The organism is Campylobacter hyointestinalis subsp. lawsonii (genome assembly GCF_013372165.1).
GTDB lineage: Bacteria > Campylobacterota > Campylobacteria > Campylobacterales > Campylobacteraceae > Campylobacter > Campylobacter lawsonii.
On the sequence record NZ_CP053828.1, the window covers coordinates 1,209,156 to 1,324,498 of the forward strand.

A 115,343-nucleotide genomic window follows, 5' to 3' on the forward strand; every position below is an offset into this window, starting at 1 on the left:
TGATATAACTAAGGATGTTTTATATGGTATAAATGATGTTATATCAAATTTTTCCCCAGATATTGTACTAGTTCATGGCGATACCACTACCGCAGCAGCTGCTAGTCTAGCATCATTTTATAACAAAGTAAAAATAGGACACATAGAAGCAGGACTTAGAACAAACAATATCTATTCTCCGTATCCAGAAGAAGCGAATAGACAGATAATAGGCGTTTTAGCTAATTACCATTTTGCGCCAACAAAGATAGCTTATGATAATTTAATTAAAGAAAATAAATCTAGTGAAAATATCATAGTTACCGGAAATACAGTAATAGACGCTCTATTATTGATATTAAATAAAATTTTACACGATGAAAAAATCAAAAATTCAATTTTAGAATCACTTAAAAGTGAGGGCTTTACTTATGATAAAAATAGAAAGCTAATACTTGTAACTGGTCATAGGAGAGAAAATTTTGGCGATGGATTTATCAATATTTGTAATAGCTTAAAACAAATTGCCCTAAATAATCCTAATGTGGATATATTATATCCAGTTCATTTGAATCCAAATGTTCAAACACCTGTAAATAACATATTAAGTGGAATTCAAAATATTCATTTAGTAAGTCCATTAAAATATGAAAGCTTTGTATATATGATGCATTTATCGCACTTCATTATTACAGATAGCGGTGGCGTCCAAGAAGAAGCCCCTAGTCTAGGAAAACCTGTATTAGTAATGAGAGATACCACAGAAAGGCCTAGCGCTTTAATGGCGGGCACCATAAGGCTAGTTGGCACAGACATTATTAAAATCACCCAACAATCTCAAATCCTATTAAACGATGAAAACGAGTATAAAAAAATGTCAAATGCCATAAATCCTTACGGAGATGGGAAAGCATCTAAAAAAATAATCGCTTTTTTACAACAAAATTTATAAAACAGATTAGATAAAAATAAGGAGATAAATATGAATAAGCCACAATCTATTTGCGTAATAGGTCTTGGTTATATAGGATTACCTACTGCTGCTTTACTAGCTAATAATGGTTATGTAGTTCATGGTGTTGATATTAATCAAAACGCAGTTAATACTATAAATGAAGGTAAAATACATATAGTAGAGCCAGAGTTAGATAAATTTGTATATGACGCTGTAAAATCTGGCAAATTAAAAGCTGATACCAAGCCTTGTGAGGCAGATGTATTTATAATAGCAGTTCCAACTCCATTTCATCACAATAATGATGATATCAAGACTCCAAATTTAGACTATGTAACAGCCGCCACACAATCCATACTTCCTTATATAAAAGATGGAAACATAATAATATTAGAATCAACATCACCTGTTGGGACAACAGATATGATAGCTAATATATTAAAAGATAATAAAATCAATATAGATAAAGTATTTATAGCTCATTGTCCAGAGAGAGTTTTGCCAGGACATATAATGAAAGAGCTAGTTTATAACGATAGAATAGTAGGTGGTATAACCAAAGAAGCTACAGAAAAAACAGCTCTATTTTATAAGAGCTTTGTCAAGGGTGAAGTATTACAAACAGATGCTAAAACAGCAGAGATGAGTAAGCTAGTTGAAAACAGTTTTAGAGATGTAAATATAGCTTTTGCTAATGAGTTATCACTAATTTGCGATAAGCTTAATATTGATGTATGGGAGCTTATAAAACTTGCTAATAAACACCCTAGGGTAAATATTTTGACACCTGGATGTGGAGTAGGAGGCCATTGTATAGCAGTAGATCCTTGGTTTATATGTAGTAATGTGCCTGAATACTCTAAACTTATAAAGACAGCTAGATTGGTAAATGATTCTAAACCTAAGTATGTAATATCTAAAATAAAAGAAAAAATAAAAGATATAAAAAATCCAAAAATAGCTTGCCTTGGTCTTGCATTTAAACCAAATATTGATGATTTAAGAGAGAGCCCAGCTGTTTTGATAACAGAGGAGTTATCACAAATTCCAAATTCTCAAATTTACGCAGTTGAGCCAAATATAAAATCTCTACCAAAACAATTAAACAAAGATAACATTCATCTAACTTCATTAGATATAGCATTAAAAGATTGTGGTGTTATAGTAGCCCTTGTAAAACATAATGAATTTATAGGACTTAAATCAAATAAAATTGTAGATTTTGTGAATTTGTAAGGAAATAGTATGAATATAGATAATAGAGATGTTGTGAATATTGATGATGCGACTAAGATTGACCAGTTACAAAGAGAAATTTTAAGACTAGAAAAAGAGTTAGAGGATTATAAAGGTGCTAGATTAAAATACAAAAGATTGGCTAATAATTGGGAGTATAAATACAATAAATTAAATAATAGCATTCCAATCAAAATTTCTAGATTATTTAAATCGCCATTTAATAATAATCTATTTAAATCAATATTAAAAAATATTAAAAAACGCAAAAACAATGAGCCTGATGTAAAATTGGATTATGATAATGTCGCTTTTGAAAAATTACAAAATTTTGGTAGAAAAGATAAGCCAGTAATACTTATTTATGGCAACATTAGCTTAAATATAGTTGATGGCTCATCTATTTGGCTTAGTAATATATATAATTTGGCAATTAGTGCTTGTGATGTGATATTGCTATCAAAGCAAAATATACAAAGTAATCTGATTACTTCAAATTTTATAAAAAATGATAATCAAAGTATCATATTAGAGCCAAAAGATTTTTGCGAAAAAGAATTTAGCATAGAAACTGCTATAAAGGCTCTAGTGGCAATTGATTCATTTGTGCCTAATATTCAATTATTAGTTACTAGAGGCTTAGAGCTTAATGTGGCAATATGCTCAAATAATGTTTTTAAATATAGGTTGGTGCCTTATTTAACAGATTTTTATACCATCACAAACAAAGGTCTAGAATATAAAGATGATATTGAAAATAAACTTGATTTAATAGCTAAACAAGCTAAGATTTGGCTATTTCAAACACCTAATATCCAGAATGAAATTGAAAAAATCTTAGGCTATAAATTAGAATCTATAAATTTTGCCCCTGTGATTCCTAAAATAAAAAATTATAAAATTGTAAAAAACGATGTTATTACTATAGCCTATGGAGGTAAAATTCAACCAGATTGGGGAATACAAGAATTAATCAAAGAGTGTAAAGATCTGATAACCATTGGTTATAAGTTAAAACTTATTATAGTATCTAGCAAGATTTCTGCTCAAAGCGATATTGTTAATGATAAAAATTTTATTCAAAACATAAAAGAACTTTTATCCGAGCCTTTTGTTGAGTATATCGATAAAGCCAACCAAGAAAAAACACTAGAAATACTTAGCAAGGCTGATATTCTATATGGTTTTAGACCTAAGTATTTTGAAGAGCATACACTTGAGCTATCTACAAAAATTTTAGAAGCAGTAGCTCTATATAAACCTATAATATGCTATCCAAATGATATAAATATAGAGTTATTTGGCAAGGATTATAAATATTTTATACATGATATTTGTGAGTTGGTTAAAATATTACAAATGGATAATTTTGATATAGATAAAAATATATATGATTCTATTATTAAAAAATACTCTTTTGACTATAGAAAAGACTTTTTTAAGCAATTTTTAATAGATAATAAAGATACAAGATTGTTATGTATGGCTGGGCATGATTTTAAATTTATTGATCATTTTTATTCCTATATGAAGGCAAGTGGATATAGAATAAATAAAGATGTATGGGAATGGGGTGAGTGTAAAAACGAGATGAGAAGTAAATATCATTTACAAGTTAGTGACACTATATTTTGTGAATGGGGATTAGCAAATGCTGTATGGTATTCACACCATAGTAGTAATAAAAAAATTTATGTAAGAGTGCATTTACAAGAAATTAGAGAAAAAGCTAGAAAATTCGGATTTAGAATAAATAGTAGCAATATTACAAATTTTATTTTTGTAAGTGCTAGAGTAAGAGATGAATATATAAAAATGTTCAACTTAGAAAAATCAAAAACTAGTGTTATACCAAATTATGAGCTAAACGATGATTTTGTTATAAATAACAATAAAAAACTTGGTATAAATTTGGGTATGGTTGGCATTACCCCACAAAGAAAAAGATTAGATAGGGCAGTTGATTTAATTCAAAATTTATTAACCATATATCCTGATGTAAAATTATATATAAAAGGACATAGGCCAGAGCAGTATGAGTGGATGCATGCACCAGGACGCATAAAAGAGCTTGAATACTACAATCAACAATACCAAAGAATCAATGATAATGAAGCTCTGAAAAATGCTGTTATCTTTGATGGATTTGGCAATGATATGAGTAGATGGTATCAAAAGATAGATTTTATACTCTCTCCTAGTGATTTTGAAAGTTTTCATTATGCCTTGGCTGATGGTGTTGCTTCTGGATGTTTGCCTGTGGTATGGAACTGGGATGAGGCTAGTGTATTATATGATAGCTCTTGGATTGTGAATGATGATACTGAAGCGGTCGAAAAGATAAAATCATATTTAAATGCTGATAATATAGATGAGATAAGAAATAATAATAGAAAATTGATAATACAAAGATATGGATATCAAAAAGTATTTAATCAAATAAAAAAGGCTATATATGAATCATGATATATTAAGAATTTTTTATCCAGAAATATTTAGCAATTTGAAAAAAAGTAGCCTTAAAGATAATTTAGATAGATTAAAAAATAATATCCTAAAAGGCGATAAAAGGCGAAATCTAGATGATCTAAAAATAATAAATGAGAGCGATTGGGAGCAAACAAATACATTACCAGACTCAGCTGCTTGGCATTTTCATACATTAGGCAGGCCTTTATCATCAAATTTATATGAAAAGATTAGAAGCGATGAGAGTATAGATTTGGTTGTTAAGCATGTGAAAATGTGGATAAATTGGGATAAAAATAGCAAAATAAAACACGAACAAGTATATAGTGGCCATACTGTAGCATTAAGATTAGAGTTTTTATTGCTAGTATATATATTTAGACAAGATAGCCTAATACTAAAAACAATACAAGAGCATATTGATTTTTTAAAACAAAATTATGATGGTGATTGGAATCATGGATTAGATCAAAGTATAGCGCTTTTAAAAGCGGCATATTTTTTTAATTTATCCACTATAAAAGAGCTCGCTATACAAAGAATATATTCAAATTTTAATCAAACATTTGATGAAGAAGGGGTCTGCCAAGAACAGGCTATATCGTATCATCATTATAACATATATCGATTTTGGCATGTAATGAAAATATTCAAATTTATAAATGAAAATTATAAAATATTTGAGAATAAATTAAATTTAGCCAATAATTTTTTGTTATGGGCGATACTTCCAAATGGGTATTATTGTAATTTAGGTGATACGATATATGAAAAACCTAGTTTTGATATTTTTACAAAAGAACAAAAAGCTTTAATTGAGCAAAATAGTAGTTTAATAAATGAGCTTTTTTATCCATCTGTTAATGGTGGGGCTGTTTTTAAAGCTGGTTATATATTTATGAGATCTAATTGGGGGGGGGTAATGAATAATTCTTCTCCTAGGCATTTATCAACTAGATTTGGTCCAGCTAGAATTATACATGGCCATAATGATCACATGAGTATAACATATTTTGATGGCAAACCTTTGATTGTGGATGGCGGTTTTAGCGGATATTCAGATGATGCTTTTAGAAATTTTGTTAGATCTCCATTATCTCATAATGTAGTGTTTATAGAGAATCACTCAAAATTTAAATGGAATAGTGAAACATTTTTAAAAGAGTATAAAACTTACCAAAATAACGCATATTTTACATTGGAGGATGCCCCCTATGATGGAGTAATAAGAAAAAGATCTGTGTTTAGTAATATAGATAATGCTACGCTCATAATACAAGATACAATTATTTCAGATAGAGAATTTACTTATACTCAGAATTTTAACATATATGATGATATTTTGCTAAATAATAATGGAGATATTACACTAAATTGCGGATATATATTAAAAAATATAATTAATAAAAATGATAAATTAGAAATATCTAAAGTCAGAATGCAATATAATGGTGATAAAGTAAATATATTAGGCGGATACGCTTGTAATGTTCCAAATAATAAAGAAATTTATAATGTTCGCACTTATAAAACTGGCAAAAAAGTTGATTTTTTATCTATTTTTTCTAAAAATAAGATAGATTTAATAGATAATAATTTAATTATATGTGATAATACTTTATTTGATATTGCTAATAAAGCACAATATAAAATTAACTCTTTAAATACAACTTCACAAACAATAACTAACAATAAAAATAAAAAATCTTTTATAGAAATTGACTTGCCTTTATGGCAGTATATATTACTATATATAGAGTGTCAAAGCGATGGATATTTCTATATAAAACCAAGCGATAAGATAAAATATAGGTTTAATAAATACTATTTTTTCAAGGATAAAAAACAATTAGAATTTGTATTATTAGAAAATCAATCAATCGATATAAAAATAAATATTAGTTATTTAGAATATTTGGAATATAAGGAAAAATAAAATATGATAAAACCAGCAGTAGAGCCAAAAGTTGTATTTCATGAGAGCGATTTAATCGATATAGCAAGCAATGGAATATGTACTCAAAGTAGTATAAGTATATATAGTCGTCAAAATGATGCAAGAAGACCTATTTTACAAAATAATACGGATTTTAGGGACTTTTCTATACATACAGCCGCTGGGCCAAATCAATGGTGGATGATAGATTTACAAAAACCACAGAGTATAGAATATATACGAATAACTAATAGGGATAAATATAAAGAGCGTCAAAAAACATTAAAATTTGAGTTCTCCATAGAAAAAGATAATGAATTTATAGAATTTGACAAAACTCTTATTGATTGGAGTGATGACTTACAATATATATATATATATTGGCTGTAAAATGAATATTAGATATATTCGCATTACGCAAACTGCCCAGTGGCCACTTTATTTTAAATATATAAATATTTATCAAAGAAAATTTCCATATCTTATAGTGGCTACTAGAATAGATGGTTTTGGCTCTCGCATTTTTGCCCTATTAAATGCGATGTATTTAGCTTTTAAATTAAAATCAAAATATGGATTTACTTGGAATTCTTTTTCTAACTCACCAAAAACTATTGGCGAGCTAGATGAAAAGTATATATTTACACAGGATTATCTTAAAAAATATAGCTATACAGACTCAGTGATCCATAGATCTATTCCAAGATTTAGTTTTTATGGAAGTTTTCAAGAGCTTGAATATTATCCAACTGAAAGATATGGATTTTATATGCCAAATAATCAGCCATTAAATAAGCATTTCATAGATTTTGATGATAATGAATATAGAGCTTGTCTAAATAAATCATTTTATGATATAGGTTTTAACGATAGTATAAAAAATGCTATTGATATAGCTAAAAAAATATCCGATGAATTTGGAGAATTTGAATGTATTCATATCCGCAATGGAGACTGTATAGATGAGCTTATAAATTCTATTTTAAGAAGCGATATAAATGGCAGAATTTTCCCGTTGGAATTGGCAAATATCTTGTTAAATAAACTCAGCAACAATAAGACAATAGTTTTATTTAGTGCTGATAACTCTGCTGATCTTATATGTGATATTATAAAAAATAAAAATATTATAAACTCGGCAAATTTATTTACTACTAAAACTACATATAAGCTAAATAGTATAGAGCATACTGCGTTTGATTTGGTTTTGATGAGTAAATCAAGCGTAATATATAGCAGAAAAGCAACTACTTATTCATTGTTAGCTTCATATATCGGTAATACCAAATTAGAGTATATAGATAATTTATTTGATAAAAATGAGATAATTTCTTTAATAAAAACATCAAATATAGATTACAATGATAATAAATTTAAAATTGCCAAATTTGCGTATTTAATATATATAATGATGCAAAATAATCATCCAGATTTGGAAATTACAGTACTTGATGGGTATAAGCAGACTGGTTTTGGTATATTTTTAGCCGAATATTTAAATTATTTATTAAAAAATAGTAATACCGATAAAGCAAACTTTTTTATTAAAAATTTAAATAGTCTAGACATTGACAATATGCTTAATTATCTTAACCCGCAAAATCAAAATCAAGCATTTATAAATTTTGGTGGTTTAGAGTATATATCTGATATTGCAAAAAATTTAAATAGTTTATTTTAGTGCAAAAATATAAATTTAATTTTTTTATAAGGAGCGAAAATGATTTGGAGAGAGAATGAACTTATTGAAGTTGGGCATGATAAACTAGCAACTCAAAGTTCTATATCATCATTATCTAGAGATAATGATCCTTTTAGATGTTTAGATGATTTCACGGTGCGACAAAATTTGCCTTATAGCACTCATACGGCCAATGAAGATAATCCTTGGTGGTGTGTGGATCTTGAAAATATTTACAAATTAGAACTGATATCTATCTCAACTACTATGAATATCAAAGAAATCTTGCCTGATTTATCTTTTTGGGTTTCTGCTGATGGGGGGGGGGAATGGACTAAATTAGACAATGATTTAGTTAGGCTTAATGGCGATAGAATAGATATATATGTATCGCAAAGAATTTGCGTTAGATATTTTAAAATTTCTTATAATAAATTTGGTGCACTTCATTTTAAATCGATAAAATTATTTATTGCAAAACACAAAGGAATGATTATACAAACTAGAATGGATGGCTTTGGCGCTAGGCTATTTGCCATGCTAAATGCTATGTATTTAGCCAATATTTCGGGTTATAAATTAGGATTATATTGGCATAAAATAGATAACGGCGATGATGGTGTTTTGGTGGAGTCTGAAAATGATATGTTTGATGAAGTATTTGTAAAAGAGTGTTCTGTTACAAATGCCGATAGGGATTATATTTATGGACTTGGAGCAGACATAAACTTAAAAGATTTTATAGAGGGCAAATATGGCAGATTAGTTGGCTGGTTTTTACCAAAACGATTAGATACTATATGTAAAGATATCAATGCCAAAGATTATTATGAATATGTTAAATACGCTTGGGATAATATGCCATTTAATATAAAATATAAAGAAATAATTAATAAAATAAAATATTTAGATATATTTAATGGAGAGAATTTTAAGGCAATTCACATCAGAAATGGCGACAATATTTTAAGTTTGCCGCATAGAAAAGTTATCTTTAATAGCATCTGTCAATCTAGAATATTGCCTATAGAAATAGTTATAAACTATATCAACAATAATTTTGATAAAAACGAAAATATTGTTTTATTTGGTCCAGATTTTAACTCTTTAAACGCTATAAAAGAGTATTTGATAAATTTAGGATACATTAATGTGCATATTTCAAATGATATTCTTAAAGACGCTTTTGGATATTTGGATAAAATGTCAATGACTATTGCTGATTTTGCTCTATTGTTGAAATCTTCAAATATTTATTGTGGAGACAGCTCTTTATTTATACATCTAGCTACTTTGATTAATAACAATTGTAAAGTAGTTAATATATTAAAATATTTTAATATGCATGAAATTTATGAGTACATAACCACTAGTCAATTGATACCAAATATAAATCCTTTACAAAAAGCTGGTTCTTTATCATATATTTTTGCTAAGTCAAAAGAGCTAAATTTGGATATGAATGATCAAATAGATATATTAACTAAAGCTTCATTTCATGATTCTGAAAACTTCGCATATCCGATTATGATAGTTATAGTTTTGTTAAGATTTAATTGTTTTAAAGAGGCAAATGATCTTTTAAAGAGATACATCGATGACTCATATGAGCAAATTATAAATATTGCCTTTGTTAAATATCCAGCAGAAACAAGAGTTAGCTTAGCAAGAACACCATTAGAATACATTGAACTATTTAATATATTAAGTACCTCTGATATAAAATCATATGAATATTTATCCTTTTTATATGCCCATTTTTTAAGATATCAAAAAGATTATGAAGATGCTAAGAATATTTGTAAAACTCTTGAAGGACAAAAAAATATCAATAAAACTATTTTTAACAATTTTTGCTCCAGTCTGTGATTATATAATAAAATATGATTATATTAGCATTATTTCGCTAATATAGCAAACAAAGCAAATAAAACCCCATAATACGCTTTAGATAAGTTAAAAATAATATAAAGAAAGTAAGCACAAAAGCTTACTTTTCAAATCTCAAAATATCAAATTTTAGCTTTTTGTTCTCTTCTAGCAAAAGCTTATCTGGATTTACCAAAACTCCGATTTTTACAGCTTTTAAAAGCGGAAGATCATTTATACTATCGCTATAAAAAGTCGCATTTTTAAACTCATCTTTAGAGACATAAGATTTAATCTTTTTTACTTTTCCATCTCTAAACGCTGCAATACCATCGATATTTCCAGTATAAACGCCACCTTGCATCTGAGTATTTGTCGCTAAAAACTCATCTATATGAAGAAACTCACACACGGCTTGTACTATAAAATCGTTTGTAGCCAAGATAACTGCCGCCATTTAAATTTACTAGCTTTATAGCATCATCATAGACTATACCCTTGATCTTTTTATCCACAAACTCACTCAAAAGCGGTTCTATATCCTGCTTTGTTTTACCTTTTATCGGGGCTAAAAAGTGCTTTTGATACTCATCCATATCAAGCACACCATTAGCATAGTCATTCTCATAAGCCTCTTCTACAAACTCAACCCCAACAAGCCCTTTTTCATAGATAAAATCCGCCCAAAGCTTGGCACTATCTTCTTTGATAAGCGTTTTATCAAGATCATATAGATAAATCATCTAACTCCTTTATCATTTCTAAATGAATTTCTAAAAATACACTATCGCCCACTTCATACAAAGAGTTTAAAGAGTGATTTAAAGTATCTACTTTTAAGCTTATACCTTTAGCGTCTATTGAATATCTTATGATATTTCCTAAAAATATCTTCTCTTTTACCACCGCTTGTATAGATCCGTTTTTTGTTATTTCTATAGTTTCTGGTCTGATCGCAAGATCTCTTTTAAAGTCGTGTTTTACTAAATTTAAAAGTGCCTCAGAGCTTAGTATATTATAACTTCCTATAAAACTAGCTACAAATTTATTTTTTGGTTTGTGATACAGCTCTAAAGCGTCGCTATTTTGAGCTATTTTACCATCTTGCATAAGAATTATTCTATCGCTCATGGCAAGAGCTTCTTCTTGATCGTGAGTTACGAAAATCGTAGTTAAACTCATCTTTTTAGTTATCAGTTTTATATGTTCTCTTAGATGTTTTCTTATCTTTGCATCAAGAGCCGAAAGAGGTTCATCTAGTAGCAACATACTTGGTTTAGTAACAAGAGATCTAGCAAGAGCCACTCTTTGAGCCTGACCGCCAGAGAGTTGATGCGGATATGACTTTATCTCTTTTTCAAGTCCAACCGTCTCAAGCATCTTTTTAACTCTTTTTTCTATATCTTTTTTATCTATTTTTTTTATTTTTAATCCATAAGCGATATTTTCATAAACATTTAAATTTGGAAAAAGAGCGTAGTTTTGAAATACCATACCGATATTTCGCTTTTTAATGCTAATTTTTGTTATATCTTTATCATCTAAAATTATCTTTCCGCTTTGCGGGGTACTAAGTCCGCAAATGCATCTAAGAAGAGTGGATTTACCGCACCCTGATGGACCTAAGAGAGTTATTAGCTCACCTTTTTTTGCACTAAAAGTAATATTATCAAAAACGAGCTTCTCTTTATATGATTTTTTTAAATTTTTAACTTGCAAGTATGACATTTTAAACCTTTTTTCTGTGACTTATATATGAACTTATAAAATTTGCTATAAATATCAAAAACAGATAACTAACAATAGCTGCACTTGAAACGTGACCGCTTCTGTTTTTTATATTGTAAAGATATACTTGAAGAGTTTCAAACTGCGTACCAGCAAGTATATTTGCATATAAAAACTCACCTATCAAAAATGAAAACGATAAAAATACTGCTATAAATATCGAATCTTTTAAATTTGGAATTATTACTCTAAAAATAGCTCTAAATATACCGTTTCCAAGAATATAATTTGAGTAAATTATCTCTTTTAAATTTAAAGCTGAGATATTATTATCAATAGTTCTATATACAAAAGGTACTGCGATACAAAAATAACAGCCTATAAGTATATATGGAGTTCCACTTATAGTATCGCTATATAAATTTAAAAGTCCGGTGCTAAGCACAATAGGAGCAATGGCAAATGGCAAAACAGATATAAAACTCATTATGTTTTTTAAATTTAAAAAGTAAAAGTTTGCACAAAATACAACCGGAAACAAAAATAAAATAGCTAAAAATATCGCCGCAAAACATACTAAAAGAGAGTTTAAAAGTGCTTTTAAAAATCTAGGATCGCTTAAAAGCACTTTATAGTGAGAAATACTAAATCCGTCCGGTAAAATATTTGATGACCAGCTTGAGGATATCGAGTATATAAAAGTAGCCACCATGGGCAAAACTATGATAAGAAATAACACTAAAACAACGCTATAATGATAAATTTTAGATAATCTACTCATATTTGTCTCTTGTAATTAAATAAATTTGAAATATAAAATAGTATTAATGCCATGATAAACATCAAACAAAACAGCATAACGCTAAGCGCACTAGCTAAATACGGATTTAAGTCGATGTCTCCGGCTATCAAAGACGCTATTCGCACCGGAACTACATTGAAATTTCCGCTACTAAGGGCGTAAATAGTAGCGTAAGCTCCAACCGCATTTGCAAACAATACTATAAAAACTCCGATTATAGATGGCATCATAATAGGTATGGCAACCTTTAGCCAATAAATAGCTCTGCTAGCTCCTAGTATATCGCTAGATTCGCTACTTTGTTTATCTAAAACATTAAACGCAGGATACAATAGCAAGATAGCAAGTGGAATTTGAAAATAAATATATACTAAGTTTATCCCTACGCTTCCGTATATATCGATAACAAAATCAATTCCCAAATCCTTAAAAAGCAGATTTATAGCGCCATTTGCACCCATTAAAATGATAAATGCAAAGGCTAAAGGCACCCCTGAAAAATTGCTAGTCATCGTATTTAAAGATAAAAATAAATTTCCAAAATGCGAGGTTTGAATTTTATAAAGAGAATATGAACCAAAAAGAGAAATTATAAGCGCTACAAAACTTGAAATCAAACTTATATAAAATGAATTTAAAAAACTCTGCATAATAAATCTACTATCAAATATCTCTTTATAATTATCAAACCCCCACTCGCCGCTTTGATCTATAAAACTATTTATCAAAATCCATAAAAACGGAGCTAAGATAAACATAAAAAATACCACAAAAAACGGAATTAAAAATAGAGTAGCTATAAACTTTTCTCTATTCATTTTAATAACTCTTTAGTAAAGCTTTTATCGTGATCTATGCCTAAAATTTCACAAATCAAACCGCAAATTCCGCTCTGTTCTACCTCAACTCTAGCAAAACTAAACTTATCGCCAAAAACAAAAAACGCCACGTCTCTTTCTATATCTAAATTCCCGCCATGAGTGCCATCTTTATTCATACCATGATCGCTTGTGATTATCACATTTACGCCCTCTTCTAGCTATTTTAATACTAAAGAAGACAATATAGTATCTACTTTTCTAGTAGCATTTCTATACTCTTTGCTATCGTGAGAAAATTTATGACCTATATCATCTATATTCATAGAATGAAAAAGAGTAAAATCAAGATCAAATTTAACCCTCAAACACTCTGCATCACTAAATAAATGGCTATCATTATAGTCGTCTTCATAATAAAAAATGCCATAAGGTATGTTTAAACTCTGCTCATTTATTATAATTCTATCCCTAACCCTGTCAAACAAAGTTTTATTATACAGTTCGCTTATCCAGTAATACGCTGCCGCGCCGGCTTTTAAATTAGCTAGTTTTGCATACTCAAATATACTTTTATTGCTACTAAAAGGTTTGCAATAATTATTTAGTATGCCACTTAAAGCCGGTTTAACTCCTGTTAATATACACTCATAAAGCGGTCTTGAGATAGATGGAAGCTCACTTTTCATCTTATAAATTTTACCCATATTTGCATTACAAAGTGCGAGCAAACCGCCCATACATTGCTGTGCCGTACTATACTCAAGACCATCTATAATTACCAAAACCACCTTAGACATCTTTTATTTCCTTAAATAATCATAATTTATTTTAAATTTACAAAAATCTCTTTCACATTGCATCTCTTTTATACCCTACAAAATTTACCTTATAAGTCGCAAATAAATAATTATAGATCAATAAGAACCAAATACGATTTTTCATATTTTATTCATTATTTGATATTTATAATAACATTTTCTTGCCAAAGCCTTGGAAGCTTTTTTGCAGTCTTTTCCCAAATTTCTGGATTTTTTATAGGTTTAGCATTTTTATACTCATTTTCTGGTATAAGTCTGTCTTTTATATCTGGTGGAAGCTCTATATAAGCATTTCTAATCGGTCTTGCATAACCTTTTGCTAAATTTATTTGACCTTGATCAGATAAGATATACTCTCTAGCAAGTTTTGCTGCGTTTATATTTTTGGCATATTTGTTGATAATAGTCGTATAACCGCTCACTATAGATCCGTCTTGCGGGATAGTTACTAAATATCTGTCTTTACCTACTTTGTCTCTGTAATTAAGAGCATTAAAATCCCAAATTATAGCTACGTCTATCTCGCCTTTTTCTAAATTTGCAATACTAGGATCTACCATTGATAAACGACCTTGTTTTGCTAATTCGGCAAAAAAGTTTAAAGCCGGACTTAAGTCTCTCTCATCACCTCCTAAAGCATAATTTGCAGCCAAAACTCCGCTAACTGCTTGAGCCGCTACGCTTACATCGCCTACTGTAATCTTATATGTTGCGTTTTTAAGATCTTTCCAAGTTTTAGGAGGATTTTTTAATGTTTGATTGTTTATTATAAAAGCTATAGTGCCAGTATAAGCTAACATCCAGTGACCGTCTTTGTCTTTTGCCCAATCAGGTATTTGATCCCAGTAACTAGTTTTAAAAGGCTCACTAACGCCCTCCAAAATAGCTATGCGACCAAAACTTTGACCAACATCACCGATATCTGCAGTAGCATTTTTTTTCTCGGCTTTAAATTTAGCTATTTCTTGAGCAGAACTCATATCAGTATCGCTATGCTTAAGCGAATAAAGCCTAGCTAAATCATCCCAAGTATCTTTCCAGTTTGCCCACGTATCAGGCATACCAACGCTATTTATAACGCCCTCTTTTTTGGCTGCTTCTATCAAATTTGCGTCGATATTAGCTGCATTTAATGCTCCAAAAACAATGGTCGCGCTAAAAAAAGTTTTAAGTATTTTCATTTTATCTCCTTAAGAAATTAACAAATTATAATTTCCTTTTGAAACAAAATGGATACAAAAATTTACTTAAAAGCTATAAATGTAGCGAAATTTGCCCATTTAAAAAGCGTTTCAACTCTTTTAAAACCTGCGTTTAAACAGAGCTCTTCATTTTCTTTTTGAGTATAAGGTATGAGTATATTTTCTAAGGCTTGACGCTTTTGAGCAATCTCAAATTTAGAATATCCTTGCTTTGCCTTATATTCTTCGTAAATTTCTATCATATCTAAGGTAAATTTTTTATCTTCAAAGACCAGCTTTTCACTAAATACAAAAAGCCCGTTTTGGTTTAAATTTGAGTAGATTTTTTTGACAAATTCATCTCTTTTTATAGGACGAATGAACTGCAAAGTATAGTTAAGTATCACAGCATCTGCCCCGCTAAAGTCATACTCTAAGATATCTTTAGCAAACAAATTTAAATTAGCCCCATAAGCAAGAGCTTTGTTTTTTGCCGTTTTTATCATAGCAAAGCTACTATCTACGCCATTTAAAACAAGGTCATTTCTAAGCTTAAAAAGTCTTAGAAGAGTAGTAGCAGTCGAACATCCTAGATCAAAAACATTAGCATTTGTCGGTAAATTTTTTACTAAAATTTCAGTTATTAAAGATTGTACCGTGTCATAAAAAGGCACTGAGCGACTTACCATATCATCAAAAACGCTTACCACGCTCTCATCAAACTCAAATTGCTTTTTTATAGGCTCTTTAAAAACCTCATCTCTCACACTAAATCCCTTGAATGTATAAAGTTATCTTGCAGACTAAGGTCGCAAGCTTTTGCTACGTTTCTTGCTATAAGTATATCTTTTGAGATCTGCTCTTTTAGCTCTAAGAGTGAAGAAAATTTGATATTATCGCGTATTCTTTCTATAAAGCAAACTTTGACTTCGGTAACTTTTTCGTGTAAATTTAGATCCAAAAGATGATTTTCTATACTAAAAGCACCATCAGTACTAAGGCGATTTCCTATAAAGGTTATAGAACTATATGTTGCATTATCTATCTTTGTTCTAGTTGCATAAACTCCGTCTTTTGGTAAAAGATACGGTTCTACTTTTAAATTTAAAGTCGGATATACACTCTTTTTTCCTATACCTTGTCCGCTTACAACCCTGCCTTTTATGCTATACTCTCTACCTAAAAGGCGATTTGCTCTATATATATCTCCATCACGTAAAAAACGTCTGATAGCTGAGCTATGCACACCAAGACCATCAAAACAAAATTCTTTTACCACAATGACTTCGCCGTGAAATAAATTTTTAAGATCGTGTTTGTCCCAAGCTCTATCTTTTCCAAATTTAAAGTCATATCCTACAATTATACGTTTTAAATTTGGAAAATCAGCCTCTAAAAGCTTTAAAAACTCATCTCCTCTTAGATCCTCGATATCTTTTAAATAATAATAAAAACAAGGGACGCCTGAGTACTCTTCTCTTCTATCGCCTGGGGTGATACAGGCTTTATTGCTCTCTATAACAACTAACGCCCCGCCCTTTCCAAGCTCTTTTATGAGCTCTTTATGTCCTTTATGAATGCCATCAAAATGTCCTATAGCAATAGAATCTATATCATTTTTTTCTATAGTGGTAGAATGATTCAAGATTTCCCTCCTTACCTGTTATTACGCACTCTTTTTTAGCAAGGCATTCCCAGCCAAGCTCACTGCAAGCGCTCTGAAAATATTTTTGTGAAAGTAAAATTTGCTTTTTATCTTTTACTACGCCTTTTGAGTTTCTTTTTACATCTTTTCCTACTTCAAATTGTGGTTTATGAAGCAAGATTATATCTCTTTTAGCCAAACGATCGATATCTTTTAAAATAAGCAAAACAGATATAAAACTAACATCTATAGTTACTAGATCAAATTTACCTTCTTTAAAATCCCTTATATCGGTATTTTCTCTTAATATGACTCTAGCATCACTCCTAAGAGTGCTATCAAGCTGATTGCTTCCTACATCTAAAGCCGTTACGCTTTTTACTCCATTTTCAAGTAAAACTTGCACAAATCCACCTGTGCTACTTCCTATATCAAGAGCGTTTAAACCAAATGGATTAAATTTGATCTTTTCTAAAAAGCCTTTTAGTTTCAAAGCCGCCCTACTAACATAAATAGTATCTAAAGCCTTTATATCAGCACTCTCATCTACTTCTAAGCTTGGCTTGTCTAAAATCCTATCATTTATATAAATTTTTCCTAGCTTTATCAGCTCACTGGCTTTATTTCTGCTAATGCCAAGCACAAACGCCACTGCAAGATCTGCTCTCATTTAAGGCTCTCATACTCGTTTTCATTTATCAAATTTATGCCTAAACTCATAGCTTTTTCTAGTTTGCTTCCTGCCTCGTCTCCATACAAAACAAAGTCTGTTTTAGCAGAAACTGAGTTTGTTACCTTTGCCCCAAAACTCTCAAGTTCAGCTTTGAACTCATCTCTAGGGCGAGATAAAGATCCGGTTATGACAACTATCTTGCCACTAAAAGCATTTTGTTTTAGCTCTATTTGGGCTATTTTAGGCGTTATAAAGCTAAGAAGTTCTTTGATCTTGTCTAAATTTACCCTTATAAACTCAAGATAGCTTAACGCCATAGCTTCGCCAAAACCATCTAAACTAAGAAGTTCTTCAAGGCTTAAGCTGATCCACTTTTGAGCGTAAGTTATGGCTATTTTTTTTGCAGCAACCTCCCCGATATGTTCTATACCTAAAGACGTGATGAAACGTTCTAAATTTGGGGTTTTAGAATCATCAATAGCCTTTAATAAATTTGATATTTTTTTTGTTTTAAAACCCTCTAATCCCATAAAGCTAAGCTCATCAAGCCTATAAATATCTGCTATATCTTTGATAATTCCTTTTTTAAAAAGTAGCTCCACTACCTTTTCTCCAAGCCCATCTATATTCATACATTTTTTTGAAGCAAAATATATGATAGAGCTTACGACTCTTGCTTTACAGCTCAAATTTTGACATTTTATAAGAACATCTTCATCTAAAAGCTCCGTGCCACATTCTGGGCAGAATTTAGGACGTGCTATCTCCTTTTCTTCACCATTTCTACGCTCTTTAAACACGCTAGTGATCTTTGGTATCACATCTCCACTTCTTATGACTGCAACAAGGTCATTTTTCATAAGCCCAAGGCGATTTATCTCATCAAAATTATGCAACGTAACATTTCGCACAAAAGCGCCCTCTATCCATACTCCATCTAAAATACCAACCGGAGTTACAACACCTGTTCGCCCTACTTGCAATGCTACATCTATCAAGCGAGCCGTTTTTTCTATAGCTGGGAATTTATACGCAACCATAAATTTTGGAAATTTGACTGTATATCCAAGGCTTTTTGCTTTGCTTAGGTCATTTACCCTTATAACCATTCCGTCCATTAAGATAGGCTTATCGTCTCTTTTTTTTGTAAGTTCTTTGTAGGCATTTTTTAGCTCGTCGCTTGTTTTGCAGATCAGACAAAACCCATCTTGCAAAAACCCAAGACTTCGCACAAATTCCATAATCTGCGAATGTTTTTCATATTCCAAAGAGTTGCGCCCTACTCCCCAAGGATAAAATTTGAGTTTTCTTTGTTTTACTACACCATTATCTAGCTGTCTAAGGCTACCAGCAGCCGCATTTCTAGGGTTTGCTAAAGGCGGCTCGCCATTTTTTTCACGTTTTAAGTTTATAAGCTCAAAATCTTCTTTTGAGATCACGACTTCGCCTCTAATCTCTATGAGTTCTTTATAAGAGATTTGAAGTGGGATAGATGAGATAACTCTAGCGTTATTAGTCACGTCTTCGCCTATGCTTCCATCGCCTCTAGTGGTAGCTTTTACAAGTTTTCCATTTTCATAGAGCAGATTTAAACTAGCGCCGTCAAATTTAGGCTCTACAAAAAATTCAAGCCCCGTTTTATCACCCCTAAGTATCCAAGCATCAAGTTCTTCATCACTAAAAATATCTTCCATAGACCACATTCGCTCTAAATGCGATGATTTTTGAAATTCACTTAGAATTTCGCCGCCGACTCTACAAGTAGGAGAGTATGAAACTTTTAACTCTGGATTTTCATCTTCAAACTTAAGCGTTTTAGCATAAAGTTCGTCGTATTCAGCATCACTAGCTATAGGGGCGTCATTTGTATAGTAGGCTTTTGCCCATAAATTTAGTGTATCGACTGCTTTTAGGTAATCATTTTTATCCATAGTTTTTCTCTAAATTTCTAAATTTTTATAAATTTGATTTATCTTAAACATTTGAATATGCTCTAAAACATCATGTACTCTTATGATTTTAGCACCATTTTCAAAAGCTTTTAAATGTAAAAATAGCGTTCCAGGAAGTCGCTCACTCACGCTTGCTTTGCAGTAATGATCTATCACGCTTTTTCTACTTGCTCCTACAAAAAGCGGGTATCCAAAGTGTAAGAAATGCTCTAAATTTTTGATGAGTATCATATTGTCTCTTGGAGTTTTGCCAAAGCCTATTCCTACATCTAAAAATATCTTTTTCACGCCCAAACTTTTGCAAATTTCAAGCTTTTTAGCGAAAAACTCATCAACTTCACTTAAAATATCGCAGTCTTTTACGTCTTTTTGCATAGTCTTAGGATCGCCTATTTTTTGCATCAAGCAATACTCTGCGTCATACTTAGTAGCTAGAGTAGCTAAGCTCAGATCTGCAGTTATGTCATTGACCATACTAAAGCCTCTCTCAAGTGCGTAAGTAAGGCATTTTTCATCAAAACTATCTAGACTTAGCTTAACTTTTTCATAAATCTTACTTGCATAAATTTCATCAATGACTGGCTTAACTCTACTAAACTCCTCACCATGCCCAGGATAAACACTTCCAGGACGTGAGCTAATCATACCTATATCTATGTACTCAGCGCCATCTTCTATCATCTTTTGTATTTTTAAGATGCACTCGTTTTTAGTGGTTCTGCTACTAGGGTTAAAACTATCGTCATTGAAATTTAAAACCCCCATTATGCTTGGCATATCTGGCTTTTTAAACTCTATTTTTATAAATTTAGCTAGATCTTTTAGCCCAAAATCCTGCTTTGCCTCTTTTTTGCTTAAAATAGAAAGCTGTCTATCATTTGCTATAAGTAGAGCATTTACTAGCCCATCTCCACCAAAAACACTATCTTTTGAAGTCACAAGCTCGGCTCCTATGCTTAAAGCGTCTTGTTTTAAGATATTTACGGCTACTTTTTTAATATCTTTTATATAAAAAAAGTGAAGAGCTGACTTCTGTTTCATTATGTTTAGTCCAGCGATATGCGGTTTTATATCCTTGCATAAAACTTCAAAATCATTATCTTTACTGACCTTAAAAACTCTCATCTTGTCCTTTGCATCAAAAGAAGTAAAAGTGGCGTTAAAACGCTAGCTGATTTCGCGTTTAGATCTATCAATCTATAAATTTTATAAAAGTATTCGTAATCTTCGCTTTCAAATTTGATCCCAGCAGTAATCGCATCTAAGATTATCTGTTTTACTACTGCTAAAAGCTCTTTTTTACCGAATTTATCGCTCTTTTCAAGCGCTACTTTCTCTTCTATAAAAAGATAAATTTCCTTAAGCTCTAACCTTTTTAAATTTAAACCGATATCGATCTTTATACTTTTTTTGACTCTGATATCCATAACGAGCCTAGATCTGACGGTTGGTAAAAGGAGATTTTTACTCTTTGCGACGATTACAAAAACTATATTTCTTGGCGGTTCTTCTAATATCTTAAGCAGTGCATTTTGTGGATCTATACCAAATTTATGAGCTATTATGACTATGATTTTTTCTCTGATCTCTGCGATATAAGCTTCGTTTATTATCTCTTTAGCATTTTCCATTAAAAGAGTATCGTATTCAAATATTTTTACAAAATTTGGATCATTCTCAGCTAAAATTTCGCTTTTTATAGATTCGAAATCTTCATCTATTATGATTTTGCTCTGCAAGTTTTTACCTAAAGAGTTATTTTGCCAAAAAGCACGTCATCTATACTTTTATCAAACAGCCTAAACATAGAAAGTAGCTTAAAATCAAGCATATCATCGCTTGAGCTTAGATAAAAGCTATTTTGCGCTTGCTCATCAAAAAGCCACATATAGCTATCATCTTTGCCTTTTGCAAGACTAGCAAATTTAGAATTTGATTTTCCTATGTAAAAATATATATATCCATTTGGAAAGGCGATGCTTAGCATATCTTCTAAAAGACTTATCTCTTCTTTTGAGTTGATCTCGCCAAGAGATGGATATAGCGATCTTAAAGATACAAAAGGAAGTATAGGTCTAGAGCTATTTTTTCTATTTATTTTTCTTAGAAAATATTTTTCAAACCAGTCTCTATCTTCATCGCATATCACGATAAAAGTAAAGCCGTCTAAAAGGTACTTTATCCTAGAAGCTAGCAGTGGTGCCCACTCCACACGCCTTTCTTCCATCCAGCTCATAAGAGGACCATCATCTCTGATAGCCTCTAAGCTCCATTTCATAAAATCGCTCATTAAGCGTCCAGTTTGTATGCTTTGTGTAAAGCTCTTACGGCTAATTCACCATATTTTGACGCGACTATCATAGATATCTTTATCTCGCTAGTAGATATCATTTGTATATTTATATTCTCATCTGCTAAAGTAGTAAATGCAAGACTAGCTATACCACTATGACTTTTCATACCGACGCCAACAACACTTACTTTTACCACGTCGCTATCTATCTCTACGCTTCTTGCTGTTCCTTCTACTACTTCTCTAGCTGCTTCCATTTCATTTTGAGGGACGGTAAATCCAAGACTTGTAGTGCCATCTTCGTGGCTTGTGTTTTGGATTATCATATCTACGTTTATATTTTTTGCGGCAAGTTTAGTAAAAATCGCAGCTGCAACGCCAGGTTTATCAACGACTCCTCGCAAAGTAACCCTAGCTTGATTTTTATCTAGTGCAATGCCGCTGATGAGCACTTGCTCCATACTGCTATTTTCCATATTTGCTTCTCCTGTTATTAATGTTCCTTCATTATTATTAAAACTACTTCTTGTTACTAAATTTACATTTAATTTTTTAGCTAGTTCAACGCTTCTATTTTGCAATACTTTTGCGCCCATACTTGCAAGCTCAAGCATCTCATCATAGCTTATCTTGTCAAGTTTTTTGGCTTTTGGCTCTATCCTAGGATCTGTGGTATAAACCCCATCTACATCAGTGTAGATCTCACATAAATCAGCATTCAAAGCTCCAGCTAACGCAACAGCACTTAGATCACTTCCGCCACGACCTAAAGTAGTCACATCGCCATCTACACTAACTCCTTGAAATCCAGCAACAACGACTATCTTGCCCTTACTAAGAGCTTTTTTCAAATTTGTGCAGTCTATCTCTAAGATCCTAGCTTTAGTATGAACATTATCTGTTATGATCCCAGCTGCTCTACCGCTCATAGCAACAGCTTCATAACCTTTTTCATTTAATGCTATAGATAAAAGCGAACTAGTTACTCTCTCTCCAGCACTTAAAAGCATATCCATATCTTTACTAGCAGGGGCTATTTTAGTAAAATACTCGGCATATTCTATAAGTTTATTTGTAACTCCACTCATAGCAGAAACTACGACTACTACATCATTTCCGGCTTTTTTTGTATCTATTACTCTTTTTGATACTTCTTCTATTCGCTCAAGCGTTCCGACACTTGTACCACCGTATTTTTGAACTATAAGCATTAAATATATCCCTCTTCTTTAAAATATTTCAAAACTTTATGATAAACACTTTTTTTAAAGTGATTAACATTTTCTAAAACCATATTTTCTTTGATAAACTTATAGTCATCAAATTCAGGGTGCTTTGTTTTTAAGTTTATCTTCGCTTTAGGCTTTAATCTGACCAAAAAATACTTTTGAATTTGTCCGTCGTATGGCGACATTTTTTGTGCTATATTTTCAGGAAAATCATAGCTAAGCCACTCAGGATGTTCGCAAAGTATCTCAATGTCGTTTGTGCCTATCTCTTCGTTAAGCTCTCTTAAAAGTGCATCTTTAGGTTTTTCTCCTTTATCGATTCCGCCTTGAGGAAATTGCCAAGCACCTTTGATATCATATCTTTGTGCAATGAAAATATTGCATTCAAGAGGATATAAAGGAGAGAGTATAACAGCAGCCACATTTGGTCTGTATTTTTTTTCTTTCTCCATTTTTTGTTCCTAAATTTTTAGGAAAAATGCTACCCTAAAAGGCTTTAAAGTTTAATTAACTTATAATACAAAACAAATTTTATGCCTGTTTAATTAAGCTTATAAACGCGTAAATTTTTATCAAAATAGACGGAATTTAGGAGAGAACTTGCAGATATATATCCACATACCATTTTGTGAGTCAAAATGCCCTTACTGCGCTTTTGGCTCACACAGCGATAAATTTAGTCAAGTCAAAAAATATTTTTTAGCTCTAAACCATGAAATACAAAATACAATTTTGGATCTTAACGAAAAAATAACTACGATATTTATAGGTGGCGGTACGCCAAGTAGCGTAAATGCTGAGTTTTACGCTCAAATTTTTGAAGCTTTAAGACCAAAATTAGCAAAAAACGCAGAGATCACTAGTGAAGCAAATCCAAATTCGGCAAATTTAAAATGGCTAGAAGATATGAAGAGACTTGGCGTTAATCGCATAAGTTTTGGAGCTCAAAGTTTTGATGAAAAAAAGCTAGGATTATTAGGTAGAATTCATAGCAAAAACGCGATATTTAAAGCCGTGCAAAATGCAAAGATCGCTAAATTTAAAAATATAAACGTAGATCTGATGTATGGTACTAAACTAGATACCAAAAAACTTCTTAAGCGTGAGCTTGAAAACATAGCAAATTTAGGCATTTCTCACATTTCTGCGTATTCACTTAGCTTAGAAGAAAAGACGCCTTTTTGGGACAAACTAAATTTAAAAAAAGATAGTTTAAGTTTAGCAAGATATCTTATAAACGGACTTGAAGATATAGGTTTTAAACAATATGAAATATCAAATTTTGGTAAAATTTGCACTCATAATCTAGGCTATTGGAAGCAAAAAGATTATTTAGGTTTTGGAGCTTACGCAGTTGGGACTATTGCAGATAAAAGGTTTTATTCGCCAAGTGATTTAGATGAGTATATAGCAAATCCACTGCAAAAAAAGGTAGAAATTTTAAGCAAAAAAGATATCTTAGAAGAGCATATTTTTTTAGGGCTTAGAAGCTGTGTCGGGATAAAACTATCAAATTTAGATAAGAAAAAGATCGAAAAAGTAGAGCTTTTAGAAAAAGAAAATAAAATTTATATAAAAAACGGACGAGCATTTAATGCAAATTTTCTCATAGCAGATGAAATTTCTCTGTTTTTAACCTAGCAATTAGTAAAAAAACGCTAAAATGCAAGACTAACTTTTTAATGGGAAATAGTAATGTTTGGAATGAGCTTATCAGAGATAATAATAATAGCCGTTGTTGCTGTGATTTTTTTAGGTCCAGATAAACTACCAGATGCAATGGTAAAGATCGCAAAATTCTTTAAGATGTTTAAACAGACAATAAATTCAGCAAAAAGTACATTTGAACAAGAAGTCAAGATAGCAGAGCTCAAAGAAGACGCTAAAAAGTATAAAGAAAGCGTACAAAATGCGACTAATGCAGTAAGAAAAAAGCTTACGTTTGAAGAACTTGACGAGCTAAAAAGCAGCATAAGCGAAACAAAAAATAGCGTAAATGAAAGCCTAGAAAATATCAAAAACGATATAAAAAACCCATTAAATTCTCTAAATAGTGGCGATATCTTAAAAGATGAAATAGAGCAAAAACCAGCCCAAACTACATTAAATTTAGAAAATAAAAAAGAGGCATAATGTTTGAAGATTTAAGACCGCATTTGATTGAACTCAGAAAAAGACTATTGATAAGCGTTTTTGCTTTAATAGTGTGTTTTATAATATGTTTTAACTTTTGGAATCCAATCCTAGCTTATATGAGCGCCCCTTTAAAAGCAGTTCTTCCAACAGGAAGTAACATAATCTTTACTCAAGTCGCAGAGCCATTTTTTACTGCGATGAAAGTAGCATTTTTCGCTGGATTACTCCTATCTTTGCCTATTATTTTTTGGCAATTTTGGCTATTTGTAGCACCAGGTCTTTATGAAAATGAGAAAAAATACGTCATACCATTCGTATTTAGCGCAACTCTTATGTTTTTAGTAGGAGCTGCATTTTGTTATTATTTCGTAGTTCCAGTCGGTTTTCATTTTTTGATAAATTTTGGAGGAGAGCTATTTCAAGCATTGCCTAGTATAGGCGATTACGTTGGATTTTTTACCAAGCTAGTTGTAGCTTTTGGGATAAGTTTTGAGCTTCCAGTCGTTACATTTTTCTTAGCAAAACTAGGAATAATTGATGATAAAACGCTAAAAGGATTTTTTAGATACGCCATAGTTGCTATATTTATATTTGCCGCTATAATGACGCCCCCTGATATCTTAAGTCAGTTTTTACTTGCCGTACCGCTCATAGGACTTTACGCGCTGTCGATTTTGATAGCAAAAATGGTAAATCCAGCGCCAAAAGATGACGAAGAGGACTTAAAAGAAGATGAGCAAGATGAATAATCAAATATTTGCTCTTAGTAGTTATGATTATAAGCTTCCAAGTGATCTTATAGCTACATCGCCAACTATCCCTAAAGAAGATGGAAAACTACTAGTTTATGATAGAAACAAAGATCAAATTTTCCACTATAAATTTGGAGATTTAGCTAAAATACTACCGCCTTGTAATATTATCTTTAATGATACTAAAGTCATAAAAGCGCGAATTTATGGAACAAAGCAAAGCGGCGGAAAGATAGAACTTTTACTAAATTCACCGCTAAATGATAATAAATTTAGTTGCTATATAAAAGGAAAAACTAGCGTTCATACTATTTTAAATTTTGATCTTAATTTAAAAGCAGAAGTTTTAGAGCTAGGCGATGATGCTAGTAGAGTCGTGCGTTTCACAAAAGATGGCAAAGTCATAGCAATAAACGAACTTTATGAGATCTTAGCAAGTATCGGGCATGTACCGCTTCCCCCATACATAAAAAGAGAAGATAGCAAAGATGATGAAAAATGGTATCAAAGCATATTTGCTAAAAATCCAGGAGCCGTAGCAGCGCCTACTGCGAGCTTACATTTTAGCCATGAAATGCTAACAAATTTAAAAAAAAATCACGAGATCAGCTATATCACACTACACGTTGGAGCAGGAACTTTTAAAGGCGTTGAGAGCGATGATATAAGAGATCATAAAATGCATAGCGAATTTTATGATATACCAAAAAATACTGAGAGCATTATAAACTCAAATGCCAAAATTCTAGGCGTAGGGACAACTGTTACAAGGTGCATTGAGTACTACGCTAGAACAAAACAAGTAAATGGCTTTTGTGATCTATTTTTACATCCGCAAAACAGACCCCAAAGACAGGATTATTTGTTTACAAATTTTCACCTGCCAAAATCAACTCTTATAATGCTAGTTGCGAGCTTTATAGGGCTTGAAAAAACAATGGAAATTTATAAAATAGCCATAGAAAATAGATATAAATTCTACTCTTATGGTGACTCTATGCTGATAATTTAGGAGAAAAATATGAGATTTGCAGCGGTTTTTGTGACAAGTTTTGCATTTGCTAATGAGTTATATATAGACAAACATTTAAAACTAGTACTAAACGAACAGACTAATTTATCTTTAGAAGGTATGCTAGTAGTGCTATTATCTCTTATGGTAGCTATTTTATTTATGTTCTTTATTTTTATAAAAATTCAAAAAAGAAGACAAAAAAAGTTATTTGCAACTAAACATAGTCGAACGATAAAACAACCATTTTATATGACAAAGATCGATATATCTCCTATCGTCCATAAGCCTCATGACGGAGATATTGTACAAGAATTATCATTTTATTTTCAAATGCTTCATAAGATAAATGCAACAAATAACAATACGGTATTGTTTGATTATGATATAAGATATTTTAGAAACTACATGGCAGATTATCATACGATATTATATATGATACACGGGATTGTCGAGTTTCTTACAAATTCTACTAAAAACTCTACTATAGCTATCGTTTTTAAGCAAATCGAAGAGATAGAAGGAGAGATCAAATTTAGTGTCTCTATAAAATTGCACGGCGATTTTACCGGACATGGCGATATGATAAGAATGTCAATAGCAAGAAAGAATAAAAATATATACTATAAAAAGCTATCTTTAGCTTGCTACAGAGCAAAGATACTAGGTACAAATATAAAATATACAAGCAACAAAAGCGAGTCTGAGTTTGTTTTTGAGCTAAATCTAACACCTACTAAAGAGATGCCAAGATATCATTTCCAAAACACAGATAAACAGATAACTGCTATAATAGCAGAAGACGATAAAAACTCTTACAACATTCTACGTTCTCAGCTTGAGTATTACGGCATACAAATAGAGCCAAACAGTAGTTGGAGCATCATCAAAAGACATATAACAGATACTATTTTTAGACCAAATATAGTCTTTATCCAAGCAAAAATTATAAAAAAATTACCGATTCAAGAATTCAATATGCTTAAAGAATATAAAGAAAGAAAAAATATAAGCGTAGTCATCATCAGCAATAATGAGAATTTCGATAAAATTCAAGAAGATATAAAATTCGACACATATATATTAAAGCAACCTTATACCTCAGATACGCTACTTGCTATATTAAACAAAACAGTAGAAGAGACTTTATGGCGTGGAAATGGCGGAATTTAACCTAGCTTTTTTATCTTAGAGATAAAAAATGCATTCATAAGATCATCAGGCAATATCCTAACTCCAAATTCATTTTTTACGCATGATTTTAGATCAAAGTCTATGGCTTCTAGTTTTATATCAAATTTAGAAGCCAAAGCGTTTTTGATGACATCTTCGTTCTCTTCTTCATAAAAAGTACAAGTACTATAAACTATCTCTCCACCTACTTTTAAAGCACTAAGGGCCGCATTTAAAAGCTGTTTTTGAAGTCTAGCTATGGATTTTATCTCTTTAAATGATTTTTCTTTAAAGTTTTCATTGTATAAAGAATACGACGAACAAGGTGCGTCTAGTAAGATTTTATCAAATTTATTTATGCAAGTATGAGCCACGCTTCTAGCGTCTTTGTTGTATGTTTTTACCCATTGGCAGCCGTAATTTTTTAAATTTGCCTTTAGCTTAAAAAATCTCTCTTTATTTGCCTCCATCGCAGCCAAATTTCCACTTCCGCTCATCAAATTTGCTAAAACTATACTCTTTCCACCAGGACTTGAGCACATATCAAGGACAAAATCCCCCGCTTTTGGATTTAGCGCTAATGGCGATAGATAGCTACTTAAATTTTGCAAATAAATTCTGCCTTCATTAAAAACGGCTGATGTTGTGATGAGCTCTTTAAATTTAAAATCACAAATGTAAAAATCACCAAAACCGCTATATCTAAAATCAACCCCCAAATTTAAAAGCTCATTTAAAGCATCTTGTTTTGTAGCTTTTAGTAAATTTATAAAAAATCCAACTTGTTTTGGCTGAAAAAAACTATCCCAAACCTTGTCAAAGATATCAGTTGCAACCAAATTTCTTAAATCATCTTTAAAACTCATTTTATAAAATTCCTAAATATCTTTTTAGTATTATCATCGCAGCTATACTATCAAATTTACCATCTCTTTTATCTTTTACCAAAGCACTTGCTTCAAAACTCGAATACGCTTCATCTTGATATATTATCTCCCCATCAAATCCAACAAGCGATATAAAATGCTTTATTCTTCTTTGCATTTCATCTTCGCTATATCCGCCTTTTGGAAGACCAACTACAAGCGTTTTGGCGTTTTTTTCTTTTAGTATTTTTAGAGTGTCATTTGCTGCTTGAACTCGGTTTTTACGAAGCACTGGCTCACTTGGTAAAACTAAATTTTTATTTATAGCAAAAGCAACACCTATCCTTTTTAAGCCAACATCTATTGCTACTATCATTGCAAAACCCTTACATAAATGCCATCTATTGCGATTTTGCCATCAAGCTCGTATTCATATAAAATATCGCCAAATTTAGCATAGCATTCATCGAAATTTGAGTTAGTTTTTATAAATTTTAGCACCTCATCACCGCTTTGTATAGATGTTTTTTCACTCTTAAACAAAAGCGCAAATTCATCAAAATCAGTGATTAGCTCAGCTTTTTTATTTTTTAAAAGCTCATTTGTCCCATTGCTTTCGCCTAGGCGTTGAGGTAGCACAAACAGAGGTATATTCATATCTAAAGCGAGTCTAGCACTACTCATAGAACCGCTTTTAAAATCAGCTTCGCCCACGACAACCGCGTCACTTAAAGCTACTACGATGCGATTTCGCTCTAAAAAGCTCCAAGGTGTAGCCTTAAAATTTGGCTCATACTCACTTAAGGCAAGTGAGTTTTTATAAATTTGCTCTATTATTTTTTTATTTTGAGCAGGATAGATATTTTCAAGCCCGTTGCCAAAAACTGCTATGGTATTAGGATAGGCACCTTCATGAGCAACGCAGTCAGTACCGATCGCCGCTCCACTAACAACACAAATACCATGATTTTTAAGACTAAGAGCTAGGCTATAAACTAAATTTTTAGTATATTGCGAACATTTTCTTGAACCAACTATAGCAATTTTTGGAAAGTCTAAAAGCCCAAGATCACCTTTATAGTAAAGTTTATCTACTGGTTTTTTTAGCAATTTTAAGCTAGTTGGAATTTCAGTTATAAAGTCCATATATCTCTTTTAGATAAACTACATCTACATCTTTTAAAATAGTTTGTTTAGCTATCTTTAAAGCTTTAAATGTCAAGTCGTGCGGATGTCCTATAGCTATGGCATACCCTCTTTTTTTTGCTTGTTTTATAGCCAAGCTAAGCTGTTTTAGTATCTTTGAAACGTCTTGATCATTATCTAAAAACACGTCTCTTTTTACATATTTTAGCCCAAGCTCCTTACTTACATAGCCTGCTTTAGACGCATTTGAAGTAAGACTATCTACAAATAATATACCCATTTTATCAAGTGAGCTTAAAAGTATCTGCATAGACTTATAGTTGCTAGTAAATTTACTACCGGTGTGATTGTTGATATACTTGACGTTGCCAAATTGATTTTTTATAGTAGATATCCTATCTTCTATCTTACTTTTTGAGTCGCCTACTTTTAATGTATTTGGCTCGGCTTTACTAAAAAACATAGCCTCAAGAGGAAGATGTATCATATAAAACTCAAAATCTTTAGAGATAGCGACTGTGTTTGGATGGGCTTTAGTAGGAGGAAATATAGAAGGCGTGATTTTTAAGCCTAAAGATTTTATTTTATCTGCTTGAGCTCTGTATGCTACATCATCTATGATGATCGCTAGTTTGGCTCTCGTATTTGCTTGATGCTTTTCTTTATTATGTAAAACTTCTGGCGTTTTTGTCTCTTTTTGACTAAGATTTTCATCTTTTTTTAAATTTATATTCGCATCTTTTTGAGTATCGCTGATGTTTGCGTCTTGTTTTAAATTTATACCTGTCTCTTTTTGGCTAACATTTTCATCTTTTTTTAAATTTATAAATGTATTGTTTGTGCTTATATTTTGCTCTGATTTATGAGTTTTACTAAGATTTAAATCGCTAAGAACATGAGCTGTGCTGATATCTTTTGAGCTATTTTTAGATATGTTTTTTTTCTGAGTATCAAGGTACTCTTCTATCTTGGAAATCGTCTTTTGATCATCTTTAACGACATTTTTATTTGAGTTCGTAACTAGATATAAAACAGCAAAAATGATAGATATACAGATAAATATACCGATATAAACTTTAAAAGCCCCCTTTTTAAATTTAGGGAGCTTTTTTCTTTTTTTTGACTTTGCCAATTAGTTTTTGTCTTTATTTACAAGTTTGCCTTTGTTTATCCAAGGCATCATAGCACGAAGTTTTTCGCCAGTTTTATTAAGTAGGCTCGCATCGCTGATCTTTCTTTCGGCGTTCATTTTTGTATAACCCGCTTTTCTTTCTAAGATAAAGTTTTTAGCAAAAGTTCCATTTTGGATCTCTTTTAAGATCTCTTTCATAGCAGCTTTACTGCTTTCATTTACAACTCTTACTCCACTTACGTAATCGCCGTATTCAGCAGTATTTGATATAGAATATCTCATATCGCTCATTCCACCTTGATAGATTAGATCAACGATAAGCTTCATCTCGTGTAAGCATTCAAAATACGCCATCTCAGGCTCATATCCAGCTTCAGTTAATGTCTCAAATCCAGCATTTATAAGAGCACAAAGCCCACCGCAAAGTACAGCTTGCTCACCAAATAAATCTGTTTCTGTTTCATCTTTAAACGTAGTTTCTATGATACCTGTTCTTCCGCCACCTATCGCACTTGCATAGCTCAAAGCTAGATCTTTTGCCTTGCCTGTTGCGTCTTGAGATACAGCGATAAGATCAGGAATTCCGCCGCCATTTATAAATTCATTTCTTACAGTATGACCAGGAGCCTTTGGAGCTATCATAATGCAGTCGATACCTTTTGGAGGGACTATTTGACCATAATGAACGTTAAAACCATGTCCAAAAGCTATAGCGTTTCCTTCGCTTAAATTCGGTTCTATCTCGGCTTTAAAAATATCTGCTTGAAGCTCATCTGGAGTTAGTATCATTATAAGATCTGCGTATTTTGTAGCATCACTTACGCTCATTACTTTAAATCCCTTAGCTTCTGCTTTTGCCCAGCTTTTGCCTTTTGGATTTAAACCCACTACAACCTCAACGCCACTATCTCTTAAGTTTTCAGCGTGAGCGTGACCTTGAGAACCAAAACCTATCATAGCAACTTTTTTGGACTTTATTAAACTTAGATCACAATCCTTGTCATAATAAACTGTTATAGCCATAACTTTATCCTTTGTTAAAATTTATTTTAAAATTATACTATCACTGAAATTTAAAATCACTGAAATTTAAAATATTATCTAAATTTAAGATAGATAAAAAGCACATTATAGTAGAATTACTTAAAAATTTTATCAATAAAGTTGAAAAGATGAATCAAGCAATATACAAAAGCATAAAAACTTTGCCTCCATTTGATGGAACAGTCGCTAAGATACAACAAATTTGTTGTGATGAAGATAGCAATATCAAAGATCTAATAGAAGTGATTAAAACAGATCCTATGCTAACTGCAAATATTTTACGCTCAGCAAATAGTCCGCTTTATGGATTTAGCAGAGAAATAACAGATATCAACCGCGCAGTTATGTTGTTTGGCTTAGCCACCATAAGAGGCTTTGCGCTCTGCGGAGCTATCAAAAAAACTTTTTCTATAGATTTAAGTCCGTATAAAATTTCAAGTGAAGCATTTTTAAATATGGCAACCGCTCAAAATGCACTTATTTTTAACTGGTACGGAAGCGTAAATAGAGAGCTTTTAAAAGTACTATCTCCTGCTAGCTTTATGATGGAAGTCGGTAAAATCATAGTGGCAAAAGAATTAATAGAGCATGAAAAAGACGCATCTTTTAAAGATGCACTAAAAAATATAAGTAGCCCAAATGATCTTTCAGAATTAGAAATAAAAATGGTTGGTATATCAAATGAAGAGGTCGCTGCTAAGATTTTTGAGCAATGGAACCTAGAAACAGAACTTGTTGAGGCTATATTGTATTCAAGCAATCCAGATGACGCTCCTGAATCTATAAAAGAGTGCGCTATCGCTCTAAAAATAGTCAAAAGTGCTATCAATGTATTTGGACAACTTACAGATGAAAATTTAGAAAGTACGCTTACTCTACTTGATACTTATGGCTTTGAACAAGCTAAATTTATAGATGCGGTTAAAAAAGTCAAAGGGTGAAAGAATTCCTAAAAGCTCTTCAAAATGGAGTAGATGATAAATTTATAAAAGCCGAATTTAAAGAGATTCTTCGCGTATTAGAACAACTAAAAGCCGTCAAAAAATATAAAAATAGATATTATATGAATGACGGTTATGTATGTGGAAAACTAGACATAAGTAGCAACGCTACTGGTTTTTTATACTCTTATGATAGGCGTTTTAAACAAGATCTTATCATAGAAAATAGACATTTAAACGGCGCTCATTTTGGCGATATAGTTCTAGCTAAGCTTACAAATTCAAAAAAATCAAGACTTCATGCCACTGTTATAGCAGTTTTGGTAATGGCAAATGAAACAAGCGTAGTTTATACCAAAAAATTTGGTGGGGCTATAATGGGAGTAAATGTCAAAACAGGACTTAGTATAGCCCTAAAAGCTAGCCAAAAATCGCTAAAAGAACTACCTCTAGGAACCGTTTTAAAAATAAATAATTTAAACAATGATATCACAGAAGTCCTAGGTGTCCTAAGTGATCCAAATGTCGATGAAAAGATATCTCTTGGCATATTCAATAAAAAAGATACTTTTAGCAAAACTAGCCAAAATGAGGCTTTGAGCTATGGAGATAATGTAGATAAAAGTATGTATCCAAATAGAGTAGATCTAACTGAGCTTGCTTTTTGCACGATAGATCCAGTAGATGCAAAAGATTTTGATGATGCTATTTATTTTGATAAAAAAAATAGAACCATATATGTAGCTATCGCCGATGTAAGCGAGTATGTAGCGCCATACTCAGCGATCGACAAAGAGGCTAAATTTAGAGGATTTTCCATATATTTTCCACATATCGCCATTCCGATGCTACCAAGAAATCTTAGCGAAAATATATGCTCTTTGAAACAGGACTGCGATAGGCTCGCATTTGTTTTTAAAATAACACTAGATGAAAACTTAGAATCTAGCAAAGAAGAGCTTTTTGAAGCAGTTATTCACTCTAAAAAGCGATTTAGTTATGATGAAGTTGATGAGATATTAGCATTAAAAGCAAAAACAATAGATAGCATTCAAAGCTGGATACTTGATCTTTTTGAGCTTACAAAAAAACTAAAAGAGAATAGGCTTAAAAACGGATTTGATTTTAGAAGCAAAGAACTTAGGATGAAGCTAAAAGACGGATTAGTCACGCAAACCTCTTATGAAAAAGAGACTGAGTCTCACGCTCTCATAGAAGACTGTATGCTTTTAGCAAACAAAGCCGCGGCAAAACGCATCAAAAAAGGAATATTTAGAAACCACGCTCAAGCTGATCTAAAAAAGATAAATACTCTTCTTGATGATCTAGCGCTTTTAGGCATAGACGTTCCTTATCAAAGTGATACCGTAAAACTCATCGCTCAAATTCAAACAAAAGCAGACGAGCTAGGCATCAGAGAAGATGTAGATAAGCTAATCATAAAAGCTCAAAAAAGAGCTGAATACGCAAGTGAGCCAAAAGGACACTTCGGGCTTGGATTTGAGCTTTACTCGCATTTCACAAGCCCTATTAGAAGATACTCTGATTTACTCTTGCATAGACTTTTAAAAGCAAATTTAAAAAACGATATAAAGCTTTTTAATTATCTTCTTTTAGATATAGAAGGTACTTGCGCAACATTAAATGAGCTTGAACGTGAAGCAGATAAAGTGGCATGGGACTTTATGGATAGAAAATTTGCTCGCTGGGCGGCTTTAAATTTAAATAAAAAATTCCGCTGCATTATAAGCGAAGTAGGAAATGAAAGCATAGCAAAACTAGATGATGAATTAAAAGGTGCTAAAATATTCATAGAAGGCTTTGCGTGTGAGCTCTTAACGCCTGTTTTAGTAGAGATAAAAGAAGTCGATATCGCCTCTGCAAAGATCATCGCAAAAGTGGTAGAAAAATTAAATGTATAAAAAAGAGTTACAAAACCTATTAAACTCGCCGAAATTTCCAAACTATTTTTTGCTTTTTGGAAGCGAAGCTTATCAAGTTGAGCTTTTTACTAAAGAGATTCTTGATAAATTTGATGATGAAAATAGACTAGATATTTATTTTGACGAGTATGATTTTAACGTTGCAAGATCGCATATATCAGAAACTTCGCTATTTTGTAATTCAAACGTGCTACATATAAAAGCAGACAAAAATATCCCCACAAAAGAGTTAAAAACTCTCATAGAAATATGCAAAAAAAACGAAAATAGCGTATTCATCTATGAATTTTATGAAAATGAAGATAAAATTTCATTTGAGGCGCAAAAAGCATTTGGTGTAAATTTTGCAAGATTTTTTGTGCCAAGCACTCCAAACGAAGCGATAAATTTACTATCATATCACGCGCAAAAACTAGGCATAAATGCTACAAATGCAGCTCTTTATCAAATTTATACATTGCAAAATGAAAGCCTATATCTAGCAAGTAGCGAACTAAATAAGCTAGAAAGTTTGTCAAAAAATGTTGATGAAAATATAGTAAATCAACTAGTCTTTAGCCTAAATGGAGTAAATTTCGAAACATTTTTTGATAAAATCATATCATTGCAAAACATAAAAGATGATTTTATAAATTACATTAGCGACCCAAACTTAAATGAAATAGCATTTATAAACTCACTATATTCATCATTTTTTAGACTTTTTAAAATTCAAACATATGTCAAAATTTATGGCGAATTTGACCTTAAAAAAGCTATCGGATATCTCCCGCCTTTAAACGTTGCAAATCAGCTAAAAAGACAAGCTTTAGGTATAAATACAGAACTTTATATGCAAATTTTCCAGTTTTTAAATTTAACCGAGTATGATTTGAAAACGAAAAAAGATATAGAAAAAGAGAGTTTTTTGCTATCTTCTATACTATCCATACAAAATCTAATAGCAAAAAACAGAAAATCTTAAGTGAGATTATGATAAAATGCAAGTCGCTTTTATTTCAAAGCAAATCCTTGCTCTTAATCAAGAGCTAAATACCCATAAGGAGAAATAATGAAACATTACGAGCTTTTGTTCATCTTAAAGCCAACACTAACAGAAGATGAAGCTAAAGTTAAAGTTGACTTCATAAAAGAAGTTATTACAAAAAACGGCGGCGAAATCGCCAGCGTAGTAGAGATGGGAACTCGCAAACTTGCTTACAAAATAGACAAGTATGAAAGAGGAACTTATGTAGTTATATACTTCACAGCTCCAACATCGCTTATAGCCGAACTAGTCAGAAATGTAAGAATTACTGAAGAAGTTATAAGATTTTTAACTGTAAAATATGAAAACAAAAGAGAGATTGCTGCTTGGGAAAAACTAAGCAAAGGTCAAAAATTAGTAAGTGCTAAAAAAGAGATAAGATCTACAGAAAAGCCAAGTGATTTAGAAGAATAAAAAGGATAGCTTATGTTTAATAAAGTCGTTTTAGTCGGAAACCTAACAAGAGATATAGAACTTAGATATGCTCAAAGTGGCTCAGCCATAGGAAGTACAGGCATCGCAGTTACTAGAAAATTTAGTGGTGCAAACGGCGAAAAAAGAGAGGAAACGTGCTTTATTGACATTACTTTTTTTGGAAGACAAGCTGAAATCGCAAACCAATACCTAAATAAAGGCAGCAAAATCCTTATAGAAGGTAGGTTAAAACTTGATCAATGGCAAGATCAGCAAGGCAATCCTCGCTCAAAGCATAGTATAATCGTAGAAAATATGGAAATGCTTGGGGGAAATCAAGGTGGATTTAAAGATCCTCAAACAAATAATACTCAAAACAATAGCTATCAAGAAATGCAAAATAGCTACCAACAAAACTCGAATGCTAGAAGCAGACAAAACTTTGACTACAGTAACACTACCAAAGCTCCTATGCAACCAAAAAAAGAGCAAAATAGCGAGTATTACGAGGAAAAGATCCCAGTCATCAATGTAGATGATGACAAATATGATAATGATGAAACTATTCCATTTTAAAGGATAAATAATGGCAGAAAAAAGAAAATATAGCAAAAAATATTGCAAATACACTGAAGCTAAAGTTGAGTTTATAGATTACAAAGATACAGGGCTTTTAAAATACTGTTTGTCTGAAAGATTTAAAATTATGCCTAGACGTCTTACAGGCACAAGTAAAAAATACCAAGAGATGGTTGAAAAAGCTATAAAAAGAGCTAGGCACGTTGCGCTTATACCTTACATAGTTGATCGTGATAGTGTTGTAACAAATCCTTTCGAAGGTCTATAATACCAAATTCGGTCGAAAACTCCGACCGAATTTATAACTTTCATCAAATTTAATAAATCAAAAATTCCTTATTAAATTTATTAAAATAAATTTAGCTCATTAATCAGAGCCAAATTTATTTAAACCAGCTTTTTATCTTATCAAAAATACTATTTTCACTAGTAGTTCCACTCGTGACGCCGAAACTTTTTTGTAATTTTTCCAAAAGCTCTTTTTGCTCATCAGTAAGCTTTTTAGGTGTATCTATTGCTATTTGGACTATAAGACGACCATTTCTTTTCGTATGTGCATTTTTTACGCCTTCATTCTCAAAAATAAATTGCTGTTTGTCTTTTGCTCCAACTGGAAGTTTAAGATCCGCATCACCTCTTAAAGTAGGGATTTTTATTGTTTCACCTAGCATTGCTTGAGTAAAAAATACTGGTATTTCTATATAAACGTCATCGCCGTTTCTTACAAAATGATCATCATCTTTTACATTGACCCTAACATAAAGATCGCCAGTGCCATTTAGTCCTTTGTTTCCTTTTCCAGATACTCTTATACGATTCCCAGTATCTACGCCCTCTGGTATGCTTATTTTTATGCTATTTTCTTCTTGCTTAAATCCATTGCCACCACAATCTTTGCATTTTTCTTTTATAGCTTCACCGCTACCATTACAATACGGACAAGTTTGAACAAAACTCATAAAACCTTGTCTATGACTGATCTTTCCACGTCCTGCACAGTGAGAACAAGTTGCTTTCTTGCCGTCTTTTGATCCTGTTGCGTTGCAAGTTTGGCAAGGCGTTTTAAAACTATATTTTATCTCTTTTTCGCATCCAAAAACAGCTTCGTTAAACTCAAGATTTACGATAGTTTCGATATCTAAGTTGTATTTATCTGAGCTTCTTCTATCTCTACTACTAAAGCCACCGCCAAAAAATGAGCTAAAAATATCGCCCAAATCAAAATCGCTGTCAAATCCGCTAAATCCATTTGAATTTAATCCGTCTTTTCCGTATTTATCGTAAATATCTCGTTTTTCGCTATTGCTTAGAACTTCATAAGCTTCGTTTATGAGTTTAAACTTCTCTTCAGCTTCTTTGTCGCCTTGATTTCTATCTGGATGATATTTTAGAGCTAGTTTTCTATAAGCTTTTTTTATAACTTCAGCATCTGCGTCACGTGAAATCTCTAAAATTTCGTAGTAATCAAACTCCAAATCATTTCCTTTTATCTAAATTTAAATCGCATATTCTATCAAAAAAATACTTATATAATGCTAACCGTTAGATTTAAACTTAATAATGCCTATCTTATGATTTATAAAAAATAAAATTATTGCTCAAATTTATTTAAAGTTAATAATTTAATTAAAAGATGTTACCATTTTTTGATATAATATTTACTAAAAATATTAGGAGCACAAAATGATAAACGTGTTGATGATAGAAGATGATCCGGAATTTGCTCAAATTTTATCTGAATATCTTTTAAAATTTAATATCAAAGTTACAAATTATGAAGATCCGTATTTAGGAATAAGCGCTGGTATAAAAAACTATGATCTGCTTATCTTAGATCTTACCTTGCCTGGAATGGATGGTCTAGAAGTATGCAAAGAGATCAGAGAAAAATACGATATTCCTATCATTATCAGTTCAGCTAGAAGCGACGTAAATGATAGAGTAGTAGGTCTGCAAATAGGGGCTGATGATTATCTACCAAAACCTTATGATCCAAAAGAGATGCATGCTAGAATCATAAGTTTGATCAGAAGATATAAAAAAACAAATGAAATTCAAGAAGTAGCTACTGATAGTGCATTTAAAGTCGATGAAAAAAGACACGAGATTTCATACAACAACGAAGTTTTAACGCTCACTCCAGCAGAATACGAAATACTAGAATATCTCATAAAACAACATAGTTTTTCTGTATCTAGAGAACAACTAGTATATCACTGCAAGAGCCTAAAAGACAAAGACTCAAAAAGCCTAGATGTCATAATAGGACGTCTAAGAACAAAGATAGGCGATAGTTCAAAATCGCCAAAACATATATTTTCAGTTCGTGGAATCGGCTATAAATTAGTAGGATGAGATACTCTTTAAGTACAAAAATAACCGTTATTTTTGCTATTGGTTTTAGTGTTATATGTATTTTGTTTTCAATGTTTGCAAAACTTCAACATGAAAGTATGCTTGATAAAGTAAAGGAAAATCAGTATAACGCTATAAACTGGTTACTTGCACTTTATAAAAAGTCAAATATGCCAGAAGACTGGGAGAAGTATTTTAAAAACTTCAATCTCTCATACGTTACTGATTTAAATTTAAAAAAAGATATTTTAGAAAAAGGCGATCTAATAGAAAGAGCCGACACACCACTTGGCAGAGTAGAAACGATATTTTACGATAATGATCTGTTTTTAAAGATCAGAAATCAAAGTGTGACAATAATACTGCAAAATACCCTAAAAAGTGGAAACGACTCACTTATTATAGGATTTTTACTTACTATTGCACTTTTTATCTCTTTATATATATCGATATTTAGAAGTCTTATTCCATTAAAACAACTCAGAAAAGATATCAGAAAATTTGCAGCTGGAAATATGGATAGTATATGCTGTAAAAATATAGTCAAAGGCGATGATGAAGTAGCGGAAGTCGCGTATGAGTTTAACAATGCAGCTTGCAAAATAAAAGAGCTTATTATGTCTAGACAGCTCTTTTTAAGAACCATTATGCATGAGCTAAAAACTCCTATCGGAAAAGGTATGATAGTAAGTGAGATGTGTGAAGATGAAACACAAAAAAATAGACTTATAGCTATATTTGAAAGACTAAATATACTAATAAATGAATTTGCTAAGATCGAACAACTACTTAGCAAAAGCTGCTCTTTACAATACGAAAAATATCACTTTAGCCTAATCTTAGATCAAACAAAAGATATACTTTTATTAGATAATTTTGATAAATATGTAACACTTACACTTAAATCTGATCCGGTTTTGAGGGTTGATTTTCAGCTATTTTCACTTGCCATAAAAAACCTTATAGATAACGCACTGAAATATTCGGACGATAAACATGCATTTATAATATGCGATGATGATGAAATTCAGATAAAAAACAAGGGTCCAAAACTAGAGAAATCTATAGAGTATTATAAACAAGCATTTATAAGAGACACTAGCTCAAAGAATTCTGGAATGGGGCTTGGACTATATATCATAGAACATATTTGCGATATGCATAAATTTAACTTAGAATACAAATATGAGGACGGATATCATATATTTTGTATTAAATTTAAAAAGATAGAAGATGCCAAAACTAAAGCTTGAAAAATTTGACGCCTTAGTGGCGTGTTTTGAAAAAATACCAGGAGTTGGTAAAAAATCAGCTTTAAAATACGCATACAGCGTATCGCTTGAGGACTCGTTTTTAGGGCTAAATTTAGCCCATACTATAGAAGATTCCGTGCGTTTTTTAAGACATTGTGCAGTATGTGGCGGAATAAGCGAAAATGAAATTTGCAATATCTGTAGCAGTGAAGATAGACAAAAAGAAGTCATTTGCATAGTAGAAACTCCAAAAGATATACTTACTATAGAGCAATCAGACTCGTTTGATGGAGTGTATTTTGTATTTGATGATGTAGATAAAATAGACTCTCTTAAAAAAATGATAACAAAAAATAGCGCAACTGAGATCATCTTTGCATTTACACCTAGTATAAATAGCGATGGAATAATGCTATATATAGAAGACAAACTAAAAGATTTTAGCTTAAACTTTACAAAAATAGCTCAAGGAATTCCAACTGGCGTAAGTCTAGAAAACGTAGATATGCTCTCTTTGACAAAAGCCATAAAAGATAGAAGAACTATCTGAGTAAAAAAGCTTCACTCATATATTTTTTTATAGTTTTAGGATCAAATTTATTTTCGTAGAATAGATTAAAAGCAAGCACTGCTTGATATAAAAGCATATCCTTTCCGTCTTTGCATATCAGCCCTTTTTTGGTTGCTAAATTTAAAAAAGGCGTATTTTTATTATAAATAACATCAAATGCAAATTTAGAATTATCAAAAATTTGGCTTAGCATTTTCTCATCTATCCCAAAATCATTATTTAATAATCCAGCCGGTGTTGTATTTACTACAAGATCATAAGCTTTTAAACGATAATTTTCTTTTGTGTAAAAATTATACTCTTTAAACATTAAAGACTTATCGCTTCTATTTAATATATCAATATCTATACCACTTTTTTTCATAGCATAACTAATGGCTTTTGATGTTCCTCCAGCACCTATAACAAGAGCTGACTTGATAGCTTTAAATTCGCTTATGGCCATCATAAACCCAGGAGCATCTGTATTAAAACCGTAAATCTTACTATTTCCTTTAACCAGCGTATTTACCGAGCCAACACTATTTGCAAAATCATCTACTTCATCGCAAAGACGAAAAGCAGTTTCTTTATGTGGTATTGTTATATTTGCTCCGCTGAGTTTAAATTTATTAAAAACTTCTACTAATTTTAAGCCATCTTTTAAATGAATTCTTCCATAAAATCCATTAAGACCCAAACCTTGCAAAGCAAGGTTATGAAGTCTTGGAGAAATGGAATGGTTTATAGGATCACCAAATACTGCAAAATATCTCAATTTACTTAACTCTGTATATAAATGCGTTATTTGAAATATTTTGTTTGATCTTATCCATATTTGATGAAATATCATTATCGTTAAAAGGACCTATCAAAACTTTTATTGTATTTTTGCCATTTACAGTCGTTTCATAGATGTGATAATTTAGCCCATTACTTTCAATCTTTTTTATAAGAGGATTATTCGGACTAAATTTAGAGATAGAAGCGACTTGAATGTATTTACCTACTGGAACAGATTTGCTAACGTTTTTTTTCTCTTTAGAGACATTTTTAGTAGTTACTTGTTTTGGTGTAGCTTTCTTAGTCTCTGTTTTTTTGGCTTGTTCTGCTTTAGGCTTTAAAACAACATCTGTTTTTGGCGTCTCTTTTACTTGCGGTTCTGGAAGTTTTGTTTCTATCGGAGCTGTTTCATTGTTATTTCCAAGCTGATTATTTTTATAATCATTTACTATAGACTCAAAATTCTCTTTAGAAATATCAGAAGATATAGGAACTTGCTCAAATATCTCATTATTAGTTGTAGTTTGTGGCTCAACTTTTAGCTGCGGTTCAGAAGGCAATACTAGATCATTTGCAACCTCGCTCGTGTTGTTTGAAGATCCATTTAGTAGCTTCATTATTATAAGTATAACTACAAATAAGATAACTAAAGTAGCTATACCTATAAGTATCTTTCTTATTTTTCCAGATTTATCATCATCGTTTTTGTCTAGCAAGATGTCTTGCAGACCATTGTTTTCTTCCATCTTATCTCCTTTACATATGTTTAGACCAACTAGCCCCACGCTCTTTTTGATATAGCTCATAAGGCAACGCTAATATATTAAACTCCATAGGCACATCAAAAGTAGGAAACATTCTCCACTCTTTAGGAAGTTTTTGTGATAGCATTATAGATAGCTTATTTGCCAACTGACAACCTTCATTTAAAGTAGTATGCCCCTTATGCACATAAAGATGCAAATGCCCAGGAGTTTTACTCTGATAGGCGGTAAAATTTATAAAGCCCTCTTCTCTAAGTAATAGCTGCGCTTTATGCCAAAATCTTTCAGGGGTTCTGCCATTATAATCAAAAACTATATTTTCGACTTTATTGTCTTTACTGATCAAAGAATGGGCGGCTATGATTTTACCATCTTCATGATCTTTTTGCACACTATAACTAAGAGGTTCATTTATCCTTTCAAATTTATCAAAAAAATAACGACCCTTGTATTCTATCTTTTGTAAAATTGTATCACGTTTTATAAAATAATGATCTGTTATCATTTTAATTAGAGTAAGATCTATACTTTGCATTAAAACATCGCCTTATTATAAATAATAAATTGATGAGCTAAATCTTTTAGTTCGGCTTTTATTTTTTCTTGTTTTGAAGTGTTATTTATATCATCTAAAACATCAGCTATACGATTTGCGATAAGCTCAAACTCGCTCTCTTTCATACCTCTTGCAGTAAGTGCTGGACTACCTACTCTTATACCGCTTGTTATAAATGGGCTTCTAGTCTCTCCTGGAACTGTGTTTTTATTTACTGTTATTCCAGCATTACCAAGAGCGATATCGGCGTCTTTTCCACTAAATTCTTTATTTAAAAAGCTTACTAAAACAAGGTGATTGTCTGTTCCGCCACTTACTAGATCATATCCTCTTTTTATAAGTATTTCGCCTAGTTTTTTAGCGTTGGCTTTTACTTGCTTAGCATAAACTTTCCATTCATCGCTTAAGTTGTGTTTAAAACCTACTGCTTTACCAGCGATTACATGCATAAGTGGTCCGCCTTGAATTCCTGGAAATATAGAACTATTTATTTTTTTAGCAAATTCTTCATCATTTGTCATAATGATACCGCCTCTTGGGCCTCTTAGAGTTTTATGTGTTGTAGAGCTTACTACATGGCAGTGTGGAAATGGATGAGCGTGCTCGCCGGCTACTACAAGACCTGCTATATGGGCAACATCAGCAAAAAGATATGCTCCCACGCTATCGGCAATCTCACGGAATTTCTTAAAATCAATCTCTCTTGGATACGCACTAGCACCACAAACTATCATTTTTGGTTTTACGATATTTGCTATCTCTTCTACTTTATCGTAGTTTATACGTCCATCAAGCTCCACACCATAAAAAAAACTCTCATAATTTTTGCCTGAGCTTGAAACTTTTGCTCCATGAGTTAGGTGTCCGCCATGACTTAGATCCATACCTAAGATTTTATCGCCCGGTTTTAAAAATGCCCCATAAACACCTTGGTTTGCTTGACTGCCACTATTTGGTTGAACATTTGCAAACTCACAACCAAATAGTTTTTTGCATCTATCTATGGCAATTTGTTCTATCTCATCTACAAACTCGCAACCGCCATAATATCTTTTACCAGGGTAGCCCTCAGCATATTTATTTGTAAGTATTGAGCCCATAACTTCCATAACTTCTGGATATGTGAAGTTTTCACTAGCTATCATCTCAAGATGGTCGCATTGTCTAGTAAGCTCTTTATTTACTAAAGAGTAAATATCTTTGTCAAAAGTTTCTAAATTCATATTATTCTCCTTGATTTTCTGTTTTTAATGGTTTCATAGCCGGAAAAAGTATAACATCTCTAATTGATTTTTTATTTAATAAAAGCATAACTAGTCTATCTACCCCAAGTCCCCAACCTACAGTCGGAGGCATAGCATATCCAAGTGCTTGACAATAGTCTTCATCCATCTCGTGAGCTTCGTCATCGCCTGCATTTTTTGCTTCGATCTGTGCTTTAAATCTTCCATATTGATCTATCGGATCATTTAGCTCATTAAACGCATTTGCAAGCTCACGTCCAGCAATAAACAGCTCAAATCTCTCAGCCACACTACTATCTTTATCGCTTCTTCTTGAAAGCGGACTTATAGAGATAGGAAAATCCACTATAAAAGTTGGATTTATCAGCTTGTCTTCTACATAGTTATCAAACAACTCAGCTTGTAAATGTCCAAGATCTAGCTTGTCGTTTGCTTCAAATTTATCTTCTCTTAGTTTGGCTAGAATTTTTTCTTTATTTGTTACGATATCTCTGCTTACACCGCCTATTTCTACTATAGCATCTATATAATTTACTCTAGCAAACGGCTTAGAAAAATCTATCATCTTACCATCAAATTCTATTATTTTAGGTAAATTTAGTTTATCTAATAAAGTAGCAAAAAGCTCTTCTGTTAGATCCATAACTTCAAAATAATTATGCCACGCCCAGTAAAACTCAATGCTTGTAAATTCCGGATTATGAGTAAGATCCATACCTTCGTTTCTAAAGCAACGATTCATCTCAAACACCGCTTCCATACCGCCTACAACAAGCCTTTTTAGATAAAGCTCTGGTGCGATCTTAAGATATCTATCAACATCAAGAGCATTATGATGAGTGATAAATGGCTTAGCATTTGCGCCACCTGCAATTGGATGCATCATAGGTGTTTCGACCTCTAAAAATCCTCTATCTTCAAAAAATCTTCTTATGGTGCTAATGATGAGCGAACGCTTACAAAAGTCGCTTCTAACGTCTTTATTCATTATCATATCAAGATATCTTTGGCGATATCTCATCTCGATATCAGTAAGTCCATGAAATTTCTCTGGAAGTGGGCTAATGGCTTTACTGGCTAATACTATCTTACTAGCGTGGATACTAAACTCTCCTGTTTTTGTCACAAAAGCATAACCTGTGACTAAAACGATGTCTCCGACTTCAAGATTTTTTTTAAATTTAGTATAATCTTCTTCGCCGATACTTCCTAAAGAGTAATAAATTTGAATATTATCATCTTCATCTTCCATATTTGCAAATGTTGATTTTCCGGCTACTCTTTTGAGTTTCAAACGTCCTGAAATAGTTACTTCTTCATCTGCTTTTTTTTCTTCCATATCCAAATCTTTTATGTATGCAAATTTATTTTTAAACTCGCAGATACTCATATCTTTTTTCAAAAAATGCGGATATGGATTGATGCCTTGTTTTCTTAATTCATCAGCCTTAGCTAACCTTGTTACTTCTAATTCATTCTCAAAAATCACTTAATATACCTTTATTTCCTTTTTTGTTTTTCTATCTTCACAAGCCGAACAGACGCCATAAAGCTGCATCATATGTCCAGTAAGTCTAAAACCATTTTCTTTTGCTATTATCATCTGTCTTTTTTCTATAGTAGGGTCTTCAAATTCTATTATACGACCGCAACTCCTACATATCATATGGTCATGATGAGGCTTTGTGGCTAGTTCGAATTTTTTACCTTGAGCCCCAAAACTTATAGAAGTCACCATTCCTGATTCTTCTAATAAATTTAGTGTTCTATATACAGTGGCTATTCCTAAATTTAACTCCGGATGCTCATCTTTAATATATAAATAAAGCTGCTCAGGCGTAAAATGATCGCTGTTATTATATAAAGTTTTTAGTAAAACTTCTCTTTGTTTAGTGTATTTTAGAGCATTGTCTCTTAGGACTTTCTTGAAACGCTCTAAAAGAGTATCATATTCTATATTTTCTACGCCGATCACTATTTCTCCTTTATGTTATTGTCGGTATCAGATATGTTATTGTCAGTACCGGTCATATCTAATATCTCTTGTTTGGTTTGATTTATATCAACATTCATTATAAATCTACCGCTAGATAAAAGTATCGGATAAACTTTACTTCCATCAAAATACGGCTCTATTTTTTGGCTAAGAATATTTATATTTGAAATAATCGCCACAAATATAGCAAATACCAAAAATATTTTTGCACTACCTACAAAAAATCCAAGTATCCTATCTAAAAATCCCAAACCGCTAAACGTAAGCATTTTTGAGACTAAATTTCCAGCTATCAAGCATACCACCCAAAAGATAATAAGCGTTGCTAAAAAGCCAAAAAAGAAAGAAGAAGATTCATTTAATTTATAAATATGATCACTGATCAAACCGCCTACTAAAGTAGCATTTCTGCTTGCTACTAAAACGCCGCCTATAAGACCTATAAGCCCAAAAATTTCTTTGACAAAACCGTTTATCAACCCTTTTATGCCAAGGATCACAACTAAAGCTATGACGATGATGTCAAACCAAGTCACTAAATTCATCATTATAAATGCCCTATCTTTCCTATTAATTCTTGTTTATTTGTCGAGTATCTAAGGGCATTATCTTTTGTTATAAGCCCTGATTTAAATGCTCTTTCCATATCTTGAGTTTGCGTTTGCATACCGGTATTTTGCTGATTTAACTGCAACTGAGAATAAATTTGATGTATTTTATTCTCTCTTATTAAATTTGATATAGCAGGATTGTTGATAAGTATCTCATGTATGGCTATCCTACCACCGCTAGTTAATGGAACTAGTGCTTGAGATATGACAGCATGCAAAGATATACTAAGCATATTTCTTATCTGAGATTGCTCACTCTCATCAAAACTATCTACTATTCTATTTATAGTCTGTATGGCTGAGTTTGTATGCAAAGTGCCAAATACCAAATGCCCTGTTTCTGCTGCAGATATGGCTATAGATATAGCTTCTATATCACGCAGATCGCCTACTAATATAATATCTGGATCTTCCCTAAGAGCATACTTTAAGGCACTAGCAAATGTCTTTGTATCGGTTCCTATATTTCTATGAGAAAAGAGAGATTTTTTATTTTTATGAACAAATTCTATAGGATCTTCTATAGTAATGATATGCTTTCTCTCAGTTAAGTTTATCTCATTTAACATAGCTGCTAAAGTAGTTGATTTGCCACTACCAGTAGGTCCTGTGACCAAAACAAGCCCTTTTTCTCGTTTTACTATATCCTTAAATATCTCAGGAGCTTTTAGATCATCTAAACTTGGGATTTCTAAAGGAATCATACGAAAAGCCGCAGCCAAACTACCATTCATAGTATAATAGCAATTTCCCCTAAAACGACCTATGCCTGGCAACTCTATAGAAAAGTCTAATTCTTTATTTTCTTCTAGTTTGCTTTTTTGTGAGTCCGTAAGCACCGTATAACATAAATTTTCTACTTCATCTCCATCTAAAATTCCGCACTGCAAAGGTCTCAAAACTCCACTTATACGGATCTGAGGTTCGCTTCTAGCGACTAGATGTAAATCACTACCTTTGTTATAAGCCAAGGTTTTTAGAAGCTTTTCTATATTTATACTCATTTAATTACTCTATGATTTTTGGAACTTCAAAATATCTATCTTCTTTTTTTGGAGCAAATTTAAGTATAGTATCAATAACGTCCGATTCATTTGGGATATCTTCCCTAAAAGGAGTTCCACCGCTAATAGTGCTTATCGTAGCTTCTATATTGTCCAAATTTAACTCATTTAGCACTTCGACAAAATCCACGATTTTTCCTAATTGTTCTTTAAATTCATTGCGATTTTGCTCAGGTATCGTAAAAGCACTCAGCTTTTCAAGCTTTTCAAGCATTTTATCATCAATTTGCATAATCTCTCCAGCTAACGTTTTTAGACAATTATAACACATTTTATCTTGAATTTGTTGTGGAATCACAAATAAATTATCAAAATTATCCATATTTTGAAAAATACAAATTCAAATTAATACCAGACTATAAAATTACAAAATTTATAAAGGATTATACAAGATAAAATATGATAGAATTGCCAAAATTTATATTTTAAGGAAACGATTTTGCCTATAAAAGATGATATCGGCTACATTAAGAATGAACTAAGCTCAGAGGAACATTTTTTAGAAAACGCTATAAGAAGTGAGAGATTTTTAAGGAAAAACAAAAAAATCATTCTAGTTATCGTGGCGATTTTGGTTATTTTATCGGTCGGTTATACTATAAATAGCTATGTAAAAGAGTCAAATTTAAGCAGTGCAAATGAAGCTTATAATAAACTTTTAATATCACCAAATGACCTTACTGCTATGAATACTTTAAAAAATAAAGCACCATCTTTATTTGCGCTTTACGCGATAAAAAACGCAACAGATACAAATAACACAAATCTTTTAGATGAGGCTTTAAGCTTAGATATAGATCCGCTTTTAAAAAATATCATAGAAAATAGTAAAAATCAGAGCACCGATGGGGTTTTATCAAGTTATGACGCACTCTTAAAAGGTTTTGATCTGCTAAAACAAAATAAGATAAATCAAGCAAAAATAGAGTTTGCAAAAATCCCAAATAACTCTCCACTAACTCCTATATATAAAAATCTAGAACATTATCAAGGAAAATAGAACAATGAAAAAATTACTGATCTTTACGGCTTGTGCTTTGCTAATATTAACCGGTTGTACTACAAAAAGACAATATTTTGAGCCGACTGAAGTTTCAAAAGAGATGAGTTATACAGATAATCTTCCTTCTAGCATAAAATATACAACAAGAAATGGTGCTACGCTTGAAGATGGTGAAATAATCACAAAAAATGGTCTATCTAAAAATATAAAATTGGCTAAAAATGACAGCTTTATCGGCGAATTTGAAGGTAAATTTATCGTCTCAAATTTAGATGGAACACTTAAAGTCATAGATAATACTCAAACTATATATGAAAGAAAATTTAATAACGCAATCATTTCAGCGTCCATAGAAGGACAGATGCTTGCAGCACTTAGCTCAAATAACACTATATATCTTATAGATATAAACAGTGATAGTGTAAGCTTGCAATACACTATAGGCGACACATACGCCCAAGACTCTAGAGCGGCCGCGCCAGTATTTTTAAATTCTATCATCATATATCCTACATTAGATGGAAAAATAATGATAGTAGATAGAGCAAAAGGAGCGATAATAAGAGACGCCGTAGTAAGTAGCGAACCATTTTTTAACAATATCATCTTCTTAGACATTATACAAGATAAAATGTTTGCGGCAACTGCTACTAAGGTTATGATGATTAGCCCAAATAATACAAAATATTATGACGGACAGATAAAAGATGTTTTATTATATCAAAACAAAATATTTATTTTTCTAAAAGACGGTAATATCGAAGTTACCGACTTAGAACTAAATTCTTTAGCGAAAAAAGAGTTTAAATTTGCTATTTTTTCAAATATCATACCAAGTGGCGATAATTTATATATATTTGAGAAAACAGGCTACCTTATCAAAACAGATCTAGATCTAAAAAATAGCGAAGTTATAGAGCTAAACTCAGAAATAAAAGATAAGAGTTTTGCAGGAAAACGCGCATTTTATTATGATGATAAGATTTTAGAAATCAGATAATATGGATAATCAAATTTGCGAAATTTTTAATGCAAATAAAATCTTACTTAAAAATTTAAAGACTTTAAATTTTAGCGATTTTAGCAAAAGGCGTAGTTATCAGCTGTTTTTTGGCATAGATAAAAACAGCTTTTATACGCTTGTTTTTTTTAGAAATGCTAAAAGTAAGTTGCTAAAAAAAGAATTTGAAGAGATTTTTGATATCTGCAAACTTATAGAGACTAAATTTGATACAAATATAAAAAAGCATATTTTGTTTTATAACTCTCAAATTTGTTCTAAGATAATAACTCAAACAAAAGACTGGAAATTTTATGCTTTTATGTGATATAGGAAATACCACTGCCACCTTCTATAAAGATAGAAAAATATGGAATTTAGAGATAGATAAATTTAGGGTTTGGCAGCCTAATGAAAAAGTGTATTTTATAAACGTCAATGACAAAATCGCGGATAAATTAAACGATCATATGTTTATGGATATGAGCGAATTTATTAAATTTAATACGACTTACATAGGGCTTGGTATAGACCGAGCCGCTGCTTGTTATAGTATAAATACCGGTCTTGTAGTAGATGCTGGAAGTGCTATAACTATGGACGTGATGTCAAATGGCATACATATTGGAGGATTGATACTTCCTGGGATTTCAACTACGTTAAAAGCCTTAAAAACTATATCTGATAGACTTGATAAACCATTAAACTCAGCCATAGAACTAGACTGTTTGCCTCAAAAAACGACTGACGCTATAAGCTATGGAATTATAAAACCGATCATACTACTAATTGAAGAGCTTTCAAATGATAAACCTATATATTTTACAGGTGGAGATGGCGAGTTTTTATCGAGATTTTTTAAAAATGCCATATACGATAGAACTTTAGTCTTTCGCGGAATACAAAAAGCAATAGATGAAAATAAGGAGATTTTTTGCTTACAGTAGCTTTACCAAAAGGCAGGATTGCTGATGAAACTTTGGAGATCTTTAGCAAGATCTTTGATGATAAATTTGAATTTGAAGATAGAAAACTCACGATGAAAAAAGGAAATTTTGAGTTTTTAATGGTTAGAAATCAAGATATTCCAACTTACGTTACTAACGGTGCGGCAGATATCGGAGTGGTAGGACTTGACGTTTTAGAAGAGCATCAAGTAGATGTACTTCGTCTTTTAGATCTAAAACTAGGAGTTTGTAAGGTTTGCATAGGTATAAAAAATAACGATACGCTAGACTATAGCAAACCCGAGATAAAAATAGCAACAAAAATGCCAAATATCACTAGAAACTATTTTGCAAAAAAAGCAACTGGGGTGAAGATTATAAAACTATATGGTTCTATAGAATTGGCTCCTATAGTTGGGCTAAGTGATGCTATAGTCGATATCGTAGAGACTGGCACCACTATGAAACAAAATGGTCTAAAAGTCGCAGAAACCATAATGGATAGCTCAGCGCATCTCATATCAAACAAAAATAGTTTTATCGTAAAAAGAGAAGAGATATTCTCTTTGTATCATAAGATAAACGCAGTCATCAACTCAAAGATATCTCTTAAATCCTATGTCTAGTAGATTTTTATACAGATATCAGACTATGGATGCTATTAGTTTTTTAAGATAGTAGTCATAAATGCGATGAAAAATATCGGTATAAAAAACATTTAGTAAGCACTACTTATGATGTTGGCTGGAGCTCTTGTGTGTTTTTGCGTGCATATAATTTTTATATTACAAAAAAGGGAAATTATTGAGTTATTTTGCTATCACGGCTAGTTTGCTGTTTATATTTATAAATTTTTATTCTTACAGATCGCTAAGCAAAAATTATGTTCTCATGAAATTTAAAAAATCATTAGCCGTAATTTTTATTTTGCTGTTTATATTTGAGTTATTATTTTTCATAAGCCTAAAAAATGGCGAACTACACGGAGTAATATATAAAATATCTATATTTTCTATCGGTATCAGTTTTATGCTATTTTGCATACTTATTCTTTATGATGGACTGCTTTTTGGAACTACTAAATTTAGTAAAGGCAGAAGAAAGGCGTTGAAGTTTTTACTAGATATAACTGTGCTCATAGGATTTTTTTCATATCTATTTAAAGGTATTTATAACGCCAACTACAATACAGTGATTACATTTAGAAAAGTAACGCTTGAAAACTTAAAACAACCACTAAATATAGCGATCCTAAGCGATATACACATAGGAGAGTTTTTACGAAAAGATTTTTTACAAAGGCTTGTGGATCAAGTAAATAGTTTAAACGTAGATGCTGTATTTTTAGTGGGCGATATAGTCGATCTTAGTGCTGATAAACTTGGAGATTTTTTAGATCCACTAAATGATTTAAGATCTAAATTTGGTACGTTTTTAGTAGTAGGAAATCACGAGTATTATCACGGAATAGAAGAACTTTTGGTTAAATTTAAAAGCCTAAATTTAAAGGTTTTAGAAAATGAAAGCGTAAGTTTTGGTGGAATAAATTTAGCCGGAGTCTATGATATAGCCGGTTTAAAAATGAATACGCATAAACCGGATTTTTCTAAGGCATTAGAGAATTTAGACAGAGCATTACCAACTGTGCTGCTGACTCATCAACCAAAATCCTTATCGTATTTAAATGGCGAAGTGGATCTTGCAATATGTGGGCATACTCACGCAGGGCAGATCTTTCCATTTTCACTTCTTGTTTGGCTAGATCAAAAATACGTATATGGGCTATATAAACTCAGTAAAAAAATGCAACTTCTAGTAAGTAGCGGGGTTGGTTTCTGGGGACCTCCTATGAGAATACTAAGTAAAAGCGAAATAGTATATCTAAGCTTAAATAAGAAAGGCTAAAATATGGATTATAATAAATTTTCAAACTACTTTGGTCTCATAGCGCATCATAAATTTCCAAAACTAGTGCAAAATTTGATAAATAAATGGTATGTTAAAAAATTTAAAATAGATATGAGCGAATTTGACAGCGTGGATAAATTTGACAGCTTAAACGCCCTATTTACTAGAACATTAAAAAAACAAAGAGAGCTAGAAGATGGATTTATCTCTCCTAGTGATGGCGTTTGCTTAGAATGTAAAACCGGCAACTTAAATACCGCCTATAGTATAAAAAACTTCTCATACAAGATAGACGAACTTTTAGAACAAAGCTTTTGCAAAGAAGAGTTGCAAGGCGAATTTAATTATCTAAACATATATTTATCGCCTAAAGATTATCATCATTATCACGCACCACAAAACTTGCAAATATTAAATTTACTATATATTCCTGGTAAGCTTTTTAGCGTAGCTCCAAAATGGCTACAAAAAGTAGATAATCTTTACTCTAAAAATGAAAGAGTCGTGATAAAAGCTAAGCTTGATAATGGGAGTTTTATATGGATAGTTTTTGTAGGAGCTCTAAACGTCGGTAAAATGAAATTTGACTTTGAACCTCGTATCAATACAAATGCAAACGCTAAGAGTGCATTTTATACATACGATAATCTAAATTTAAAAAAGGGCGAACATATAGGAAATTTCGAACTTGGCTCAACCATAGTAATAATAAGCAAAAAAGGCGTGATCTCCTACGATATAAAAGCAGGAGATAAGCTAAAATTTGGATGCTCTATAGGCAAGATGACTTAAACAGCGGGATTTCCATGATACTCTATATCATCTACGCTTGATTCATCTATCTTTCTGAGTATATCGCCTATATTGTTATTGTTTGATTTTTCTATATCATCATCTAGGTTTTGATAACTATATATCATAGATACCGTGGCTATGCCAGGAAGTCTTTCTATGCTTTTATACGTTTTTATCTCATCATCAAAACTTTGCGATTCGATGAGAGCTACTATCTTATTTTCATTTTGTGCAACAACTTCGCAACCATCTATATCTGAGACTAGGTTCGCGATCTCGCTCATCAAATTTAAATCCGCAACATTTATCACAACGCTTGAAATATTCATCTTATACTCCAAAAATAGATTGTATTGTCGTAGCTAATACTTATCAATGTATCATTCCAAAACAGAAGATAACTTACTTGCTCTTTATCATAATCGATATGTTTAAGCAGCTCGGCGTTATTTGTACTAAATATATCTATGCCGTCCTCAGTATAATATGCTCCAAAATTCTCACTCAAACCGACTCTAAAAACGTGTTTATTGTTCGTTTTAAAGATATGTGGTTTTTCTCCATCAAAATAATAAGCTAAATTTTCAGCCGAACCAGCTAAAAATTTATCTCCCACAGCACCTACGCTATATAATATATCTTTTTGTATAGGTAGTTCTTTAACCACTTTTTTAGTTTTAACATCAAAATAATATACGACTCCACCCTCGCTAACAGCAACCAAATAAGAGCCTAGATAAACGCTTTCACTTATCCAAGAAGAATAGCTAAGTTTTGCTTCTAAAGTAAGCTTTTTAGAGTTTAAATCTAGATAATATACTTCGCTACTCAAGCTAACAAGCAAGATTAAATTTTCATTTAGAAAAAATATTCCTTTTATGCCCTCTTCTACATCAAATGAAGTGAGCTTTCCATCAAAAACGCCTACTTTTTTAAGTTTATTATCGGTTTCATATATAAAAGCGATTTTACCTTTAAAAACATCTATGCCACTGATTCTAGAACCGATATTTTTTTGTGTAGTTGTTGAAATTTTTGGTAGTTCTAGTATCTTTGTTAAGCTTTTATTTTTAAGGTCATAATTATATAATTCCCCGCTATCAAGTCCTATAAAAAGCGTGTTTTGATCTAGTTTTGCACCTACGACATTTGCATCTAAATCTAGCTTAGAATCTGCAAATAAAACTATAAAAAAACTAAATAAAACTACAAAAAATTTCATATCTATCCTTTCATTCTATACAAATAGCATTTTTAAAGCAAACAGAAACGCACTCTGCGCAATTCACACATTTTTCATTGATCATAGGACGAAAAACTCCAAGATAATCAATAGCTTTAAATTTACAAATATCAAAACAGTTATAACAAATAACATCATTCCACGCAAGACACGCATTGACGTTTATAGTAGTTTTTGCATCTATAATTGCTTGATTTAGTGGGCTTAAAACACCATTCGGACAAATCTTAGCACACTCTTCACAAAAGTCACAACCAGATTTTTTTGTGTCAAATTTAACAACTCCATCTTCTAATGAGAGCAGATCTCTATGACAAACTTGAGCACAAAGCCCACTACACTCTAAACAATCAAAAACGCCACCAAAATACGGCGGCGTTATTGTTTTAGGCTTTTGTTTGCCTAAAATCTTACCAAATACCATTCTTTTTGAAAGATCAGGCATTTGATTATATTCCTTGATTTAAGATATCAAGTAAATTTGAACTCTCATTGCTATCTTTATATCTAAAGTCAGCTTTAAAGTTATTTTGTTTAAGAGGCTTAACGTCTGCTTGAGGTACGTGACATTGAGTACAGTTAAATCTCTCATCGCTAACTTGTCCTTTTAGATCTTTTCCTGTTCTTAGATCTATAAGGTGACTTTTAGGAACAGGTATGGTTCCAGCATCTTTTGCCACTTCTGGAGTATGACAAGTAAGGCAGCTATTTAAATCCTTAGTTATAGGCACTAATCCATCTAGGCTATGCGGGATAAGAGGAGGTGCATTTTCAAAGCTTCTATCAAATCTTTTATTGACGCCAGGTGCATCACCAACCCATTTTATCTCAGGATTTGTAACATTAGTCTCATCGCTTAAATCAACTGTTCTAAGACCTATTTCAGTATCTGCAACAGGTTTTTTATTAGTTAAGCTACAAGCACTTATACATAATGCCGCAGCTAAACAAAGCATAATAGTTTTCATTTATTATCTCCAAATTTTAATATACTAAAGTTGATAGCATCGTCATTACAAGCTTCTATACATTTACCGCAGCTTATACATTCGCTATTAACAATACCATCTTTAATACCAACTAGATCCAAAACTCTCTCTTCAGGGCAAACCGCTTTACATCTATAGCATTTGCTACATTTATTTAAGTCGTATTTAACACGAATCAAACTAAATTTACTAACAATCGCATAAAACGCTCCAAGCGGACAAATATGAGAACAAATAAGTCTTTTACCTACAAAAGTCTCAATCATAACAATAACAACAGCTACGCTAATAGCACTATAGCTTAAGTAAAACAGATTTCTATTAAACGCATTTACAAAGCTTATACTCTCAAACGCAGCTATGCCAAAGACAAAACTAAATATAAGACTTAAAGCTAGTAAATAATATCTTAAGTTTTGACTTACATTTAGGATATTTTTACCTATTTTTAATTTTGTTCTTAAAAAAGCCCCAAAATCAGTAAGGATATTTACAGGGCAGACCCATCCACAAAATGCACGAGGAGCAATGAGCGCATAAAATACAAAAACGATCACAGCTCCAGTAATTGCTACTGAAGATACACTAAAACTAGCTAAAGCTATTTGCAATATAGCAAAAGGATCGCTTAAATTTATAGTATCAAACAGCAAAGAACTGCTTAAATTTCCTTGTAAAATCTTAATTCCAAAGACATTGCCGGCAATAAAAAGCAAGATAATGCTAAGTTGAACTAATCTTCTTAAAATAGTAAATTTCATAGTTCATCTCCATTTAGATATTTTAGACTTTTCTTGCTATCTAGCTTGATTTTAGTATCATTATCTTTGATCCTATTTTCATCACTTTGTTCCCAGCCTTTTACGTAGTTTTCGTTCATTTCGCCTTTTAGAATTTCTCTAGGGACAACTGTGATAGAAGCCTTCTTAGTTATACAAGACTGCTCACATTTACCACATCCAGTACATACATCAGTATCTACTATAGGAAGTAGCAGTGCGTGTTTGCCAGTTCTTTCATTGTGCTTATACTCAAGTTTAAGAGCTTTATCTATAAGCGGACAATTCCTATAGCAAGCATCGCATCTAAGGCCAAAATAAGCTATACAAGCTTTATCATCTACAACCGCCATACCCATTTTAGCTTTGTTGATATTTAAATTTCCATCATCATCTCTGACAGCACTGACATCTAAGGCTCCAGTTGGACATTTAACAGTACATGGGATATCAGTACACATATAACAAGGAATTTCACGAGGTTTGAAAAATGGAGTTCCAATTCCAATTCCGCCATCTTTAAACTGGGCTAATCTTAGCGTATCAAATGGACATGCCTCAACACAGAGTCCACAGCGAATGCAAAGAGCTAAAAAGTCATTTTCGTCTCTTGCTGCTGGCGGACGAAGTTTGAGTGTAGGCTCTGCGTTAGCGAATTCGCCATAAGCAAATCCGCCTGCTGCTAAAAGACCTACTAAGCTAAAACCTTGTTTTATTGCTTCTCTTCTTTGCATAATTAAGCCTTATAAACCTTAACTGCACATTTTTTGAAGTCTGTTTGCTTTGAAAGCGGATCAGTCGCATCTAAACAGACCTTATTTATAAATACATTCTCATCAAACCATGGAACATACACTAAGCCCTCAGCAGGTCTGTTTCTACCACGGAAATCTACCCTAGCTTTTACTTTACCACGACGACTCTCAACCCACACAACATCGTTTTGAGCTATGCCTAATTTATTTCCGTCTATTTCGTTCATAAAACAAAGCGCTTCAGGGACAGCACGGTAAAGCTCAGGAACACGCATAGTCATAGTACCACTATGCCAGTGTTCTAGAACACGACCTGTACATAGCCATAGAGGATATTCTTTACTTGGCATCTCTGGTGGATCCATGTAAGGACGGAAGAATATCTTAGCCCTACTCTTAAGCGCTTCTTTTTCTTTTGAAGTAGCTTTTGAGAGATCTCCTGTTAATAAAGCGCCATTTTTATTTCCATAGAATGAGAATTCTCCATTTGGATTATCTTTTTTAGCATATACGTCATATTTTGTATTGAATCTCCAAAGAGTCTCTTTACCATCAACTACTGGCCATCTAAGACCCCTAACTTTATGATAAGTATCAAAATCTGCTAGGTCATGTCCATGTCCTAGACCAAACTCACGGTATTCTTCCCATAAGTATTTTTGTATAAAGAAACCATATCCTTTAAATACTTTACCATCTGATCCTACGACATTTCTACTATCGCCAAATACTTCAGTATTGTCAAAACCGGCGATAATCTTATCATCGGCAGAGAATTTCTTAGCTTTTTTATTTGCAAATAAAACATCATAAAGAGTATCATCAGGCGAATAACCCATCGCAACTGCTTTATCTAAAACATTTGGTAAAGTAAGTTTGCCGTCTACTTTAACTTCACCCCAGAAATCTTTAAGTTTAAAACGTTTTGCAAATTCCATATATTGCCAAGTATCACTCATAGCCTCGCCTACTGGTAAAACTTGCTGTCTCCAGTGCTGAGTTCTTCTTTCAGCATTACCATAAGCTCCCCATTTTTCATATATCATAGCTGTTGGTAAGATAAGGTCAGCTACCTTAGCACTAATACCTGGGTATGGATCGCTCACTACTATGAAGTTATCCATCTCGCGAGCTGCTTTTATCCAGTGGTTTGCATTTGCAGAGTTTTGCCATGGGTTATTTACATGTACCCATATAAATTTGACTTTTCCATCTTCAAGGTCTCTCATTATCTTCATATATGGAGCACCCGGTTTTGGATTTATAGTTCCAGCTGGAATTTGCCAAATTTTTTCAGTGATTTCTCTATGTTTTGGATTTGCTACAACCATATCGGCAGGAAGTCTGTGAGAGAATGTTCCCACTTCTCTTGCTGTTCCACAAGCACTTGGCTGACCTGTTAGTGAAAATGCTCCACTACCTGGTTTTGCTTGTTTGCCTAGCAAGAAATGAACCATATAGCTTTGTTCATTTACCCATACGCCTCTTGTATGTTGGTTCATACCCATTGTCCAAAAACTCACTACCTTGCGATTTTTTTCTATATATAGATCAGCTAGTGCTTTTAGTTTTTTCTTAAATTCCTCTAAATCTTCGTTTGGATCGCCTTTTGCAAGTTTAGCTACAAAATCTAAAGTATAAGGAGCTAGAGCTTTTTTAAATTCTTCAAATTGTATTATCCAGTGTTTATCAGCAGTAGCGTTGTTTTTATTTTCTAAAGTGTCTCCAGCTTTCATTCCTAAATAAGCTAAAGTTACACCTTCATTTTGGCTTAAAACTTTTGATTTTTGTTTTGCAGCAGTGTCAAGCTCACTTGGAAGATATTTTGGATGGTTGATATTTTCACGCATACCATAGCCGATATCAACTGGCCCTGTTGTAAATACGCAGTTTGCTTTTACAAACTCTTCATTGATGGCCTCAGGATGATTATAAACGATCTCTCTTGCTATATAGTTCCATATGGCAAGGTCTGTGTGCGGTGTAAATATAATCTCAATATCGGCGATATTTGAAGTTCTTGTTGAGTAAGTAGATAAATTTACTACTTTTACGCGCTCTGGATCTTGAAGTTTTCTATCACTAACCCTAGACCAAAGGATAGGGTGCATTTCTGCCATATTTGCTCCCCAAGCTACTATGGTATCTGTAAGCTCTATATCATCATAGCAACCAGCAGGTTCATCTATACCAAATGTTTGCATAAAACCGACAACGGCACTAGCCATACAGTGGCGTGCATTTGGATCTATATTATGACTTCTAAAGCCACCCTTGATCAACTTAGATATGGCATAACCCTCAGGGATAGTATATTGACCACTACCAAATACGCCTATACCTGTAGGTCCAAGCTCTGCATAAGTTTTGCGGAATTGTTTTTCCATCTCATCAAACGCTCTTTGCCAACTAACTTCTTGAAATTTACCTTTTTTGTCAAATTCACCTTTAGCATTTACTCTTAATAGAGGTTTTGTTATACGATCTTCACCGTACATAATTTTTGCATTAAAGTAACCCTTTATGCAGTTAAGTCCTCTATTTACAGGAGCTAGTGGATCGCCCTTTACAGCAACAATTTTACCATTTTTTGTAGCAACCATGATACCGCAGCCTGTACCACAGAATCTACAAGCAGCCTTATCCCATCGCCAACCGTTTTCACCCTCAGCAGCACTTAGCGAACTAGGAGCAGCTATACCAGCAGCTGAACAAGCAGCAGCCGCGGCTGAACTTTTAATAAATTCTCGTCTATCCATATTCCTCACCTTTCTTGCATTACGTTGCAAAATGTAACATTTGAATTCTAACAAATTTTTATGATTTATTCTTGATAAATTAAAATTTGAACACTATATATAATAAACTAATTTAGATATTAACCTATACAATATAATCATAAAACAAGATATATTTTTATTATAGAAACAACTTAATATTCATATTCATACCAACACGATTAAAAATATTTATATTAACTATATATTTAGTTTTAGTAATAATTACTATCAAAATTTAATAGTAAAATTAAAAATTTATATAGATAATATACCAAACAAAATATATCATTTTTATACTATAAATTTATAAATTTAACTTTTAAAATAGTAATAATTTAAGGAATATCATATTTATCAGACTTGCGTGTATTAGCCAAATTTAGCCTATTTATATGATAAGCAAACTATATATACTATTTTAATAACAACATTCTATCAAAATTATTTGTAAATATCTAATACTATATTTTATATTCTATATTATTTAAATAAAAACCAAATAAAAACTCATATAAAATCTATAATGTTAAAGGTTATCTTACAATTCATATATTTTTTAAATTTATCTTGATATTGCACTAAAATAACCTTTGAAATTTTAAATAAAGCGTAAGACTCGTATATTTTGTTACTATTTGTAACAAATAATTAAAAAATAACATAATTATGGATAAAGAAGATATCTCCTTAAAATCACACATTAAATCTAAAATGCATCACATCGCCGTCATTTACGACGTAATCTTTGCCCTCTAGCCTCATTTTTCCAGCTTCTTTTGCTTTAGCTTCGCCTCCGTTTGCTACAAAATCTTCATAGCTTATCACTTCAGCTCTGATAAATCCACGCTCAAAATCATTATGTATAACACTTGCAGCCTTTGGCGCCTTCCAGCCTTTATGTATAGTCCAAGCACGAACTTCGACAACTCCAGCGGTAAAATAGCTGATTAAATTTAGTTTAGCAAAAGCTGTTTTAATGATACTCTCAAGCCCACTTTGCTTAGCTCCTAGACTCTCTAACATTTCAGCTGCTTCATTATCGTCTAATCCTACAAGTTCTTCTTCTATCTTTGCACAAAGTTTTATAACTTCGTGGTTTGAACGTGCTGCGTAGTCTCTTACTTGTTTTACATACTCATTATCTTCTGCAATAAAATCTTCGCTAACATTTGCTCCGTAAATTACTTCTTTAGCAGAAAGCAGTCTTAATTCTTTATTTAAATTTTGAAAGGCTTCACTATCAAACTCACCAAAGCTACTAGCGCTATTTCCGTCATTTAGGTGCTTTAAAAGCGAAGTAGCACACTCCAAACTCTCTTTTGCACCTTTTGTATTTGCTTTTACTTCTTTTGTGAGTTTATCTATCTTTTTACTAAGTTGTTCAATGTCTGCTAAGATAAGCTCCATCTCGATTATACCGATATCTCTGATCGGATCTACGCTATTTTCAACGTGAGTAATGTTTGAGTCATCAAAGCATCTTACTATATGCAAAATGACTTCTGTTTCTCTTATGTTTGAGAGAAATTTATTGCCAAGTCCTTCACCTTTACTAGCACCTTTTACAATTCCTGCGATATCTACAAATTCGATAGTTGAATGTTGAATTTTATTTGGATTTACTATTTTTGCAAGCTCATTCAAACGTGCATCAGGAACAGGAACTATAGCTTTATTTGGCTCGATAGTACAAAATGGATAGTTTGCGGCCTCTGCGTTACTAGCCTTTGTTAGAGCATTAAAAGTTGTTGATTTTCCAACGTTTGGAAGTCCTACTATGCCTACTGCCAAACCCATTATTTACTTTCCTTTTCATGATTTCTTGCAAGCTTAAGCAAGTAGTATAAACAAGACCTTACTCCAGCTCCAGAAGCTCCTGCGCCATTATATCCCCACGCTTTTGTTACGTAAGCAGGACCTGCGATATCAAGATGTAGCCATTTATCTTTAAAATCTTCTTTTATAAATTTATCTAAAAATAATCCAGCAGTGATAGCGCCGCCATAACGACTTGAAGAAGTGTTGCTGATATCAGCAATATCTGATTTTATAAGCTCTCTTAAATGATCATTAAATTCCAAAATAGTTAAATTCTCACCGCTTTTACCTGCGTAATTCTTAAATTCGCTTTGAAGCTCATAGTTGTTTCCCATAACCCCTGTCGTGTATTCGCCAAGACCTACTACACAAGCTCCTGTGAGAGTAGCCATATCTATAAGAAGATCAGGATCAAGCTCACTTTGTGCCCAGTCTAAGCAATCTGCCAAAACAAGCCTTCCTTCAGCGTCCGTGTTTCTTACTTCTACGCTTACTCCACTTCTAGTTATTAGAACATCATCAGGTTTGTAAGCATTACCGCCTATCATATTTTCAGCAGCACCCAAAACAGCGTGAATCTCAAACGGCAACTCTAAAACGCTAGCCGCTTTTATGATAGCCATAGCAGCAGCAGCTCCGCTCTTATCGCTTTTCATAGTGAGCATATAATCGCTTGGTTTTAAACTCAAACCACCGCTATCATAAGTAAGTCCCTTTCCTACAAATACAACTTTTTTTATGCTCTTTTTAGGAGTATATTTTAAATGTATAAGGCGAGGAGGATTGATACTAGCTCTATTTACAGCTAAAAAAGCGTTCATATTTTCGGATTTTAGATAGTTTTCATCGTGGATTTTACACTCGATATTTGCGTATTCTAAAGATAGCTTTTTAGCATCTTCGGCCATCTTATTAGGAGTGTAGATTTCTGGTATTTCATTGACTATATCTTTTGCAAAATTTGTAGCTTCGCATACGGCTTTTGCGTGGATTAAACCTAAATTTGCTTGTTCTAAAGGTACTATTTTATCGCCGTACTCTTCGTTGCAGATAAATATCTCTTTTAGTTTAGTCTCTTTTTTCTCACTCTTATACTTATCAAATTTATAGCTAACAAGCAAAAAGCCCTCAACAATCGCTGCAAAACTCATCTTAAAGCAACCGCCAACATAACTATGCATTTTTAAATTTAATATGTTTAACTCTTTTATAGCATTATATGCTTTTGCTACGCCTTGTCTTAAACTCTCTGGCTCAAGATTTTTTATACCTACATAAATTCGTCTTAAATTTGGTAAATTTAATACACTATCGCCTTTGAAATTGTATAATTCAAAACACTCTAAATCTTTTATAAATTTATGTTCTAAATTATTGCCAACTATAAATACAAGCTCATAATCAGCTTTTATATCGTCAAATGATTTTTCAATTATTCGAAATTTCATGATGTCTTTTTTTCCTCTCATTTAATATATGAATTTCTAATCTTTTAAAGCCATATAGCAAGCTTATCAAGAACAAAGCCACTATAGGCACAGCAAGGTACCAGTGTTTTTCAGCCCAGTGGATTGCATTCCAGATGGTTTGTCCAAAATACCAAGCAAGTATAATGGTGATCCCTGCCCATATCCATGCACTAATTAAATTTATAAATGCAAATTTCTTTGCGCTATATCTTGTTATGCCTATACTCATAGGTATGATCGTACGAAATCCATACATATAACGTTGTATAAAGATGATAGGCCAACCGTATTTTTTGAGCAACAGATGAGCAACTGCAAATTTCCGTCTTTGGGTGACGAGCTTTTTTTGTATATATTTTTTGTTATATCTACCTATATAAAAATAAATTTGATCTCCGACAAATCCGCCTATTCCAGCTACAAAAACTATCATAACTAAATTTACGTGACCTTCGTGAGCTAAGATACCAGCAAGTATAAGAGCGATCTCACCCTCAGCGATACACCAAAGAAAAATGACGACATATGACCACTCTTTGTAATCAAATATAATATTTTTTAACGTTTCTTCCATATCAAACCTCTAAGACACTATATATCGGATATCTAGTTTTTAAATTTTTACTTCCGCCAAGTTCTAAAAGATCTATCAAAAAACACGCCTCTACAAGATTAGCACCGACATTTGCTATAAGATCACAAGCCGCTATAGCAGTTCCGCCTGTAGCTATTAGATCATCTACTAACAAAACCCTAGGATTTTTTAGACCCCTAAATGCATCTACGTGCATCTCTATCTCATCTACTCCGTATTCTAAAGAGTATTTTTGAGATATTGTTATATATGGAAGTTTATGTGGTTTTCTAACAGGAACAAAAGGAAGATCAAGCTTAGATGCAAGTGCCGCCCCAAGTATAAATCCCCTACTTTCTATGCCTACTATAAAATCTAAATTTTTATCTTTATATCTATCTTCTAAGTGATCCATTAAAAATTTAAAAGCCTTTTTATCATTCAAAAGCGTAGTGATATCTTTAAATAAAATTCCCGGCTTTGGAAAATCTTTCACATCCCTTATTGTACTTAAAAGATAGTCTTTATCCGCAACTGATAGTTTTTTCATTATTATCCTTTTATAATAAAGCTTCTATCTTGCCTTCTAGTTCCTTGATTCTTTGACGAAGTTTGTCGTTTTCTATGCGGTATTGTGAGTTTCTAGTTCTTAGACTTGTCACGTCTGCTTTGATCTTGTTTAGCTCATCTGTTAAGATATCTATATTGCCAAGACTTCGCTGTAACTGCACTTGAAGCTTTCTGATAACGACTTCTGTATCATCGAGATTATTTTTCATAAAATCTCTCATAGAAAGCTCTTTTTTAAGAAGTGTTTTATAGTAAAAAACCATAACAGTAAGATACAAACAAAGACATATCAAAATAGTATAAAAAATCCAATCAGCTAACATAAACAAAATCCTAACTTATCCACCCTTTTTTGATGTCTGCCACCGGCAAACTCAGTGGAAAAAAACGTATTTATCATATCTTCGATAACAGTATTTCCAACAACTCTAGCGCCAAAACAAAGTACGTTTGCATCATTATGCTCACGTGAAAGTCTTGCAGTGCTTACGTCGTGACAAAGTGCGCATCTGATATTTTTATGACGATTTGCCGCCATAGACATACCAAGTCCTGTTCCGCAAACCAAGATACCAAAATCAGGCTCTTTAGTGTTTAAATTCTCAGCCATTATATTTGCAAAATCAGGATAATCAACGCTCATATCTTTTGAGTTTGTGCCTAGATCTACTACTTCAAAACCTAGTTTTTTTAGACACTCTTTGCTAAATTCCTTAGCTTTAAATCCTGCGTGATCACTTGCTATAAAAACTTTCCCTACTTCCATTATATCGTTCCAAATACTTAAATTTGTGCCATTATATCATATTCAACTTTAAATTAGCGTGAGCTATCTCATGATAGGCGACAGAGACGATGAGTAACAAAATAAGAGCAATGAGCGAACTTATATCAAGGCTGTTCATATATCAAAGTTTCATCGTTTTCTATGGTATTTACAAGTCTTCCTATACGCTCCCAACGCACCTTATAGTCTTTATCCCAGCTAAAATATACAAACCAAGGCGTTCCTACTATGTATTTATAAGATACGCTGCCCCAAAATCTGCTATCGTTGCTGTTTTCTCTATTATCCCCAACCATAAAATACTCATTTTGTGGCACTTTAAAATAAAATGCGTTAAACGGCAAACCATTTATAGATGGCAACTCTTCTACTTGAGCTGGTTGCATAGCAAATTTATTTTGATTTAGATAGTAAAGAGCTATAGTAAATGTATCTGCGCTTTGCCCTACAAAGTTGTCTTTTTCACCTTTATCTTCATAATGAATACCTTTAAATTTATATGGCTCTTTGACGAACTTTTTACCACCAAAACTTACTATATCTTCTTTTGGATAATTTTTATCTATAAAATCATCGCCTTCATATGGTCTTAAATACATAGTTTTTGGAGCAAATACGATTTCATCGCCACCAAGAGCAAAATTTCTTTTTACATAGTAAATTTTCGGATCTGATGGATATCTAAATACGACGATATCACCGCGTTTTGGTTTATCACCGTTTATAAGATGACCATCGCCATCACTATCAAACCATACTGGAATCTCAAGCCATGGGATATGAGGCGTAGGAATTCCATAAGCAAATTTTTTGACAAAAAGATGATCGCCGATAAGAAGCGTATTTTTCATAGACCCACTTGGGATCACAAAGGCTTGAGCTACAAAAAATATAAATAGAAGCACTATAACAATAGTTCCAGTCCAGCTGCTTGAAAAGTCATAAAGCCTAGAAAAAACTTTTTTCATTTGCTAAGCTTTCTTTGTTTGGCTGATTTTAAGGTATTGCTTAAAAGCATAGCGATAGTCATAGGTCCCACGCCACCAGGAACAGGAGTGATAAGAGAGCATTTTGGAGCAACATTATCAAAATCCACGTCGCCTACTAGCTTTCCATTATCTAAGCGATTTATGCCTACATCGATAACTATAGCGCCGTCACTTACCATATTTTCTTTTAAGAAATTTGGTCTTCCTACTGCGACTACTATGAGTTTAGCACGTTTTACCACTTCAGCTAAATTCTCTGTCTTAGAGTGAGCCACGGTTATCGTAGCTCCAGCATTTAAAAGTAAATTTGCCATAGGTTTTCCGACTATATTACTTCTGCCGATAACGACTGCTGAGATACCTTGTAAATTTACGTTATATTCTTTTAAGAGCTCCATAATACCAAGCGGAGTACAAGGCACAAATCCATCAAGTCCGCTTGAGAGCTTTCCGACATTTACGGCGTGAAATCCATCGACGTCTTTAGCAGGATCGATAGCCTCTAAGACTTTGTTTGTATCTATATGGCTTGGGAGTGGAAGCTGAACTAAAATGCCATCTATACTATCATCTAAATTTAAAACCTCAATGAGAGCTAAAAGCTCACTTTGCGTGGTTTCTTTGCTTAGTCTATGCATCACTGAGCCTATCTCACAAGCAAGGCATGCTTTTTCTTTGCTAGCAACATATGTCTGACTAGCTTTATCTTCGCCGACTAAGATAACGGCTAACGTCGGAGTTATGCCTGATTTTTTTAAATTTAAAACCTCATTTTTGATATTTTCTTTTACTTTTGCACTTACGCTTTTGCCGTCTATTATCTGCAAATTTAATCCTTTTTTATGCTTTTTTTATTACAAAGATTGTATGATAACAAAATTTGAATTAAATTTGGGTGATTTTAGATGAAATTTCTATATATTTTTTTAATAACTTCTACTTTTTTATTAGCAGAAGATTTTATCACAAAGCTCGAGTACGCCAAGATGTTATACCAAAATCCACGCGGGATTGGTTGTAATAAATGTCATGGTGAAAAGGCTGAGGGCACTCTAATATCAAAATACAAAAGCTATGATAAAAAAAATAAAAAATATGTAGAAAATGAGTTAAGAGCGCCACGCATAAACAATCTTGAATTTAGTAAATTTAGATCAGCGCTAAAAGAATCACGCGGTATTATGCCGAGCTATTTTTTAACAGACTTAGAAATTCAAAATCTGTATGAATACGTAAAAACATTTAACAAGGATAAATAATGACAAACAAACAAGCTTTTTTAGAAGCCAAAAAATACATACCAGGAGGCGTTGATTCGCCTGTGCGTGCATTTGGTAGTGTTGGAGAAGACCCACTTATCATAGATCGCGGTAAAGATGAGTTTTTGTATGATATAGAAGGAAAGCAATATATAGATTACGTGCTTAGCTGGGGGCCACTCATATTTGGACATTGTGAGAAAGATATAGAGAACGCGGTTATAAATACGGCAAAAAAAGGCTTAAGTTTTGGTGCGCCTTGTCTTCTTGAAACTGAGCTTGCAAAGCTAGTTTTAAGTAAATTTGAGTGGCTAGATAAAATTCGTTTCGTAAGTAGCGGAACTGAAGCTACTATGAGTGCTATTCGTTTAGGGCGTGGATTTAGCGGTAAAGACGGGATAGTTAAATTTGAGGGTTGCTACCACGGACACAGCGATAGCTTGCTTGTAAAAGCAGGAAGCGGAGCTACTACTTTTGGATACTCTTCAAGCCTTGGAGTGCCAGAAGATATAGTCAAAAATACTCACCTTGCTACCTACAACGATCTTGAAAGTGTAGAAAAATGCTTTAAAAATGCAGATATCGGCGTGATCATCGTCGAGCCTATCGCCGGAAATATGGGACTTGTGCCAGGAAATTTGGAGTTTTTAGAAGGTCTTAGAAAAATTTGCGATAAATTCGGCGCCGTACTTATCTTTGACGAAGTTATGAGCGGATTTAGAGCAAGTGAAACTGGAAGCTATGAATTTAATAAAATAAAAGCCGATATAATAACTTTTGGTAAGGTTATAGGTGGCGGAATGCCTTGCGCTGCTTATGCAGGAAAAAAAGAGATAATGGATCTCATCAGTCCTCTTGGTGGAGTTTATCAAGCAGGAACTCTTAGCGGAAATCCAGTTGCAATGGCAGCAGGTCTTGCTTCTATAAATAAAATTTATGCTACACCAAATTTATACGATGAACTTGGTAAAAAAAGTAAATTTATAATAGATGCGTTACAAAGCAGTGCAAATGAAGTAGGAATTCCTCTTCAAACAGATATGAGAGGCTCTATGTGGGGGTATTTTTTTAACGAAAATCCAGTAATTAACTACGCTGACGCATTAAAATCGGACACGAAAATGTTCGCTAAATTTCACGCCCAGATGCTTAAACGCGGTATCTATTTAGCCCCTAGTCAGTTTGAGACCAGTTTTGTCTGCACAAAGCTATCTAAAGATAGCCTAGATAAAACAGCAGACGCCATAAGAGAGAGTTTTAAAGCGCTATGAACGAACAAAAAAACGAAAGAAGTAAGAAGATAAACTCAACCATAAAAGCAGCAGACAACCTAAGCCTTGGCATTTCTATAGTTGTAGCTGTGCTTATGGGCTTTGGTATCGGATATCTGCTTAAAAGCTGGACTAAAAGCAATGCTCTTCTTGGGCTAGGTATCTTCATAGGAGTAGCAGCAGCTATAAATAACGTCTATAAAGCCTATAAATCTCAAGTAAAAAGCTATGAAGAGTTCAAAAAAGACTCTTTAAATTCTCAATCAAATTTAAAAGCGGACGATGATGAAATTTAAAAAACTCATAATTTTTTATGTTTTTTTAGATCTCTTGCTTATCTTTGTAGCTGCTAGTTTTGGAGAAATACAACTTTTAAATTCGCAAGTAGCTATGATAGCTTCTATGATCATACTTTTTGGAAGTTATCAAGGTTATAAATCAAGAGTGCAAAATAGATCACTAAACTATGAATTAAGCGAAACTGAAAAGGCTATATTTGAAGATATTAAAGAAGATGATGAAATAAAAGATGATCCAAAAAGCTTATCTAAACAAACTAAATTTAAAAAAGTAGATATAGTTGGGGCTTTTAAGCCATATAGGCTGATTGGATACATCACTCTTATCTTGGCATTTTTTATGCTACTTAGAAAAGATCTATTTGAGCCGTTTTCTTTTTTGATAGGACTTGCAGTTATGCCAATAGGAGTATTTTTAGCAGGAGTTTTTACACGTGAGCGGTAGCAGACGGATCATAATTTCACTAAGTGCGCTATTTTTTGGAATGTCATTTATATTTATAGCAAATGGACTAGTTGTTAGTTCGGCTAGTTTGCTTCTAACTCAGATGGGCGCACACAGACTTCAAATAGGCATAGTAATATCATTTTTTTTCATAGGAGCTTTGGTTTGTACCATAGTTTCTCATAAGCTTATCTCAAAAGTCGGACATATCAGAGCTTATACTATATTTACCGCGATATTTGCCTTGTCCGCGCTCTTGCATAGCATTAGCAACAACCTTATTTTTTGGGCTGTTCTTAGATTTGTGCTTGGATTTAGTTATTATAGTATCACGATAGTCATAGAAAGCTGGTTAAATGCAAAGAGTAAAAATGCAACCCGCTCACGCGTCTTGTCGTTTTATGAAATAGTATTTTATACATCTTTTGGTATAGGTGCTATGATAATGAGTCTAAATTTAGATGCAAATGAGATATTTTTAATAGGAACGATATTTATAATCTTTGGAGCAATACCTTTAAATTTGCTAAAAATTCACGCGCCACAAGTCCCCGCACCCATAAAGATAAGTTTTCCAAAAATTTTTAACATCGCACCTTTAGCGCTTTGTACGGGGATCATCTCTGGACTTTGTATGAATGGCTTTTTTTCTATGGCTACGCTTTTTGTATTAGATCAAGGATATTCAGCTAAAGAAGCAGGAAATTTGATAGTCGTAGCTATGGTAGGCGGATTTATCTCTCACGCATTATTTGGTAAATTTTCAGATAAATTTGGTAGAAAATACGCCATTATCTTAGCCTCATTCATCACTTTTATCTCGTCTTTGTTTTTTATCATCATCAAGCCAAGTATATATATGCAGTATTTTTTTACGTTCTTTTTGGGCGCTGGTATTTTTGTACTTTACGCCCTAGCAGTAGCTAGAGCAAATGACGTAGTAACCGATAAAAACAGATATGTAGAAGTAAGTAGCGCTATACTATTTAGCTATATCATAGGATCGCTTTTAGCTCCGCTTATCATAGGTTTGTTGATATATTATTTTACTCATTTAGGATTTTTATATTTTTATATTTGTGCTTCGTTATTTTTACTTATATTTGCATCTTTTCAAAAAAACGTTACTAAACCAAACAACGCTTTTAGCGTAGGAAATTCGCATAGTATGATGCTAAGTGAGGTATTAGATGATAATAACAAACAACAATAGCACTCCAAATACCCAAATAAACCAAAAAGATGAGAAAAAAGATCTAAGCTCTCCAAAAACCATATTTAAAAAAGACAGCACTCATTCTACTGAACTTAGCGAAGTAGATGTTAAGCTAAACCAGATCACAAATAAACTTTTAGATCAGCTAAAAGCAAATAATGACGGAAATTTTAAGCCGCAAGTCTTAAATCAAGCCAAAAATGCTCAAGTTGCACCAAATTTTGCCAAAGACGTTGTAGATTTAATAAACTCTATAAAATCAGATCCAAATTTAAGTAAATTTGCAACTAAATTAGAAGAATTTTTAAAACCTATAGAGCAGATAAAAAACGCAGATCTAGCTTCAAATATCAAAAATTCAGGCATTATGCTAGAAGCCAAAATAAGCGAAGCTCTAAGAAAAGAAAGCTTACCAACTAGTATAAAAGAGCTTTTAAGCCTAATGAAAAAAGTACAAAGCAATGAACTAAAGCAAAGTTTTTTGGAACTTGCAAAAAATGAAAATAGCGATATACAAAAAAGTTTTGATGATTTAAAGCTTATCTTAGAAAATGCCAAAGCCAAAAATTTAAACGTCATAAACAACTCAAATTTAAAACCACTCTTAAATTTAGGAAAAAGCATAGAAAATGCTATAAAATTCTTAGATAAGTCAGCAAATCTTCTCTCAGAACAAGCTACGCAAAACTTGAACAAAACAAATACATCTCAAAACATACAAACTAAAATTTCTAGCACAATAAAAGCACTAGACTTTGTGCAGAATTTACTCCAAAAAACTCAGTCTCAAGTAGAAAAAATAAACTTTGAACTTCCAAATTTAAAAAATATAAAGTCTATCAAGAATGATCTTATAAATATAACAAATGATATAAATAAGCAGATAAATACGCTAAAAGACTCTTTTGGGATCGCAAAGACAAACACTCTTTCAAATTTAATGAGTTTAGAGCAAAGCAGTACTTTGATAGAGAATCTTATTGATGCTATAAGCACAGACGCTAATAACACGAATTTACAAGAAAAACTAAGTCTCGCAGCTAAAAAACTCTCAAATATTATAAATTATTTTGATAAAAATGCTGGTGATGCTAAGCAAAATTTAGCACAGATAAACCATCTTAGTAAGCTAGCAAAAAAGGCTACTCTTGATATACAAAACATAGAACCAAACAATATAGATGAGAGTTTAAAAGCTCTTTCAAATGATGTTAAAACCACGCTTTTAAATCTCAAAGAAGCTACGCAAAATGCATCTAATCTTAATAACATAAATCAAAATGTAAATCGCCTCCTAACTCAGATAGAAATGCATCAGCTAATGAGCTTTGCTGGAAACTCTATCCAAACATATCTGCCTTATGTTTGGGACGGGCTAGATAGTAGCAGCGTAGCATTTAAACAAGGCAAAAGTAAATTCTACGCCAAAATCGACCTAAATTTCATCAAATACGGCTCTGTTAGCGTGATCTTAGGACTATTTGATGGTAAATTTATAGACATTATGATCTCTACTGGAAAAGAGGATTTTAAAGATATTATTTTAAACTCTAGTAAAGAGCTAAAAACTGCTATAACAAATTTAGGACTCATCATAAGTAGTTTTTCACTAACTCATAAAGCTAAATTTGAGCCATACAATGAGCAAAATTCATTTGATCTTGGTTTTAATGTGAAAGCATAAAATGGCAAAGATAAAAAAAGCTGTAGCCCTAGGCTATAATAAGAAAAAAGATAACGCTCCAAAAGTACTAGCTAGTGGTAAAGGAGAAATTGCTTCAAAAATCATAGAAGCTGCTAGGAAATACGAGATCCCTATCAAAGAAGATAGCGATCTAGTAGAGATCTTAAGCAAAGTAGATATAAATCAAGAAATTCCATCAAATCTCTATAAAGCAGTCGCAGAGATATTTAGCTTTTTGTATAGAGCTACTAAGATAAAATAAATTCAAACTTTTTATAGGTCTTTTGCTAGTCTTACACAATCTCTTAATTTGCCCAAATTTGATCTTACTTTTTCTTTAAATATTTCTTATCTATATAACCTAACTCTATAAGTTTATTGTAAATTTTTGCCACGATAGGACCTGCAGCACTTCCGCCATGTCCGCCGTGCTCGACCATAGCAGTTACCACAAACTGCGGGTTTTCATATGGCCCATAAGTCGTTATCCAAGCGTGCGATCTCTCATAGTATTTCATATCGTTTTCTTTTATTCTTTCTTTATCGGTTTGAGAGATGCCAACTACTTGAGCCGTTCCTGTTTTAGCAGCAAGTCTTATAGAAGCTGCACTAAGAGCTCTAAAAGCAGTACCTCCAAAAACATTTGCAGTATCATACATACCCTTTCTTATATACTCTATGTCGGCTTTTTCTTTATTTGTCAAGTTATCTTGCACTTCCCATTCTACTTTTTTCCCATCTATACTATATAAAAAATGAGGAGTCATTTCAAGCCCGGTAGCAAAGATCGCCGTATCTTTGGCTACTTGAACTGGAGTCACAAGAAAATTTCCTTGCCCTATGGACGTATTTAGAGTATCGCCGTGATACCAAGGCATATTTGTTTTGGCTTTTTTCCATTCACGAGAAGGGACGATGCCTATGTATTCATTTGGCAAGTCAATGCCGGTCTTTTTGCCAAAACCAAAACGCTCTAAAACCGGAGCTATATTATCTATACCTATTTGATAAGCTCCTCTATAAAAATAGGTATCACAACTCTCTTTTATGGCCTCTACTATAGTCATATACTCAGCACCATAATTCTTCCAATTTCTAAATTTACGCCCTCCAAGCTCAAAATAAGTATCGCACATTATCTGTGTTCTAGGCGTTATCCTACCACTATCAAAAAATGCCATTCCCATAGCCATTTTTACGACGCTTCCTGGGGGATATAGCGAATTTACAAGTTTATTTGTAAATGGATGATCTAAGTTATTTATGATAGCGTCCCACTCTTTTTGGCTGATTCCAGTAACAAACGGATTTAGATCATACTCAGGAAAGCTTCCAGCAGCCAAAATAGCGCCATCTTTTAGGCTCATAACCACAACAGCCCCAGCGTCACTGCCAAAAATCTCAGTTATGTATTTTTGAAGTTCAAGCTCTAAAGTTAAAGTTATATCCTTGCTAGTCGCTCTTGTATATGATACTTCTTCTACTTCTTGATTTAGCGCTGTAACTTTCGTCTTTCTCTCACCGCTTTTTCCTTGAAGTACTTCATTATAAAAGTTTTCTATGCCACTTCTTCCTGTGTAGTTGGTTATCTTAGTAAGTTCATCTTTTTGAATGTCTTTTTGATTTGCACGTCCTACATATCCTATAACATGACTAGCAAGACTACTATAAGGATAATGCCTTTTGCTAGCAGGCCTTATAATTATATTTTCCCTTAAACTAAGCATTGCAAAATGCGGTATCATACTATCGTATTCTATAAATGGGGCGACTTCTACAAAGTCTTGATTATATGGAGAATCATCTTTTAAATACGTTCTTTTAAGCTTAGTAGCATTTAGATCAGTAAATACATCGCTTATGGCTTTTATCTCAGCATCTAAAACTTTTTCATTATTTCTAAGATGAGGCTTGATAAGCACCGAAAATCCGAGTTTATTTACCGCTAATGGTCTTCCTTTTATATCTAAAATTTGACCCCTTATAGGAGCGATAAGTTCTGTTTTGATAGCATTTTTCTCTGCTATATCTTCATAATACTCATTAGATTTTATGCTAAGATAGTAAATTCTAACGAGCAAAATCGTCCAAACTAAAATCAGTACAGCATAAGCGATCCTCATTCTCATAATACACGCTCCTTAAAGAGCATCACCGAAATAGCAGACTCTACTACGATATAATACATATAATATTCATAATTAAATCCTAAAAGCGGTTGATTTAAAATATACAAAATAAGATCACTAAGCAAAAACGTGCCGATATATCCGCTAAATACAAATATCACAAGCAAGCATCCACGACATTTCATATTGATTTTTAGCTGGTCATTTATAAAGTTATAAAACAAAATAAACGCTAAAATGGTAGAAAAAAGCTCAAATCCATGTATCTGTTCGGCATAGATAATAAATATAAAAGACAAATACCACCTTTTATCTATATCGCCCATATACTTTTCGCTCTCGTTTTTTAACACCACTAAATAAGCAAAAAATAGCCCGATAAGTGGCGGTAAAAAATGATTTGTAGCGCTCATAATCTCATAAGCTATCAAGCCTACGCAAAAAAGCACAAATCTTATAGATAATAAATTAATGCTATTTCGTTGCATATCGGAAAATGTTTGCATTTGATACAATCAGCCCAAATTTTCTGAGCTGGAAGTTTCTCTTTTGAGATGCGATCAAAACCGAGCTTCTCAAAAAAACTAGCCCTATAAGTAAGCGTAAAAACTTGCTTTATATCAAGACTTTTTGCTTCATCAAGCAACGCTTTAACAAGGCCACCACCGATCCCTTTGCCTCTTAAACCATCTTTTATGATAAGACTTCTAACTTCAGCTAAATTTGATGCATGAATATGCAAAGCGCTATATCCAACTATATCGTTTTCATCGCAAGCAAGCGTGTATGAACGTATATTTGTAGCTATTTCATCATCGCTTCTAGGAAGTATGATTCCATTTTCAACCTCTTTTTTAACAAGACATTGCATAGAGGATATGTCTGCGAGCCTTGCTTTTTTATATGTTATCATTTAAATTCCAAAAACCCCGTTATATATGCTTTGCACCGCTTTATCTATACCGATTTTTTTTGAGCTAGAGACAAGCAGAGCATCTTTATCTGTTTTTAGTACTTTTGATCTCCCCGCCTGATTTAGCTTATCGCACTTTGTATATAAATTTAATATTTTTTGATCGTTTCTAACAAACCCATCTAAATAAAATCCTAAATTTTCATCTTTGGATAAATCAGTATGGCGTGAGTCTATAAGATGAACAAAAACTTTTATATTAAGTCTTTTTCTTAAAAATTCGTCTAGATTTTTTTGCCAAGCATTTTGCAAACTTTTACTTACTTTAGCATAACCAAAGCCGGGAAGATCGACAAAAATAAGTGGTATCTTCTCATTTTCGTTGTCAAATACAACTTCAAAAAAGTTAATAAGCTGAGTTTTACCCGGCGTTGAGCTAGATTTTGCTAAACCTTGATGATTTGTAAGAGCGTTTATGAGTGAGCTTTTACCTACGTTGCTACGACCTAAAAATGCGACTTCGCTCATACCAAAATCAGCAGCGTCATCTAAGCTAGCAGATGAGCTAAGAAACTTCGCGCTTGTTATTCTTATCATTTGAAACCTTATTTTTTATCTTCGATCTGAAAGATAAATTTAACTGGTTTTTTATCTTTGCTAGTGACTTTGTAAGTACCTTCAAGCTGATTTACGGTAATGATATCCCCATATACTTTTTTATCAGTCTGCATTTCATGAATATACGCATTTTGTTTTAACGTATAAAGCTGCTTTGATGGCTCATAAGTTAGCTCTTCTCCGCTCCCATCGTAATTTTTTTCATTCAAAATGAATTTAAATTTAGCATTTCCAGTAGCTACGTATTTTATAGGCTGCTTATTTTTATCAAAAAATATCTTTACAAAATCAGCATTTAACGTATCATAATCACCTTTTTTGATAACTACATTTCCTTTTAGATCGCTCACCAAAGCTTTTTCATCTGCAAAAAAATCTTCACTAGTAACCTCAATGCGCTCGGCATTTAAATTTATAGCCAAGAACAACCCAAATATAAAACTTATTTTCTTTCTAACCATCCGTGAACCTTTTTTGCAAATATTTTTTTATCATCTATCTTGTATAAAACGCTATTTCCGGTTATGATATTAGCATTTTGCTTATACTGCGTGATCTTAAACGGCACGTCGCTAAAGAGCTCTTTTTTTTGCATATCATATACTATTTTTTGCGATTCGTATTTGAAATCGTCTTGATTTTTATAGATAGCATCATTTGTAAGAGTTATCAAATTTTGTCTTATCAGGGCATCTTTTGATTCTAAAAAATGCACCAAATCTCCCCTAAAAAGCGTTCCTTTAAACATATCTAACTCATCATATTCTTTATATCTAATGATGCTTTTGGTTTCGTAGCGTCCATAAACTAAAGTAGAGTTTAGCTCATAATCTACCACGTTATTTGCTTGCATATTTGCTATGCTTATCTGGGCTTTTATATTTTGTGAAGAATACGGGCTTTGAGTCATCAAAAAAACCATACTAACACTAAATAAGGCTATAATTACATAAAATATTTTTACAACCAAGGACTTAACCACTTATCTTTTAAATTTGATCTATCGATAATGATATCTATCATTTCTCTAACAGCACCAAAACCACCATTTTTACTAAGTTTGATATCCGTTTTTACTGATTCATGAGCGTCATTTGGACTAAAACTAAGCCCAACACTAGATAAAAGTCTCATATCATTTAAATCATCGCCGATAGCAGCTGCATTATCAAAACTTAGACCTTCTAAATTTAGTATCTCACTAGCCTTTGCCATCTTGTCTTTTACATCTTGAAAACAGTATTTTACACCAAGCTCTTTTGCCCTATTTTCAACAATAATGGATTTTTTACCAGTTATGATAGCTGAAATTTTTCCTAGCTTATTCCACTGCTGCAAAGCAAAGCCATCTTTTACATCAAAACGTTTAAACTCATCACCACTATTTGTTTTATAAATACCGCCATCGCTAAGGCATCCATCAACATCAAGAAATATTATCTCTATCATAAAATACCCTTTGTGCTAGGTATTCCTATGCGTTCATTTTTACTCATCGCTCTTCTAAAAGCAACCGCAAATGCCTTAAAACTAGCTTCTGCGATATGATGAGAATTTGTCCCTCTAAGCTTTATAATGTGTAAAGTAATCCCAGCATTCATAGCCAAAGCCCTAAAAAATTCTTCGATAAGTTCGCTATCAAAGGTACCTATTTTTTCATTCATCTTACTCTCATAAACAAGGTATGCTCTGTTTGAAAGATCCATAGCGCACTCAACAGCGGCTTCATCCATAACAACAACGCTATTTGCATATCTCTCTACGCCTTTAAGCGGATATATGCTCTCTTTTATAGCAGATCCTAGCACTATACCGCAGTCTTCTACGCTATGATGATCATCTATAAAAAGATCGCCTTTACAGCTAAGCTTTATATCCATCAATGAGTGTTTAGCAAGGCTGATGAGCATATGATCAAAAAACCCTATACCAGTATTTATTTCGCTTTTTCCACTACCGTTTATCTCAAGTTCTAGTTCAATATCTGTTTCTTTTGTAACTCTATGTTTTTTTATCATTTTTTAATCCCTTACTATAAACGCACCTTTAAATTTACCCGAGCTTATAAAATCTCTAGCTTCATCTTCACTTCTAAATCCAGCTAAAAACACTCTATATATAGGCTCACTATCTAGCACATAGTTTCTAACAGTCGTTCTGTATCCACTTGTCTTATCAAACTCTTTCTTATATGAATCAGCTCCAGCTTTCTTTCTAAATGCACCGATTTGCACCATAAAATTTCCACCAGCATAAGTATGAGTAGTGGCCGATTTATTGCTTGGAGTCTCAACTTTACCATAAAATCCAACAACTTCTAGCTTAACAGGGGCGGTTCCAGTACTTATCATAGATATCTCACTTGCTGCAGCCTTAGATAGATCTATGATGCGTCCTGCCACAAACGGACCACGATCATTTATCCTCACTAGTGTAGTTTTTCCATTTTTTAAATTTAGCACCTTTACCATAGTATTCATCGGTAAAGTTTTATGAGCGGCAGTCATTGCGTTCATATTATAGTTTTCACCATTACTTGTTTTTTTACCATGAAAATTTGGACCATACCAGCTTGCGATTCCACTAGCCGTGTCGCCGACCTCAACAACAGTAGGATAGTAGGTTTTGCCATTTATAGTATATGGTTTCATAGTGGCTTTATGCATACTAGATGAGTTACTTATACTCTTTGTTTGAAAATCCTTATTTGGATAATATGGTATATTTTTTACTACAGAACATCCAGTAAATAAAAGCACTAAACAAGCTAGATATAAATTTTTATTTAGGTATAACAATACTATCTCCTATTTCTAGACGTGAGCTTTTGAGATTATTTAACTCTACTATATCTTCTACTTCTACATCAAATTTTTTAGAAATTCCAAGTAGTGTGTCACCTTTTTTAACTATATAATTTGCTAATGTCGGGCGATTTTTTGATGTTAAAATAATAATTTTATCGTTTGGCTTTACCTTTGTTATGTCGTTGTATTTTTGAATTTCTTTAGGACTAACTTTCCATTTAGTCGCTATTTTAGCTATAGTATCGCCTTTTTTAACATCATAAATTTTAAATGATTTACTATCCATAGGTTTAAAATTTGTTGCAAAAATATCTTTTTTATTAAGTGGTATATAAAGATAATACTCTTTTAAATTTGGCGGAGTAAAGCCGTATCTTAAATGAGAGTTATACTCTTTCATCTTTTTAGTGCTAAGCCCTATAGCTTCTGCGACTTCGCTCAAAGCAGTTCCTCCTGGCACTGAAACTCTTACTATGCTTATTTGATTTGCATTATTTAGTATCGAAGAATCATTTGCAATGATAAAATCACTATCTTCAGCCATATTTGCAATTAAAAGTATCTTTCTTATAAATATTCTAGTTTCTAAAGAAAGGTATTTTTTATCCGGATCTACTAAAACGCTAAGATCGTCAGTTCCAGCTTTTGCGATAGCTTTTTTCAAATTTCCATCGCCACAATTATAAGCCATGATAGCCAAATACCATTTTCCAAATTGTGCTTTTAATTTTTTTAAATATTTTATCGCTGCAAGAGTAGAAGCGATAGGATCACGTCTTTCATCGACATATTTATCTACTTTTAACCCGTGAAGTTTTGCTGTACCTTCCATAAACTGCCACATACCGGCTGCTTTTGAATTTGACATCGCTTTATTTGATAGTCCGCTCTCAACTATAGCAAGATACAAAAATGATTTTGGCATATTGTGCTTATCCATAAGCTCTTTTAACATAGATATATGTTTGTATTCTTCTTTTATGGTATTTACGAAACTTTTTTTTCTAGAACTAGAATCATCAAATTTCATAGCTAAAAAGTATGGATCTTTCATGTATTTAGGATCTATATCAAACTCTTTCAAAACTCTTAGTTGTGAGTTATAATCACTATTTGTAGGTATATATCCAAAAAGCGAACTAGCAGCTAAAAAACATAGTAAAATAGTTGTAAAAAATTTCATTAGACTCCTTAAATATTAAATAATCTTTGTGCGTTTTTAGTCGTGATCTCCTCAACCTCGTCTTTTGTTAAATTTAAAATATCAGCTATCTTTTGTGCTACAAAATTAGTAAATTTAGGTTCATTTCTTTCGCCACGATGCGGCTCAGGCGTAAGATATGGACCATCTGTTTCTATTATCACTTTATCAAGCGGAATTTGTGGTAGAATTTCGACTAGTTTTTTAGCATTTTTAAATGTCAAAACTCCGCCAATACCATAGTAAAACTTATCGCTAAGTTCTAGCAAGATAGGACTTGCATTAAAACAATGCAAAACTCCACCTACAAGTTCATCTTTATACTCTTTTAGTATATTTAAACTATCTTCGTTTGCATCTCTTATATGTACAATAAGAGGTTTTTTTAGCTTTGAAGCTAACTTTATCTGATCTATAAAAACATCTTTTTGTCTATTTTTATACTCTAAAACACCAGTTTGCGGAAGTCTGAAATAATCAAGCCCACACTCTCCTACGGCTACGCATCTGCTATCTTTAGCAAATTTAATCAAAGTATCTCTATCATAGCCCTCTGTCTCATAAGGATGAACTCCGACTGCAAAAAAGATATTATCATATCTATTTGCTATTTTACACGCTTTTGGTAAATCATTGATATCAGCACCGGGGATTATCACCTGTTTTATGCCATTATTTTGTAAATTTTTTATCAAATCATCTAGATCATCAATGTATCTTTCATCATCTAAATGACAATGAGTATCTATAATCATAATATTTCTACCCTATTTTTTCCGGCTGTTTTCGCATTATAAAGTGCTTCATCAGATTTTGATATAAGCTGGTCGATATTTTTAGAAAAGTCACCACTAGTAATGCCTACAGAGACCGTAAATTTTATATCAGAACCTTTTATATTTATTAAACAAGCGGCGATTTTGGCTCTTATAGATACGATTTTTTTTACAGCATCATCAAATTTAATATTTTTTAAAACTACGCAAAACTCCTCTCCACCAAAACGAGCTACTAAGTCGTTTTCATCAAGCCCACCTATCAAAAAGCTTGAGAGTTTTTGTATGACAAGATCGCCTATATCGTGTCCATATTTATCATTTATCTTTTTAAAATCATCTATATCAAACATAGCCACAGCAAAACTCTGCCCTAGACCTTCTTTATAGTATTCATTCATATTTTTATAGAAATATCTTCTATTATAAGCACCACTTAAAAAATCAGTGTTTGCTAATTTTGTCATAGAATTTATATTTTCCATAGACTCAATGCTATTATTTACTCTACACACAAACTCCTCTTTGCTAAATGGCTTTACGATGAAGTCATTTGCTCCATTTTTTAGGAATTTCGCCCCGATATCAGAGTTTATATCATCTCCTGTGATAGCTATAACGATCATTTCATTCTTAGAATAGTTCTCTCTTACACGCTCCATAAGCTCAAAACCATCCATTACAGGCATATCATAATCAGTTAAAATGAGTTTTATATCAGGATTATCAGCTAAATAATTCATAGCCTCTTCACCGTGTGCTGCAGCAAAGACTTTGAACTGCTGTGAGAGTAAAAACTGCTTGATTGTATTTCTCATAGGTGTGTTATCATCGACTATCATCACCTTATAATCTCTATTTTTACTAAGTCTATTTATGGTATCAAAAATATAATTTATATTATTCATATTGCTTTTTATAACGTAATCAACTATGTTTTTATTTGTAAATATATCTTTTGTAGCTTTATCTACGCTTCCTGTTAAGACTATCACTAGTATATTTTTTGATAAAACATAATCAACTATCTCGCCATTTGGTGCGTCTGGTAAATTTAGATCTAAAAGTGCTATGAAAAAATCATCGTTATCTTCTATGATATCCCTTGCTTCATTAAAACTATGAGCAACAACGATATCCATATCAACATTTTGCTCCATCTTTTTAGCTATCAACTTAGCTAAAGCCTTGTTGTCATCGACAACTAAAATTCTCTCTTTTATAGCAACTGCACTAGAAATATTCAAATTTAACTCCTTAAATATTTAATAATTTTTTAGCAAACATAGTCGCTTCATCGCTGATATGCTCACCGCTTATCATTCTTGAAAGCTCACGTATGCGTCCATCTGTATCAAGCTCCCTTACTTTACTTTCATCGCCGTTTTTTTCCACTAAAAAGTGATGATGAGCCTTTGAGCTTAGTTGTGGTAAATGCGAAATAGCAAAAATTTGATAAAAACGTGCTAGCTCTAAAAGTACGTTTGCTATACTCATAGCCTCTTTTCCGCTTAAATTTGCATCTATCTCATCTAGGATCAAAACTCCGTTTCCAAACTCCGTGATATTTGCTTCACTAGCGATAAATGCGAGTCTTAAGCGATTTGTCTCACCACTACTTAGATTTTTCAAATTTGTATTGTTTAAATTTACAACAACTTCATCAAAACCATTTATGGTGAGTTCTTTTTGTCTTATATCAAGAGTCGCGCTATACATATAAAGTTCGCTCAAATAGCCATTTAACGTGTCATTAAATTTATCCAAACAGCTTTTTCTAGCATCTGATATCTTACTGGCTAGATCTAAGACCTCATCATTTACCTTTTTAAATTTATTTTCAAGTTCGCTTTTTTCAAACTCAATTCTCTCATATCTTTCTAGCTCAACTTTTCTATTGTTTAAGGTATTTATGGCTTCTTCTATGCTGCCATACCTTTTTACTAGTCCGTTTAGATCCTCTATCCTATCAAGAACACGCTCTATATCCATATCTTCTAAATCTTCGAAATTCACACTGCTTCTTGCGATTTTTAGCTCATTTAAAGCCTCGCTAAAAAAACTACTATCGATATCGCTTAAATTTAATGCATCAAGCACAGCTTTTTCATAAGCAAATACCCCATCTGCTTTTTGCCAAGCAACTTCAATCTTATCTTTTTTGCTAAGTCTTTTTTTTGCCGTAATAAGCTCTTCAAACTCACCTATCGTCGGGTTTATATTTGATATTTTTTGTATCTCAAAACTTGCGAATTCTTTGAGTTCTTCTATCTTTTTTTCTTCTAGTTTTATCTTTTCTAACTCTTTTTTGATCTCGTTAAATTTACTAAATTTATCATTATATTGTTTTAAAATTTCAGTAAAATTCGGATCTAAATTTGATGCTAAATGGTCTAAAACCGCAAGCAAACGACTATTTTCAAACTCGCTTATATCCTTTGCGCTTAGATATTTTAAATGGCTACTTGCTATAAGAGAAAGATTTTTTTTAGATACTGATTGATTATTTATAAAATACCTAGTGCTTTTATCTTTTAGAAGTTTAAAACTATTTATTTCACTGCTTTCTATACCAAACTCGCTCATATCAAACTCATATATAACATCTGCTTCTATGAGCTTTGCTTCACTGTCTTTAAAGCCAAACACTGCTAAAATAGCGTTCATCAAAATCGACTTTCCAGCCCCACTAACTCCAGTAAATACACTCAAACCATTTCCAAACTCTAGCTCTACTTCTTTAAAGCTAAGATGGTTTTTTATATAAATTCTACTTATCATTATGTCCCCATCTTAATTTCTGTTTCAACACTCCAAAATAATCCCTACTTTTATGCCTGACTAAATTTACCCAAACATCGCTTATTCCTATCTCAACGCTTGAATAATTTTTTAGATCGCTTCTGTCTTGTCCATCTATCAAAACCACAACGTCATCTTCGCTTTTAAACTCTACTTTAAACTCTTTTGGAAGTATCAATGGGCGCTGAGTAAGACTATGAGAGCAAACAGGCGTAAGACTAAAAACCTCACAAAGCGGATAGATGATAGCTCCTCCTGCGCTCATATTATAAGCCGTAGATCCAATAGCAGAGCTTACTATAACACCATCGCCGTAGTATGAGTTAAAATGTTTATCGTTTAAAAACGCCTCTATATGCGATGTTGAGTCTATCTTGCGTCTCATCAAAACAACGTCGTTAAAAGCAAATTTTTTAGTTATTTTATCATCTTTTTTAAATTTAGCTTCAAGCATATAAGGACGCTCTATAGTGTAGTTTCCTTTTAAAAACTCGCTTATAAATCCTTTAAAATCTTCCAAAGTAACATCAGTCAAAAAACCCAAATGTCCAGTATGAACTCCAAAAACATAAGTACTAGCATTTGCACATTTTCTACAAGTTGCTATAAAATTTCCATCTCCGCCTATAGAGATTATGAGTGGCGCTTTTTTTGCTAATTCTTCAAAACTATATCCTATTAAGCCAAGCTCTTTTGCCGCTCTTGATTCTAATGCTATTTCTATGCCATAATCATTTAATATTTTTTCTATTATTTTTATTGCTTGTTTTTGCTCTAAAGCATTTCTAGTAGATATACCGATAGTTTTTAAATTTTTATGAATTTCTGTCATTTTTTTTCCTAATTCAATATTGTATAAAAAATATGCTTAAAAATGGCACCAAAAAAAGGTATTATCTAAATTTAAATATGTCAAATAAAAACTCAAAATGATTTTATTTGATAAAAAATTTATAAAACTTGTATTATAATTATAGCTTTTACAAATAAGAAAGGACAAAATATGCGGAGTCATTATTGCACCGACCTTAGCAGCGACGATATAGGCAAAAAAGTCCAGCTTTGTGGTTGGGTAAATTCATACAGAGACCACGGCGGAGTTATATTTATAGATTTGCGTGATAGAAGTGGGATTATACAGCTTGTATGCGATCCAAAAGACAGCAAATCAGCACACGAAATAGCCTCAAAAGTAAGAGATGAATATGTTTTAAAAGCTAAAGGAACAATAAGAGCAAGAGGAGCAGATCTAGTAAATCCAAAGCTAAAAACCGGCGAGATTGAAGTAGTAATAGATGAGCTAATCATCGAAAATGAGAGCGCACCGCTACCTTTTGTAATCGCAGATAGCAATGTTGGCGAAGATATCCGCTTAAAATACCGCTTTTTAGATCTTAGAAATACTGAGAATTTTGATAAATTTAAACTACGATCAAAAGCTAGCATAGCGTGTAGAAATACTCTTGATAGACTAGGATTTTTAGAGGTTGAAACCCCTATGCTAACTCGTGCTACTCCTGAGGGCGCAAGAGATTATCTAGTTCCTAGCCGTGTTCATCCTGGCGAATTTTATGCCTTACCGCAAAGCCCACAGCTATTTAAACAGCTACTAATGTGTGCTGGATTTGATAAATATTTTCAAATCGCAAGGTGCTTTAGAGATGAGGATTTAAGAGCTGATCGCCAACCTGAATTTACTCAAATAGACGTTGAGATGAGCTTTTGCGATCAAGAAGATGTGATAAAAGTCGGCGAAGAGGTTTTAAAAGAGATATTTGCAGCTTGCGGACATAATATCCAAATTCCATTTAAAAGAATGGAGTACAAAGACGCTATAGAGCTTTATGGTAGCGATAAGCCTGATCTTAGATTTGATCTAGCTATGGTCGATGTCATAGATATCTTTGCAAAATCAAATAATCAAATTTTTAGCACTCCAGCACAAGATCCAAAGAAAAATAGAGCCAAAGCTATAAAAGTCCCAAATGGAGATAATATCTTTAGCAAACGCCAAATGCAAAGGTTTGAAGAATTTGTGCGTAAATTTGGTGCTAAAGGTTTGGCATTTATCCAGATAAAAGATCCAAAAGATACAGCCGGACAAGATAATTGCGTAGATTTTGATGGACTTAGCCTAAAAGGGCCACTAGTTAAGTTTTTTGAGCCAAAAGATTTAAAAGAGCTAGTTTCTCGCACTGAACTTAAAATCGGCGATGTCGTATTTTTTGGTATCGGAGACAAAAAAACCGTGCTTGATTATATGGGAAGATTTAGGGTTTTTCTTGCAAACGAGCTTGGCATCATAGACGAGAACAAGCTTGAGTTTTTGTGGGTAGTAAATTTCCCTATGTTTGAGCAAAATGATGATGGTAGCTACTCAGCGATGCACCATCCATTTACAATGCCAAATAACCCAGATGAGCCAAATTTAGAAGATATCACGAGCATCGCTTATGATGTTGTCTTAAATGGAGTTGAGCTTGGTGGTGGAAGTATTAGAATTCATAAAAACGATATCCAACAAAAGGTATTTAAACTACTAAAAATAGACGAAGCAGAGCAAAGAGAGAAATTTGGATTTTTACTTGACGCTCTTAGTTTTGGTGCGCCTCCGCATGGTGGATTTGCTATAGGTCTTGATAGACTTATTATGCTTGTCACTAAATCAGCTAGTATAAGAGATGTCATAGCATTTCCTAAAACTCAAAAAGCCTCATGTCTAATGACACAAGCCCCAAGTGGCGTAGATTCTCATCAGCTAAGAGATTTAGGAATAAGATTAAGAGAAAAGGATAAATAATGAAAAAATTATTTTTAATAATCGGAGCACCCGGAAGTGGCAAGACAACTGATGCTAGTATAATTGCCAAAAACAATACTAAATTTAGTCACTATTCTACTGGCGATCTTTTAAGAGCTGAAGTAGCTAGCAGTAGCGATCTTGGTCGCTTGATAGATAGCTTCATCTCTAAAGGCAATCTAGTCCCACTAGATGTAGTTGTAAATACCATAGTCAGCGCTATTAAATCTAGCCCTACAGAATATATTTTAATAGATGGCTATCCACGAAGTGTAGAGCAAATGGTAGAATTAGACAAAGTTTTATCAAATAATAGCGATGTCAAACTAAGTGGCGTCATCGAAGTAGATGTAAGCGAACAAGTAGCTAGAGAGAGAGTCTTAGGCAGAGCTAGGGGCGCTGATGATAATGATGAAGTCTTTAATAACAGAATGAAAGTATATCTTGATCCTATCAAAGAGATACGCGCATTTTATAATGATAAAAAACTACTTCACAATATCAATGGCGAACGCACTATAGAAGAGATCGTGGGCGATATGACAAATTTATTAAACACTATGATAAAGGAGTAAAATATGGATATTAGTAAAATCAAAGCTGGTAGTAATCCAGATAAATTAAATGCTGTAATTGAGATCCCTTATGGCTCAAATATCAAATACGAAATCGATAAAGATAGCGGTGCGGTCGTAGTAGATCGCGTGTTATACTCAGCTATGTTTTATCCAGCTAATTATGGTTTTGTGCCAAATACATTAGCTGATGATGGCGATCCAGCAGATATTTTAGTGCTAAACGAATATCCACTTCAAGCAGGCAGCGTGATACCTTGCCGCTTGATAGGGGTTTTGGTAATGGAAGATGAGAGCGGTATGGATGAAAAGCTTTTGGCAGTTCCTATTACTAAAATAGATCCAAGATACGCTGATATACACTCTATAAGCGACCTTAGCGAAGCTACGCTAAATCGCATAAAAAACTTCTTTGAGACTTACAAACTACTAGAACCTGGAAAATGGGTAAAAGTAAAAGGCTTTGAAGATGCTAAATCAGCTGAAAAGATTTTAGATAAAGCTATCAAAAACTACAAATAACTAAATTTAAAACGGCGCTACTTAGCGCCGTTTAATCCTATTTGCGCTAGTTTTATATAAAAATAGATTGCCCTACTCATCGCTATCAGACTTTTTATAAATACGAAAGCTAATAACTCATAAAACCCTTTGGCTAAAGGATTTTGCTCATTTACGCAAAGTTCGTTAATAAAGTATTTTGTTTAACATACAAGCTTCTTTCTAAGACATTTATTTTGCTTTTTTGATACGACGAACAGCATCTCTAATTTTTGATTTTCTATCCGCATAAATCTTTTTCATCATCTAAAATAATTAACACTAAGCAGTTTGCGTGGCGTATATTTTTTATTTTCTATTTCTAAATCAGATAAAAAAGATGTATTTTTCTAAGTAAATCTCCCCAAACATTTACAAAGCGTTCTATAAAGACTAGATTTTATCTTTACTATTTTTATTTATTTTTATCAGCTTTGATGATTTATAAATTTACTCATTCATATCTTCAAAATCATCAGAGTTCATCTCTAAATCATTGTTCTCATACTGCTTAAAAACGATATCTTCAACCATCTGTTTCAATGCTAAAAAATTTGAAAAATCTCCATTTTTTATCTCGCCTAGTATCTCTAAACAAGCTCTATCTTCTAAATTTAAAGATAGAAATTTAAGGGCACCGCTTATATTTGCTTTTTTGCTTAAGCTCTGTTCTATAAACTGCACTGCACGAAGTATCTCGCCACTTATAGTATTTGCTTGACCCATATAAGGAAGCAAGTTTTTAAACATCTGTTCTTTTAAATCGTCGCTTGTTCCAATAAGTGGATTTTTTTCTAACACAAATTTATCTTTAAAGTGCGGTGTGATCTTATATGTATCTACTCCGATGACTTTATGAAACCTACCGTCTTTTTCTTCGCCACATTCCCAGCATCTTGAGTAGCACTCGCCATCCCAGCCATTAAGTGCAAAAAATCTACCTTCTATCTCTACTACAACTATCTCACAATCCAACCAATGCATTTTTAGCCTTTATTTTTTTGAGCGATTATATAAAAAAATAATAAATATAGGATAATTTATATCTTTATTTTACAAGACCTTTTTTAAGCTTACGGACTAAAAATCTAGCAGGATTTAGACTATCTAATATACTTTTTGTAGTGCAAATCTGACGACCAAGAGCCATATCTAGTAAGATTTCTGCTCCAAAAACAGCCGTACAAAGACCACGCGAACCGTGAGCTGAGCTTATAAGTATGTTTTGATGATGAACAGCCCCAGCGTGATTTTCATGGTTTTTTGTCCAAAGAAGACTCTTATATATTTCTTTAAATTTCAAAGCGTCGTGAATAGCACCTATCAAAGGAGATCTATCGCCACTATATCCACGAAATCCTACGTTTGAGCCTACGATATCTACATTTTTACCTATCAAAAACTCACTGATATCAGCTATATTTTTTTCATTATCCTTGCTTCTAACACGAGTTGTAAAATCATTTCTATCATATGTCGCGCCGATAACTTGAACACCATTTACACTTTTACAAGCATAACCTTTCGCACTAAATGGACGCTTTAGATCTATACTATTTTTGATATGCGTAACTTGCCCTCTTACGCTACTAAGCTGCATATACTCATCATAAAATACTTCGTTAAAAAGATAACTGCTTTTATCGCCCATAGCAAATATAACTAAATCAGCAAATATCCGCTTTTGATTTTTAAACTCTACTAAATACCCATCGCCACTCTTTTTTAAACCGGCAAATTCATATCCAAATTTTACATCAAGACTCTTTGCAAGATCACTACATAATGATTTTGGCATAAGCTGAGCCGCACTTTTTATAAAAGCCGATGGATACAAAGACGAGTTTTTTGTCAGCTCAAAGATACCATTTTGCCCCCATTCTTCAAATCTTTTTAATTGAAGTTCGCTTATAGCATAATTATCCACACCACAAAAATCACTAAATTCGCTATCTTGATAAAAATTTCTCGCCATTAAAAACGCACTCATATGCATAAGTCCTAGCACAGTAGTTGGCAAAGTGATAAGAGGCATCAAAATACCTGCTAAATTTGAGCTTCCATTTGTCGCTACTTCATTCATTTTCTCAGCTACAACAACATTAAAACCGGCTTTTTTAAATTTAGTAGCACTTACTAGCCCTGCAACTCCGCCACCTATCACAAGCACATTTGTAAATTTATCTATAACAGGAAGAGAGTACCAATTTTGCGGTTTTTGATACTCTTTAACACAAACAGCCTCTAGCATTTCACGTTTTTTACCAAATCCTTTTAGCTTTTTTACGCTAAATCCAGCGTCTAAAAGCCTAAGCCTTACAATGCTAGCACTGCTAAAAGTCCTAATAATAGCTCCATTTTTACAAAAATATTTTATAGCTCCAAACAGCTCTTCGCTCCACATCTGTGGATTTTTAGTAGGCGTAAATCCATCAAGATACCAAGCGTCTGCTTTGAAATTTAGCTCTTTAAGCCCTTCTAAAATGTCGTCAAAATATAGATCTAAAATGATATTTTTACCTAAATTTATACGTATTAAAGCGTTTTGTAATACTTCATATTGTTTTATAAAATCATCAAAATATCTGCTAAAACACTCAAATCTTTTGTAAATTTGCCTTAATTCATCTTTATTAAAAGGGTATTTCTCGATTGCGATATAATGAAGATTTTTACCATTAAGACTTGAAACTGTACTAAAAAAGTTCAGCCCAGCACCAAATCCAGCTTCGGCGATAGTGATATTTGACCCTTCTAAGGCATCTACCACGCTACTATATGTATGAAAACATTCTAAAAGTGGATTTTGAGTATTAAAATATACGTCATCAAATCGCTTTGAGTAAAGTCCGTCTTGCTTAAATTCTATCATTGATTTTTCAAGAAATAATCATCGATCCCACCAGCTATACCCTCAGCAAGCTTTGTGGCATAAGCGTCGTTTGCAAGAAGTTTTCCTTCTTTTGGATGAGTTATGTATCCAGTTTCTACCAAAACAGCTGGCATAAGCGCGCCGACCAAAACCCAAAAAGGAGCTTCCCTAACTCCACCATCACTAGCAGTGTATTTTGTCCTAACTGACTTTAAAAGATTTGTTTGGATATCGATAGCTAGTTTATTTGAAGCTATGATCTTCTCGCGATTTAAAAAATTTAAAAAACTAAGCTTAGTAAAATAATTCATCTCATCGGTATCTGATTTATTTTCTAAATTTGCCGCTCTCATACTTCGCTCACTCCTAGTAGGACTTAGAAAAAACGTTTCTATTCCTTGCATATTATCTGCTTTTTTTGCATTTGGAGCGGCATTTGCGTGTATAGATATAAATAGATCAGCTAATTTTTCATTTGCAAAACTAGTTCTGTTTCTAAGTCCTATAAATTTATCCTTATCTCTAGTATAATGAACCTTATAGCCCATATCTTTTAGTATTTTTCCAGTTTTTAAAGCCACATTTAAGACTATATTTTTTTCATATAATGTTCTTGAGCCTACTGCTCCAGCATCTTTTCCACCGTGTCCTGGATCTAAAACTATAGTTTTTGTCTGCCTAAAGCTCTTTTTTATGGCAGCGGTTTGCTTTTGTTGTATGCTGCTTGACTTAAGCGTTTTTTTGTTTGTATCTTCTAAGGCTGCTTTGCCATCTAAAAAAAAGATTACTTTATTTTCTTCTATCTTAAAAGAGATATCTTGTTTTTTTTCGTTTGAAAATACTATTCTTACGCTATCTTTATCAAACTGACCTATTCTGATCTCATCTGAAAATGAATTTTTTATAGTTGTTGATTTAGCTATCAAAATAGCCTCTATATCATAAACTCTTCTATGTTTATTTTGTGAGCCTAGATTAAAAGATTTTATATCGCTCATTGATATTTGTGAGTTTAAATTTAAAATAATTTTATTTTGATCGCTTGAAATTTGTGTTATTTTAAAAGTTTTATTTTTTTCTGATTTTTGCTCTGTTTCTATAGGCTGTTTTTTAGCTATTTGAGGTTTTTTGGTGATAGTTTGAGAAGCTGTTTTTTTATAAGTATTTAGCTCATTTTCATAGCTTTGATAATCAATACCTAGCTCTTTTGCGCTTTTTACCAAACGCTCCAATGTTTCTAGTTTTAAGCTTTCATTGTCTTTGATTATGGATTGTATATATGTACCTCTAAGGTTGTGATAAATATTTAGCTTACCTTCTTTATTAGAAGTACTAAATTTGCTATCAAATTCTTTAATACTTGCATCAATATCAGCACCAAATAGATACATCCCACTAAGAAGAAGTAAAAAAAGCTTAACTATCTTCCCCATATACCAACTTTTTTATTAGATCTTTCACGCTAATTATCTCTTTTAATCTATATCCATTTGCTCCTGTGAAAAATAACCCTGTATCTTTATTACCAGCATATGCGTCATAGAGACGATCAGCTATACAATATCCGACTTCTTTAGCTTCTTTACCACGACAACAAGGACTCACGCAGTTGCTTATACACTGAATTTTTGGTCCAGTTCTTTTTTCTACAAGCTCTATTAAATTTGTTCTAATGCCACGAGCAGGATATCCGACCGGACTTTTTATAAGCTTTATATCTTCTTTTTTAGCATTTATTAAAACGCTTTTAAAATTATCACTAGCATCACACTCAAAAGTTCCGATAAATCTAGTTCCCATTTGTACGCCACTTGCACCTAAGTTTATAGCTTTTACTATGTCTTCGTGATCCCAAATTCCACCAGCAGCCATAACAGGGATAGGCTTTTTGCCTATCTTTTCCCATTCACTAGCTTCTTTGACGACTGGTTCTATAAGTTTTTCTAATTGAAACTCTGGATCAACACACTGCTCATAAGTAAATCCTTGATGTCCGCCGCTAAGAGGTCCTTCTAACACAACTGCATCAGGAAGTTTTTCATATCTTAGATGCCATCTTTTGCATATTATTTTAAGTGCTTTTGCAGAACTTACTATAGGTACTAGCGCAACATCTTTAAAGCCCTTTGTGAGTTCTGGTAAATTTGTAGGAAGTCCAGCGCCTGAAATGATGATATTGATACCATGCTCGCAAGCATCTTTTACTATCCTAGCATAGTCATTACTAGCACACATTATATTTGCGGCCAAAGGTTTATCACCGCATATCTTTCTAGCATTATCTATGATAGCTTTAAATCCCTCTTTAGAGTAGAAGTTTTCGCTATCATAAGGTTTATTATTTATCTCTTTTTTGATATGGCTTCTATTTTCGTAGTATCCGGTGCCCACTGAGCTGATAACGCCAAGACATCCATTTAAACTAACATTTCCAGCAAGTTTATCCCAGCTGATACCAAGTCCCATACCGCCTTGAATAATCGGGTATTTTATTTCGTATTTTCCTATTTTTACGCTTTTTAGTTCCATTACACTACCTTTAATTTTGCATATGTTCTTTTGCCGACTTGCAAAATATACTCACCTTTAGTAAGCTTAAGCTGCTCATCTCCTATTTTTTGTTGATCTATGCTAACTGCATTTGCTTTTATGTGGCGACGAGCTTCTGCGTTACTAGAGCTAAGCCCACAATAACTAAGCGCCTCTACTATCCAGACTTCGTCTGTATTTATTTCAAACTCAGGCATATCGCTAGGAAGCTCTTTTTTGGAATGAACTTTATCAAATTCACTCTTAGCATTAGCTGCTATTTGTTCATCATAAAATCTAGCAGTTATCTCTAAAGCAAGGTCTTCTTTTGCTTTTTTAGGGTGAGTCTCGCCTTTTTGTACAGATAGTTTTAAATTTGATATTTCATCGATACTTTTTGAGCTTAAAAGCTCATACCAAACCCACATAAGCTCATCGCTTATACTAAGAGTTTTAGCAAAGATATCGTTTGGATTTTCTGTTACACCTATATAATTTCCAAGGCTTTTACTCATTTTATTTACGCCATCTAGCCCTACTAGTAATGGCATCATAATAATAGCTTGTTCTTTGCCTATACCATACGTTCGTCCAAGGGTGCGACCCATTAGAAGATTAAATTTTTGATCAGTTCCGCCCATTTCTATATCGCATTTCATAGCTACGCTATCATAGCCTTGTAAAAGAGGATATAAAAACTCGCTTATGGCTATAGGAGTTTCGTTTTTATAGCGTTTTGTAAAGTCGTCGCGTTCTAGCATTCTAGCTACATTAAAGGTGCTTGCAAGAGCTATCAGTCCATCTGCACCTAACGTGCTTAGCCAAGTCGAGTTAAACATAACCTCAGTTTTGCTCTCATCTAAAATCTTAAAAACTTGCTCTTTATACGTCTTTGCATTTTTAGCTATAGTCTCGTCATCTAAAATCTTTCTAGTAGCGCTTTTACCAGTAGGATCGCCAATCTTAGCTGTAAAATCACCTATTAAAAACTGAACTATACCGCCGTGTTTTTGCAAAAGTGCCATTTTATTTAAAACTACTGTATGTCCTAGGTGCAAATCAGGAGCAGTCGGATCAAAACCTGCTTTTATATAGAAATTTGCACCATTGTCATAATAATTTTTTATCAAAGTTTCTATGCGCACAAAGTCTATTATCTCAGCAACACCTTTTTTGATCTCTTGCATTATAGCATTTATATCAGCCATACTTTACTCTCCTTGATTATGATAAGCATCAGATAGAGATTTAAACTCAACTATCTTATATCTCTCTTTTAGTCTATCTCTTATAGCATTACTATCTAAATTTTCATTTAATTCTATAGTAACATCAAAGTAATCACCAGCCACAGAATCATCGCTTTCATTTAAAGTGATCGTTACTAGATCGACATTTAATTTAGCCAAATATGTCAAAAATGCAGCCAAACTTCCTCTTTTATTTTCTATGCTAAGGATCACCTTGTAGCGATGTGGGGCATTTCTTGTCCATTTGACAAATATCATCTCATCTTTATTTTCCATAAATTTAGCAGCTCTTTCGCAAAGCTTATGATGAACTACTACATTGTGCCCAGATCTAAAGCCGATGATATCATCTCCTCTTTTTGGATTGCAACAATAATCAAACTCAACAGCATTTATTTTGTGATTTGAATACACTACGATATTGTCAAATTTTTGTTTTTTAACTTCATATTTATTTGCAAAACCAAGTCCAAAAAGCTTATCTTCTTTAGGATATTTTTTTAGAGCATTTACAACATCTTGAAGATAAACAGAATCAGTTGCGGCGCGAGATATTTTTTTACTTAAATTTTCTTTTTCAAGCCAATTTAATATTTTGGATTCTTGCACATTAAATATACCAACTAAAATATCTACAGCAACTTGATAATTTATATCTCTGATCTTTTGCCTACAAAAGTTTCTGATTGTAGCTCTTGCCTTTCCTGTTTTAACGCTAGTAAGCCATGAACATCGATAATGGGCTTCATCGCCTGTCACGATGCGAACTATATCTCCGTTTTTTAACTCAGTCAAAAGAGGCACTCTTACCCTATTTACATAAGCTTCTTTTGCGTGAAGTCCGACTTCTGAGTGGATTTCGTAAGCATAATCAAGTGCCGTAGCACCTCTAGGAAGTGTGAAAATTCCGCCCTTTGGCGAATACACGGCGATATCTTCTACATACAAACTATCTTTAGCGTATTCATAAAGGTCTTCTACGCTTCTTTCTTCACTCTCAACTGAACTTATATCACTTAGCCAGTCAAGTTTTGGAGAGATAAGACCTCCACTTTTGTATTTCCAGTGAGCAGCCACGCCGTACTCTGCGGTTTTATGCATATCAAATGTTCTGATCTGAGCTTCTATGATAGCTTTATTATCAAAAATAGTAGTGTGTATGGTTTGATAGCCATTTTGTTTTGGCAAAGCAACATAATCTTTAAATCTAGATATTAAAGGATTGAAGTTTATATGTAAAATTCCAAGCGCCAAATAACAATCTTTTGGATTTTGTACTAAAATACGAACAGCTAAGAGATCTAAGACCTCTTCCATACTGATACCTTTTCTTTGCATTTTTAAGTAGATAGAATAATAATGTTTTATACGCTTTTGAATTTCAAAACTATCTTCCGTAAAACCATTTGTGAGTAGCTTTTCGCTAACTTTTTGGCTAAAAGAGTTTATCTTTAGCTGAAGTTGTTGTTTATGTTCATTTATATATGAATCAATAACTGCGTATTCATTTGGGAGCACATATTTAAAACTTAGATCTTCTAGTATATTTTTAAGAGAGGAGATACCTAGTCTATGAGCGATAGGGGCATAAACTACCAAAGTTTCTTCTGCTATACGTTTTTGTTTATCTGGTCTTAAAGCACCAAGAGTAAGCATATTATGAAGTCTGTCACAAAGCTTTATAACAAGCACCCTAACATCTTCTATAGATACTAAAAGCATTTTTCTAAAAGTAAGTGCAGAAGCGGCTAGTTTTTCATTAGAACTAGAACTTACGAGCTCATTTTCTCTTATGGCTACTATCTTTGTAAGTCCTCTTACTAAATTCATAACCTCTTGCCCGAACTCAAATTTAATCTCATCTTCACTACACTCTGTATCTTCGACAACATCGTGCAAAAGCGAAGCTATAAGCATACTTTCGTCCGCACCCATATGTGCTACAAATGAGCACACAAGTATAGGATGTATGGCGTAAGGCTCACCACTTTTTCTAAACTGCCCATCGTGCAAACGCACGCAATAATCTACTGCTTTAAGAAGCATACCAGTAGGTTTGGCTACTGAATACAGAACATCTTTAGCAGACTCTATATTTTTACAAAGGACAACCTCTTCTATGAGTTGTTCTAATAATTGCTCACTATTTATTTGATTCAACTAATCCCTCTAATGCGATTTTTCCCTCAGCTATCTCACGCAACGCTATATCTGTAAATTTAATTTTTGCATTATCTAATTTTACAAGTGGAGCATCGCCCTGGGCTAATGCTTCGGCTCTTTTTGCTACAAGTAATGACAATTTATATCTATCATTATCAAGTGCATTTAATGCTTTTGATGCTATTTCTTCTGTTCTTTGCATTTAGTCTCCTTATTAATTTTTAACTACTGAGCAATTAGAATAATCGCCGTTAATAATTTTTAATAAATTCCCTTTTTTAAACATATTACAAACTACTATCGGAAGTTTATTGTCTTTTGCTAACGCTATTGCTGTATCGTCCATAACTTTTATGCTATCATCCATAGCTTTTTCATAACTTATCTCATTTAGTAAAACCGCATCTATAAATTTCATCGGATCTTTATCATACACGCCATTTACTTTTGTAGCTTTTATGATCATATCTGCACTTATCTCAATGGCTCTAAGAGTAGCAGCTGTATCTGTTGTAAAAAACGGATTTCCTGTTCCTGCAGCAAATATCACAACGCGACCTTTTTCTAAATGACGTCCGGCTCTACCCATGATAAACGTCTCACATATAGCTTCCATTTTAATGGCGCTTTGAACTCTTACGCTAATCCCACTATGCTCTAAAGCTTCTCTCATAGCTATGGCGTTGATAACAGTCGCAAGCATTCCCATATGATCTCCGCTCGTTCTTTTTATGATACCATCTTTTGCTGCACTCACGCCCCTAATAATATTTCCTCCGCCTATGACTATACCGACTTCGACATTATTTAAAACTAACTCTTTTATCTCACTTGCTATAAATTTAAGAATATGCGTATCTATACCAAAACCATTTTCACCAGCTAATGCTTCGCCTGAAAATTTGACCAAAACCCTTTTTTTATCGCCCATATCTATCTCCTAAAAATTGCTAATTATATCTAAAAACTCTTTAATATTTTTTAACTTACTTAAGGCTTATAAGCTCAAGCGGATCTATATGATAACTTTTTTGAGTAACTTCAAACGTCAGATCTTGCTTTACTCTACCTATGACATAACCTTGTTTTACCTTACTGCCTACTTTTATCGTCGGAGCTATCTTATTAAGATGAGCATATATCGTATGTATGCCTCCGCTATTTTCTACTATAACTACTTTATCTAAAACAGCAGTATCTTTAGCAAATACAACGGTGCCTGGCAATACGCTTTTGACCTTTGCATCGCCTTGTTTTGAGCGAAGAACTACTGATTCATTAAAGATTTTGATATTGTAGATAGGATCGATATAGTCTCCAAATTTTTGTTTAACTATAAAATCATCAAGCGGGGCTATTGTTTTTTCACCCGTATATTTTTTCACATTGCTCGTTTGGTAGCTAGAACCAAACTGTTTTATGTCGCCTTTTGAGTTTTGAGTTGTGATAGACTCGGTTTTTGACTCTGTTTTTTGACTCTGTTTTTTAGCCAAAATTTGAAGCTGTTCAAGCGTTTTTCTAAGCTCATCTTGTTGATTTTGAATATCTGCTAATTTTTTGGAATATATCTCTTTGTCTTGCTTTAGACTCTCAAGATTATCTTTTTGCTTATTTTGCAATCCTTTAAGTTTCAATGCTTTTAGCTTAAATTCTCTAAGATCTGACTTTATGATTCCGATCTTATCTGATTTTGTTTTTATCAAATTTAAAGTGCTCTCATAGTCTTTTGCGAGCTTTTTAAACTCGTCTTTCATAACTGAGTTTAACTTATCTAAAACCTCATTTGCTATGATGCTCTCTTCGCTCTCTTCATACTCGTTTGGGGCGATAAGATCATAAGCAAAGTCCTCACTGATGATGCGAATCAGCTTTTTTTCCATATCTTTTTGATTTTTTACAAGACCTTCATTTTGTGCGCTTAGCTCGTTTAGCTCGCTATTTGCACTCTGAGCTTTACTCTCTAGCTCAGTAACTTGCTTTGAGAGTTCTTCTATCTGTTTTGCTGTCTCTTTTACACTAGATTCACCTTTTATGATATCACTAGCTAGTTCTTCTATTTTTTTATTGAGCTGAGTTTCAAGCTTTTTAGCCGATTTTAATGTATCTTGCTTATCTTGAATTTTATCAGCCACGCTAGCGCCAAAAAGACTTAGCGTAAAAAAGATACAAAATAAAAATTTCAGCATCTAGTTGTCTCTTGATTTTAACATTACTAAACTAACTGCTACTATAGATACGATTATCGAAGCGCCAAATAAAATAACACTATCAGTAGCTAGATCTAAACTAGGTATATCAAAACCTAGTCCAAAAATAGTACTATTTACGATATCTAAATTTGGTAAAACCGCGTATATCGCTATAACTAAAACAGTTGCAAACATACTATCGATAATAGCTAGTTTATAAAGCATCGCTGATTTTAGCCAATATGGAGCTCCAAATAAAGTCATAATCTCAACTCTACGCTTATGCTCATAAAGCCAAATTTTCATCTGTTTGAAGATGAGTGCGATACCCATAAGAGAGGTAATGACGATAAAGCATTCAAATACCTTTTTTGATAAAACAAGCATTTTATAAATTTTATCATGCGTTTTAGAAAACGTTTCGACTTTTTTTACGCCTTCTATCTTAAGCAGTTTGTCTTTTATAGTTTTCATATATTTTGAACTAGGAAAGCTGTTTAATTTAAGCGAATAAAATTTTGGTAAAGCATTACCCAATATAGATAAATTTTTTGCTGAGATATCCTCTTTGAGTCTATCTAAAACACTCTTTGTATCAAGCGGAATTATCTCTTTAAATGTGTTTATTTCATCTTTTAAAACAGTAGCGTTTAGCTCATTTTGACTGACTATGATGATGTTATAATCATTTCCCATAGCCAATTCGTAGTTTTGCACTATCTTATTTACCATCAGGCTAAACTCTACTCCAAAAAGCAGTATGACTAATGGAAATATAACGCCGATATGATTTTTAAACGATCTCATTTATCGCTCCGCCGACTAGTTCAAGATGTCTATATGCTATCCTAAGACTTGATGGAATTTTATGCGTAACTACAACAACACAAGTTCCAAGTCCTTCTTTTGCGGACTTTAAAAGCGACCAAATAACATCACTTGAATACTCATCTAAGCTTCCAGTAGGCTCATCACAAAGCAAAAGCTGAGGATTATGAGCTATCGATCTTGCCATTGCGACACGCTGCTGCTCACCGCCACTAAGCTCTAAGGGAAATTTGTCAGCTTTATGAAGTAAATTTACATGTTTTAAAAGCTTCGCGGCTTGTTTTTGGCATACTGATTGATTATAACCTTTGATGATCAAAGGAAGCATCACATTTTTCTCAACATTCCACTCATTTATAAGCCTAAAATCTTGAAAAATAATGCCAATTTTTTGTCTAAGAAGTGCTAAATTTGAACGGCTTATACCATTTAGCTCGTTCAAACAGATATTCATACTACCGCTATTTATGCCTATGTCGCCGTACATAGATTTTAAAAGAGTTGATTTGCCACTTCCGCTTTTTCCGGTTATAAATACAAAATCGCTAACGCCTATATCAAAACTAACGTTATTTATAACGTTCAAATTTTTTTCATAAGAGATCGTTAAATTTCTAGCCTCTACAATGTTTTGCAAGTCAAATACTCCCTTATTTTTTGGTGTGCTTTTAAATTTTCAGGTGTTAAAAGAGGTTTTTTGATAAAGTAATCCGCAAAGTCATTTTCTACTAAAATATAGCAATGCTCAGGGCGATAAAAAGATCCAAAAGCGACCCTTATAAGAACACCACCGGACTTTTTCTTATAAAGTCTTTCGATATGCACAAAATAATTATCTTCTTTGAAAATGGTATTTTTAAATTTAGATAAAACAAAGCTCTCATCAACACTGCCAAATTCAAAATCCCCATCTAAGTTTTGCATTTTTGAGTTTATGGAATTCGTAAAGATAACATCATAGATATCTTTATTTTGTCTTATCCATCTATCTTCGTATTTGCTAGATACTTCTAAAAATCTATTTTTATAGATTTGAATTTGGCTATCGTCTAAATTTAAAAAATGAGATATGGTAAAATCGCTATATCCCCTATCATCGCTTCTTAGCTCAAATTTACCAGACACCTTTAAAATCCTTTGAACTTCACTAGCAAATGATGCGCTAACTACTCTTCTCTTTTCGGATTTTTCCCACGGAATAGGAAAATGTAAAAATACCTTATCTACTAGATTTGATCCTATTAAAGACAAAACTAGCCTAGCGTCTAAATTTAAAAGAATCACGTTTTTTAAATTTAAACTAGCCGCAAGATTATTTACTTGCTCTACACAAGGCTTATAGACTTCTATGCCGACTATTAGGACGCCCGGATTTTCTTTAGCTTGATATAAAAGATGTCTGCCGCTACCAAAACCTATCTCTATATATATTTTTTTAAATTTAGAAGTGCGAAGATATTCTAAAAACTCTTTATCATTGAAAATATACTCTTTTTTTTCTAACTGTTTATCATTTTTTATAGCAATGGCTTCGCTCTTTATATTAGACGTATTTAGATCTCTATAGCATACCAAAGCACTTTGCAAAAGCCCAAGAGACGCTGGGCGAGTTATCTTTTCGCCCTTTATAACATAGTCGTTTTCTCTCTTTTTTACAGTTAGAAAAAATTCGCTTTCGTTTGATTTTGTATAGACAAGACTCTCACTCTCATCGTCTGCGCTCCAGATAAATGAAACGTTTTTTTCTCCGAAAGGATAAGGGGTATCTTTTAAATTTGCGACTATGAAATTTGGCATTACTTAGCTTCTACGACAGCTTGTTTTGATGCGTCTGAGTTTATACCATATTCATCAACGCCGATAATTTTATAAATATATTTACCGCCCATTTGGATATTTGAGTCGCTATATTCATTGCTTGTTATATCTTGTAAAACCTCATCTCCGCTTGGACCTGACTTTAATATAGTATATTTCACGCTCCTAAAATCACTTCCAGAATTCCAACTTAGATATATGCTTAAACCATTAAAATTTGCATCTGTAATATATGGTGCTTTTGGCGATGTTAGCGTACTTCCAACTACGTCGTTTTGCTGTTTTGGACTCTCTAATCCATCTTTGTCTATAGCAGTAACTTTATAATACATTTGAGCGCCATTTTCATTGATAAGATCAGTATATTCAGTAGCGGTAGTTTCAGCAAGCTTCATAAGTGGAAATATCTTATTTGATGACCTATAAACCACAAAATGAGAAAAATCATCGTTTGTATTTGGATCCCATGTTAAGGTTATCTTTTTAGGTAAATTCGTCGTCGCACTCACATTTGTAACCAAATTTGGCAACGCCTTTGTTTGAGCAGATATCACTTGGCTTGGAGCTGATGTTATGCCATCAACAGTCCTTACAAATATCCTATATCTGTAATTGTGATTTGGATCTAAGCCATCATCGATATATTCGGCATTCAACCTACCTGTTACGGTTGCTATCTGATACCATTTATCGCTTGATATGTCATTTCTTTCTATAAGATAAGATGCCACTCTAGCATCTGGATGAGGCCTCCAAAGTATCTTTACTCTATTTGGCAAACCATAGATCGCTTGAGCAAACGAGACAGACTCTATGAGCTTTGCTGTAGTCGCGACTACGCCTTGTCCGGCGTTTGAAACATTACCATTTTTATCATATGTTCTTAGATCATATATGTATTCAGTAGAAGGCGCTAAACCAGTATCTACGTAGTGAGTTGAAAATCTATCTTTTATCTTAGCAACCATTCCCATTTTATTATTATCGTTTGGGTTTGATCTGTATAAGTAGTAGCCATTAACGCTTTCATCATTGATAGGAGTCCATTCAAAAGCTATTTGCGTCATATCGCTGATAGTTTTGAGACTATTTATTGTAGGCAAATTTGGATTTACTTTACTTGGCGAGCTTGGAGCACACCCACTGATGAGAGTCATCAAACATAGCGCTGATAAATTTAGGATTAATTTTTTCATTTATAGTCTCCTTGTTAAATTTAGTATGTAAAATTTCATAAAAATCTTGCGGTAATGCAGCTACAAATTCTAGCTTCTTACCGCTTTTTGGATGTATTAAATTTAAAATATATGCGTGTAGCATAACTCTATTAATTTTAGCAATCTTGTTCTTAAAACCGTATAAATTATCGCCTAAAATATGGCGGTTTATACTTGCTAAATGCACTCTTATCTGATGAGTTCTACCTGTAAATAGCTTCGCACAAACCAAATTTACGTCATCATCATCTAAAATATTTGCAAATGCCGATTTAGCATATCTGCCACCACTAACAACTGCTTTTTTTAGCCTGTTTTGCTCATTTCTACCTATAGGCTTTTCTACTATGATATTTTCTTTTAAACTAAGATCGCTAAGAGCTAAATAAATTCTTCCCATACTTTTATCTGCTAGCTGAGCGCTCAGCGCTGCGTGAGCGGCATTGTTTTTAGCTACTGCTAAAACTCCGCTAGTGCCACGATCTAATCTATGAACGATACCTGCTCTAACATCTGCATTTATGGTTGAAAGCGTATAATTTTTTGATTTTAGCCATTCTACTAAAGTCGCTTCTTTTACGCTTGGAGCTGGATGCACGACTAAATTTGCAGGTTTATTTACTACTAGTATATCTTCATCTTCGTATAAAATTTCTACATCAAAATCAACTTTTTGTTTGGCTATCTCTTCTGCTTTTTTTGGAAGATCAAAACAGATCTTATCGCCTACTAAAACTTTAAAAGACGGCTTATTTGAAATTTTATCATTTACTAAAACATTTGAATTTTTTATAAGTTCGCTTATTTGATTTCTAGAAGTCTTAAGTTCTAAAGAGAGAATTTGATCTAGTCTGCCTGAGCAACTAGAGATAAATTCATTCAATATTAATCCTTTTTTTAATATAATTTTACCAAAAAATTCTTAGGTTTAAATTTGATACGATTAGACAAGCGTATTTTAACGCATTTTGATTTTGTTCAGCCGATATTAATCGTGCCGATCGTAGCTTTATCATATAGTTTGGTTTCAGAAGCAAGTGCGATGTTAGCAAACAAACAAATTGTCTATTTTGGCGTAGGCTTTTTATTTTTTATATTTTTTTTCTTACTTCCTATTAGAAAAATCGAATGGCTGATACCAGCAGTTTATTGGATAAATATTATTTTGCTAATCAGCGTAGATATATTTGGGGTTAGCAAACTTGGGGCTCAAAGATGGCTTGAGATACCTTTTGTGCATTTTACTATACAGCCAAGCGAGATTATGAAACCAGCGTTTGTGCTTATGCTTGCGTATTTGATAAAGAAAAATCCGCCCGATATAAAAGGCTACAATCTAAAGCAATTCCTTAAGATCAGTTTTTTCATACTACTTCCTTTTGGTCTTATCTTAGTAGAACCAGATCTTGGAACCGCACTTTTACTTCTTATAACAGGATATGGAGTGCTGTTTATAATAGGCGTAAATAAAAAAATTTGGATAGTTCTTATAGCTTGTACGGCGATATCTACACCTATACTTTATGAGAACTTACACAACTATCAAAAAAAACGGATAGTTGATTTTATCTCTAAAGAGCCTAGCTATCAAGTAAAACAATCCATCATAGCTATAGGAAACGGCGGAATTACCGGAAAATCTGCCGAAGAAGCTACTCAGACTAGATTTAAATTTTTACCTATCGCAACTAGCGATTTTATCTTTGCTTATACTATCGAACGTTATGGATTTATCGGAGGAATGGCTCTTATACTTTTATATGGTTTTTTGATAGCTCACCTTCTTAGTATGAACTATAAGTTGAAAAAAGATTATTTTACAAAAACGGTTACTAGCGGGATAGCTATCCTTGTGTTTGTATATGTGAGCGTAAATATATTTATGGCTATCGGATTTGCCCCAGTTGTCGGGATCCCTTTGCCATTTTATAGTTATGGAGGAAGCAGTTTTATAACATTTATGGCGCTTTTTGGGATATTACAAAACTTGCTTACATTTAGATTTGATCCTACTTATAGGTTTATAAAAATCAAATTTTAATAATTTATCAGTAAATTTTGTATCTCTTTTTTAACATTGTCGTAAGTTAAATTCGTGACTTCTGAAACAAATCTACCCTTTTTATCAAATAAAAATATAGAAGAACTATGCGCTACTGAATACTTCATAACTGAATCATTAAGATCTACTATTTTGTATTTTGCGCCGTATTTATTTACAACCTTATCTAGTTCGCCATTTTCCAATCTTATACAAGATGAGTCCCTATAAAAATATTTTGCGAATTCATCGCATGTTTTTATATCGTCTCTTTGTAGATCTAAAGTAGCAAACAAGATCTTTACGTCTTTTGCTTTTATATCATCAAGTACGCTAGAAACCAAAGTAAGAGTTGTAGGACAAACATCAGGGCAAAAGACATATCCAAAATAGACTATTTTATACATTCCATCAAAGCTCTTCATACTTACTTCGCCATCTGTACTTTGAGCCGTAAAGTCATACTTTGCGATCTTAAGATTATAGCTAACTAAAAGATAAACTCCAGAAACTACAAAAACAAAAAAAGCAAAATAAAATAACTTTTTCATATAAATCTCCTAACAATAGAATTTGAGATTGTATCACAGCTAAGATTATAATTTGATTATATTTAAGCAACTATTTATCGATATGAGCGGCAGTTTCTCTAAATTTCCATATATTCTTAGCTTCGTTTAAAACTTTTTTATCTAGCTCGCAAACAAGCATTCCCTCATTTTCATCAAGGCTACTGACGATATCGCCATGCGGAGATATGAGCTGAGAATTTCCATAGAACTCGGATTGAATTTCATCAAATTTGGCTTTTCCTAGTCTATTTGCTCTTAAAATATAAACGTTATTTGTAAAAGCACGCATTTTTAAAAGCTCATTCCAGCGCTCTTTTGAGTTCAAAGTACAAGCAGTAGGAACTATAACGCAATCAACCTTTTTATGTGCTAGCTCCTGCCAAACAGCATCAAAATGTGCTTCAAAACCAAAGATTACGCCAAATTTAAATTTATCACAAGTAAAGCTCATTAAATTTAGTCCATTTTGTCTTTGATTTGCAAAAAAGTTTGCCTCATTCCAATGCGGATAATTTATAAGGATATTTTGTTCTTCGTACTTTGTGCTTTGCTGAGTAAATTTAGCTATGACTTTATAAAACTTTGCGTTTTTATGTATGATTAGAGGTGCTACAATAGTGAGGTCGTATTTTTTAGCCAAATTACAAAGCGAAGCTCGTTTATGCTCACTTTGTTCTTTTAGCATTGAGCTTGGCATTTTAACTAGTTCTGTAAAAAAAGAATTTAAAACGTATTCTCCAAGCACAACCACGCAAGCTCCATGCTCTTTTGCTAGTTTTAAATAATAATCTATCCTAGAATCACTCATCGCCAAAGTGCCAAGCTGTAAGGCGCAAATTTTAGCCATCTATTTCTCCGACTTCTTTTATGATGAGCTTTGAGCTCTCTAAGATCTGCCTAGCTTCTTTTACAAGTTTTATGCCGTCTTTGTATAAATTTACGCTATCAGCAAGATTTATATCTTCATCATTCAATTTTTTTAGCAAATCATCTAGTTTTTCTATTTTCTCTTCAAAAGTTTCTAATTGCATTCTAAAGCCTTTTTTATATACATATCTATCTTATCTACTTCGACCAAAAACGCGTCGTGACCATAGTTGCTATTTATGCAGATATATTTTACCTGATCTTTTCTTCCTATATTGCAAAATGCATCATACATCTCTTTCATAAGTATAGAAGGAAATAAAATATCTCCGTCAAATGAGATCAAAAGAACCTTTGCCTTTATGAGACTCATCGCTTCTTCAAGAGTATTATAATGCCTTGTGCAATCAAAGTTATTCATCATTTTAGTTATATACAAATAGCTAAGCGGATCAAATCTTTTTGGAAAATTATGCCCGTTGTATTCCATATAACGATCAACTTCATATCTTCCTAAAAGCTCGTAAAGGCCGTCTGTTTCTACATAATTTCTACCAAATTTATCATCCATAGAGTATGGAGAAAGAAAGCTTATATGACCTGCCATTCTTCCAAGTGCCATTCCAGTAAGTCCATTTTTAGCGATATCGTCTTTATCATAATATCCGTTTTTAAACTCAGGATCTCTTACTATGCCCTCTATAGCTATTTTATTAAAAGCGATAGCCCATGGTTTTGTGGCATAAGTAGTAGCTAGCATTATGACATTTTTAGCAAAATTTGGAAACTCTATAGCAAAGCACAAAGCTTGCATACCACCTAGACTTCCACCGATAATGGCGTGAGCTTGTTTTATACCAAGACGCTCAAAAAGTTTCATCTGAGCTTTTACGACGTCGCTTATTACAAGTACTGGAAATCTAAGCCTATATTCTTTATTTGTGCTAGGCTCTATGCTAAGTGGGTTTGTAGATCCAAACGAACTACCTAAAATATTTACGCAAATCACAAAAAATTTGGTTGTATCTATGCCTTTATGGTCGCCTATCAGTGCGTCCCACCAGCCAGCTTTACTCTCATTTGCATAACGCCCTGCGGCGTGGTGACTTCCTGTAAGAGCGTGGCAAACCACGATTACGTTTGATTTATCGGAATTTAACTCACCATATGTTTCATAAGCGAGATCAAATTCGCTTAAAATTCGACCACTTTCTAAATAAAGCGGTTCATCAAAGTGAGCAATATGAGTAGAAATTTTCACTAATTAACTCTATAATTTGGTGCTTCTTGTGTTATTATGACATCATGAGCATGGCTCTCTTTAAGTCCAGCACTAGTTATCTCTACAAATTCAGCTTTTTCTTGGAAAGTACGTATATCTTTGCTTCCACAATACCCCATAGAGCTTCTAAGACCTCCAACCAACTGATAAAGTACTTGTTTTATGCTTCCGGCGTATGGAACTCTACCTTCTATGCCCTCAGGGACTAGTTTATCTTGCGCTGTTCCTTCTTGAAAATATCTATCGCTACTACCTTTTGTCATAGCTCCGATACTGCCCATACCTCTGTAGCTTTTATACTGCCTTCCTTGAAAAGTAACTAGCTCTCCAGGACTTTCATCGCAACCAGCAAGCAAACTTCCTACCATTACACAATCAGCTCCTGCAGCTAAGGCTTTTGCAAAATCACCGCTGTATTTTATACCGCCATCTGCTATGATAGGCACTCCACTTCCACGAGCGACTTCAGAACAATCACTTATAGCAGTGATCTGAGGAACGCCTACCCCTGAAACTATACGAGTAGTGCAGATAGAACCAGGCCCTATGCCTACTTTTATGGCATCAGCTCCTGCAGCTATAAGATCTTTTACGGCTTTTGGATTTGCTACATTTCCTACTATGATATCAACATCTTTTATCTGCTCTTTTATCTGCTTTAAAGTATCAATAATACCTTTTGAATGTCCGTGAGCAGAGTCCATAACAAGAGCATCAACTCCAGCTTTTGCTAAAGATATAGCGCGATCTATCTGTCCTACGCCTATAGCTGCAGCGACTCTAAGACGTCCAAATTTATCTTTATTTGCGTTTGGGTATTCTTTTCTTTTTTTAAGATCTTTTATAGTGATTAACCCTTCTAATTTTCCGTTTTCATCTACAATAGGAAGTTTTTCAACCTTATTTGTAGAAAATATCTTTTCGGCGTCATCTAAAGTGCAGCCTTTTGGAGCAGTAATAAGAGGAGCTTTAGTCATCGCACACTCAACAGTTTTACTAAAATCATTTTCAAATCTTAAATCTCTATTTGTAAGAATCCCTATAAGAATATTATCATCATCTACTACAGGAACACCAGATATCCTATACTCACTCATTAGCTCAAGAGCTTCTCTTATAGTAGCATTTGGGTTTATAAATACAGGATCGATGATGACACCACTTTCGCTTTTTTTAACTCTTTTTACCTCTTTTATCTGACTTTGTAAATCCATATTTTTATGGATCACTCCGATACCTCCAAGCCTTGCCATCATAATAGCAGTTCTATGCTCAGTAACAGTATCCATAGCAGCTGAAACAAGAGGTATATTTAAAGTGATATTTCTACTAAATTTAGATGATACATCAACTTGTTTTGGTAAAATTTCAGAATATTGTGGCATCAACAATACATCTTCAAAAGTCAAAGCTCTCTTAACTATCTTCATCTTAATTTCCTTTTATTGATTTTTCTAAACTATATGCACCATCTAAAACAGTTTGTTCCGCCCACGCTTTGCCTATGAGCTGAGCTGAGATATTTAGTCCATTATCATCTTTTGCTACTGGAACAGTTATAGCAGGAAGTCCTGCTAAATTTACTCCTATGGTATAAATATCGCTAAGATAAGCTTTTAACGGATCACTTAACTCGCCAAATTTATAAGCAACGCTTGGAGCAACAGGCATAAATATAAGGTCTGATTCGCTTAAGATCTCCTCGTATTCCTGTTTTATAAACGCTCTTGCTTTTTGAGCTTTTATATAATAAGCATCATAATATCCGCTTGATAAAACAAATGTTCCAAGAAGCATTCTTCTTTGCACTTCTGCGCCAAAACCCTCACCTCTAGTTTTTGCATACATTTCACCTAAGTTTTTGCACTCTGCCCTGCGTCCATATCTCACGCCATCATAACGGCTTAAATTTGCACTAGCTTCTGCAGTAGCTATGATATAGTAAGCAGCTATATCATATTTTGAATTTAAAAGATCTTTATAGATTATTTTATGTCCGCTATTTTTTAGCTTTTCAATGGTTAAATTTAGAGCTTTTCTTACGTCGTCGCTTGCTTCATCTATATAGTTTTTAATAACTGCTATAGTTAGTTTTTTGTTCGCATCTAACTTATCTGCAGTACTTATAACTTCTAATTTTGAACTCGTGCTATCTTTTGGATCGTGTCCTGCAATGATATCATAAAGCAATGCGGCGTCTTCAACGCAGCTTGTTATAGGTCCTATCTGATCTAAGCTACTTGAGTAAGCGCCTAGTCCAAATCTACTAACTCTTCCATAAGTTGGTTTAAACCCAACGCAACCACAAAACGCTGCTGGTTGGCGTATGCTTCCGCCAGTATCACTACCTAAAGCGGCGATAGCGATATTTGACGCAACTGCTGCAGCGCTTCCACCACTACTACCACCAGGAACCCTTGAGTTGTCCAAAGGATTTAACGTTTTACCATAAAAGCTACTTTCAGTAGTACTTCCCATAGCAAACTCGTCCATATTTGTTCTACCAAACGGAGCAAGTCCAGCTTTTAAAAGCTTATCTATAACAGTTGCGTTATAAGGTGCTACGTATCCTTGAAGTATTTTTGAACAACTTGTTATCTTCCAGCCTTTAACTTGAATATTGTCTTTTATAGCGATAGGAATACCTGCGTACTCATCACCTATCTCGGTGCTAGTAAGTTGCTCTATATAAGCACCCAAATGTTTATTTGCTTTTATTTTCTCTTTTAGTTCTGCGCGTAAAGCCAAAATATCAGACGGGCTTAGTTTCAACGCTTCTTTTAAAGTTATCACCTATTCTCCTTAAATCTATTGACTAAAAAAATCCCTACAACTACGATCAGTATCAAAACAAAAATAGTAGCTATGATTAGCTCATTTGAAGTTGGCGTATTAAACATTTTTTAAAACCTTTGAACATCTAGGGCATAAACAGTTTTCCTCTTTGGCGTCATACTTCCAGCATCTTGGGCATTTAAAGCGAGATGCTTTTACTACCTTAAACTGCTCATTTCCTACTTCGAAAGTAGCCAAAGTCTCACCGTCTTCTATACTTTTAACAAAGCTTACCATATACCAGTCTATGACTTCATCAAGATCGTTTGCAAGTATTTCATTTGAGCTAGTTTCTAGCATAACCTCAAGTGTAGATTTTATAATTTTTTCTTTTTTGAGTTTATCTACTATCTCATTAAATTTTTCCCTACTAGCTAATAACAAGCTATCATCTATATCAAATTCATAATCCAAATCATCATAAACTATGTCAAAAACATCGCCAAAATCTTTTTTTATGATTTGCGGAGCAAATTCTATGGCCTCATCAACGCTGTAAGTTAGCGTAGGAGCTATGAGTGCAAAGACTCTTTTTGCGATGATAGCCATAGCAGATTGAGCCGAACGGCGACGAGCTGAGTCTTTATCATCGCAGTAAAGTCTGTCTTTACAAATATCAAGATATATCCCGCTAAGATCTGTGCTTAAGAAATTAAGCAAGATATTAAATCCTTTTGAGAACTCGTAATTTCTAAAGCAAACCGATACTTCTTTGAAAGTCTTACTAGCCCTATTTAGTATCCACTTATCAAGCATTCCAAAATTTGTATATATATCATCTAAATCGCCGACGTTTGCTAGTAAAAATCTTATCGTATTTCTTATCTTTCTATATTGCTCACTAACTTGTTTTAAAATTTCATCGCTTATTTTAAGATCGCTTGAATAATCACTAAGCCCAACCCAAAGTCTTAAGATCTCTATGCCGTATTTTTTGGCTACGTCTGCTGGAGCTATGACATTGCCTTTGCTTTTACTCATTTTATTTCCGTTTCCATCAACCGTAAAACCATGAGTTAGTATGCTTTTATAAGGTGCTTTTTGATTTAATGCACAGCTTAGTAAAAGTGAGCTTTGGAACCAACCTCTATGTTGATCACTTCCTTCAAGATACATATCTGCTTGATATCCACCACTATCATAATCTCCACTATTTAAAACCGCATTCCACGTAGATCCGCTATCAAACCAAACATCTAGTATATCACTAACTTTTTCTAAATTTGCAGGATTTAAATTTGAACCTTTTGGAAGAAGCTCTTCTATGCTTAGATCCCACCACGCATCAGCGCCTTTTTCGTCAAATATACTAGCGATATTATCCAAAATTTCTGGATCAAATACCACTTCTTTTGTGGTTTTATCTCTAAAAAACGCTATAGGTACGCCCCAGTCTCTTTGGCGAGAAATACACCAATCAGGGCGATTTTCTATCATAGAGCCGATTCTTTTGATGCCTGCTTCTGGATAAAATTTAACTTGATTTAAAGCTTCAAGTGCTGTTTGCCTTAGTGTTTTACCATCTAATTTTGGCTCATCCATAGCGATAAACCACTGCTTAGTAGCTCTATAAATTACAGGTTTATGCGTTCTCCAGCAAAATGGATAACTATGCACAAATTTACTTACTTTCACGACCGCATCGCCTAAGATATCTAAAAGTCGTTCATTTGCTTTAAATATATGAAGTCCTATAAACTCACCCAAAAGCTCTTCTGGTAGTAGCTTTTTAGCTCTTAAAGTCTCATCATAAAGTCCTGCTTCATCAACAGGCATTATAACTTCGATATTATATTTTAAACTTGCAAAATAATCATCTTCGCCATGCCCAGGAGCAGTATGTACAAGCCCCGTACCGCCATCCATCAAAACATGCTCTCCAAGTATAAATTTAGAATACCTTCCGTTCAAAGGATTTATCGCATTTAGTCCCTCAAGCTCACTTGAAGCAAATTCTTTTATAATCTCACCTTTTATTATGCCTTGATTTATCAAAGTTTCTTTTAAAGGAAGAGCTATGATATAACCTTCTTTTGTTACTGCGTATTTTTCATTTGGATTTAAACTAATGGCTTGATTTGCTACTAAAGTCCAAGGGGTGGTCGTCCATATGACGGCTTTTGCGCTACCCACGCCAAGCTTATCACACGCTTCTTTGCTTAGATCAAAAGCAACATACAAGCTATAATCTTCTTTGTCTTCATACTCTACTTCAGCCTCAGCTAAAGCACTTCTTGCTGCCCAGCTCCAAAATACAGGCTTACTTCTCTCTATAAGAAGTCCTTTTTTAGCCACTTCACAAAGCGTTCTATATATATTTGCTTCAAATTTATATTTCATGGTAAGATACGGTTCGTCCCAGTCACCAAGGACACCCAAAGATTTAAACTCTTCTTTTTGGATTTTTACAAATTCACTAGCCCAAGCGCGACATTCTTGCCTAATTTGCGATTTGCTCATAGTCTTTTTTTTGTCGCCAAGCTTGACTTCGACTTGTTGCTCGATCGGTAAGCCATGACAATCCCAACCAGGAGTATATCTAACACTATCACCGAAAAAATAATGGGTTTTTGTGATTATATCTTTTAAGATTTTATTTAGTGCATGACCTATGTGAAGATGACCGTTTGCGTATGGTGGGCCATCGTGAATATTAAAACTAGTGCTTGCTTTTTGCCTTTTGGCTTTCATCTTTTCATAAACTTTTTCTTCATCCCATTTCGCATAGCGTTTTGGTTCTTGTTCGCCTAAATTTCCACGCATAGCAAAATCCGTAGTAGGTAGTAGCAACGTATCTTTGTAATCCATAATCTTAACCTCGAATTTTTTTAAATTTACGGATTTTATCCAAAATTTGATAAAAAAAAGATTTATTTATCGGCTTATGATACAATAATTTCATAAAACAATAAGGAGAAAAAATGATAAAAATTTGTCTCTTAATGATATTTTTTATATCAAATATCTTCTCATTTGACGATCTTATAAAACAAAACGGAGATGCCATAAGTATAAATCCATTTAAAACAGATACATACATAGAAAATCAGTGGATACAATCAGAAAATGTTAGCTTTCTAAGTCCAAATTTAAACATTGATAAAAGCGGTGCAAATTTAAATAATATAGATATTTTAAGCATAAACTCGCTAAGTTTTGAAAACAGATATCTAAGTGGCATCAAGCTAAATTTAGATAGCAAACTAGATAAAAACGAAAACAAAAAAGACTATATCTCAAATAACGATCTAAGTTTGCAATATCAAACCTCCATAGTGGATTTTATTATAAAAACTCAGCTAAATGCAAATTATAATCTCAAAGAACAAGAAGCTGTGCTGTATCCAAATTTGGATATAAGTAGAGAAATTTTATATAATACAAAATTTGGTACAATAATAAAATCAAAAAATGATGAGCAAGAAATCAGTCCGTATATAGACTGGTCTTTGAATAAAAATTTAAATTTAAATATAATATATTCAAAGCCAAATAATGAGTCGCAAAACACTTATATGAACTTTACAATAAAATACTAGGAGCAAAATATGAAACATATCATCTTAATAGTCGGGGAAGAATTGCAGATAAATAAGCCGTTTTTAGACTACGTTTTTCGCAAATATGAAAACTATGTTGGTGAGCTAGGTATGATATCATACGCTGGCGGTGGCGATAAAGAGCTCCCATTTTACATAGAAAATATTTCTAAAAATTACGAATGCATAACAATCATAGCAAATGACAGCAACTTTTATACATTAAGCAAAATCCTAGCAACTCTTAGCATAGATACTATAGAGCTAAAAGAAGATACTCTCATCCCATCACGTGCTATAAATTACGCCAAAAATAGCTTTTTGCTCACTTTAAACACAGCTTCTATAAATCTCATAAAAGCTACACCTACAAAAGAGCTTCCTAGTTTTTTACAAAACACCAAACAAGACTCGAAGTTTTTTCATATACTAGGTGTCGATAAAGAAAGTGCGAAGATACTCTTAGAGCCATTATCTACCACTTACAACGTAAATATCAGTCTTACCGAGCTTTTACCCGGTCTTACTTATGCTAAAGTAAGTGCAAACAGATACGGACAGATAGACGGATTTTTAGAAAGTGTTTCAAATTTATTTACCGGTAAAATGATAAACGAAAAAGATATAGTTGTATTTGTAGCAAAAAAACTCATACAAAAGAACTTAAAAATAACATTTGCAGAGTCTTGCACCTCTGGACTTTGCGCTGCTAAACTTGGATCTGTGAGCGGAGTAAGCTCTGTGTTTGATGGCTCAGTAGTAACATACGCAAATAGCATAAAACATAGCTGGATAGATGTAAGCGATGAAGTTTTGCAAAACTTTGGTGCAGTAAGTGATGAATGCGTAAGACAGATGGTCTTAGGAGCCATAAAGCTTTGTAGCTGCGATTTTGCTATAGCTATCAGCGGTATAGCAGGACCTGATGGCGGAAGTGAGCAAAAGCCAGTAGGAACCGTATATATCGCAGTGACGAACAAAAACGGAGAAAT

General features: G+C 33.0%; 121 protein-coding genes and 1 pseudogene (2 of these 122 cut by a window edge). 41 read left to right on the forward strand and 81 right to left on the reverse strand.

Annotated elements, in window-relative coordinates; genetic code table 11:
- The 7 genes in view from wecB to CHLWT_RS06180 are tightly spaced (at most 39 nt apart) and all read left to right on the forward strand, a layout consistent with a single transcriptional unit that may run on beyond the window.
- Window positions 1-931, forward strand: the 3' portion of a protein-coding gene (gene wecB / locus CHLWT_RS06150) for a non-hydrolyzing UDP-N-acetylglucosamine 2-epimerase (protein WP_176320870.1). The gene continues 206 nt to the left of window position 1, outside the view; only the last 931 of its 1,137 coding nucleotides appear in the window; its start codon lies beyond the left edge, outside the window; its stop codon occupies window positions 929-931.
- Between the two features lie 30 nt (window positions 932-961).
- Window positions 962-2,170: a UDP-N-acetyl-D-mannosamine dehydrogenase gene (gene wecC / locus CHLWT_RS06155; protein ID WP_112000836.1), complete on the forward strand. Its 1,209-nt coding sequence runs from the start codon at window positions 962-964 to the stop codon at window positions 2,168-2,170.
- 9 nt (window positions 2,171-2,179) lie between these two features.
- Window positions 2,180-4,636 (forward strand): glycosyltransferase, encoded by a 2,457-nt coding sequence (locus tag CHLWT_RS06160; RefSeq protein WP_151062141.1) that lies wholly within the window; start codon window positions 2,180-2,182, stop codon window positions 4,634-4,636.
- A complete protein-coding gene (locus CHLWT_RS06165; protein WP_112000407.1) occupies window positions 4,626-6,575 on the forward strand; it encodes a heparinase II/III domain-containing protein in 1,950 nt (649 codons plus the stop codon). The genes CHLWT_RS06160 and CHLWT_RS06165 overlap by 11 nt, the downstream gene beginning before the upstream one ends.
- A gap of 3 nt (window positions 6,576-6,578) precedes the next feature.
- Window positions 6,579-6,965 (forward strand): galactose-binding domain-containing protein, encoded by a 387-nt coding sequence (locus CHLWT_RS06170; RefSeq protein ID WP_111986739.1) that lies wholly within the window; start codon window positions 6,579-6,581, stop codon window positions 6,963-6,965.
- Between the two features lies 1 nt (window position 6,966).
- Window positions 6,967-8,256 carry a hypothetical protein gene (locus tag CHLWT_RS06175; protein ID WP_112000406.1) on the forward strand — a complete coding sequence of 430 codons (1,290 nt, stop codon included), beginning with the start codon at window positions 6,967-6,969 and terminating at the stop codon, window positions 8,254-8,256.
- 39 nt (window positions 8,257-8,295) lie between these two features.
- Window positions 8,296-10,125 carry a hypothetical protein gene (locus tag CHLWT_RS06180; protein ID WP_112000405.1) on the forward strand — a complete coding sequence of 610 codons (1,830 nt, stop codon included), beginning with the start codon at window positions 8,296-8,298 and terminating at the stop codon, window positions 10,123-10,125.
- A 121-nt stretch (window positions 10,126-10,246) separates the two neighbouring features.
- On the opposite strand, the gene CHLWT_RS09590 is transcribed toward CHLWT_RS06180, so the two are convergent.
- From CHLWT_RS09590 to CHLWT_RS06260, 16 genes and pseudogenes are all read right to left on the reverse strand, one after another.
- A complete protein-coding gene (locus tag CHLWT_RS09590) occupies window positions 10,247-10,582 on the reverse strand; it encodes an HAD family hydrolase (protein ID WP_170253164.1) in 336 nt (111 codons plus the stop codon).
- Window positions 10,530-10,868, reverse strand: a complete 339-nt coding sequence (locus CHLWT_RS09595; protein ID WP_170253165.1) for an HAD family hydrolase — start codon at window positions 10,866-10,868, stop codon at window positions 10,530-10,532. The genes CHLWT_RS09590 and CHLWT_RS09595 overlap by 53 nt, the downstream gene beginning before the upstream one ends.
- Window positions 10,852-11,853, reverse strand: a complete 1,002-nt coding sequence (locus tag CHLWT_RS06195; RefSeq protein WP_112000404.1) for an ABC transporter ATP-binding protein — start codon at window positions 11,851-11,853, stop codon at window positions 10,852-10,854. Before CHLWT_RS06195 ends, CHLWT_RS09595 begins: the two co-directional genes overlap by 17 nt.
- 1 nt (window position 11,854) lies before the next feature.
- On the reverse strand, window positions 11,855-12,634 hold the full coding sequence (locus tag CHLWT_RS06200) for an ABC transporter permease (RefSeq protein WP_112000403.1): 780 nt from the start codon (window positions 12,632-12,634) through the stop codon (window positions 11,855-11,857).
- Window positions 12,631-13,473, reverse strand: a complete 843-nt coding sequence (locus tag CHLWT_RS06205; RefSeq protein WP_112000402.1) for an ABC transporter permease — start codon at window positions 13,471-13,473, stop codon at window positions 12,631-12,633. The genes CHLWT_RS06200 and CHLWT_RS06205 overlap by 4 nt, the downstream gene beginning before the upstream one ends.
- Window positions 13,470-14,273: pseudogene (locus tag CHLWT_RS06210) on the reverse strand (alkaline phosphatase family protein). The gene CHLWT_RS06205 and the pseudogene CHLWT_RS06210 overlap by 4 nt, the downstream one beginning before the upstream one ends.
- A gap of 155 nt (window positions 14,274-14,428) precedes the next feature.
- Window positions 14,429-15,469 (reverse strand): ABC transporter substrate-binding protein, encoded by a 1,041-nt coding sequence (locus CHLWT_RS06215; protein ID WP_373924817.1) that lies wholly within the window; start codon window positions 15,467-15,469, stop codon window positions 14,429-14,431.
- A 68-nt stretch (window positions 15,470-15,537) separates the two neighbouring features.
- The gene (cmoA, locus tag CHLWT_RS06220) at window positions 15,538-16,242 is read right to left on the reverse strand and encodes a carboxy-S-adenosyl-L-methionine synthase CmoA (protein WP_063997975.1); all 705 of its coding nucleotides are present in this window, start codon (window positions 16,240-16,242) and stop codon (window positions 15,538-15,540) included.
- Complete coding sequence (locus tag CHLWT_RS06225) at window positions 16,239-17,123, reverse strand: bifunctional riboflavin kinase/FAD synthetase (protein WP_170253178.1); 885 nt, start codon at window positions 17,121-17,123, stop codon at window positions 16,239-16,241. Before CHLWT_RS06225 ends, cmoA begins: the two co-directional genes overlap by 4 nt.
- Window positions 17,089-17,790 (reverse strand): 23S rRNA (cytidine-2'-O)-methyltransferase TlyA, encoded by a 702-nt coding sequence (tlyA, locus tag CHLWT_RS06230; RefSeq protein WP_112000400.1) that lies wholly within the window; start codon window positions 17,788-17,790, stop codon window positions 17,089-17,091. Before tlyA ends, CHLWT_RS06225 begins: the two co-directional genes overlap by 35 nt.
- Window positions 17,787-19,724, reverse strand: coding sequence for an NAD-dependent DNA ligase LigA (ligA, locus tag CHLWT_RS06235; protein ID WP_112000399.1), 1,938 nt, complete (start codon window positions 19,722-19,724; stop codon window positions 17,787-17,789). Before ligA ends, tlyA begins: the two co-directional genes overlap by 4 nt.
- 9 nt (window positions 19,725-19,733) lie before the next feature.
- The gene (folP, locus tag CHLWT_RS06240; RefSeq protein ID WP_112000398.1) at window positions 19,734-20,870 is read right to left on the reverse strand and encodes a dihydropteroate synthase; all 1,137 of its coding nucleotides are present in this window, start codon (window positions 20,868-20,870) and stop codon (window positions 19,734-19,736) included.
- The gene (locus CHLWT_RS06245) at window positions 20,867-21,484 is read right to left on the reverse strand and encodes a DNA polymerase III subunit delta' (protein ID WP_112000397.1); all 618 of its coding nucleotides are present in this window, start codon (window positions 21,482-21,484) and stop codon (window positions 20,867-20,869) included. The genes folP and CHLWT_RS06245 overlap by 4 nt, the downstream gene beginning before the upstream one ends.
- Window positions 21,485-21,492: 8 nt before the next feature.
- Window positions 21,493-22,035, reverse strand: coding sequence for a HobA family DNA replication regulator (locus CHLWT_RS06250; protein ID WP_059430951.1), 543 nt, complete (start codon window positions 22,033-22,035; stop codon window positions 21,493-21,495).
- The gene (locus CHLWT_RS06255) at window positions 22,035-23,249 is read right to left on the reverse strand and encodes an aspartate kinase (RefSeq protein WP_111969176.1); all 1,215 of its coding nucleotides are present in this window, start codon (window positions 23,247-23,249) and stop codon (window positions 22,035-22,037) included. The genes CHLWT_RS06250 and CHLWT_RS06255 overlap by 1 nt, the downstream gene beginning before the upstream one ends.
- Entirely contained in the window at window positions 23,249-23,719 is a 471-nt protein-coding gene (locus tag CHLWT_RS06260; RefSeq protein WP_034962683.1) for an RNA pyrophosphohydrolase, read from the reverse strand. Before CHLWT_RS06260 ends, CHLWT_RS06255 begins: the two co-directional genes overlap by 1 nt.
- A 148-nt stretch (window positions 23,720-23,867) precedes the next feature.
- Between CHLWT_RS06260 and hemW the strand changes: the two genes are divergently transcribed.
- Genes hemW through CHLWT_RS06285 form a run of 5 tightly spaced genes read left to right on the forward strand, consistent with a single transcriptional unit; the run spans window position 23,868 to window position 28,340 of the window.
- Entirely contained in the window at window positions 23,868-24,908 is a 1,041-nt protein-coding gene (gene hemW / locus CHLWT_RS06265; RefSeq protein ID WP_112000396.1) for a radical SAM family heme chaperone HemW, read from the forward strand.
- Window positions 24,909-24,962: 54 nt separating this feature from the next.
- Entirely contained in the window at window positions 24,963-25,400 is a 438-nt protein-coding gene (gene tatB, locus CHLWT_RS06270) for a Sec-independent protein translocase protein TatB (protein WP_063997967.1), read from the forward strand.
- Window positions 25,400-26,152 carry a twin-arginine translocase subunit TatC gene (tatC, locus tag CHLWT_RS06275; RefSeq protein WP_059433782.1) on the forward strand — a complete coding sequence of 251 codons (753 nt, stop codon included), beginning with the start codon at window positions 25,400-25,402 and terminating at the stop codon, window positions 26,150-26,152. Before tatB ends, tatC begins: the two co-directional genes overlap by 1 nt.
- Window positions 26,136-27,167 (forward strand): tRNA preQ1(34) S-adenosylmethionine ribosyltransferase-isomerase QueA, encoded by a 1,032-nt coding sequence (gene queA / locus CHLWT_RS06280; protein ID WP_112000395.1) that lies wholly within the window; start codon window positions 26,136-26,138, stop codon window positions 27,165-27,167. The genes tatC and queA overlap by 17 nt, the downstream gene beginning before the upstream one ends.
- 9 nt (window positions 27,168-27,176) lie before the next feature.
- Window positions 27,177-28,340, forward strand: coding sequence for a hypothetical protein (locus CHLWT_RS06285; protein ID WP_112000394.1), 1,164 nt, complete (start codon window positions 27,177-27,179; stop codon window positions 28,338-28,340).
- On the opposite strand, the gene CHLWT_RS06290 is transcribed toward CHLWT_RS06285, so the two are convergent.
- Genes CHLWT_RS06290 through ilvC form a run of 5 tightly spaced genes read right to left on the reverse strand, consistent with a single transcriptional unit; the run spans window position 28,337 to window position 32,507 of the window.
- Window positions 28,337-29,206 carry an RsmB/NOP family class I SAM-dependent RNA methyltransferase gene (locus CHLWT_RS06290; RefSeq protein ID WP_112000393.1) on the reverse strand — a complete coding sequence of 290 codons (870 nt, stop codon included), beginning with the start codon at window positions 29,204-29,206 and terminating at the stop codon, window positions 28,337-28,339. The two genes, CHLWT_RS06285 and CHLWT_RS06290, sit on opposite strands and share 4 nt — an antisense overlap.
- 1 nt (window position 29,207) lies before the next feature.
- Window positions 29,208-29,582: a Holliday junction resolvase RuvX gene (ruvX, locus tag CHLWT_RS06295; RefSeq protein WP_112000392.1), complete on the reverse strand. Its 375-nt coding sequence runs from the start codon at window positions 29,580-29,582 to the stop codon at window positions 29,208-29,210.
- Window positions 29,579-30,352, reverse strand: coding sequence for a DNA-processing protein DprA (locus CHLWT_RS06300; protein ID WP_112000391.1), 774 nt, complete (start codon window positions 30,350-30,352; stop codon window positions 29,579-29,581). Before CHLWT_RS06300 ends, ruvX begins: the two co-directional genes overlap by 4 nt.
- Window positions 30,336-31,484: a divergent polysaccharide deacetylase family protein gene (locus CHLWT_RS06305; RefSeq protein ID WP_112000390.1), complete on the reverse strand. Its 1,149-nt coding sequence runs from the start codon at window positions 31,482-31,484 to the stop codon at window positions 30,336-30,338. Before CHLWT_RS06305 ends, CHLWT_RS06300 begins: the two co-directional genes overlap by 17 nt.
- Window positions 31,485-32,507: a ketol-acid reductoisomerase gene (gene ilvC, locus CHLWT_RS06310; protein WP_034962676.1), complete on the reverse strand. Its 1,023-nt coding sequence runs from the start codon at window positions 32,505-32,507 to the stop codon at window positions 31,485-31,487.
- A 149-nt stretch (window positions 32,508-32,656) separates the two neighbouring features.
- Between ilvC and CHLWT_RS06315 the strand changes: the two genes are divergently transcribed.
- The 6 genes from CHLWT_RS06315 to rpsR all read left to right on the forward strand — a co-directional run bounded on the left by CHLWT_RS06315 (window position 32,657) and on the right by rpsR (window position 37,700).
- Complete coding sequence (locus CHLWT_RS06315) at window positions 32,657-33,469, forward strand: HDOD domain-containing protein (RefSeq protein WP_034962675.1); 813 nt, start codon at window positions 32,657-32,659, stop codon at window positions 33,467-33,469.
- Window positions 33,466-35,391, forward strand: a complete 1,926-nt coding sequence (locus CHLWT_RS06320; protein WP_112000389.1) for an RNB domain-containing ribonuclease — start codon at window positions 33,466-33,468, stop codon at window positions 35,389-35,391. Before CHLWT_RS06315 ends, CHLWT_RS06320 begins: the two co-directional genes overlap by 4 nt.
- Window positions 35,384-36,376: a DNA polymerase III subunit delta gene (locus tag CHLWT_RS06325; RefSeq protein ID WP_112000388.1), complete on the forward strand. Its 993-nt coding sequence runs from the start codon at window positions 35,384-35,386 to the stop codon at window positions 36,374-36,376. The genes CHLWT_RS06320 and CHLWT_RS06325 overlap by 8 nt, the downstream gene beginning before the upstream one ends.
- 87 nt (window positions 36,377-36,463) lie before the next feature.
- Window positions 36,464-36,853 carry a 30S ribosomal protein S6 gene (gene rpsF, locus CHLWT_RS06330; RefSeq protein WP_063997958.1) on the forward strand — a complete coding sequence of 130 codons (390 nt, stop codon included), beginning with the start codon at window positions 36,464-36,466 and terminating at the stop codon, window positions 36,851-36,853.
- 12 nt (window positions 36,854-36,865) lie between these two features.
- Window positions 36,866-37,429 (forward strand): single-stranded DNA-binding protein, encoded by a 564-nt coding sequence (locus CHLWT_RS06335; RefSeq protein WP_063997957.1) that lies wholly within the window; start codon window positions 36,866-36,868, stop codon window positions 37,427-37,429.
- Between the two features lie 10 nt (window positions 37,430-37,439).
- Window positions 37,440-37,700: a 30S ribosomal protein S18 gene (gene rpsR / locus CHLWT_RS06340; RefSeq protein WP_034962670.1), complete on the forward strand. Its 261-nt coding sequence runs from the start codon at window positions 37,440-37,442 to the stop codon at window positions 37,698-37,700.
- Between the two features lie 115 nt (window positions 37,701-37,815).
- Here the strand turns inward: rpsR and dnaJ are convergent, their stop codons facing one another.
- A complete protein-coding gene (dnaJ, locus tag CHLWT_RS06345) occupies window positions 37,816-38,907 on the reverse strand; it encodes a molecular chaperone DnaJ (protein ID WP_111996353.1) in 1,092 nt (363 codons plus the stop codon).
- A 208-nt stretch (window positions 38,908-39,115) separates the two neighbouring features.
- Here dnaJ and CHLWT_RS06350 point away from each other — a divergent pair, with 208 nt between their 5' ends.
- The 3 genes from CHLWT_RS06350 to recR are packed head-to-tail and all read left to right on the forward strand — an operon-like array spanning window position 39,116 to window position 41,590.
- Window positions 39,116-39,787: a response regulator transcription factor gene (locus tag CHLWT_RS06350; RefSeq protein WP_034962668.1), complete on the forward strand. Its 672-nt coding sequence runs from the start codon at window positions 39,116-39,118 to the stop codon at window positions 39,785-39,787.
- Window positions 39,784-41,040: an ArsS family sensor histidine kinase gene (locus tag CHLWT_RS06355; protein ID WP_063997955.1), complete on the forward strand. Its 1,257-nt coding sequence runs from the start codon at window positions 39,784-39,786 to the stop codon at window positions 41,038-41,040. Before CHLWT_RS06350 ends, CHLWT_RS06355 begins: the two co-directional genes overlap by 4 nt.
- Entirely contained in the window at window positions 41,021-41,590 is a 570-nt protein-coding gene (recR, locus tag CHLWT_RS06360) for a recombination mediator RecR (protein WP_063997954.1), read from the forward strand. The genes CHLWT_RS06355 and recR overlap by 20 nt, the downstream gene beginning before the upstream one ends.
- On the opposite strand, the gene CHLWT_RS06365 is transcribed toward recR, so the two are convergent.
- Genes CHLWT_RS06365 through gatC form a run of 9 tightly spaced genes read right to left on the reverse strand, consistent with a single transcriptional unit; the run spans window position 41,583 to window position 48,840 of the window.
- Window positions 41,583-42,368: a shikimate dehydrogenase gene (locus CHLWT_RS06365; RefSeq protein WP_112000408.1), complete on the reverse strand. Its 786-nt coding sequence runs from the start codon at window positions 42,366-42,368 to the stop codon at window positions 41,583-41,585. The genes recR and CHLWT_RS06365 overlap by 8 nt on opposite strands.
- A 1-nt stretch (window position 42,369) precedes the next feature.
- Window positions 42,370-43,119, reverse strand: coding sequence for an SPOR domain-containing protein (locus tag CHLWT_RS06370; protein WP_112000387.1), 750 nt, complete (start codon window positions 43,117-43,119; stop codon window positions 42,370-42,372).
- A gap of 10 nt (window positions 43,120-43,129) precedes the next feature.
- Window positions 43,130-43,672, reverse strand: coding sequence for a DUF1882 domain-containing protein (locus CHLWT_RS06375; RefSeq protein ID WP_063997952.1), 543 nt, complete (start codon window positions 43,670-43,672; stop codon window positions 43,130-43,132).
- Window positions 43,672-44,916 carry a serine hydroxymethyltransferase gene (locus CHLWT_RS06380; RefSeq protein WP_063997951.1) on the reverse strand — a complete coding sequence of 415 codons (1,245 nt, stop codon included), beginning with the start codon at window positions 44,914-44,916 and terminating at the stop codon, window positions 43,672-43,674. The genes CHLWT_RS06375 and CHLWT_RS06380 overlap by 1 nt, the downstream gene beginning before the upstream one ends.
- 1 nt (window position 44,917) lies before the next feature.
- A complete protein-coding gene (gene lysS / locus CHLWT_RS06385; RefSeq protein ID WP_244948813.1) occupies window positions 44,918-46,423 on the reverse strand; it encodes a lysine--tRNA ligase in 1,506 nt (501 codons plus the stop codon).
- Between the two features lie 3 nt (window positions 46,424-46,426).
- Window positions 46,427-46,909, reverse strand: coding sequence for a Fur family transcriptional regulator (locus CHLWT_RS06390; protein ID WP_176320883.1), 483 nt, complete (start codon window positions 46,907-46,909; stop codon window positions 46,427-46,429).
- A gap of 2 nt (window positions 46,910-46,911) precedes the next feature.
- Entirely contained in the window at window positions 46,912-47,481 is a 570-nt protein-coding gene (locus CHLWT_RS06395; protein ID WP_244948767.1) for a CvpA family protein, read from the reverse strand.
- A complete protein-coding gene (locus CHLWT_RS06400) occupies window positions 47,481-48,548 on the reverse strand; it encodes a type IV pilus twitching motility protein PilT (protein WP_063997948.1) in 1,068 nt (355 codons plus the stop codon). The genes CHLWT_RS06395 and CHLWT_RS06400 overlap by 1 nt, the downstream gene beginning before the upstream one ends.
- 4 nt (window positions 48,549-48,552) lie before the next feature.
- On the reverse strand, window positions 48,553-48,840 hold the full coding sequence (gene gatC, locus CHLWT_RS06405; RefSeq protein ID WP_112000716.1) for an Asp-tRNA(Asn)/Glu-tRNA(Gln) amidotransferase subunit GatC: 288 nt from the start codon (window positions 48,838-48,840) through the stop codon (window positions 48,553-48,555).
- A gap of 207 nt (window positions 48,841-49,047) precedes the next feature.
- On the opposite strand from gatC, the gene CHLWT_RS06410 reads away from it, so the two are divergent.
- The 7 genes from CHLWT_RS06410 to CHLWT_RS06440 all read left to right on the forward strand — a co-directional run bounded on the left by CHLWT_RS06410 (window position 49,048) and on the right by CHLWT_RS06440 (window position 54,258).
- Window positions 49,048-49,608, forward strand: coding sequence for a hypothetical protein (locus CHLWT_RS06410; protein ID WP_112000717.1), 561 nt, complete (start codon window positions 49,048-49,050; stop codon window positions 49,606-49,608).
- A gap of 4 nt (window positions 49,609-49,612) precedes the next feature.
- Window positions 49,613-50,611 (forward strand): hypothetical protein, encoded by a 999-nt coding sequence (locus CHLWT_RS06415; protein ID WP_063997945.1) that lies wholly within the window; start codon window positions 49,613-49,615, stop codon window positions 50,609-50,611.
- A 1-nt stretch (window position 50,612) separates the two neighbouring features.
- Window positions 50,613-50,939, forward strand: a complete 327-nt coding sequence (locus CHLWT_RS06420) for a hypothetical protein (RefSeq protein ID WP_112000718.1) — start codon at window positions 50,613-50,615, stop codon at window positions 50,937-50,939.
- The gene (locus tag CHLWT_RS06425) at window positions 50,926-51,558 is read left to right on the forward strand and encodes a type III pantothenate kinase (RefSeq protein WP_111948350.1); all 633 of its coding nucleotides are present in this window, start codon (window positions 50,926-50,928) and stop codon (window positions 51,556-51,558) included. Before CHLWT_RS06420 ends, CHLWT_RS06425 begins: the two co-directional genes overlap by 14 nt.
- Window positions 51,546-52,184 (forward strand): ATP phosphoribosyltransferase, encoded by a 639-nt coding sequence (hisG, locus tag CHLWT_RS06430; protein WP_112000719.1) that lies wholly within the window; start codon window positions 51,546-51,548, stop codon window positions 52,182-52,184. The genes CHLWT_RS06425 and hisG overlap by 13 nt, the downstream gene beginning before the upstream one ends.
- A 178-nt stretch (window positions 52,185-52,362) precedes the next feature.
- Window positions 52,363-53,463, forward strand: a complete 1,101-nt coding sequence (locus CHLWT_RS06435; protein ID WP_244948768.1) for a metallophosphoesterase — start codon at window positions 52,363-52,365, stop codon at window positions 53,461-53,463.
- Window positions 53,464-53,466: 3 nt separating this feature from the next.
- Window positions 53,467-54,258, forward strand: coding sequence for a phosphatidylserine decarboxylase (locus CHLWT_RS06440; protein WP_112000720.1), 792 nt, complete (start codon window positions 53,467-53,469; stop codon window positions 54,256-54,258).
- Here the strand turns inward: CHLWT_RS06440 and CHLWT_RS06445 are convergent.
- From CHLWT_RS06445 to folD, 15 genes are all read right to left on the reverse strand, one after another.
- Window positions 54,255-54,590 (reverse strand): chaperone NapD, encoded by a 336-nt coding sequence (locus CHLWT_RS06445; RefSeq protein WP_112000721.1) that lies wholly within the window; start codon window positions 54,588-54,590, stop codon window positions 54,255-54,257. The genes CHLWT_RS06440 and CHLWT_RS06445 overlap by 4 nt on opposite strands.
- Window positions 54,587-55,483, reverse strand: coding sequence for a WD40 repeat domain-containing protein (locus CHLWT_RS06450; RefSeq protein WP_112000722.1), 897 nt, complete (start codon window positions 55,481-55,483; stop codon window positions 54,587-54,589). The genes CHLWT_RS06445 and CHLWT_RS06450 overlap by 4 nt, the downstream gene beginning before the upstream one ends.
- A gap of 10 nt (window positions 55,484-55,493) precedes the next feature.
- Complete coding sequence (locus CHLWT_RS06455) at window positions 55,494-55,949, reverse strand: 4Fe-4S dicluster domain-containing protein (protein ID WP_111969368.1); 456 nt, start codon at window positions 55,947-55,949, stop codon at window positions 55,494-55,496.
- 4 nt (window positions 55,950-55,953) lie between these two features.
- The gene (locus CHLWT_RS06460; RefSeq protein WP_112000723.1) at window positions 55,954-56,472 is read right to left on the reverse strand and encodes a nitrate reductase cytochrome c-type subunit; all 519 of its coding nucleotides are present in this window, start codon (window positions 56,470-56,472) and stop codon (window positions 55,954-55,956) included.
- Complete coding sequence (napH, locus tag CHLWT_RS06465) at window positions 56,469-57,254, reverse strand: quinol dehydrogenase ferredoxin subunit NapH (protein WP_063997935.1); 786 nt, start codon at window positions 57,252-57,254, stop codon at window positions 56,469-56,471. Before napH ends, CHLWT_RS06460 begins: the two co-directional genes overlap by 4 nt.
- On the reverse strand, window positions 57,251-58,006 hold the full coding sequence (gene napG / locus CHLWT_RS06470) for a ferredoxin-type protein NapG (protein WP_151062142.1): 756 nt from the start codon (window positions 58,004-58,006) through the stop codon (window positions 57,251-57,253). The genes napH and napG overlap by 4 nt, the downstream gene beginning before the upstream one ends.
- 2 nt (window positions 58,007-58,008) lie before the next feature.
- On the reverse strand, window positions 58,009-60,786 hold the full coding sequence (gene napA, locus CHLWT_RS06475; RefSeq protein WP_111995726.1) for a nitrate reductase catalytic subunit NapA: 2,778 nt from the start codon (window positions 60,784-60,786) through the stop codon (window positions 58,009-58,011).
- Between the two features lie 714 nt (window positions 60,787-61,500).
- Window positions 61,501-62,604, reverse strand: a complete 1,104-nt coding sequence (gene ychF / locus CHLWT_RS06480) for a redox-regulated ATPase YchF (RefSeq protein ID WP_111999846.1) — start codon at window positions 62,602-62,604, stop codon at window positions 61,501-61,503.
- A complete protein-coding gene (locus CHLWT_RS06485) occupies window positions 62,604-64,073 on the reverse strand; it encodes a leucyl aminopeptidase (protein WP_111999847.1) in 1,470 nt (489 codons plus the stop codon). The genes ychF and CHLWT_RS06485 overlap by 1 nt, the downstream gene beginning before the upstream one ends.
- Complete coding sequence (locus tag CHLWT_RS06490) at window positions 64,054-64,668, reverse strand: DedA family protein (protein ID WP_063997930.1); 615 nt, start codon at window positions 64,666-64,668, stop codon at window positions 64,054-64,056. The genes CHLWT_RS06485 and CHLWT_RS06490 overlap by 20 nt, the downstream gene beginning before the upstream one ends.
- Window position 64,669: 1 nt before the next feature.
- The gene (apt, locus tag CHLWT_RS06495) at window positions 64,670-65,218 is read right to left on the reverse strand and encodes an adenine phosphoribosyltransferase (RefSeq protein WP_111975067.1); all 549 of its coding nucleotides are present in this window, start codon (window positions 65,216-65,218) and stop codon (window positions 64,670-64,672) included.
- A 10-nt stretch (window positions 65,219-65,228) separates the two neighbouring features.
- Window positions 65,229-65,561, reverse strand: coding sequence for a membrane protein (locus tag CHLWT_RS06500; RefSeq protein WP_034962640.1), 333 nt, complete (start codon window positions 65,559-65,561; stop codon window positions 65,229-65,231).
- A complete protein-coding gene (gene rpiB, locus CHLWT_RS06505; protein WP_111968483.1) occupies window positions 65,555-66,004 on the reverse strand; it encodes a ribose 5-phosphate isomerase B in 450 nt (149 codons plus the stop codon). The genes CHLWT_RS06500 and rpiB overlap by 7 nt, the downstream gene beginning before the upstream one ends.
- Window positions 66,005-66,129: 125 nt before the next feature.
- A complete protein-coding gene (lepB, locus tag CHLWT_RS06510) occupies window positions 66,130-66,993 on the reverse strand; it encodes a signal peptidase I (protein WP_111975069.1) in 864 nt (287 codons plus the stop codon).
- Window positions 66,990-67,841 (reverse strand): bifunctional methylenetetrahydrofolate dehydrogenase/methenyltetrahydrofolate cyclohydrolase FolD, encoded by an 852-nt coding sequence (gene folD / locus CHLWT_RS06515; protein ID WP_111968485.1) that lies wholly within the window; start codon window positions 67,839-67,841, stop codon window positions 66,990-66,992. Before folD ends, lepB begins: the two co-directional genes overlap by 4 nt.
- A 78-nt stretch (window positions 67,842-67,919) precedes the next feature.
- On the opposite strand from folD, the gene CHLWT_RS06520 reads away from it, so the two are divergent.
- Genes CHLWT_RS06520 through CHLWT_RS06550 form a run of 7 tightly spaced genes read left to right on the forward strand, consistent with a single transcriptional unit; the run spans window position 67,920 to window position 73,450 of the window.
- A complete protein-coding gene (locus CHLWT_RS06520) occupies window positions 67,920-68,273 on the forward strand; it encodes a c-type cytochrome (RefSeq protein WP_111999848.1) in 354 nt (117 codons plus the stop codon).
- Window positions 68,273-69,544, forward strand: a complete 1,272-nt coding sequence (gene hemL / locus CHLWT_RS06525; protein WP_111999849.1) for a glutamate-1-semialdehyde 2,1-aminomutase — start codon at window positions 68,273-68,275, stop codon at window positions 69,542-69,544. The genes CHLWT_RS06520 and hemL overlap by 1 nt, the downstream gene beginning before the upstream one ends.
- Entirely contained in the window at window positions 69,541-69,840 is a 300-nt protein-coding gene (locus tag CHLWT_RS06530) for an AtpZ/AtpI family protein (protein WP_063997923.1), read from the forward strand. Before hemL ends, CHLWT_RS06530 begins: the two co-directional genes overlap by 4 nt.
- On the forward strand, window positions 69,827-70,288 hold the full coding sequence (locus CHLWT_RS06535) for a hypothetical protein (RefSeq protein WP_143211743.1): 462 nt from the start codon (window positions 69,827-69,829) through the stop codon (window positions 70,286-70,288). Before CHLWT_RS06530 ends, CHLWT_RS06535 begins: the two co-directional genes overlap by 14 nt.
- A gap of 40 nt (window positions 70,289-70,328) precedes the next feature.
- The gene (locus CHLWT_RS06540) at window positions 70,329-71,501 is read left to right on the forward strand and encodes an MFS transporter (RefSeq protein ID WP_111948329.1); all 1,173 of its coding nucleotides are present in this window, start codon (window positions 70,329-70,331) and stop codon (window positions 71,499-71,501) included.
- The gene (locus CHLWT_RS06545; protein ID WP_111999851.1) at window positions 71,479-73,188 is read left to right on the forward strand and encodes a hypothetical protein; all 1,710 of its coding nucleotides are present in this window, start codon (window positions 71,479-71,481) and stop codon (window positions 73,186-73,188) included. The genes CHLWT_RS06540 and CHLWT_RS06545 overlap by 23 nt, the downstream gene beginning before the upstream one ends.
- 1 nt (window position 73,189) lies before the next feature.
- Window positions 73,190-73,450 (forward strand): FlhB-like flagellar biosynthesis protein, encoded by a 261-nt coding sequence (locus CHLWT_RS06550; protein WP_111968491.1) that lies wholly within the window; start codon window positions 73,190-73,192, stop codon window positions 73,448-73,450.
- 64 nt (window positions 73,451-73,514) lie between these two features.
- Here the strand turns inward: CHLWT_RS06550 and mrdA are convergent, their stop codons facing one another.
- The 14 genes from mrdA to CHLWT_RS06620 are packed head-to-tail and all read right to left on the reverse strand — an operon-like array spanning window position 73,515 to window position 85,266.
- A complete protein-coding gene (gene mrdA / locus CHLWT_RS06555) occupies window positions 73,515-75,317 on the reverse strand; it encodes a penicillin-binding protein 2 (RefSeq protein WP_111999852.1) in 1,803 nt (600 codons plus the stop codon).
- A complete protein-coding gene (locus CHLWT_RS06560; RefSeq protein ID WP_111975073.1) occupies window positions 75,314-75,823 on the reverse strand; it encodes a hypothetical protein in 510 nt (169 codons plus the stop codon). The genes mrdA and CHLWT_RS06560 overlap by 4 nt, the downstream gene beginning before the upstream one ends.
- On the reverse strand, window positions 75,772-76,230 hold the full coding sequence (locus tag CHLWT_RS06565; protein WP_063997917.1) for an N-acetyltransferase: 459 nt from the start codon (window positions 76,228-76,230) through the stop codon (window positions 75,772-75,774). Before CHLWT_RS06565 ends, CHLWT_RS06560 begins: the two co-directional genes overlap by 52 nt.
- A complete protein-coding gene (gene yihA, locus CHLWT_RS06570) occupies window positions 76,231-76,827 on the reverse strand; it encodes a ribosome biogenesis GTP-binding protein YihA/YsxC (protein ID WP_111975074.1) in 597 nt (198 codons plus the stop codon). It lies immediately after the preceding gene.
- 8 nt (window positions 76,828-76,835) lie between these two features.
- A complete protein-coding gene (gene lptA, locus CHLWT_RS06575) occupies window positions 76,836-77,309 on the reverse strand; it encodes a lipopolysaccharide transport periplasmic protein LptA (protein ID WP_063997915.1) in 474 nt (157 codons plus the stop codon).
- Entirely contained in the window at window positions 77,291-77,770 is a 480-nt protein-coding gene (locus CHLWT_RS06580; protein WP_111995790.1) for a hypothetical protein, read from the reverse strand. Before CHLWT_RS06580 ends, lptA begins: the two co-directional genes overlap by 19 nt.
- 38 nt (window positions 77,771-77,808) lie before the next feature.
- On the reverse strand, window positions 77,809-78,297 hold the full coding sequence (locus CHLWT_RS06585; RefSeq protein WP_111999853.1) for a KdsC family phosphatase: 489 nt from the start codon (window positions 78,295-78,297) through the stop codon (window positions 77,809-77,811).
- Complete coding sequence (gene hisB / locus CHLWT_RS06590; RefSeq protein WP_063997913.1) at window positions 78,294-78,866, reverse strand: imidazoleglycerol-phosphate dehydratase HisB; 573 nt, start codon at window positions 78,864-78,866, stop codon at window positions 78,294-78,296. The genes CHLWT_RS06585 and hisB overlap by 4 nt, the downstream gene beginning before the upstream one ends.
- Before the next feature lie 3 nt (window positions 78,867-78,869).
- A complete protein-coding gene (locus tag CHLWT_RS06595) occupies window positions 78,870-79,607 on the reverse strand; it encodes a septal ring lytic transglycosylase RlpA family protein (protein WP_111999897.1) in 738 nt (245 codons plus the stop codon).
- A 22-nt stretch (window positions 79,608-79,629) separates the two neighbouring features.
- The gene (locus CHLWT_RS06600; protein WP_111999854.1) at window positions 79,630-80,838 is read right to left on the reverse strand and encodes a lytic transglycosylase domain-containing protein; all 1,209 of its coding nucleotides are present in this window, start codon (window positions 80,836-80,838) and stop codon (window positions 79,630-79,632) included.
- An 8-nt stretch (window positions 80,839-80,846) separates the two neighbouring features.
- Window positions 80,847-81,611 carry a TatD family hydrolase gene (locus tag CHLWT_RS06605; protein ID WP_111999855.1) on the reverse strand — a complete coding sequence of 255 codons (765 nt, stop codon included), beginning with the start codon at window positions 81,609-81,611 and terminating at the stop codon, window positions 80,847-80,849.
- A complete protein-coding gene (locus CHLWT_RS06610; protein ID WP_111999898.1) occupies window positions 81,608-82,855 on the reverse strand; it encodes a GGDEF domain-containing response regulator in 1,248 nt (415 codons plus the stop codon). Before CHLWT_RS06610 ends, CHLWT_RS06605 begins: the two co-directional genes overlap by 4 nt.
- Window positions 82,856-82,889: 34 nt before the next feature.
- Window positions 82,890-84,413: an AAA family ATPase gene (locus CHLWT_RS06615; protein ID WP_111999856.1), complete on the reverse strand. Its 1,524-nt coding sequence runs from the start codon at window positions 84,411-84,413 to the stop codon at window positions 82,890-82,892.
- Window positions 84,403-85,266, reverse strand: coding sequence for an NAD(+) kinase (locus tag CHLWT_RS06620; protein WP_111999857.1), 864 nt, complete (start codon window positions 85,264-85,266; stop codon window positions 84,403-84,405). The genes CHLWT_RS06615 and CHLWT_RS06620 overlap by 11 nt, the downstream gene beginning before the upstream one ends.
- Window positions 85,267-85,437: 171 nt before the next feature.
- Here CHLWT_RS06620 and aspS point away from each other — a divergent pair, with 171 nt between their 5' ends.
- Genes aspS through ppa form a run of 3 tightly spaced genes read left to right on the forward strand, consistent with a single transcriptional unit; the run spans window position 85,438 to window position 88,331 of the window.
- A complete protein-coding gene (gene aspS / locus CHLWT_RS06625) occupies window positions 85,438-87,234 on the forward strand; it encodes an aspartate--tRNA ligase (RefSeq protein WP_111968499.1) in 1,797 nt (598 codons plus the stop codon).
- Window positions 87,234-87,809, forward strand: a complete 576-nt coding sequence (locus CHLWT_RS06630) for an adenylate kinase (RefSeq protein ID WP_063997907.1) — start codon at window positions 87,234-87,236, stop codon at window positions 87,807-87,809. Before aspS ends, CHLWT_RS06630 begins: the two co-directional genes overlap by 1 nt.
- A 3-nt stretch (window positions 87,810-87,812) precedes the next feature.
- Window positions 87,813-88,331 carry an inorganic diphosphatase gene (gene ppa / locus CHLWT_RS06635; protein WP_111999858.1) on the forward strand — a complete coding sequence of 173 codons (519 nt, stop codon included), beginning with the start codon at window positions 87,813-87,815 and terminating at the stop codon, window positions 88,329-88,331.
- A 468-nt stretch (window positions 88,332-88,799) separates the two neighbouring features.
- Here the strand turns inward: ppa and CHLWT_RS06640 are convergent, their stop codons facing one another.
- From CHLWT_RS06640 to CHLWT_RS06705, 14 genes are all read right to left on the reverse strand, one after another.
- Window positions 88,800-89,333, reverse strand: coding sequence for a hypothetical protein (locus CHLWT_RS06640; RefSeq protein WP_063997905.1), 534 nt, complete (start codon window positions 89,331-89,333; stop codon window positions 88,800-88,802).
- Between the two features lie 64 nt (window positions 89,334-89,397).
- The gene (gene mnmC, locus CHLWT_RS06645) at window positions 89,398-91,221 is read right to left on the reverse strand and encodes a bifunctional tRNA (5-methylaminomethyl-2-thiouridine)(34)-methyltransferase MnmC2/FAD-dependent 5-carboxymethylaminomethyl-2-thiouridine(34) oxidoreductase MnmC1 (protein WP_111999859.1); all 1,824 of its coding nucleotides are present in this window, start codon (window positions 91,219-91,221) and stop codon (window positions 89,398-89,400) included.
- Window positions 91,218-92,654 (reverse strand): N-acetylmuramoyl-L-alanine amidase, encoded by a 1,437-nt coding sequence (locus CHLWT_RS06650; RefSeq protein WP_111999860.1) that lies wholly within the window; start codon window positions 92,652-92,654, stop codon window positions 91,218-91,220. The genes mnmC and CHLWT_RS06650 overlap by 4 nt, the downstream gene beginning before the upstream one ends.
- Window positions 92,638-93,750, reverse strand: a complete 1,113-nt coding sequence (locus tag CHLWT_RS06655) for a nitronate monooxygenase (protein ID WP_111999861.1) — start codon at window positions 93,748-93,750, stop codon at window positions 92,638-92,640. Before CHLWT_RS06655 ends, CHLWT_RS06650 begins: the two co-directional genes overlap by 17 nt.
- Window positions 93,750-94,958 (reverse strand): tyrosine--tRNA ligase, encoded by a 1,209-nt coding sequence (gene tyrS / locus CHLWT_RS06660; protein ID WP_111999862.1) that lies wholly within the window; start codon window positions 94,956-94,958, stop codon window positions 93,750-93,752. The genes CHLWT_RS06655 and tyrS overlap by 1 nt, the downstream gene beginning before the upstream one ends.
- Before the next feature lie 3 nt (window positions 94,959-94,961).
- The gene (locus tag CHLWT_RS06665; protein ID WP_373886138.1) at window positions 94,962-97,046 is read right to left on the reverse strand and encodes a RelA/SpoT family protein; all 2,085 of its coding nucleotides are present in this window, start codon (window positions 97,044-97,046) and stop codon (window positions 94,962-94,964) included.
- Window positions 97,047-97,143: 97 nt separating this feature from the next.
- Window positions 97,144-97,365 carry a DNA-directed RNA polymerase subunit omega gene (locus CHLWT_RS06670; protein ID WP_063997899.1) on the reverse strand — a complete coding sequence of 74 codons (222 nt, stop codon included), beginning with the start codon at window positions 97,363-97,365 and terminating at the stop codon, window positions 97,144-97,146.
- A 12-nt stretch (window positions 97,366-97,377) separates the two neighbouring features.
- On the reverse strand, window positions 97,378-98,094 hold the full coding sequence (gene pyrH / locus CHLWT_RS06675; protein WP_063997898.1) for a UMP kinase: 717 nt from the start codon (window positions 98,092-98,094) through the stop codon (window positions 97,378-97,380).
- Window positions 98,095-98,149: 55 nt separating this feature from the next.
- The gene (locus tag CHLWT_RS06680; RefSeq protein WP_111999863.1) at window positions 98,150-99,349 is read right to left on the reverse strand and encodes a murein hydrolase activator EnvC family protein; all 1,200 of its coding nucleotides are present in this window, start codon (window positions 99,347-99,349) and stop codon (window positions 98,150-98,152) included.
- The gene (locus CHLWT_RS06685; protein ID WP_170253166.1) at window positions 99,350-100,159 is read right to left on the reverse strand and encodes a cell division FtsX domain-containing protein; all 810 of its coding nucleotides are present in this window, start codon (window positions 100,157-100,159) and stop codon (window positions 99,350-99,352) included.
- On the reverse strand, window positions 100,146-100,817 hold the full coding sequence (locus tag CHLWT_RS06690; protein ID WP_063997895.1) for a cell division ATP-binding protein FtsE: 672 nt from the start codon (window positions 100,815-100,817) through the stop codon (window positions 100,146-100,148). The genes CHLWT_RS06685 and CHLWT_RS06690 overlap by 14 nt, the downstream gene beginning before the upstream one ends.
- Entirely contained in the window at window positions 100,802-101,977 is a 1,176-nt protein-coding gene (trmB, locus tag CHLWT_RS06695; protein ID WP_111995746.1) for a tRNA (guanosine(46)-N7)-methyltransferase TrmB, read from the reverse strand. Before trmB ends, CHLWT_RS06690 begins: the two co-directional genes overlap by 16 nt.
- On the reverse strand, window positions 101,977-103,194 hold the full coding sequence (locus CHLWT_RS06700) for a fibronectin type III domain-containing protein (RefSeq protein ID WP_111948312.1): 1,218 nt from the start codon (window positions 103,192-103,194) through the stop codon (window positions 101,977-101,979). The genes trmB and CHLWT_RS06700 overlap by 1 nt, the downstream gene beginning before the upstream one ends.
- Window positions 103,115-104,098: an RluA family pseudouridine synthase gene (locus tag CHLWT_RS06705; protein WP_111999864.1), complete on the reverse strand. Its 984-nt coding sequence runs from the start codon at window positions 104,096-104,098 to the stop codon at window positions 103,115-103,117. Before CHLWT_RS06705 ends, CHLWT_RS06700 begins: the two co-directional genes overlap by 80 nt.
- 51 nt (window positions 104,099-104,149) lie before the next feature.
- On the opposite strand from CHLWT_RS06705, the gene CHLWT_RS06710 reads away from it, so the two are divergent.
- Window positions 104,150-105,256, forward strand: a complete 1,107-nt coding sequence (locus tag CHLWT_RS06710) for an FtsW/RodA/SpoVE family cell cycle protein (protein ID WP_111999865.1) — start codon at window positions 104,150-104,152, stop codon at window positions 105,254-105,256.
- Here CHLWT_RS06710 and CHLWT_RS06715 read toward each other — a convergent pair.
- The 7 genes from CHLWT_RS06715 to ileS all read right to left on the reverse strand — a co-directional run bounded on the left by CHLWT_RS06715 (window position 105,253) and on the right by ileS (window position 113,620).
- The gene (locus tag CHLWT_RS06715; protein ID WP_111948309.1) at window positions 105,253-105,807 is read right to left on the reverse strand and encodes an SCO family protein; all 555 of its coding nucleotides are present in this window, start codon (window positions 105,805-105,807) and stop codon (window positions 105,253-105,255) included. The genes CHLWT_RS06710 and CHLWT_RS06715 overlap by 4 nt on opposite strands.
- Window positions 105,808-105,877: 70 nt before the next feature.
- Window positions 105,878-106,675, reverse strand: a complete 798-nt coding sequence (locus tag CHLWT_RS06720; protein ID WP_111985426.1) for a carbon-nitrogen hydrolase family protein — start codon at window positions 106,673-106,675, stop codon at window positions 105,878-105,880.
- Window positions 106,668-106,859, reverse strand: coding sequence for an exodeoxyribonuclease VII small subunit (gene xseB, locus CHLWT_RS06725; protein WP_111948307.1), 192 nt, complete (start codon window positions 106,857-106,859; stop codon window positions 106,668-106,670). Before xseB ends, CHLWT_RS06720 begins: the two co-directional genes overlap by 8 nt.
- On the reverse strand, window positions 106,850-107,956 hold the full coding sequence (gene metX, locus CHLWT_RS06730) for a homoserine O-acetyltransferase MetX (protein ID WP_063997887.1): 1,107 nt from the start codon (window positions 107,954-107,956) through the stop codon (window positions 106,850-106,852). Before metX ends, xseB begins: the two co-directional genes overlap by 10 nt.
- On the reverse strand, window positions 107,956-109,407 hold the full coding sequence (guaB, locus tag CHLWT_RS06735) for an IMP dehydrogenase (protein ID WP_111968512.1): 1,452 nt from the start codon (window positions 109,405-109,407) through the stop codon (window positions 107,956-107,958). The genes metX and guaB overlap by 1 nt, the downstream gene beginning before the upstream one ends.
- Window position 109,408: 1 nt before the next feature.
- Window positions 109,409-110,770, reverse strand: coding sequence for an Asp-tRNA(Asn)/Glu-tRNA(Gln) amidotransferase subunit GatA (gene gatA, locus CHLWT_RS06740; RefSeq protein WP_111995748.1), 1,362 nt, complete (start codon window positions 110,768-110,770; stop codon window positions 109,409-109,411).
- A 99-nt stretch (window positions 110,771-110,869) separates the two neighbouring features.
- Complete coding sequence (gene ileS / locus CHLWT_RS06745; protein ID WP_111970686.1) at window positions 110,870-113,620, reverse strand: isoleucine--tRNA ligase; 2,751 nt, start codon at window positions 113,618-113,620, stop codon at window positions 110,870-110,872.
- 113 nt (window positions 113,621-113,733) lie between these two features.
- Between ileS and CHLWT_RS06750 the strand changes: the two genes are divergently transcribed.
- Together CHLWT_RS06750 and CHLWT_RS06755 are read left to right on the forward strand one after the other, a co-directional pair.
- The gene (locus CHLWT_RS06750) at window positions 113,734-114,351 is read left to right on the forward strand and encodes a hypothetical protein (RefSeq protein ID WP_111999866.1); all 618 of its coding nucleotides are present in this window, start codon (window positions 113,734-113,736) and stop codon (window positions 114,349-114,351) included.
- Window positions 114,352-114,360: 9 nt separating this feature from the next.
- Window positions 114,361-115,343 carry the 5' portion of a CinA family protein gene (locus CHLWT_RS06755; RefSeq protein ID WP_111985423.1) on the forward strand. It continues 109 nt past the right edge of the window, so only the first 983 of its 1,092 coding nucleotides appear in the window; its start codon is at window positions 114,361-114,363; its stop codon lies beyond the right edge, outside the window.

What these genes read in the sequence shown, in the direction of transcription:
- CHLWT_RS06250 (WP_059430951.1), bottom strand. Translation starts at nt 22,035, where the DNA reads ATGAGCGATTTTATGAAATGGAGCTTAGAGGCTATCAGAGATGATGGT.
- CHLWT_RS06580 (WP_111995790.1), bottom strand. Translation starts at nt 77,770, where the DNA reads ATGGTTTTTTTGATGACTCAAAGCCCGTATTCTTCACAAAATATAAAA.
- CHLWT_RS06375 (WP_063997952.1), bottom strand. Translation starts at nt 43,672, where the DNA reads ATGCAAAGTATAGATCTTACTCTAATTAAAATGATAACAGATCATTAT.
- CHLWT_RS06670 (WP_063997899.1), bottom strand. Translation starts at nt 97,365, where the DNA reads ATGCAAAGAACAGAAGAAATAGCATCAAAAGCATTAAATGCACTTGAT.
- CHLWT_RS06350 (WP_034962668.1), top strand. Translation starts at nt 39,116, where the DNA reads ATGATAAACGTGTTGATGATAGAAGATGATCCGGAATTTGCTCAAATT.
- CHLWT_RS06565 (WP_063997917.1), bottom strand. Translation starts at nt 76,230, where the DNA reads ATGATAACATATAAAAAAGCAAGGCTCGCAGACATATCCTCTATGCAA.
- wecC (WP_112000836.1), top strand. Translation starts at nt 962, where the DNA reads ATGAATAAGCCACAATCTATTTGCGTAATAGGTCTTGGTTATATAGGA.
- CHLWT_RS06700 (WP_111948312.1), bottom strand. Translation starts at nt 103,194, where the DNA reads ATGAAAAAATTAATCCTAAATTTATCAGCGCTATGTTTGATGACTCTC.
- CHLWT_RS06420 (WP_112000718.1), top strand. Translation starts at nt 50,613, where the DNA reads ATGGATAATCAAATTTGCGAAATTTTTAATGCAAATAAAATCTTACTT.
- CHLWT_RS06205 (WP_112000402.1), bottom strand. Translation starts at nt 13,473, where the DNA reads ATGAATAGAGAAAAGTTTATAGCTACTCTATTTTTAATTCCGTTTTTT.
- CHLWT_RS06395 (WP_244948767.1), bottom strand. Translation starts at nt 47,481, where the DNA reads ATGATGAATTTAGTGACTTGGTTTGACATCATCGTCATAGCTTTAGTT.
- CHLWT_RS06640 (WP_063997905.1), bottom strand. Translation starts at nt 89,333, where the DNA reads ATGCATTGGTTGGATTGTGAGATAGTTGTAGTAGAGATAGAAGGTAGA.
- tlyA (WP_112000400.1), bottom strand. Translation starts at nt 17,790, where the DNA reads ATGAGAGCAGATCTTGCAGTGGCGTTTGTGCTTGGCATTAGCAGAAAT.
- CHLWT_RS06460 (WP_112000723.1), bottom strand. Translation starts at nt 56,472, where the DNA reads ATGAAAACTATTATGCTTTGTTTAGCTGCGGCATTATGTATAAGTGCT.
- CHLWT_RS06315 (WP_034962675.1), top strand. Translation starts at nt 32,657, where the DNA reads ATGAATCAAGCAATATACAAAAGCATAAAAACTTTGCCTCCATTTGAT.
- CHLWT_RS06560 (WP_111975073.1), bottom strand. Translation starts at nt 75,823, where the DNA reads ATGCAAACATTTTCCGATATGCAACGAAATAGCATTAATTTATTATCT.
- lepB (WP_111975069.1), bottom strand. Translation starts at nt 66,993, where the DNA reads ATGAAAAAAGTTTTTTCTAGGCTTTATGACTTTTCAAGCAGCTGGACT.
- ileS (WP_111970686.1), bottom strand. Translation starts at nt 113,620, where the DNA reads ATGGATTACAAAGATACGTTGCTACTACCTACTACGGATTTTGCTATG.
- ruvX (WP_112000392.1), bottom strand. Translation starts at nt 29,582, where the DNA reads ATGATAGTAGCAATAGATGTTGGCTTAAAAAGGATAGGTGTTGCTTTT.
- CHLWT_RS06160 (WP_151062141.1), top strand. Translation starts at nt 2,180, where the DNA reads ATGAATATAGATAATAGAGATGTTGTGAATATTGATGATGCGACTAAG.
- mrdA (WP_111999852.1), bottom strand. Translation starts at nt 75,317, where the DNA reads ATGAGAATGAGGATCGCTTATGCTGTACTGATTTTAGTTTGGACGATT.
- CHLWT_RS06325 (WP_112000388.1), top strand. Translation starts at nt 35,384, where the DNA reads ATGTATAAAAAAGAGTTACAAAACCTATTAAACTCGCCGAAATTTCCA.
- CHLWT_RS06335 (WP_063997957.1), top strand. Translation starts at nt 36,866, where the DNA reads ATGTTTAATAAAGTCGTTTTAGTCGGAAACCTAACAAGAGATATAGAA.
- CHLWT_RS06195 (WP_112000404.1), bottom strand. Translation starts at nt 11,853, where the DNA reads ATGTCATACTTGCAAGTTAAAAATTTAAAAAAATCATATAAAGAGAAG.
- CHLWT_RS06440 (WP_112000720.1), top strand. Translation starts at nt 53,467, where the DNA reads ATGGATTATAATAAATTTTCAAACTACTTTGGTCTCATAGCGCATCAT.
- CHLWT_RS06615 (WP_111999856.1), bottom strand. Translation starts at nt 84,413, where the DNA reads ATGATAAGTAGAATTTATATAAAAAACCATCTTAGCTTTAAAGAAGTA.
- CHLWT_RS06605 (WP_111999855.1), bottom strand. Translation starts at nt 81,611, where the DNA reads ATGATTATAGATACTCATTGTCATTTAGATGATGAAAGATACATTGAT.
- ppa (WP_111999858.1), top strand. Translation starts at nt 87,813, where the DNA reads ATGGATATTAGTAAAATCAAAGCTGGTAGTAATCCAGATAAATTAAAT.
- ychF (WP_111999846.1), bottom strand. Translation starts at nt 62,604, where the DNA reads ATGGGTTTGGCAGTAGGCATAGTAGGACTTCCAAACGTTGGAAAATCA.
- CHLWT_RS06415 (WP_063997945.1), top strand. Translation starts at nt 49,613, where the DNA reads ATGAAAAAATTACTGATCTTTACGGCTTGTGCTTTGCTAATATTAACC.
- rpiB (WP_111968483.1), bottom strand. Translation starts at nt 66,004, where the DNA reads ATGGAAGTAGGGAAAGTTTTTATAGCAAGTGATCACGCAGGATTTAAA.
- CHLWT_RS06550 (WP_111968491.1), top strand. Translation starts at nt 73,190, where the DNA reads ATGGCAAAGATAAAAAAAGCTGTAGCCCTAGGCTATAATAAGAAAAAA.
- CHLWT_RS06180 (WP_112000405.1), top strand. Translation starts at nt 8,296, where the DNA reads ATGATTTGGAGAGAGAATGAACTTATTGAAGTTGGGCATGATAAACTA.
- CHLWT_RS06490 (WP_063997930.1), bottom strand. Translation starts at nt 64,668, where the DNA reads ATGGAAGAAACGTTAAAAAATATTATATTTGATTACAAAGAGTGGTCA.
- CHLWT_RS06540 (WP_111948329.1), top strand. Translation starts at nt 70,329, where the DNA reads ATGTCATTTATATTTATAGCAAATGGACTAGTTGTTAGTTCGGCTAGT.
- CHLWT_RS09595 (WP_170253165.1), bottom strand. Translation starts at nt 10,868, where the DNA reads ATGATTTATCTATATGATCTTGATAAAACGCTTATCAAAGAAGATAGT.
- lptA (WP_063997915.1), bottom strand. Translation starts at nt 77,309, where the DNA reads ATGGTTAGAAAGAAAATAAGTTTTATATTTGGGTTGTTCTTGGCTATA.
- CHLWT_RS06655 (WP_111999861.1), bottom strand. Translation starts at nt 93,750, where the DNA reads ATGGAACTAAAAAGCGTAAAAATAGGAAAATACGAAATAAAATACCCG.
- yihA (WP_111975074.1), bottom strand. Translation starts at nt 76,827, where the DNA reads ATGATAAGAATAACAAGCGCGAAGTTTCTTAGCTCATCTGCTAGCTTA.
- tatC (WP_059433782.1), top strand. Translation starts at nt 25,400, where the DNA reads ATGTTTGAAGATTTAAGACCGCATTTGATTGAACTCAGAAAAAGACTA.
- CHLWT_RS06535 (WP_143211743.1), top strand. Translation starts at nt 69,827, where the DNA reads ATGATGAAATTTAAAAAACTCATAATTTTTTATGTTTTTTTAGATCTC.
- CHLWT_RS06685 (WP_170253166.1), bottom strand. Translation starts at nt 100,159, where the DNA reads ATGAGATCGTTTAAAAATCATATCGGCGTTATATTTCCATTAGTCATA.
- CHLWT_RS06620 (WP_111999857.1), bottom strand. Translation starts at nt 85,266, where the DNA reads ATGACAGAAATTCATAAAAATTTAAAAACTATCGGTATATCTACTAGA.
- napH (WP_063997935.1), bottom strand. Translation starts at nt 57,254, where the DNA reads ATGAAATTTACTATTTTAAGAAGATTAGTTCAACTTAGCATTATCTTG.
- CHLWT_RS06255 (WP_111969176.1), bottom strand. Translation starts at nt 23,249, where the DNA reads ATGCTTATAGTTCAAAAATACGGTGGTACAAGTGTCGGAACGCTTGAG.
- CHLWT_RS06650 (WP_111999860.1), bottom strand. Translation starts at nt 92,654, where the DNA reads ATGGGGAAGATAGTTAAGCTTTTTTTACTTCTTCTTAGTGGGATGTAT.
- CHLWT_RS06290 (WP_112000393.1), bottom strand. Translation starts at nt 29,206, where the DNA reads ATGAGTTTTAAAGATGATTTAAGAAATTTGGTTGCAACTGATATCTTT.
- CHLWT_RS06600 (WP_111999854.1), bottom strand. Translation starts at nt 80,838, where the DNA reads ATGAAATTTTTTACAACTATTTTACTATGTTTTTTAGCTGCTAGTTCG.
- folP (WP_112000398.1), bottom strand. Translation starts at nt 20,870, where the DNA reads ATGAGAGTTTTTAAGGTCAGTAAAGATAATGATTTTGAAGTTTTATGC.
- CHLWT_RS06170 (WP_111986739.1), top strand. Translation starts at nt 6,579, where the DNA reads ATGATAAAACCAGCAGTAGAGCCAAAAGTTGTATTTCATGAGAGCGAT.
- CHLWT_RS06450 (WP_112000722.1), bottom strand. Translation starts at nt 55,483, where the DNA reads ATGAAATTTTTTGTAGTTTTATTTAGTTTTTTTATAGTTTTATTTGCA.
- ilvC (WP_034962676.1), bottom strand. Translation starts at nt 32,507, where the DNA reads ATGGCTATAACAGTTTATTATGACAAGGATTGTGATCTAAGTTTAATA.
- CHLWT_RS06520 (WP_111999848.1), top strand. Translation starts at nt 67,920, where the DNA reads ATGAAATTTCTATATATTTTTTTAATAACTTCTACTTTTTTATTAGCA.
- CHLWT_RS06355 (WP_063997955.1), top strand. Translation starts at nt 39,784, where the DNA reads ATGAGATACTCTTTAAGTACAAAAATAACCGTTATTTTTGCTATTGGT.
- CHLWT_RS06260 (WP_034962683.1), bottom strand. Translation starts at nt 23,719, where the DNA reads ATGGAGAAAGAAAAAAAATACAGACCAAATGTGGCTGCTGTTATACTC.
- napA (WP_111995726.1), bottom strand. Translation starts at nt 60,786, where the DNA reads ATGGATAGACGAGAATTTATTAAAAGTTCAGCCGCGGCTGCTGCTTGT.
- rpsR (WP_034962670.1), top strand. Translation starts at nt 37,440, where the DNA reads ATGGCAGAAAAAAGAAAATATAGCAAAAAATATTGCAAATACACTGAA.
- CHLWT_RS06425 (WP_111948350.1), top strand. Translation starts at nt 50,926, where the DNA reads ATGCTTTTATGTGATATAGGAAATACCACTGCCACCTTCTATAAAGAT.
- mnmC (WP_111999859.1), bottom strand. Translation starts at nt 91,221, where the DNA reads ATGATAGAATTTAAGCAAGACGGACTTTACTCAAAGCGATTTGATGAC.
- CHLWT_RS06380 (WP_063997951.1), bottom strand. Translation starts at nt 44,916, where the DNA reads ATGAATTTAGAAACTTTTGACAAAGATATTTACTCTTTAGTAAATAAA.
- CHLWT_RS06300 (WP_112000391.1), bottom strand. Translation starts at nt 30,352, where the DNA reads ATGGACTTTATAACTGAAATTCCAACTAGCTTAAAATTGCTAAAAAAA.
- tatB (WP_063997967.1), top strand. Translation starts at nt 24,963, where the DNA reads ATGTTTGGAATGAGCTTATCAGAGATAATAATAATAGCCGTTGTTGCT.
- CHLWT_RS06370 (WP_112000387.1), bottom strand. Translation starts at nt 43,119, where the DNA reads ATGGAAGAAAACAATGGTCTGCAAGACATCTTGCTAGACAAAAACGAT.
- hisB (WP_063997913.1), bottom strand. Translation starts at nt 78,866, where the DNA reads ATGATAAAAAAACATAGAGTTACAAAAGAAACAGATATTGAACTAGAA.
- trmB (WP_111995746.1), bottom strand. Translation starts at nt 101,977, where the DNA reads ATGCCAAATTTCATAGTCGCAAATTTAAAAGATACCCCTTATCCTTTC.
- apt (WP_111975067.1), bottom strand. Translation starts at nt 65,218, where the DNA reads ATGAAAAAACTATCAGTTGCGGATAAAGACTATCTTTTAAGTACAATA.
- CHLWT_RS06530 (WP_063997923.1), top strand. Translation starts at nt 69,541, where the DNA reads ATGAACGAACAAAAAAACGAAAGAAGTAAGAAGATAAACTCAACCATA.
- CHLWT_RS06165 (WP_112000407.1), top strand. Translation starts at nt 4,626, where the DNA reads ATGAATCATGATATATTAAGAATTTTTTATCCAGAAATATTTAGCAAT.
- pyrH (WP_063997898.1), bottom strand. Translation starts at nt 98,094, where the DNA reads ATGGGCGATAAAAAAAGGGTTTTGGTCAAATTTTCAGGCGAAGCATTA.
- CHLWT_RS06680 (WP_111999863.1), bottom strand. Translation starts at nt 99,349, where the DNA reads ATGCTGAAATTTTTATTTTGTATCTTTTTTACGCTAAGTCTTTTTGGC.
- CHLWT_RS06285 (WP_112000394.1), top strand. Translation starts at nt 27,177, where the DNA reads ATGAGATTTGCAGCGGTTTTTGTGACAAGTTTTGCATTTGCTAATGAG.
- aspS (WP_111968499.1), top strand. Translation starts at nt 85,438, where the DNA reads ATGCGGAGTCATTATTGCACCGACCTTAGCAGCGACGATATAGGCAAA.
- ligA (WP_112000399.1), bottom strand. Translation starts at nt 19,724, where the DNA reads ATGGATAAAAATGATTACCTAAAAGCAGTCGATACACTAAATTTATGG.
- CHLWT_RS06400 (WP_063997948.1), bottom strand. Translation starts at nt 48,548, where the DNA reads ATGAGTATAAATATAGAAAAGCTTCTAAAAACCTTGGCTTATAACAAA.
- CHLWT_RS06720 (WP_111985426.1), bottom strand. Translation starts at nt 106,675, where the DNA reads ATGGCTAAAATTTGCGCCTTACAGCTTGGCACTTTGGCGATGAGTGAT.
- CHLWT_RS06585 (WP_111999853.1), bottom strand. Translation starts at nt 78,297, where the DNA reads ATGATAGAGATAATATTTCTTGATGTTGATGGATGCCTTAGCGATGGC.
- CHLWT_RS06455 (WP_111969368.1), bottom strand. Translation starts at nt 55,949, where the DNA reads ATGCCTGATCTTTCAAAAAGAATGGTATTTGGTAAGATTTTAGGCAAA.
- CHLWT_RS06445 (WP_112000721.1), bottom strand. Translation starts at nt 54,590, where the DNA reads ATGAATATTTCAAGCGTTGTGATAAATGTTGCGGATTTAAATTTGATG.
- CHLWT_RS06545 (WP_111999851.1), top strand. Translation starts at nt 71,479, where the DNA reads ATGATAATAACAAACAACAATAGCACTCCAAATACCCAAATAAACCAA.
- hemL (WP_111999849.1), top strand. Translation starts at nt 68,273, where the DNA reads ATGACAAACAAACAAGCTTTTTTAGAAGCCAAAAAATACATACCAGGA.
- recR (WP_063997954.1), top strand. Translation starts at nt 41,021, where the DNA reads ATGCCAAAACTAAAGCTTGAAAAATTTGACGCCTTAGTGGCGTGTTTT.
- queA (WP_112000395.1), top strand. Translation starts at nt 26,136, where the DNA reads ATGAGCAAGATGAATAATCAAATATTTGCTCTTAGTAGTTATGATTAT.
- CHLWT_RS06485 (WP_111999847.1), bottom strand. Translation starts at nt 64,073, where the DNA reads ATGAAATTTCGAATAATTGAAAAATCATTTGACGATATAAAAGCTGAT.
- CHLWT_RS06200 (WP_112000403.1), bottom strand. Translation starts at nt 12,634, where the DNA reads ATGAGTAGATTATCTAAAATTTATCATTATAGCGTTGTTTTAGTGTTA.
- CHLWT_RS06750 (WP_111999866.1), top strand. Translation starts at nt 113,734, where the DNA reads ATGATAAAAATTTGTCTCTTAATGATATTTTTTATATCAAATATCTTC.
- xseB (WP_111948307.1), bottom strand. Translation starts at nt 106,859, where the DNA reads ATGCAATTAGAAACTTTTGAAGAGAAAATAGAAAAACTAGATGATTTG.
- CHLWT_RS06715 (WP_111948309.1), bottom strand. Translation starts at nt 105,807, where the DNA reads ATGAAAAAGTTATTTTATTTTGCTTTTTTTGTTTTTGTAGTTTCTGGA.
- rpsF (WP_063997958.1), top strand. Translation starts at nt 36,464, where the DNA reads ATGAAACATTACGAGCTTTTGTTCATCTTAAAGCCAACACTAACAGAA.
- gatC (WP_112000716.1), bottom strand. Translation starts at nt 48,840, where the DNA reads ATGCAAATTGATGATAAAATGCTTGAAAAGCTTGAAAAGCTGAGTGCT.
- CHLWT_RS06500 (WP_034962640.1), bottom strand. Translation starts at nt 65,561, where the DNA reads ATGTTAGCTGATTGGATTTTTTATACTATTTTGATATGTCTTTGTTTG.
- napG (WP_151062142.1), bottom strand. Translation starts at nt 58,006, where the DNA reads ATGCAAAGAAGAGAAGCAATAAAACAAGGTTTTAGCTTAGTAGGTCTT.
- CHLWT_RS06175 (WP_112000406.1), top strand. Translation starts at nt 6,967, where the DNA reads ATGAATATTAGATATATTCGCATTACGCAAACTGCCCAGTGGCCACTT.
- CHLWT_RS06665 (WP_373886138.1), bottom strand. Translation starts at nt 97,046, where the DNA reads ATGCTTCTTAAAGCAGTAGATTATTGCGTGCGTTTGCACGATGGGCAG.
- guaB (WP_111968512.1), bottom strand. Translation starts at nt 109,407, where the DNA reads ATGAAGATAGTTAAGAGAGCTTTGACTTTTGAAGATGTATTGTTGATG.
- tyrS (WP_111999862.1), bottom strand. Translation starts at nt 94,958, where the DNA reads ATGGCTGATATAAATGCTATAATGCAAGAGATCAAAAAAGGTGTTGCT.
- CHLWT_RS06630 (WP_063997907.1), top strand. Translation starts at nt 87,234, where the DNA reads ATGAAAAAATTATTTTTAATAATCGGAGCACCCGGAAGTGGCAAGACA.
- CHLWT_RS09590 (WP_170253164.1), bottom strand. Translation starts at nt 10,582, where the DNA reads ATGGCGGCAGTTATCTTGGCTACAAACGATTTTATAGTACAAGCCGTG.